Source organism: Rhodococcus parequi (assembly GCF_046042785.1).
Lineage (GTDB): Bacteria > Actinomycetota > Actinomycetes > Mycobacteriales > Mycobacteriaceae > Prescottella > Prescottella parequi.
This window is the reverse complement of sequence record NZ_JBDLNV010000001.1, coordinates 230,687-344,637: the sequence shown is the minus strand read 5'-3', so window position 1 is coordinate 344,637 and position 113,951 is coordinate 230,687. Positions and strand designations below refer to the sequence as shown.

The following is a 113,951-nucleotide window of genomic DNA, read 5'->3' as shown; positions in this document are numbered from 1 at the left end:
CCTCGCGCTGGCGCTCTCCAAAGAAAACGCCGTTGACGGACCTGACGGCACCGAAACCGCTCGCACTTCGAGCCAGCCTGCGACAAGCGAGCCAGTGAAATGATCGCGCCGGAGATGTACCATTCGAAGTCACCGTTCGGCGAGGCAGACATCGAGGTTGCCCACCTCGCCGACGGGGTAACCGAAATTCGTTCGCGCGCAATGCCATCGCAGGCGCCAGCGACAACGTTGCACTGGTTACGACATTGGGCGAGCAAGACCCCGTCTGCACATTTTTTGTCGGAAGTGATCGACGGGCACCGGGTGACATTCGACTACCTGTCTACCTGGTCTGCTGTGGTTCACGGTGCTCAGGCATTGCGTGCACGGGGTGTCGTCCGCGGCGATCGTGTCGTTGTAGTGGCGGCTAACAGCTTCGAATCATTCGTTGCCGGCCACTCAGCGATGCTGGCGGGGGCGATCTGGGTGCCCATCGCCACCCAGTACCTGGGGGCAGGGGCGGACCCGACGAGGATCGCCAACGTACTCGACTTGGTCGACCCTGCACTCGTTTTGGTTCCTGACACCGCACTGCACCCGCAGGTGCCGTCGGACTACGAAGTTGTGGATCGGGTCGCCGCGCCAGCCTGGAAGGGGACGGGCCTGGATGGGGACGGTCTACTTCAAAGCTGCCGTGAAGGCGACGTGGCTAAGTTGATGCTCACATCCGGGTCAACGGGAACACCGAAAGCGGTCGTCTACACCCACCGAATGCTGGTGAGTAACGCCCGTGCGACAGCCGATGTCTGGACATTCGTGACCGACCACCCACCCATTCTGGTCGATTGGCTTCCCTGGAACCATGCATTCGGAGGCAACGCCAACTTGAACATGGTGCTACTCGGTGGAGGCACCCTTCACATCGACGATTCGTACGGCCGACCGACGGAACTCTGGCGCACAATCGCCACCATTACCGCGTTCGAGCCGACATTCTACGCAGCGGTGCCGGCCGGTTTTCATGCGCTGCTTCCAGCCTTGGAAACCGACCGAGAATTCAGTCGTGCACTGTTCGGCCGCTGCGATGCAATGTTTTCCGCTGGTGCCGCCATGCCTGCTGCCACGTTCGAACGCCTACGCGACCTGTCTTCGACAGTCCGTCAGTCGCCTGTGCCTGTGCTGACCGGATGGGGGTCGACCGAGGTCGGGCCAGGAGCGACGATCGTCCACACAACCAACAGCGAGCCGGGCATTATCGGGCCGCCCCTCCCTGGTGTTGCGATACGAATGGTTCCAACGGGCGACAAGCTCGAGTTGCGAGTGAAGAGCCCCGGGGTAACACCCGCCTATTGGCGGGATCCTGAACGGACGACCGCAGCGTTCGACGAGAACGGCTTCTACCGCACGGGCGACGCAGGCACGCTCGTCGACGAGCATCGGCCTGAGCTGGGGCTCCGGTTCGACGGCCGAATCGCCGACGATTTCAAGCTGGCGAATGGATCATGGGTAAACGTCGACCGCTTGAGAAGCCGGCTTCTCGCCCTTGCAGGGACACGTGCGCGCGACGTAGTGATCGCGGGCCCGGATCGTTCGCACCTCGTCGCGCTGTTCTGGCTCGGAGCCGACGAAACACTTGATGTGCAGTCGATACTGCACGCCCACAACTCGACGACCGCCGGACAGACAAACATCATCGTCGCTGGGGCCGTGATCGATACCGATCCGCCGGCCGAGCTGCTGTCGCCGAAGGGGCTAATCAAGCCCGCCGCTTTTCGCGCAGCGGCGCGGAAGACGATCGACGCGCTCTACGACACTGTTACAGTCCAAGGTAAGGAAGAACACAGTTGATTGCAGTTGACTCAGCAAGCGACCTTTCCGACAAGGTTGGAACACTACTCGGCCGGAGCGAGTGGATTGATCTGTCCGCCGACGCCATCGCAGCATTCGGCAAGACCACGGGTGACGAGCACTGGATCCATGTGGATCGCGAGCGGGCATCCAAAGAAGGGCCCTTCGGCGATGTCATCGCCCACGGCTTCTTCTTGCTCAGTCTAGTAACAGGACTCGGTAACCAGTGCTACCAAGTGCGCAACGCACAGCAATGGACGAACTACGGGCTTGATCGCGTCCGCTTCACCGCGCCGGTGACGCCCTCCGACTCGGTACGACTCGCAATCAGCCTTGAGTCGCTGGACAGGACCGCATCAGGATTCCGACTCATCTTCGATTGTGAACTGGAGTTGAAGGGTTCGCCGCGACCAGCGATGGTGGCGCGCTGGATCGTCCTGCTCACGGAAAGAGCTACACCATGAACGAGTTCAGCAATATCGGCCAGGAGGGAACGTTCCTCGGTCACGTCGGTGGAATCGAATGGAAAGAGGACGCGGACGGAGTACGCACCAGATTGACAGTGCGCCCGGAGCACGTCAATCCGAACGGAACTACCCACGGTGGTCTCCTGCTTACACTCCTCGACCTTACTCTTGGCATTGAAGCAGAGCGCTCGCTGGGGGATGGATTGTTGGGGCATCCGATCACAATCCAGTTGTCCAGCAGCATGATTGGCGCAGCATCTCTTGGCGAGACCATCGAGGGCAGCGCACGTGTGACCGCGCAGACCAGAACCATGACCTTCGTGACAGGGGAAATCGTATCCGGCGAGCGGGTACTGACCACTGCGAGCGCGGTCTTTCGGAATCCGCGCAATCAGCCGCGCTGATGCCTCGACCGAACTCGTATGGAAGGTGAGCCTGCCTAGCCCTAGCCTCGATCTTTCTCCCCGGTGAAGTGCTGGCCTAGTTGCACTGCCCAGGGACGTTGGTCAAGCGGCTGAAGGGAACGTTCCTGCCGATGGCGGAGTGTTGCCGGTGGTGATTGTAGGTGTGCAGCCACCCCGGCAACGCTGTCCGTCGGGCGTGTTCTGACTGGTAGTGCCGGGCGAATGCCCATTCGGCGGCCATGGTGCGGTGGAAGCGATCGATCTTGCCGTTCGTCTGCGGCCGATACGGGCGGGTGCATTTCGGTCTGACACCGAGTTCGGTGCAGGTCTGCTTCCAGAGTTTCGAGCGGTAGCAGCCGCCGTTGTCGGACAGGACCCGTTCGACGGTGACCCCGCGGTCGACGATCCAGCCGACCGCCCGCCGCAGCACGGCAGCGGCGGTGTCGGCGGTTTCGTCGTCGTGGATCTCGGCGTAGGCGACGCGGGAATGGTCGTCGATCACGGTGTGCACGAACGCGTGACCGAGTAGTTCGTTGTGGTGTTTGCTGCGTTTGGTGCCGGGTGTGGCCTGTCGGTTCTTGCGGCCCTGTTGGCGGTCGGCGAACCGCCAGCCGCCACCATCCGGGATGTTGCCGAGCTTTTTCACGTCGAGGCGGATCATCGATCCCGGATGGGGGGTGTTCGTAGCGGCGGATCACCTCGCCGGTGCGGATGTCGATGTGCGAGAGCCGGTTCAGCTGGCACCGCACCAACACCGCATGCGCGGTCGAGACCGACATATTCAGCCGGGAGGCGATCGCCTGGGGTGAGAGGCGTTTGCGCCAGCGCAGGTCGACGATCTTGCGTTTGGTTGGCTCGGGGGTGCGGTTCGGGCTGTGGTGCGGGCGGCTGGACCGGTCGTGCATTTCGTCCGGACCCATCTCCAGATAGCGGGTGGCGCAGCGTTTGGCGGTGGGCCAGGAGACGTTGAAATGCTCGGCGGCCCGCACGATGGGCCAGCCGTCGTCGATGATGCGCTGGGCCAGCAGTAGCCGGCCCTTCGGGGTCAGGGGTGCGTTAGCGTGAACCACGAAGGTCTCCTGTCGGTCGGTGGTTGTCTCAGCAACTTCCACTTCACGACAGGAGACCTTCGCTGTTCAACGACCAGCTACCGCGTGTCGTCGCAATCCCTCAACCAACCTGCCTGGGCAGTACAGCTAGCCAGGCGAGTTGCATCGGGACTTCACCGGTCGCGAGTGACAAGCTCTCAGGAACTACTAGGACGTACGGATCGACGACCAGTTCAGGGAATCGAATGGGCCGAGCGTCAAGGGAATGACCATGTATGCCCGGGAGATGCTTGGCCGGTCATCTTCCGCCGGCCAAGCATCTCCGATGTCACTCGGGTGGGCGCTGTGTCAGCTGAGGGTGCCGCCGCCACCGATGAAGGCGGCGAGGCCGGCGGCTGCGCCGAGACCACCGAGGACCCCGGCGACGCCACCGATCACCGTGGCGATGTTGCCGATCAGCTGCAGGTCTGACTGTGTCGAGCCCATTGTGTTTCCTCCTGTTCGACTGCGCGTTCATCACGCAGATTGGGTGTGCTCCCGCCGATCGGCGGGAGCGTGTCTCGCGGCACCGTCCAGTGGTGGAGGTGCGGACGAGCACGATCGGTTCAGTCGGCCAGGGGCGCTGATGGGGCGTCTGCTTGCTGGATCGACCGGGGTATTGCCATTGCGGCCAATGCGCCGATCAGGGCTGCGCCGGCGACCATGGCAAAGCCGATGGAGATACCGGTGTCGGAGTAGAGCGCGCTGCCTTCGGCGACAAAAGCGATGTGCGAGTTCAGCATCGCGAAGACGAGGATCGGTAGAATCGCCGGAAGTATGTTGCCGGCGGTCGACGCGATCGCGCCGGCCGTGGCGAGGAGTTGCCGCGGGACGGCCTCGATGAGCAGGTTCGGCGTGGCCGCGTAGCCCATGCCTCCGCCCAGACCGATGACCGCGGCGAGAAGGATGACCATCGCCTTGGAGTCGTGCGAGACCGCGAGGAGCAGGCTTCCTGCAGCGACAAGTGCGAGTCCAGCGATCATCATTAACTTCGGCCGGACACGCGGGACGAGCGCGCCCACGACGAGTCCGCCCACCAGCGTCATCGCTGCGTCGGGCGCATGGAACCAGGCGTACTCTCCCGCGTCGGCGCCGAATCCGTATCCGAGACCGAGATCGTTCGGAGTCATGACCATCATCGGCAACAACATGACGAACGCGGCGATGGCAGCCCAGCACAGACCGGAGCTGAGGGAGGTCAGTGCAATGGGGCGTTGCGAGAGGATCGAAAGGTCGATGATGGGGTCACGCAGCTTCCTTGCCGATGCGAGCCAGGCGAGCATGAAGACCAGTCCGACGGCCAGCCAGACCAGCGTCGACGGTGTTGTCCATCCCCAATCGGGTCCGAAGCTGATACCGAGTAACAGTCCGGCGAGTCCCATGCCCAGGAGAGTGGCGCCGATGAGGTCGATGCGCCCCGGGAGCCGGATCGGTGACTCCTCTGTGGTGACGCGGATCAGTGCTGCCAGTAGGGACAGCCCGATGACGAAGAACCAGAACACGCCGCGAAATCCGAAGTTGTCGACGATCCAGCCGGTGAAGAACGGAGCCGGGACGGCGATCAGGCCCATCCCTGTGGTCGAGACACTCACCGCCATCGTGACTGTCCGGGGCGGGTACACGTCGCGAATCAACGCATAGACCAGGAACAGGCATGGACTGAGAAGGCCGGTCAGAGCCCAACCCAGGACCAGCATCGGGAACGTCGGAGCTACAGCGGCGATCAGAGCCCCGGCCGCCGACAGTAGTACGCAGGCCAGGAGCACTTTCCGTTTGCCATGCGTGTCGGCAAGCTTGCCCAGCAAGGGTGAAGCGACCGCCCCGACTAGAAGGAACGCCGTGAGTATCCATACGCCTTGCGTGGTCTGGAAGTGGGACGAAATCTGCGGGAGCGCAACAGAAACCATGAGATAGCTACACGCGAGCATCTCCAGTACGAGCACCATGGAGACGAACGAGAGGGCCAAACGTGGTGTCCAGCTTCCGGTACCGGAAGCTGCGGGAGCGCCGGGCGTGACGAGAGTGTCACTGTCGGGGGGTGCGAAATCCATGTGCGTGGCCTTTCAGGTGGAAACCTGTACGAGGGATCGATCCGACTTCGCGCGCACGGGTGCACAAGCGCACGGGCGCACACGCGAGTGGGGCAGAGCAGGGTGCTGCCGATCAGACGTTGGTCGGCGCGTGTATCTGCGATGGCAGAGACATGGATGGGCCCGCTGGATTCGCGCTGCTACACGTACGGGCGGGCAGGGGTGCCGCGCTCTGCGCGTGGATGCGCGCGGGCACAGAAGAAGCGATAGAGGGCCGTCGGGGCCGACGTGCAGGGATTAGCGGGCGTCGACGAGGTAGGCGGTAGCCTTCATCTCCACGCGCGGCATCACTGCTGATCCTCCCCCGAGTTGGGCCACACCGACCGCGGTCCAGGCCGGATAGGGCTCGCGGATGAATTGGTCCTTGACGGTCGTGAACGCGTCCAGGTCGCCCTGCAGGTCGGTGTGGAAGGTGATCAGGTCGACCACGTGGGCCAAAACAGCTCCCGTAGCAGCGAGGACGCGTTCGAGATTCTCGAATGCGAGGGTGAACTGCGTGGCGGGGTCCTCCGGGATTGTGCCGTCGGGGTGCTGCCCGAGGACACCGGAGCAGATGAGGAAATCGCCCACCTTCACGGCGGGAGCGATATGCCAGTGCCGGTAGACGTGGTCCATTCCGGCCGGGACGACGGGGCCGCTCGAGAACAGCATGTGGTGATCCGGTTTCTATTCGAGGGATATCGACGCGGGGGTCAGACGGTTGCGGCCGCCTGCACGGGACGCGCGGGTTCTGGCTGTGCCCAGCGCGCCTGGAACGCCGTGTGCGGAAGGCTGTCGGTCCACACCGCGTCGATCGTGAGGTTTGCTGTGAGCCTGCCGATTTCGTCCGCTGCCATCGCGCCACGCTCGCCCTCGATGGCTACCACAGTGTGCTCGTCCACCTGATCGATGTAGGGCAATGCCGTCGGGGTCTCACACACCATGCAGGGTCGGGTGTGTGCGGGGCCGAACCATTTGCCGGGCAGGAGCTCAGCGAGTAGGTCGAGCGCCTCACCGATGTCCTCGCGGCGCCCTCCCGTGCGCACCCAGCGCGTGATCGCTTCAGCGGAATCGAGCGGGTTGTCGAGAAGGCTTCGGCCGGAGCACTTGAGATACCAGCGGCCATCCGGATACTGCAGCGGCGACATGACGATCCCGCCGTAGGCCACTTCGCCGCCGACAGCTTTCAGATACATCATGGCCGGGATGTCGAACGCTGCCGGATCCGGCACCTCGACAAGGACGACGGTCGCACCGTAGGTGCGCATGTCCAGTGGCTTCGGGAGTAGTCCGCTGACGTTCGTGGCAGCGCCCGTGGCCACGACAACCTTGCCGGCACGCCAGGATTCGCCTGATCGAGAGACAATTCGAACGCCCCGCGCCACATGTTCGAGACTGTCGACCGTGTCGCGGACCACCACGGCACCCCGCGCGACAGCCGCAGCGAGTTCGGCCTTCACGAGCGCCCGAGGGTTCACGATGAAGGCGTCGCGCTGAACGATGCCGACGTGGCCGGGCGCGAACCGAAGGTCCGGGTACTGCTGCTGCAGTTCTGTGGCGCTGAACTGCTCTACGGCGACATTGAGATCTGCAGCATTACCGGCGAGCAGATCCCGATTGAACCAGTCGGTGATCGTGCTCCTCTCGGAGGCGTCGGGCATGACCGTGAGCGACTGACGCGGTGTCGCGAAGTCCACGCCGGTCCGTTCCTGCAGGTCAGCGAAGCGTCGGATCGACCTCATCGTCAGCATCGAAGTCATGAGCGGAACCTCGAGGACGTGCGCCAGTCTCCCCTGGTCGTAGTACCCTGCCCACGTTCCGTCGTGGTTCACGAAGCCCTCGGGCTCGTCCGGGCCGACGACGAGCACTGAAGCGCCCCGCTCGGTCAGGTGCCGGGCGGTGGCGGCGCCGATGGGCCCGGCTCCGACGACGACGACGTCGAAATGCCTTTCGTCCTGCATGGAATTCTCCTCGTTGACGGGCCCGGAATGGAATCAGTGCCGGGCAGATCTCGATCGTGATGCCGGCGCCGCAAGCAGGCTCTGGAAGGCTGGAAGCACGTGTGCGGCGGCGTGTGACGGAAATCATCCATCGCCCGACGGGTTAAGTCAACAGCGTGTGTCGTTAATAGTGTGTTGCGGAGAAGGAGATCGTGTTGAGCGACAAGCCCGAGCGGGTTCGGAGCGGTGGCCGGAGCGAGAAGGTGCGCCGCGCGGTCGGCGAGGCGTGTCTGGGCTTCCTGGCCGAAGGTCGCCTTGACTTCACCACCGTCGAAGTCGCGGCACGCGCCGGTGTCAGCCGCAAGACGATCTACCGGTGGTGGCCCACCCACAACGACCTGCTCGTGGAAGCAGTGTCAATGCATGTCCGCCAGGTCAACCCCCCGGACACCGGATCGTGGGCGTCCGACGTCCGGGCTTTCGCCGAAATGATTGCCGAGTATGCCGACAGCCCTGTCGAAGTCGCATGCGCTGCCCTCATGGCGAGCCGCCGGTACCCCGAATTCAACAAGCTCGTCCTCGAACAGTATCGACCGGTCCTCGACGCCTGGAAGGAGATGGCACAACGCGCGATCGACCGAGGCGAGGCCAACTCGGACCACACACCGGAGGCCATGGTGAACGCGCTGGCGGCGCCATTGTTCATGGCACCGATGACACTCGGCCGCAGATCGTCCGGTGATGAGCTGGAACGAATCGTCAGAGTCGTGCTCGCCGCTACCCGGCCGCACGCCGCACCCTGACTGGCCCGACAAGGCGCTGGCCCCCTCGCAAGTACGCAAGTAGTAGCCAACGCCGACGCTCGAATCTCCAACACTCTCGAAGTGATCCGCGACGACGAACGATGCCACGGAACGACATCTCTACGCCTGAATACATCGCCCAGCTCGACGCCCTCGGTTTCGACTTGGGCATCGAGCAACTGACTTCAGGGCACCGTCCGGCCACCAGCGCCGGCCAGCAGCGTCAATCCCCCCCTGTCGCGGTGGCCACGACGATTCCGGGCCCTGCCCGAACATCGACGCTCGGCCACTCCACGAGCACGCTGCAGGTCGCGCCGGTCGAGAGGTTCCGCCAATGGCCCGCGTGGGCCGCCCCGACGAACCGGGTGACACCCGGCATCGCCGGATCGGTGTTGGCCGTGATGTATGCGATGTCCCCAGAGGGGAGGTTGGTGACCCCGAGCCCGACCCGGCGCAGGCCGACGATGCACGTCAGCCTACGACCGCGGTGGCGCAGGTCACGGCGCTTTCGGAATAGGTCAGCCGGCATGGGCGTTGTGCCTGTTGGATCGGTTGCGTTCCGTGTCCCCCGGGCTCAAACCCTTGCCCTCGCAGAGTTCCGTACGGCTGGAGCTGCGTTGCGCCTATCGCCGAGAGGCGACCGAACGCATCCGGTCCTTTTCGATGTCCGTAGCGCGGTGCCGCGCTGGTGTCGGCTGCCGCGAATATCGTGCGCGTGTACGTGCAGCGACGGGAGACGCCGGCGTGTGTGGACGGTACGCCTCGACGACGACCGACAAGGAACTGCGCTCACTGTTCGATGTGGTCGACTCCGTGGACGCCGAGTTGCCTCCGTCGTACAACGTGGCTCCCACCCATCAGGTACGCGTCGTGTCGAACGTGGGCCCCACGAGGAGCCGACAGCGGGCGAAGCGCCGCTGAATCACCCCGCCGGACGGCTACCAACGCACGACGATCTTCGACATGAGCACACCTACCCCCAGCCAGACGCCAATCGACGTCGCGACAGGTTCCGGTGCATCGTCTGCACCGGGCCCTGACGTCCACTGTGAGTTCACATCGCGGCGCCGCCGTCGGCCTGGGCGATCCCGACGTGCTCGTAACCGCCGCCGATGTGGTCGACGTAGTTGTCCACGAACTGGTCCCGCCCGACCGTGGTAGGGGACGCCAGCATGCCTCTGTCGACCGCCAGGCAAGCTGCTGTGCCGGGTGCAGATCGAGATGAGAGGTCGAGCCGGACTGAGCGAGGAGCGTCAGCGATGGCTATCGCGTGAGCCGACCGCAGGCGCCGGGTCGGGCGGATACGTCACCACCCGGCCAGGGCCCACTGACGGCCTGGCTCCCCACTGCCCCAGCCGATGCGGCCGCGGCGCGGCGTTGTTCACGAGATACACCACCGTCCAGCCGCGGGCGGTCAGCGTGTTCGCGATCAGCAGGCGGTGACATCGCCACGGCATCGGCTCGCCGCACATGATCGCGACGTGCCGATCGGCGGCCAGTGTGGTGAGTCGGTTCAGGCCCGCCTCGAAACGCGCGGTGAGCGTGTAGTCGGCGTAGTTCTTGAAGCTCGTGTTCTGCCAGCCGGCGTTGATCGTCGGGTCGACGTCGTGCTGTGTGGACCGCCGGCCGGCGAGCTCGGTGAGGTGGAGGTACTCGATGTCGGCGGCGCCCAGCCACGCGGTCATCTCGTCGGCGTCGAACTGCGGACTGCGCCGCGATCCCGGCATCTTCCGGACGTCCACGACCATGTCGATGTCGGCCTGCCCGAGCGTGTCGAGCACGACGGACTGCGGGCACGTCCAGTGCCCGATCGTCCACACTTCACCCGGTTCGGCGCTCATGACCCCATGCTCGCAGCAAAGCGCCGATCACACCGGGTAGGCGCTCAGTTCGGGTCGGCGGCTTCGAGGCGCTAGCCCGTCTCGTGTGAGCACGCGGCTTCACGCGCCAGATCGACGGCGGCCGCGATCGCCATCGACACCACCGGGCCGTGTCCGGGGACGATCGTGTCAGCGTCGAGGCCGGCGAGATGATCGAGGGCTGCGAGTGTGTCCCCGTGAGCGTGGTCGAAAACCGGTGGGAGCAGCTGCGGTCCTCGGATCTTCGACAGCGGATGCGCGGTGACCAGAGCATCGCCGGTGACCACCACCCCCTCCTGCGGCAGATGGAACGCCGTGTGCCCGGAGGTGTGGCCGTGGGTGGCCACCGCCACTGGTGCACTCGGGAGATCCAAGGGGCGACCGGCTGTGATGGCCTGAGCGTTCGGACACCGACCTGGTGGCGCCGGCGCGGGCGATGCGCACCAGCCACGGCAGCACGCCGTGCTTGTGCAGCATCGGGATGAAGTCCTTACCCGTGGCCTGCTCGAGGTACTCCCGTCTCGCGTGCGCCACCTCGGTGGAATCGGTGAACACCGGGATTCCGTACCGCTCGTGGAACGCCACGACCGCACCCATGTGATCGACATGCGCGTGCGTGAGCAGCATGCCCTCCACATCCTCCGGCCGCCGGCCCAGTGATCGAATCGCCCCATCGACCGCGGCCACATCCCCTGGATACCCGCCGTCGATCAGAGTGAGCGCGTCGCCGTCTCGCAGGAGCACGAAGTTCACATCCGTTCCGGTGCCACGGAACACATCGGGCGCTACTTCCTCGAGTGTCGTCATGGAGATCCATTGTGGCGCACCCGTCAAAGGTTTCCTGACCTGCGAGTGGAGCGATGTCGATTCCGATCCGGCAAAGCGTGCATACCAAACACCTGGTTTGGGTATGTAGTCGTTCACAGCGCTCGATCGCCGAATGACGGGGCGGAGCGCAGAGGGGAGATCATCATGAATCGGAAAGCAAAGGCCGCGTTGGCCGCCGGTGCCGCAGCAGTACTACTGCTGGGTGGTGCCGGAACGTTCGCGTTCTGGCAGGACCAGACGGAATCAGGTGGGGGAACGATCACCTCCGGCACGCTGGCGCTCAGCGAGTGCACCCCGACGTCGGGATCGGGCTGGCGAGACGTCACCGGCGGCGAGTCCGTCGCCATCGATCTCCCGGACTTCCGGATCGTTCCCGGCGACACACTCGAGTACTCCTGCACCAGCACCGTCACGGCCAGTGGCACCAATCTGTCGGCGACGCTGGCCGCCGACACCTCCGAAATGTTCTCCGAGCTCAGCGATCCGGCACTGCAGGCGCAACTGATCGACACCTCGCTGACCGCCACCACCAGCGGCGGAGACTTGCTACCCGATGCGCAGGTAACCGATCAGAACGACGGGGAGACGCTCACGATCGCAGCCCGGTTGACCTTCGACCCCGAAACATCGGGCACGGTCGCCCAGGGCACCAGCGTCACCCTGAACAACGTGCTGATCACGCTCACCCAGAACTTGAACCCTGCTCAGTGACAACGCGGATCGCAGCGGGGGTGGAGAGTGCGCAGCTTCAAGTGGATCGCCGCCGCCGGTGCGGCGGCGGCGATCGTGGCGTTCGGGGCGGCCCAGCAGACGGGTGCCCTCTGGCGTGGTGAGACGCGGATCGACGGCGGCACCATCCGATCCGGCACGCTCGCGTTACGCGTCGGTGGTGCGAGTCCAGAGACGCAGGTGCAGAACTACCAGTTCACCGGCTTCGGGGGCGCCGACCTGGCACCGGGATCGGTGGTGCAGCGCGCCTTGACCATTCGCAATGCCGGCGACGTCGATCTGCGCTACCGGTTGCAGTCGGCGCGGCAGGGTTCGACGGCCCTGCCGCTCACGCTCGGGGTGTGGACGGTGGCGACCGAGGGCGGGTGCCCTACGTCGTCGCCGCCGGCCGGCGCCGCGCTGTACGAGGGACCGCTCCCGTCCGCGCAGGCACCGCCCGCGCCGCAGTGGGCGCCGGTGCTGCGACCGCAGGAGACGATGGTCTGGTGCCTGCGTGCCACAGTGGGAGCCGACGCCTCACCCAACACGTCCACCGCGGTGACCCTCGAATTCGCAGCGAGTTCGGTATGAGCACGCCTGGGCCGGCCGACAACGACGGTCGTACGTGGTGGCTGCGGACCGTTCTCGGGTGGACGGTCCTGCTGGCAATGTTCGCACTGCTGACGGCCACCGTCCTGGTCCCGGCCGTGGCGGGAGCAGAACGTTTCACGGTCCTCACCGGATCGATGCGCCCGACGTATCCGCCCGGCACGCTCGTGGTCGTGCGCCCCACCGAGGTCGACGGCCTGGCCATCGGAACCCCGATCACCTATCAACTGGAATCGGGACGACCCGACGTGGTGACACACCGCATCATCTCGGTGCGCCACAACGCCAAGGGCGACATCTCTTTCCTCACCCAGGGTGACGCCAACGACAAGCCGGACCCGAAACCGGTACGGACGGAGCAGATCCGCGGGCAAGTCTGGTACAGCATCCCGTATCTCGGCTACGTCAACAACTGGCTCTCCGGGCAGAAGCGCGCGGTCACCGTTGCGGCCGTCATCGTCGTGCTGATCGGCTACGCACTGTTCAACCTCGTCCGAGACATCCAAGTCCGCCGAAAGGGGTGACCGATGCGCCTCGTCCCCGCTCTGCGCAGGCACCGGATCGGCATCCGGGTGCGCGCCGTGCTCTGTCTCGGTGGGCTTCTCGGAATAGGGGCGGTGGGCACCCTGGCTGCCTGGAGCGACAAGGCGACCGCCACTTCCGGCACGTTCGCGACCGGGACGATCATCATCCAACTCGACAACACCAAGACCCTGGCGATGAGCACGCTGGCCGCGCTCAACCTGCTGCCGGGTGAGGGCGTCGCGGCCGTCGTGACGGTGCAGAACAAGGGCACGCTGCCGCTCACCTACACGATGGCGGCGACCACGCCGGCAGGGAGCCCGGAAGTGACCGCGCACCTGGCCGTTGCCGCATACTCCGGCGGTGCCGCCTCCAATGCCGCCACCAACGGCCTGCGCGCCGGCTCCTGCAGCGGCACAAAGATTGCGGAGGCCGCACTCACGGCCGGCGGTTCCGCGCCTGTGGCGACCACGCCGCGCCCCCTCGCCGCCCGCACCGGTACGGAAACGCTGTGCGTGACCGTCCGGCTGTTGCCGTCGGCGCCGGTGAGTGTGCAGAACCAATTGCTCGGCACCGCGCGCCTGGTGTTCACGGCCACCGTCGGGAGGCAGCCATGAGACGGATGGTCCGCGTCGCGCTCTGGGTGGGCGCCGTCGTCGGCAGCCTGTGCATAGTCGCCACGCTGGCGGCGCTGGCCCTCGGGATCAAGCCACTGATCTTCCGATCGGGATCCATGGCACCCGACATCGGTACCGGCGCGCTCGGCTTGTCACGCACGGTGCCGGCCTCCGAACTCCGCCCGGGCGACGTCGCGTGCGTCGAAGACCAGACCGGGCAGCGGATCACGCACCGCGTGGTGGCGGTGGACGCAGTCGCGGGCGACACAGCCACATTGCGGCTGAAAGGAGATGCGAACGTCGACGACGACGCGCAGCAGTACCACGTCGAGACCGCGGGGAAAGTCTTCTTCCATGTCGAGAAACTCGGCTACGCGGTGGTGTGGCTGTCGGGTCCGCAGGCCGTGTTCGCCGGCGGGATCCTGGTGGGCCTGCTGATCGCCGTGGCCGTGAAACCCGACTGGCTCGACCGCCGCCGAGACGCTCCGGAAGAGCGTGGCGGCAGTCCGGCACTGACGGCGGGGGCCGTGCTCGCTGCGGTGACGCTGACGCTCGTCGGTGTCGTGCGGGTGCCCTCCACCGCGGCGGCCTATGCCGACACAGCGACCGGGGTCACCGGTGGATTCGGAACGAAGGCGGCCTTCGTGCCTCGCCTCGCGGCGATGAACGGCAGCACGAGCACCTACGTCACCTGCAGCGACAGGAGCATCTCGGGGCCGGACCCGGTGACCCTGACGTGGTCGCATCTGGGCGCCCCGTACCGGTACCGGATCGTCCTACGGGACCTGGACGGGATGATCTGGCGGACATGGGACGTCACCCCGGCGAGCAGCAAGACCGGCGATCCGGTGTCGTTCACCATCGACGGTGCGGGCATGCCCTCGCACGCCTCGATCTGGCAGTACAACGCCGAGATCCACACGATGCTCCCCGGCCCGCCCACCTCCTCCGGGGCCGTCTCCACCGACTGGCGCGGCATCGGCGTCTCGCAGCACCTCCAGCTGGGCAACGAGGATCTGTTCTGCAGCAACCGCGGCGAGCAGTCCGGCTCGCCGGCGTACGTGCCGCCCCCGGCCTCGGTGGCGTGTGTGTCGCAGCCGGCCGGCGCGCAGCCGGCGCGCGCGGTGCTGTCGTGGCCACACCTGGGATCGCCGTACACGTACAACGTCTCGGTCCGCAACGAGAACAACCGCAACATCGTGCTCCGACGCACGGTGACCGCGGTGCCCGCACAGGCCGGTCAACCCGTGAGCACCACCGTCCTCGGTTCGGACCTGGACTCGGGGACCCTCTCCGGCACCACCGCGATCGCGGAGATCCGGACCCTCAGTGGCTCCGCGGAATCCGCGGGTTTCGTGACCCAGCGGCTCACCGTGAGCAGGACTGCGACCGCCTGCGCGGCGGCCACGGCCCTCACCAGAGCGGCACCCGACGCCACGGCGACCACCACCCCGGTCCCCGAGACGACACCCTCGAGCACCTCACATGCGCAACCGACACCGGGTTCGGACGCCGCGCCGACCACCGGTACGTCACAGACCGAGGCGTCGACGACCACGACACCCACGAATCCCGGCAGGCCGCCGTCCGACACGACTTCGACGACTCCCACCGGACCGACATCCGAAACGGCCGCGCCCCCAACACCGCCCGTCACCGTGCAGATCATGGCCACAGCCACGTCGGACAGTGGACGGCAGGCGCGACTGGTGCACGACGGCCAGTGGTGGGTCCAGGTCGTCGACGGCTCCGGCGCCGAGGTCGCGCGCACCCCGGCGGAGCCGGACACACGGATGCACTGGTTGAGCGGAACCGAACAGCTGTGGCTCGCCTCGGCCCGCGGCACGGTCCACCTGGACGAGAGCACGAGCTGGAACCCGGCGCAGCCACAGAGCCCGGTCCCCGCGGAGATCGACGAAGCGTTCGAGTGATCGGGCGCCGGCCCGGCGCGAGCAGGCGACAATGTTGCGGCCCGGCCGCACCGACGGGCGCCGACTGCCAGAGTTGACCACGATCCGTGCGGCAGCCCCGAAGAGCTTCGGATGTGGCTCAGCCGACCTCGCACCATCGAGGTGCCGCGAAACCCCTACGCGAGCAACCCCCGACGCGCATCCTCGATGCCCGACAGCACGAGCAGCAACATCGTCGCCAGGGGCGCGTCGGTCAGTCCCGTGGCCGGAAAGGTGTAGCGCAACACGACATCCGCGAGGTTGCCGCGGGTGATCACGCCGATCGACCCGAACTGCGCCTGCGCATTGCGCTCGGCAACCCGCTTGTGCAGCGCCGGTTTGAGGGTTCGGTCCCAGGCCAGCACCCCGGTCAGCGACAGCACGTCGAGCCCGTCGGCGAGGGTCACCGCGCGCAGCGAACACAGCGCGCCGCCGTACTCGAACCGCAGCGAACCGTCGTCGTCGGAGTCGACGGCCACGAAACCCGCGAGCGCCGCCCGCGCCCGCTCCTGCAGCGCCTCGGCCGCGTCCATCGCGCTCACTGGTACTTGACCCCACCACTGTGCTGGATCATTTGACTCCGCCAAAGCGGCGATCCCGGGACGCGTACTCGACGCACGCCGCCCACAGGTCCCGGCGGTCGAAGTCGGGGAACAGCTTCTCCTGGAACACCAGTTCCGCGTATGCCGCCTGCCAGATCAGGAAGTTCGACGTCCGCTGCTCGCCGGAGGGACGCAGGAACAGGTCGACGTCGGGCATGTCCGGCTCGTCGAGGTACTTCGCGAACGTGGACTCGTTGATCTTCTCGGGATCGATCTCCCCCGCGGCGGCGCGACGGGCGATCTCCCGGGCCGCATCGGCGATCTCGGCGCGGCCACCGTAGTTGACGCACATCGTCAACGTCATGACGGTGTTGTCCTTGGTGAGTTCCTCGGCGATCTCGAGTTCCTTGATGACGCTGCGCCACAGTCGCGGTCGACGCCCGGCCCACCGCACCCGCACACCCATCTCGTGCATCTCGTCGCGGCGGCGGCGGATGACGTCGCGGTTGAAGCCCATGAGGAACTTGACCTCGTCGGGGCTGCGCTTCCAGTTCTCGGTCGAGAACGCATACGCGGACAACCACTTCACGCCGATCTCGATGCACCCTTCGAGCGTGTCCATGAGGACGGCCTCGCCGCGCTCGTGTCCCGCGGTCCGCGGCAGCCCCCGGTCCTGCGCCCAGCGGCCGTTGCCGTCCATCACGAGTGCCACGTGGTTGGGAATCAACTCGGGCTGGAGGATGGGGGGACGCGCACCCGACGGGTGCGGGGCGGGCGGGCGGATAGCCCGGTCAGGCTGAGCTTGCGGTTCGCGTCGTCGAATCACGCTCTCCATCCTGCCTGACCGCCTCACCCTCACCGACCGCCGCATGGGGTCGGTGACGTTCGATCAGCGGCAGGGTGCGCAACTGCCGTTCGAGGTGCCATTGCAGGTGCGCGGCGATCAGCCCGCTGGCCTGGCCGCGCATGGCCGGTGTCGCGGTCTCGGTGTCCTCCCACTGCCCGTGCGCGAGCGCGTCCATGAGATCGAGCACACCGGGCGACGGCGTCGCCGCGCCGGGGGGTCGGCAGTGCACGCACACTGCGCCACCGGCACCCACATGGAACGCGCGATGCGGACCGGGGGCTGCACACCGCGCACAGTCGGTGAGGGCCGGCGCCCAGCCCGCGTAACCCATCGCCCGCAGGAGATAGGCGTCGAGGATCAGTTCGACGGGCCGCGTCTGCTCCCCCACCGCACGCAGTGCGCCGACGGTGAGTCCGTGTAATCGGGGAACCGGGGCCTTCTCCTCGCCGGCCAGTCGCTCGGCGGTCTCGAGAATGGCGCACGCGGTGGTGTACCGGCCGTAGTCGTCGACGATGTCGGCCCCGAACGCGTCGACGGTGCTCACCTGGGTGACGATGTCGAGGCTGCGGCCGGGATGCAGCTGCACGTCGATGTGCGCGAACGGCTCGAGCCGGGCGCCGAACTTCGACTTGGTGCGGCGCACCCCCTTGGCGACCGCGCGCACCAGACCGTGCTGCCTGGTCAGCAGGGTCACGATGCGGTCGGCCTCCCCCAGCTTGTGCTGGCGCAGCACCACCGCATAGTCCCGGTACAACCTCACCCGACCAGTGTCCCACGTGGCACCGACGCTGCCGCACAGGCGCGTCCACCGAAACCACCCCACCGAAAACTGGAACACGTTACTGTTCGTTCGAACGAACGGTACTGGGCGAGGGGCAGGCAATGAGGACGGAACTGCGGGAACAGGGTGTCGAGCGCTACGCACCCGGACTCGAAGAGCAGGCGGCAGCACTCGCCGCGGGGCGCACCACGTCGGTCGCGGCGGTCACCGCCGCGCTGGACCGGATCGATGCCAGCCAACCCACCCTCAACGCCTTCCGGATCGTGCGCCGCGCCGCGGCACTGGCGGAAGCGGCCGAGGCCGACCGCCGACGCGCCTGCGGGGAACGCCTCCCCCTGCTCGGTGTCCCGATCGCCGTCAAGGACGACGTCGACATCACCGGCGAACCCACCGCCTTCGGCTGCCCCGGCGACTTCCCGGCCAAGACCGCCGACTCCGAGGTGGTACGGCGCCTGCGCGCTGCCGGCGCGGTGCTGGTCGGCAAGACCAACAGCCCCGAACTGGGCCAGTGGCCGTTCACCGGCGGCGGGGCATTCGGCCACACCCGGAATCCGTGGAGCCGCGACCGCACCCCCGGCGGCTCGTCGGGCGGGAGCGCTGCTGCGGTCGCGGCCGGCCTGGTGGCCGCGGCCATCGGGTCCGACGGCGCCGGATCGGTCCGCATCCCGGCGGCCTGGACCCACCTGGTCGGCATCAAGCCGCAGCGCGGGCGCATCTCGACGTGGCCCGAGGCCGAATCGTTCCACGGCATCACCGTCAACGGCCCGCTCGCGCGCACCGTTGCCGACGCCGCGCTGCTGTTCGACGTCGTCGCCGGCAACCACGACGGCGATCTTCACAAGCCTGCGCCGGTGACGGTGCGCGACGCGGTCGGCCGCGATCCGGGACGGCTGCGCATCGCGCTCTCGCTGCGCATCCCGTTCACGGCGACACCGACGGCGCTGCACCCGGAGATCCGTGCCGCGGTCGGACGCACCGCCCACACCCTGCGCCGTCTCGGACACGACGTCGTGGTCGACGATCCCGAGTACGGAATCCTGTTGGGTCTCAACTTCCTTCCCCGCTCCCTGGCCGGTATCGAGGTGTGGCTCGATCGACTGCCCGATCGCACCCTGGTCGACCCACGCACCCGCGCCAACGGGCGCACCGGACGGCTGCTGTCCGGGTGGCCGCTACGCGCCGCGCGGGCCGCCGAACCCCGCATGCGTCGGCGTATCGGCGCGATCTTCGACGACGTCGACGTGGTCCTGGCTCCCACCACCGCCACGCCCCCGCCACGTGTCGACGCGATGGACGGGATCGGCGGTGTCGCGACCGACAAGGTGATCACCGCGGCGTGCCCGTACACGTGGCCGTGGAACGTCCTCGGCTGGCCCAGCGTGAACGTCCCCGCCGGGTTCACGACCGGCGGGCTTCCGATCGGCGTGCAGTTGATGGGCCACGACAACTCCGAGCCACTACTGGTTTCCCTTGCCGCGCAACTCGAAACCGTCGACCGGTGGCACGACCACCGGCCGGATCGGTGGTGGTGAGCGATGGGAGCGACGACGGTTCGCGACCGCATCCTCGCCGCGGCGCTGCACATCGTCGGCACCGAAGGGGTCCCGGCGTTGACGAACCGACGCATCGCCGCCGAGGCGGACGTGGCACTGGGTTCGATCACCTACCACTTCGCAACGCAGTCGGACCTGCTGCATGCCGCTCTCACCGGGTTCGTTTCCGAGGAAACGGCACGGCTGCGCGAGATCGCGGAAGGCTACCGCGACAACGGGCTCAGCCTCGAGGATGCCGCGGCGATCACCGAGCAGGTGGCCCGGGATCTCGGTTTCTCCGCCGAGCGGATCGCGCCGTTCGAGCTCTACATCCAGGCCGGCCGCGATCCGGCCCTGCAGGACGCCGCGACCGCGTGCTTCGCGGCCTACGACGAGTTGACCGAGACGATCCTGATCGCGCTCGGGGTCCCGAACCCGAAGTCGTTGGCCCCCACCCTCGTCGCGGCCATCGCGGGTCTGCAGTTGCGCCGTCTCGCCACCGGCGACGGTGGCCAGGACATCTCGGTCGCGGTGCTCCAACTGATCCGCGGGGCCTTCCTCCCGACGTCGTGACGCGGCACCGATCGGCGTCGGGTTCGCGTCCCGAAGTCCTCCACCCGTCGCGTCGGGGCCCTCATCTCGTCCCGAGGCGGTCGGTACTCCGCCACAACTGCGGGTGACGTGGACGCACGCGCCGTGACAGTACGAGGAACACCAGTGCGATGAGCGGCAGCAGGAAGTCGGTGGGGAGCGCCCACACGTTCATCGGTTCGGTGTTGTCGTGCGCGACCCACTGCATGATGTGCCCGATGCCGTCGCCCCAGAAGGAAACGAGCAGGACGAAGACGGCCGCACTCATCCACCCGCCCCGGTTGGCCTTCCACGCGCACGCGACACCCGCGGCGCCGATCGCGATGTCGGCCCAGCCCACCTCCCACTGGAACATCGACTGCGCGTAGCCGATGCCGTCGGCGATGTCGTCCGACGTCGGTCCGAGGTGACCGATTCCGCCCACCACGGTCCACACGCCACCGCCGACGACCGCCCACAGCGCGATCAGTTCGCACCTCCGCCTCGGCGTGCGCCGCTCCGGCTGCCGGTCGAGCGCGACGTGCACTGCGGCGCCGAGGATCAGCACCCCCCACTGGACGAGGAAGAACCCCATGACATCACCTTCTCGCTCCGAGAGGCCTGTGCAGGTCGACGGGTCGATCGTCCCACGCGCCGGGGTGCCGCCGCGCCGAAAACAGTCGTGCCGCTCCCCCCCGATCGGAGGAGCGGCACGACGAGAACCGGAGCGGCGGAGGCTAGAAGCCCAGGCGACCCAACTGCTTGGGGTCGCGCTGCCAGTCCTTGGCGACCTTGACGTGCAACTCAAGGTAGACCTTGACGCCGAGCAGCTTCTCGATCTGCTTGCGCGCCACGGTTCCGACTTCGCGGAGCCGGGCGCCACCCTTGCCGATCACGATGCCCTTCTGGCTGGGTCGCTCGACGTACAGCAGCGCGTGGACGTCGAGCATCTCGCCCTGCTTCTCGGTGCGACCCTCGCGCTCGCGCACCTCCTCGATGACGACGGCCAGCGAGTGCGGCAGTTCGTCGCCGAGCCCTTCGAGCGCGGCCTCGCGGATCAGCTCGGCCATGAGGGTTTCCTCGGGCTCGTCGGTGAGTTCGCCGTCGGGGTAGAACGCGGGCCCGGGCTCCATCAGACCGGCGAGGACCTTCACCAGCAGTTCCACCTGCTCGCCGGAGACGGCGGACACGGGGATCACCTCGGCCTCGGGGCCGAGCAGCGAGGACACCGCCATGAGCTGCTTGGCGACGCCGTCCTTGGTCAGCTTGTCGATCTTGGTGACGATGCCGACCAGCTTGGTCTTGGGCGCCATGTGACGGACCTGTTCGAGGATCCACCGGTCACCGGGACCGATCTTCTCGTCGGCCGGGATGCACAGGCAGATGACGTCGACCTCGGAGTACGTGTCGCGCACGAGGTCGTTAAGGCGCTGGCCGAGCAGCGTCCGCGGCCGGTGCAGGCCGGGGGTGTCGACCAGGATCAGCTGCGCGAAGTCGCGGTGCACGATGCCACGGATGGTGTGGCGCGTCGTCTGCGGCCGCGACGACGTGATCGCGATCTTCTCGCCGACCAGCGCGTTCGTCAACGTCGACTTGCCCGTGTTGGGCCGGCCGACGAAACAAACGAAGCCGGAACGGAATTCGTTGTCGGTCATATCACTCCTGGTTCACGTTTCCGTCTTCGTCCACCTGGCCGGTGTCACGGTGTTCGGTCGGTACGCGTTCGACGTAGACGGTGCTGATCCGCACCCGCCCCCGCACGTCCGCGCCGCCCTCACCGCGCAGGCGCAGCCCGGCGGTCTCGATCTGCGAGCCGGGCAGGGGCACCCGGCCCAGTTCGTAGCCGAGCAGTCCGCCGACGGTCTCCACCTCGTCGCCGGGGATCTCGACGTCGAACAGTTCGCCGAGGTCCTCGACCGGCAACCGCGCCGACACCCGGTAGGTGCCGTCACCGAGATCCTCGATCGGCGGGGTCTCGTCGGTGTCGTACTCGTCGGCGATCTCCCCGACGATCTCCTCGATCACGTCCTCGATCGTCACCAGACCGGCGATGCCGCCGTACTCGTCGACCAGCACGGCCATGTGATTGCGGTCGCGCTGCATCTCGGCGAGCAGGCTGTCGAGCGGCTTCGAGTCGGGCACGAACACCGCCGGACGCATCACCTGCGCCACCGTCACGCTGCGGCCGCCGTCGGACGAGTAGTAGGTCTGCTGCACCAGGTCCTTGAGGTAGACCACCCCGAGGACGTCGTCGACGTTCTCGCCGATCACCGGGATCCGGGAATGACCGCTGCGAACCGCGAGCGACGTGGCCTGCCCGGCCGTCTTGTCGGCCTCGATCCACACCATCTCGGTGCGCGGCACCATCACCTCGCGGGCGGACGTGTCGCCGAGTTCGAACACCGACTGGATCATCCGGCGTTCCTCGGCCGCCACCACGCCGCGCTCCTGCGCCAGGTCGACCAGCTCGCGCAGTTCGATCTCCGACGCGAACGGCCCGGCCCGGAATCCCCGGCCCGGGGTGAGCGCGTTACCGACCAGGATCAGCAGTCGGCTCACCGGGCTGAGCAGGGCGCCGAGCGCACCCAACGGCACCGCGGCCGCCAGCGCCAGGGGGTAGGCGTGCTGCCGGCCCAGGGTGCGGGGGCCGACGCCGATCGCGACGTAATCGACGAGCACCATCGCCGCGATCGTCACGGCCATGCCCCATCCGGCGCCGATCAGGTCGATCAGCGCGCCCGCGAGCAGCACCGCGGCCGCGATCTCGCACAGGATCCGCAGCAGGACCATGAGATTGACGTACCGCGGACGGTCGGAGACGATCCGGACCAGTCGCATCGCGCCGGGCCGCTCGTCCTTCGCCAACTCCTCCACGCGGGCGGGTGAGAGCGTATTCAGTGCAGCGTCGAGCGCCGCGAAGAGGCCGCCGAGCGGCACCAGGACGACAGCGACGAGTACCAGGACGACTGCGTCGTTCACCTGTCGATCACCGTCCGCCGAGCGTCACTGCTCGGTGCCGTCGAAGAAACCGGCCTTGCCCAGCAGACGCTGATCGCGTGCCGCGAGTTCGGCCTCGCGCTCGGCGCGGCGCAGGTCCTCGTACCAGTCGGCGAGCAACTGGTTCTGCAGACCGAACATCTCCTTCTCCTCCTCCGGCTCGGCATGGTCGTAGCCGAGGAGGTGGAGGACGCCGTGAACGGTGAGCAGCGCCAGCTCGTGGTCGAGCGAATGCCCCGCCTTGTCGGCCTGTTCGAGCGCGAACGACGGGCACAGCACGATGTCGCCGAGCATCGACGGACCGGGCTCCGGGGCGTCCGGGCGTCCGCCGGGCTCGAGCTCGTCCATCGGGAAGGACATGACGTCGGTGGGCCCGGGCAGGTCCATCCACCGCATGTGGAGGTCGGCCATCGTCGCCGAGTCCACGAGCACCATCGACAGTTCCGCCGCGGGGTGCACGTCCATGCGCGCGATCACGAATCGGGCGACGCTGATCAAATCCTCGTCGGAGACTTCCATCCCCGATTCGTTGGAGATCTCGATACTCATCTACGTCGTTCCTTCGTCGGCCGCGGACACGCGGGAGCCGTTCTTCGCGGAGACAACCCTACCGCCGGTGGGACCGCGGCTGGACCGCCCGCCGCTGCGCCCGGTTCCCCAGCGGGACGTCCGCGTTGCGCGTCGACTCGAACCGGTCGTAGGCGTCGACGATGTCGGAGACCAGTCGGTGCCGGACCACGTCGGAACTGTCGAGCACCGCGAAGTGGATTCCGTCGATGTCGTCGAGGATCTCGGTCGCGGCCCGCAGGCCCGACCGTGCCCCGCCCGGCAGGTCGACCTGCGTGATGTCGCCGGTCACGACGATCTTGGACCCGAATCCGAGCCGGGTCAGGAACATCTTCATCTGCTCGGCGGTGGTGTTCTGCGCCTCGTCCAGGATGATGAACGCGTCGTTGAGGGTGCGGCCACGCATGTAGGCGAGCGGCGCGACCTCGATGACCCCCGCCTGCATCAGCTTCGGGATCGCCTCGGGATCCATCATGTCGTGCAGCGCGTCGTGCAGCGGACGCAGATACGGGTCGATCTTCTCGTGCAGCGTGCCTGGCAGGAAGCCGAGACGCTCACCGGCCTCGACCGCGGGACGGGTCAGGATGATCCGCGTCACCTGCTTGCTCTGCAGCGCCTGCACCGCCTTGGCCATCGCCAGGTACGTCTTACCGGTGCCGGCCGGGCCGACGCCGAACACGATGGTGTTCTCGTCGATCGCGTCGACGTACCGCTTCTGGTTGAGCGTCTTGGGCCGGATCGTCTTGCCGCGGCGCGACAGGATGTCCAGGCTCAGCACGTCGGCCGGCGACTCCGAAAGCCCCTGCGTGAGCATGCCGTGGGTACGGCGCACGACGTCGGGGGTGATGGGCTGGCTGCGGCGCACCAGGGCCGCGAGCTGCTCGAGGACTCGTTCGGCGAGCGCGACGTCGGCCGGCGTCCCCGTGAGGGTGACCGCGTTCCCACGGACGTGGACGTCGGCGTCGAGCACCCGCTCGAGAGCGATCAGATTCTCGTCGGAGGACCCGAGCAGGGGCGGTACCACCTCGGGCGGGAGTTCCATGCTCGAGCGCACGGTGCGCTGAGCCGGCTGTGCAGGATCCTGCGGGGTGTCGCGGAAATGCGACCTGCCGTTCTCGACTTGTTCACTCACGTGCGGGCTATGGCCTTCTTCCAGGTCCGATGGGTCCACGACCGGGTCGTCGTGTGTGCCCAAAGTCTAGCGCCAGCTGCCGACGGCGCCCACCGAGTTACTCGCCGGCGGCCGCGCCGGGGTCGCCTGTTTCCGCGAGTCGGCGCGCCGCCTCACCGACGACCTCGACGGCCGACTCGGGTCGCAGCCCCAACAGCACCAGCCCGGCAGTGGCGAACGTCTCACCCCGATCGGAGATGGCGCCACGGTTCGCGTGCTCGAGCAGCGTGAGCGTCATGCCCTCGTACATCGCGACCAACAGCTCGGCGGGCAGGTACGTCGAGAACACGCCCTCACGCTGCCCGCGCTCGACGTTGCCCACCGAGATCGTCCGCAGCGGCTCGAGCAGGTCGTGGATGCGCTCCTCGCCCAGCTCGCGCCGGGCGAAGGACAGCAGTACCCGGAACCGATCCCCGACCGGCCAGGTACGCAGCGCCAGCACCGCCACTGCCAGATCGGCCCGCTCCGGGGCGGGCGGCCCCGACGCCAGGCTCGTGGCGATCGCCCCGGACGCCTCGGCGACCAACCCCTCGATCAGCGCCTCCCGGTTGGGGAAGTGCGAGTACACCGTGCGGCGGACGACACCGGCAGCTCTCGCGACGTCCTCCATGCTCGCGTCCGGATCTCCCGCGAATGCGGAGATCGCGGCATCGAGGATGCGCGCCCGGTTCGCGCGCGCCTGCGCACGCATCGGTGGTCGACCGGACGCGGGAACGGTCGGGGGCTCGGAACTCACCCGCTCATCTTCCCTCACCGGTACCGCCGCACGCCGGACAGCGGTGTCGGTCGACGCCCGTTTCGGCGGCTCCCGGTGCACGGCCCGGACGACCGGGGAAGTGTGAGCTGCCCCACCTCCTTATTGCACAACGATGTGCAACTAACTAACTTGCACATCAATGTGCAAGATCTCCGGCGGTCGCCCGCCGGGGCGCGGGAGGGAATTCGAGGATGACGATCACGCTGTCGCAACTACCGGGCATCGCCGGCACTCCGGTCGAACGGATGGATCGGCCGTACCCACGCCGCTGGGCCGCGCTCGGGGTGTTGTGTCTGAGCCTGCTGATCGTCGTGATGGCGAACACCGCGCTCATCGTCGCCGCGCCGGACATGACCCGGGACCTGCAGCTGACGAGTTCGGATCTGCAATGGGTCATCGACGGCTACACGGTCCCGTACGCCGCACTGATGCTGCTGTTCGGCGTCATCGGCGACAAGTACAGCCGACGCGGGGCCCTGTTCGCGGGCCTGTTCGTCTTCGGCGGCGGCGCGATCCTCGGCAGCCTCGCGGACAGCACGACGTCGGTGATCGCGGCCCGGATGGTCATGGGCATCGGCGCCGCGATCATCATGCCCGCGACACTGTCCCTGCTGGTCGCGACGTTCCCGGCCACCGAACGCGCCCGGGCCATCGCGGCGTGGGCCGCCACGTCCGGTCTCGCGATCGCGCTCGGACCACTGCTGGCGGGATGGCTGCTGGAGAGCCACTCGTGGCACTCCACCTTCCTCATCAACGTCCCGATCGCCGCGTTCGCCGTCGTCGCCGCGCTCGTCCTGGTGCCGCCGTCGAAGGCGCACGGGCTCGGGCGCATCGACTGGCTGGGCGGGCTGCTGTCGGTCGTGACGATCGGCTGCCTCGTCTTCGCGATCATCGACGGCTTCCACTTCGGCTGGGGTGCAACGTCGCTCACCACTGCGGCGATCTCGGCGATCGGCCTGATCCTGTTCGTCGCATGGGAACTGCGTCACCCGCAGCCGCTACTGAACGTCCGCAAACTCGGCGAACGCGCCGTCGGCGGCGCCTCTCTGGCCGTGTTGCTCGTGTTCCTGGCGGCGTTCGGCGCGATGTTCTTCATCGCCCAGCAGTTCCAGTTCGTCCTGGGCTTCGGCCCGCTCGACACCGGTGTCCGGCTGCTGCCGCTCGCGGCCGCGGTGTCGGTCGGCGCCGCGGCGAGCGCCAGGCTGACCCCACGCGTCGGCACCCGGGCGATCGTCGCCGGCGGCATGCTCGTCGCGGCGGCGGGCGTCCTGCTGCTCTTCCGCATCGACGGCGCCTCGACATACCTCGACTTCGTGCCCACTCTCGTTCTGCTGGGCATCGGTGTGGGCCTGGCGGTCTCGCCGGCGACGGACGCCATCATGGGCAGCTTCCCCGACAAGGACCTGGGCGCCGCGGGCGGTCTCAACGACACCGCGATCGAACTCGGTGGATCACTCGGTATCGCGATCCTCGGCTCGGTTCTCGCCTCCGCATACAAGGACGGCATCGCCGGCTTCCTCGCATCGCTCCCGGTCCCGAAACTGACGGGCCCGCAGGCGGATCTGCTGGCGCAGGGGCTGCAGGCGTCGGGCGAGTCGGTCGGCGGCGCGGCCATCGTCGCCGAGGAGTTGGCGAAGAACCCGCTCGGCGCCGCCCAGGCACAGCCGCTGCTGGATGCGGCGACGGTCGCCTTCGCCGACGCCATATCCCGCGCGAGCCTGGTCGGCGGTCTCGCCCTCGCCGTCGGCGCGGTGGTGGTCGCCGCGATCCTGCCGAGTCGAATCGCCGCCGCGGGTCAGGACTGAGCGCCGAGCAACAACTCGCGGGAGAGCTTCCAGCTCTGCGTGTTCGGGTCGAGGAACGCGAAGTGGTCCTCCCCCTCGATCAGATGCAGATCCACGGGATCCCCCGCAGCCCGGGCCGCCTCGTGATACCGGGACGCGATCTTCGCCGGCACCTGGGCGTCCTCGGTGCCGTGGAGCACGGCCACCGGCACGCCGATCGGCACCCGATGATGCGGCGACGCCGACCGGTACAGTCCGGGATCCTCCTCGAACGGCACGCCGAACAGGTCCTCGATGTAGCTGACGCGCCGACCGCGTTCGGCGGCCGACGCCAGGTCCAACGCACCGGCCTGCGACACGAACAGCTCCGGACGGATCGTCGTGTCCCGTTGCCCGGCAAGCCATACCGCGAGCTGTCCGCCTGCGGAATGCCCGACGACGCGGACCCGGTCCACGTCCAGCTGAACCGGTGACGCCGCCGCGACCGGACCGGCGATCGCCTCGAGCGCCGCCACGACGTCCGCCGACATCTCCGGCCAGCGGCCGCCCGCACCGATCCGGCGGTACTCGATGTTCCACACCGCGACGCCGCTGCGGGCCAACTCGACTGCGAAGGTGGTCCCGAGATTGAGCTGGTACTTCCCGCTCCAATAGCCGCCGTGGATCACCATGACGACGGGGACCGGCTCGTTCCCCGCGCCGTCGGGGGCGTAGAAGTGGCCGAACTGCTGCGGCTCGGGGCCGTACTCGATACGTGTCCTGGGCATGCTGTCGTCCCCGGTTCAGTCGATGGGCGCGGAGGACCAGCGATCGGTGAGCACACCGATCGCCCCCAACGCCACCGCGGCGGCCGTCGAGGTCCGCAGCACCGTCGGCCCGAGCAGGACCGCGGTCGCCCCGGCGTCGGAGAGCGCGGCGATCTCGTCGTCGGACAGACCTCCCTCGGGGCCGACCACCAACATCACCTCGGGCGCGTCCCGCAGCGGCAGCGACGCGAACGGCGTCTTCGCCGACTCGTGCAGGACCGCCACGACGCCTCCTCGTCCGACGACGTCGCGTGCCCGCTCCAGTACCCGGGGCGTGTGATGCAGGTCGGCGACCTCGGGGACGAAGGAGCGTCGTGCCTGCTTCGCCGCCGCGACCGCCGCGTTGCGCCACCGTGTGACGCCCTTCTGCGTCTTGGCGCCCTCCCAGCGGGCGACGCACCGCGACGACTGCCACGGCACGACGACGTCGATCCCCGCCTCGGTGGCGAGTTCGACGGCCAGTTCGGAGCGTTCGGCCTTGGGCAGCGCCTGCACCAGCGTCACCAGCGGCGTGGGCGGCTGCTGGTCGAGCCGGGCGGTCACCTCGAGATCGAGACGGTCCTTCCCGGCAGCGGTGACGACGGCGTCGGCGACCCCGCCGCGGCCGTCCGCGAGCAGCAGTCGCTCACCCGGCTTGATCCGCCGCACGGTCGCGGCATGCCGACCCTCCGGCCCGTCGAGCACGGCGGGGCGGCCGACGTCGGGCAGCGGGTCGAGATAGAAGACGGTCGCAGCCATCGGTGGGTCCGGCGCCGATCAGCGGCCGCTGAAGGCGTCGCGCAGCCGCGAGAACAGGCCACCGCTGTTCTGCGATCCGGTCGAGACGACCTCGGCGTGGTCGCGGTCGCGGTGGTTCTTGAACTCCTGCAGCAGCTTGCTCTGCTTGCCGTCGAGCCGCGACGGGATGACCACCTCGAGGTGCGCGTGGACGTCGCCGCGCACGCCGGAGCGCAGCTTCGGCATTCCGTGCCCGCGCAGGACCGAGACCGACCCGGGCTGGGTGCCGGGGTCGACGGTGATCTCGGTCGGACCGTCGATGATGGTGTCGAGAGTGACCGTGGTGCCGAGGGCCGCGTCGACCATCGGGACGCGGATGGTGCAGTGCAGGTCGTCGCCGTCACGGACGAACACCTCGTGCGGCTGCTCGATGACCTCGACGTACAGATCACCGGCGGGGCCACCGCCGGGACCGACCTCGCCCTGGGCGGCCAGGCGGATGCGCATGCCACCCGAGACTCCGGCCGGCACCTTCACGGTGATGTCGCGGCGCGCACGGACACGGCCGTCGCCGCCGCACTTGTGGCAGGGGTCCGGAATGGTCTCGCCGACACCGCGGCACGTCGGGCACGGACGCGACGTCATGACCTGGCCCAGGAACGAACGCTGCACGGACTGGACCTCGCCGGCGCCGCCACACGTCTCGCAGCGGACCGGCTGGGAATCGCCGTGCGTGCCCGAACCGGTGCAGCCGTCGCACAGGATCGCGGTGTCCACCGTGATCGTCTTGGTCACGCCGGTCGCGCACTCGGCGAGGGTCAGCTTGGTACGCAGGAGCGAGTCCGCGCCGGGCTGCACGCGCCCCCGCGGGCCGCGCGCGGCTCCGCCGCCGCCACCGAAGAACGCCTCGAAGACGTCGCCGAGGCCGCCGAAACCGGCACCCCCGAAGCCCGCGGCACCGGCGCCCGCGCCGGACTCCATCGGGTCGCCGCCGAGGTCGACGATGCGCCGCTTCTCGGGGTCCGAGAGCACCTCGTAGGCGGTGGAGACCTCACGGAACCGCGCCTGCGCCGCCTCGTCGGGATTGACGTCCGGATGCAGCTCACGGGCGAGCTTCCGGTATGCCCGCTTGATCTCCTGATCGGTCGCCTTCGGCTCGACGCCGAGTGTGCCGTAGTAATCCCGTGCCACTTTGGGTATCTCGTCCTTCTCTACATCGTTCGCATCACACGGTGAGCGCCTCCGGCACCGGACGTGTCCGGCCCGACCGCGTTACCCGACCGCGCATTATCGCTCGGCGAGTACCTCGCCGATGTACCTGGCAACGGCAGCCACCGAGGCAATTGTTCCCGGATAGTCCATCCGGGTGGGGCCGAGGACCCCCACACCGCCGAACACGGTACCGGCAGCGCCGTAGCCGGTGGAGATCACCGACGTGCCGCGCATCTCCTCGACCTGCGTCTCCTCGCCGATCCGTACGGTCACCCGGCCGGCGTCCTGCGTCGCCGCCAGCAACTTGAGAACCACGACCTGCTCCTCGAGCGCTTCGAGGACCGACCGCAGCGAACCGGGCAGTCCGGCCTGCATCGTGAAGTCGGCGGCATTGCGCGTCAGGTTCGCAGTCCCTCCCAGGACCAGTCGGTCCTCGGGATGTTCGACGAGCGTCTCGACGAGCACGGTGGCCGAGCGGATGACCGCGTCCCGCAGGTTCTCGGGCGCGTCCTCCGCGAGCTCCGACACCGCGATGGACGCGGCGGCGAGCCGCTTGCCCTCGAGGGCCCCACCCAGCAGGGACCGCAGCCGCGACAGGTCCTCGTCGTCGATGACGTCGCCGAGTTCGACGATCCGCTGGTCTACACGACCCGAGTCGGTGATCAGCACCAGCAGCAGGCGCGCGGGTGTGAGAGCAACCACCTCGAGGTGACGCACCGACGACGCCGACAGCGTGGGGTACTGGACGACGGCCACCTGGCGGGTGAGCTGCGCGAGCAGACGGACCCCGCGGCGCAGCACGTCGTCGAGGTCCACGCCGGACTCGAGGAACTCCAGGATCGCGCGGCGCTCGGCTGCCGACAGCGGCTTGACGTCGGAGATGCGGTCGACGAACTGGCGGTAGCCCTTGTCCGTGGGCACCCGTCCCGAACTGGTATGCGGCTGCGTGATGTAACCCTCGGCCTCGAGGACCGCCATGTCGTTGCGGATGGTGGCGCTCGAGACGCCGAGATTGTGGCGCTCGACCAGGGCCTTCGATCCGATCGGCTCCTGGGTGGAGACGTAGTCGGCGACAATGGCCCGGAGCACCTCGAATCGCCGGTCGTCCGTGCTCGACATCGCCACCACCTCCGCTTCGCCACGTGGCCCGGGCACCCCGGAGCCGGGGATCCCGCCCCAGCGCGGTATCCACCTCGGCACCCAGTCTAATGGCCGCGTCCGCCGCGAACTCCGCAGGCCGCGCCGGACATTCGAGGCACACAGAACAATTGCCGCGCAGGCCGTACTGTGGTCACCGGTCGGGCCGCAGGACCCGGCGGACGGTCGAGCAACACGGGCGGTACACATGATCTTCAAAGGCGTCAGGGACGGCAAGCCGTATCCGGATCACGGATTGACGCTGCGTGACTGGTCGCAGATACCGCCGCGGCAGGTGCGTCTCGACGAGATCGTCACGACCACCCGGGTCCTCCAGCTGGACCGTCTCCTGGACGAGGACTCGACGTTCTACGGCGACCTCTTCCCGCACGCCGTCCTGTGGGAGGGCACGATCTACCTCGAGGACGGCGTCCATCACGCGGTGCGCTCGGCACTGCGGAACCGTGTCGTGCTGCACGCCCGGGTCTACGACTACGACGCGGCTCTGTCCGAGTAGATCGGACGGCGGGTCAGTCCAGGATGTCCCGGACGACGGCGTCGGCGAGCAGCCGTCCGCGGTCCGTCAGCACCAGGTGACCCGATTCGACGACCGCGAGACCGTCCGCCACGACACGCTCCGCGGCAGCGCGTTCGCCGTCGTGCAGATCCGTCAGCGGCAGCCCGGTACGCAGGCGGACGGTCAGCATGACCCGCTCGACGTGGACGTCCTCGCCGGACAGCGTCTCGCTGCCCCCGACGGGCAGTTCGCCCGCCGCCAGCCGGTCCGCATACCGCGCGGGATGCTTGACGTTCCACCACCGCACCCCGCCGATGTGGCTGTGCGCGCCCGGGCCGGCGCCCCACCAGTCGCCGCCGTCCCAGTAACCGAGGTTGTGCCGGCACCGCGCGTCGTCGCCGGAAGCCCAGTTCGACACCTCGTACCAGTGCAGCCCCGCGTCCGCGAGGCGTGCGTCGATGCGCTCGTAGCGGGAGGCCAGGACGTCGTCGTCGGGCGCGGGAAGTTCGCCGCGGCGCACCTTCCGGGCCAGCGCGGTGCCGTCCTCGACGATCAGCGCGTACGCAGAGACGTGATCGACGCCGGCGCTGAGCACCGCATCCAGCGACGCGTCGAGGTCGCGATCGGTCTCGCCGGGCGTTCCGTAGATGAGGTCGAGGTTGACGTGGTCGAACCCGGCGGCCCGCGCCTCGCGCGCGGCAGCGACCGCCCGGCCCGGGGTGTGGGTGCGATCGAGCACCCTCAGCACGTGCTCGGCCGCCGACTGCATGCCCAGGGAGATCCGGGTGAACCCCGCCTCCCGCAGCGTCGCGAAGAACTCCGGCGACGTGGACTCCGGGTTGGATTCGGTGGTGACCTCGGCGCCGTCGGCCAGGCCGAAGCTCGTCTGCACCGCCCCGAGCACGGCGGCGAGGCCGTCACCACCGAGCAGCGACGGCGTCCCGCCGCCGACGAACACCGTGTCCACCTTCGGCGCACCGGTGATCTCGGCCGCCGACGCGAGTTCCCGCTTCAGCGCCTCGAGCCAGGACTGCGGCGACGCCGACGTGCCCAGCTCCCCTGCGGTGTAGGTGTTGAAGTCGCAGTAGCCGCACCGCGTGGCGCAGAACGGGACGTGGACGTAGATGCCGAACGGCCGCGTCCCCACCCCTTCGAGGGCCGACACGGGCAGTTCCAGGCGTGTCGATGCGACATCGACCACTGATCCACTCACCTCTCCAGTGTCCCAGCCACCCGATTTGCCGTCACGAACGCCCGCCCAACAGGACATTTCCCGAGAATTTCGGGGAAATATGCTCCCGGTGGTCGGCAGACGCCAAATCCCGTGGCAGAATGGCCCGCATGACAGATACCGGGGTGCGATTGGTGGCGCGGCGCCACGTCGACCTCAAGCGTGTCTGTAGCTGTTGTTGTCTGCCCTGCGGCGTGTAGCGGCCAGCGTTTCCCTGCTCTGAAGCAGCGGCGCTCGCCTGCGTTCGTCTCCCCCCCGTTAGGCCCGAAAATCCGGCCGGCCGAGGACGACCCCGCGAGGAAGCAGCCCTCCTCTCCCTGTCTTCGACCGGTGCACCGTGAGATTCACGAAATTCAGGAGCACCCATGACGTCGACCACCGACGCCGAATCTGCCGTGAGCCCGCCGGCGCGCACCGCGCGTCCGAAGAAGCGTGTCTCCGAGGGCCAGTGGGCCCTCGGCTATCGCGAGCCGCTCAACGCCAACGAGCAGATCAAGAAGGACGACAACCCGCTCAACGTCCGCGCCCGTATCGAGAACGTCTATTCGAAGCAGGGCTTCGCCAGCATCGACAAGGCCGACCTGCGGGGACGTATGCGCTGGTGGGGCCTGTACACGCAGCGTGAAGAGGGCTACGACGGCACCTACACGGGCGACGAGAACATCGACCTGCTCGAGGCCGAGTACTTCATGATGCGGGTGCGCTGCGACGCCGGTGCCCTGACGGCCCAGCAGTTGCGCACGATCGGCGAGCTGTCCACCGAGTTCGGCCGCGACACCGCCGACCTCTCGGACCGCGAGAACGTGCAGTACCACTGGATCGAGATCGAGAACGTCCCCGAGATCTGGCAGCGCCTCGAGGCCGTCGGACTCAAGACCACCGAGGCGTGCGGCGACTGCCCGCGCGTCGTGCTCGGCTCTCCGCTGGCCGGCGAGTCGTTCGACGAGATCCTCGACCCGACGCCGGCGATCGACGAGATCGTCCGCCGCTACATCGGTGACCCCGAGTACTCGAACCTGCCGCGCAAGTTCAAGACCGCGATCTCCGGGCAGCAGGACGTGGTGCACGAGATCAACGACGTCGCGTTCGTCGGTGTGAACCATCCCGAGCACGGCCCGGGCCTGGACCTGTGGGTGGGCGGCGGCCTGTCGACGAATCCGATGCTGGCACAGCGCGTCGGCGTGTGGGTGCCGCTCGACGAGGTCCCGGACGTGTGGGAGGCCGTGGTCTCGATCTTCCGCGACTACGGCTACCGCCGCCTGCGCGCCAAGGCGCGGCTGAAGTTCCTGATCAAGGACTGGGGCGTGGAAAAGTTCCGCGAAGTTCTCGAAACCGAGTACCTGAAGCGCAAGCTGATCGACGGGCCCGCGCCGGTGAAGCCGGAGCGCCCCATCGACCACATCGGTGTCCAGAAGCTGCGCAACGGCCTCAACGCGATCGGGTTCTCCCCCATCGCCGGCCGCGTGTCGGGCACCATCCTGACCCAGGTTGCCGCCGCGGCCGAGGCGGTCGGCTCCGACCGCATCCGCTTCACGCCGTACCAGAAACTGATCGTGCTCGACGTCCCCGACGACAAGGTCGAGGAGCTGATCGCCGAACTGCAGCCACTCGGGCTGCACGCACGGCCGTCGCACTGGCGCCGAAACCTGCTGGCGTGCAGTGGTATCGAGTTCTGCAAGCTGTCGTTCGTGGAGACGCGCAAGCGCTCGCAGGTGCTCGCGCCGGAACTCGAGGAGCGGCTCGCGGACATCAACGCCCAGCTCGACGTCCCGATCACCATCAACATCAACGGCTGCCCCAACTCGTGCGGCCGGTCCCAGATCGCGGACATCGGCTTCAAGGGCCAGCTGGTCGACGACGGCGAAGGCAACCAGGTCGAGGGCTTCCAGGTTCACCTGGGCGGCAGCCTCGGCCTCGACAGCGCCTTCGGCCGGAAGTTGCGCCAGCACAAGGTCACCAGTGACGAGCTCGGTGACTACATCGACCGGGTGGTGCGGAACTTCGTGAAGCACCGCACCGAGGGTGAACGCTTCGCACAGTGGGCAGTTCGAGCAGACGAGGGGGATTTGCGATGACAGTTGATCTGACCGCGGCGACCGAGGCCGACCTCCGCGCGATCGCGGAACGGGGCGCAGCCGATCTCGACGGCGCGTCCGCCCGTGACCTGTTGCAGTGGACCGAGGACACCTTCGGCGCCGAGACGAGCGCGAGCACCGGAGACCGCAACGGTTACATCGTGGCGTCGAACATGCAGGACGGCGTGCTGGTTCACCTTGCGGCACAGGTGCATCCCGGCGTGGACGTCCTGTTCCTGGAGACGGGTTACCACTTCCCGGAGACCATCGGCACCCGCGACGCGGTGGAGCAGGTGTACGGCGTCAACGTCATCAACGCGCAAACCGACGTCTCCGTCGCCGAGCAGGACGCGACCCTGGGCAAGGACCTGTTCGCCCGCGAACCCAACCGCTGCTGCGCGCTGCGCAAGGTCGCGCCGCTGAAGGCGACGCTGAAGAACTACCGGGCGTGGGTCACCGGCATCCGCCGGGTCGAGGCCCCCACCCGGGCGAACGCACCGCTGATCTCGTTCGACGAGGCGTTCGGACTGGTGAAGATCAACCCCATCGCCGCCTGGTCGGACGACGACATGCAGGCGTACATCGACGAGCACTCGATCCTGGTGAATCCGCTCGTCGACGAGGGGTATCCGTCCATCGGGTGCGCCCCCTGCACCGTCAAACCACTCCCCGGCGCCGATCCGCGTAGCGGTCGGTGGGCCGGTTCCGCCAAGACAGAATGCGGGTTGCACGCCTCATGACAATCGACATCTCCCTCCCCGAGCCGCGGCTTCAGCTCGACGGCACCAAGTTCGACACCCTCGACGCGCTCGAGTCCGAGGCCATCCACATCTTCCGTGAGGTGGCCGGCGAGTTCGAGCGGCCCGTGATCCTGTTCTCGGGCGGCAAGGACTCGACGGTGCTGCTGCACCTGGCGATCAAGGCGTTCTGGCCCGCGCCGCTGCCGTTCGCGCTGCTGCACGTCGACACCGGGCACAACCTGCCCGAGGTGCTGGACTTCCGCGACCACGTCGTCGCGAAGTACAACCTGCGCCTGCACGTGGCCAAGGTCGAGGACTACCTCGCCGACGGCCGCCTCACCGAGCGCCCGGACGGCATCCGCAACCCGTTGCAGACCGTGCCGCTGCTCGACGCGATCGCCGAGAACCGCTTCGACGCCGTGTTCGGTGGTGCACGTCGCGACGAGGAGCGCGCCCGCGCCAAGGAACGGATCTTCTCGCTGCGCAACGCGTTCGGACAGTGGGATCCCAAGCGTCAGCGCCCCGAGCTGTGGAATCTCTACAACGGCCGGCACTCCCCCGGCGAGCAGGTCCGGGTGTTCCCGCTCAGCAACTTCACCGAGCTCGACATCTGGCGCTACATCGCACGGGACAACGTCGAACTGGCGAGCATCTACTACGCCCACCAGCGTCCGGTGTACCAGCGCGACGGCATGTGGATGACTCCCGGCGTGTGGGGCGGCCCGGCCGAGGGTGAGGAGTTGCAGACGCTCTCGGTGCGCTACCGCACTGTCGGCGACGGCTCCACCACCGGCGCGGTGCTGTCCGAGGCTGCCGACAACGAGGCAATCCTGGCCGAGGTCGCGGCCTCCCGGCTGACCGAGCGCGGCGCGACCCGTGGCGACGACCGAGTTTCCGAAGCGGCCATGGAAGACCGCAAGCGAGAGGGCTACTTCTGATCATGAGCGACCTGCTACGACTCGCTACCGCGGGCAGCGTCGACGACGGCAAGTCCACCCTCGTTGGTCGGCTGTTGTACGACACCAAATCCGTTCTGGCCGACCAGATCGACGCCGTCACGCGCGCGTCGGTCGACAAGGGCCTGTCCACCCCCGACCTGTCGCTGCTCGTCGACGGCCTGCGCGCCGAGCGCGAGCAGGGCATCACGATCGACGTCGCGTACCGGTACTTCGCGACGCCGCGTCGGTCGTTCGTGCTCGCCGACACCCCGGGCCACGTGCAGTACACCCGCAACACCGTCTCGGGTGCCTCCACCGCGCAGTTGGTGATCCTGCTGGTCGATGCGCGCAAGGGCGTCATCTCGCAGACGCGTAAGCATGCCGCAGTGCTGGCACTGCTCGGCGTTCCACGACTGGTGCTGGCGGTCAACAAGATCGACCTCGTCGAGGACCCGGCACAGGTGTTCGCGGACATCTCCGCCGAGTTCCGCTCGCTGACCGGTTCGCTCGGCTGGGCCGCCGAAGACGTTCTCGAGATCCCGGTCTCGGCGCTGCACGGCGACAATGTCGCGGTGCGGTCGGAGAACACCCCGTACTACGACGGGCCCACGCTGATCGAGCACCTCGAGTCGGTGCCCGTGGACAGCGACAACGAAGGCAAGCATGCCGTGGGCCTGCGGTTCCCGGTGCAGTACGTGATCCGTCCGCGCACCGCCGAGTTCCCCGACTACCGCGGCTACGCCGGTCAGGTGGCGGCCGGTTCGGTGGTGCCCGGCGACGAGGTCGTCATCCTGCCGTCCGGCACCCGGACCACGGTCACCCGCATCGACACCGCCGACGGTGAACTCGACGTCGCGCACGCGGGTCGCAGCGTGACGCTGGTGCTCGCCGACGACGTCGACGTCTCACGCGGCGACACCATCGCGGCACCCTCGGGCGCGCCGGAGCCGATCGACCAGTTCGACGCCACTGTCTGCTGGCTGGCGGAGAAGCCGCTGCGTCCGGGCGCGCGGCTGCTGCTCAAGCACGGCACCCGCACCACGCAGGCCATCGTCGGCGCGCTCGTCGAGCGCCTCGACGAGCAGGAGCTGACGTCGGAGCTGTCCCCGGAGTCGCTCGAGCTCAACGAGATCGGCAAGATCTCGGTGCGTGTCGCGGAGCCGATCGTGGCCGACGACTACACCGTCAACCGGCACACCGGCAGCTTCCTGTTGATCGATCCGGCCGGCGGCAACACGCTGGCGGCCGGTCTGGTCGGTGACGCCATCGCCGCGGTCGAACTCGGTGAGCGGGTCTGACACCGTGATTCCGCTGATCGCCGTCGCACACGGCAGTCGTGATCCCCGATCCGCTCGGGTGGTCACGGCTGCCGTGGCGGCGATCCGCGCGCAGCGGCCGGACGTCGACGTCCGGCTGTGCTTCCTCGATCTGAACGCGCCGTCGGTGGATCAGGTCGTCGACGCCGTCGCCGCGGAGGGGCATTCCGCTGCAGTGGTGGTTCCGCTGCTGCTCGGCAGCGCCTTCCATGCCAGGGTGGATCTTCCCGGAATCCTGGCCGCTGCCCGCGCACGGCACCCGCAGCTGACGCTCGTCCAGGCGGACGTCCTGGGCCACGATCGTCGACTCGTCGACGCGGTCCGGGACCGGATCACGCAGACCGGGACTGTCACGGACCACACCCACACCGGCGTCGTCCTCGCCGCGGTCGGGTCGTCCGATCCACGGGCGAACGATCGCACCCGCGCCCTGGCCGGCGTCCTCGCCGAGGGCAACCCGTGGGCGACGACCACCTGCTTCGCAACGTCCGCCGAACCGACCGTCGGACAGGCGATCTCACTGCTGCGCTCGCGAGGGGTCGAGCGCATCGTGATCGCACCGTGGTTCCTGGCGCCCGGCCGACTCACCGACCGTCTCGGCGCGGCCGCACTCGACGCCGCTCCCGACGTCGTGTTCGCCGAGACGATCGGCGCACATCGGAACGTCGCCGAAGTTGCTCTCGATCGGTACCGGTCCGCGCTCGGCGCAGCGAACTCGTGGCAACTGTCCGCCTGACGTTTACAGTGGGTCGGTGACGAACGACAAGCACGGCGCGGCGAGTGCCGCATCGCTGCGCGGCAGGTGGAGTTCCGAGACCACGGCCCAGCTCGCGCGCCAGTTCGTCGATCAGGCCGGATTCGTGGGACGCACACACGAGATCACGTCCCCGTTCGGAACCGACGACGACGGTCGTGTGGACCTACGGGGCGTGAAGACGGCTCGCGGATACCCGCTCTCGATCAAGTACCTCGCACTCGAGCGGCTCGACCTGAGCTATGCCCGAGGAATGCTCCACTTCGTCGAGACCGAGGTGAGCGACAGCCGCTTCGACGGAATCTCCGCGTCGGTCAGCACGTTCGACCGACTCTTCGCGCGGTGCAGCTTCAGATCGGCGCGCCTGACGAGGGCACGGATCGGGCGGCGATTGACCGACTGCGACTTCACGGGCGCATCGATGCGCAAACTCACGCTCGGAGAAAACACCGTGTTCGAGCGGTGCACGTTCCGCGGAGCAGATCTCACCGACGCGAAGCTGGTGGGCGGCCGCTTCGTCGAGTGCACATTCGCCGACACCACGTTCTCGGCGCTCACGACCTCACCATGCCACTCGACCCCGAGTCACCGCCCGGTCACGTCACGCCCTAGGCGTCTTCGGTTCGAAGGCCGAGACCGCGCTCGCCCAGCGAGTCGGTCAACACCCGGATCGCTTTAGGGCCGACGCCGTGGAGCGCGAGGAGGTCCTTCGCCGAGTGCTGCGCGACGGCCTCCAGGGTGGTGATGCCGGCTTGCGCGAGCGCCCGGGTGGCCGGACGTCCGATCCCGACGGGGAGATCGCCGGTGGTGTCGCGGGGTGGGGTCATGCACGTCATCGTAGGGAGCCGTACTCGTGGCGTCGACCACAATCCCTTTACCTCGAGTCAACTCGAGGTTCTAGCGTCGTCAGTGACACCACCGCCTCGACGAAGGACCTCGCGTTGACGACCGCTGCTCCGAACTCCCTGCTCGGCGAAGACTTCCGGCGCGCGTTCCGGGGTCACCCCGCGGGCGTCGCGATCATCACCGCACACGCCGCCACCGGCCCGGTCGGCATCACGTCGTCTTCGGTCGCATCGATCTCCGCCGACCCCGCGGTGCTCGGTTTCTCGCTGCAGGCACTGCGGGGTTCGGCCGCCGAGGTCGCCACTGCGTCGAGCGTCCTCGTACATCTGCTCACCGCCGACAACGTCGCGCTGGCCCGCCGGTTCGCGGCGGCCGGTAGCACCCGGTTCGGCGTCGACACGGCCTGGTCGACACCGGGATCCGGCGAGCCGCTCCTGCACGGCACCGGCACAGTGCTGCGCTGTACCCCGCTCACCCGTACCGAGGTCGGGCCGGCGCTGGTCGTGACAGCCGCGGTGGACGAGATCCACGACGCCGATTCCCTCGCGGCCCCGCTGGTGTACCAGGACGGCACCTACCACTGCGTGAGCGCCTGGACCGCACTCCCCTGAGCTGACGTTCGTTCGGGCGCGGGTCCGCCACGACCGCTGTGGGAGAAATCTGACGAGAAGCTTTACCGCGGATCTACTCTCGTGATCATGCAACCGACTCTCCGCCGCCCGTACCGACGGGCCGGCGTCGCGGTCTTGGCGACCGCGACATGCGTGGTGCTCGCCGCGACCCTCGCACCCACTGCCTCCGCCGCGATTCCCGTCCCGAACGCCGGATCGTCGACCGGTGACGGGTGGGAGACGCGCACCGTGGCCCGAGCCGCATCGAAGGTCGTCGGACAGAGTGCACCCGGCATGTCGATCGCGATCGTCAAGCGCAACCCGAACAGGCCGGACGAGGCGATCACCACCACGTACCACTTCGGGATGGCGGACAAGGAGCGGCATCGCCCGGTCGGCGTGCAGACGCAGTTCGAGATCGCCTCGGAGACCAAGACGTTCACCGCCGCTCTGCTCGCCAAGCGGATCACCGAGGGTCACTCCGACCTCGACGACCTCGCGCAGGACTACGAACAGAACGTCACGTTCCCGACGATGGGCGGTGCCGCAATCACGCTCGGGGACCTCGTCACCCACCGATCCGGACTCGCCGACGATCCGGGCAACCTGAACGCGGGCTGCCCGGGCGGCGGGACCCACGGCTGCTCGGACGCGAAGGCGCTCTACAACCGCACCCTGCTCTGGGAGGGGCTGGAGGCGCCGGGCGCGCTGGCCGACGCGCCGGGATCCGCCTGGCTCTATTCCGATTTCGGCTTCGGCGCCCTGGGCACCCTGATGGCGGACGCGTACGAGCCGGGCCACGCCGAACCCCGATTCGCCGACGTCGTGCAGCGCGAGCTCACCGGGCCGCTCGGCATGACCGGAACGGTCATCGAGAGCCCCACACCGGATCTGGCGGTGCCGTACTCGAACGGCACCCCGACCGACCTCTGGTACAACACCGGCGCACTCGCCGGCGGCGGCGGATTGATCAGCACGGCGTCGGACATGGCGAAGTGGGTCGCTGCCACCCTCGGCTACGGCGACGACCCGCTCGTCCCGGTCCTGCAGTCGATGCTCGAGCCGATCCCGGGTGTATCACCGACAAACATGCCGCACATGCAGATGGGGATGGCCTGGCAGCTCTTCCCCGCTCAGAACGGGATCAACCGTCCGTACGCGTTCAAGAACGGCGGCGCCTCGGGAACGACCAGCGCCACCTACCTGATGCCGTCCGAGGGGTGGGGCGTGACCGTCATGGCCAACGGCGACGACTCCGCGGCCACCGACGGAGCGGCCTTCGAGCTGATGCGTGAACTCGCCCCCGACTACCCGGCCACACCCGAAGGCGCCGTCGGCTCACTGTCGTTCGGTTCGCTCGGATCCTGACCCACCGCACGGACGAAAGCCCGGCTCCCCACGAGGGAACCGGGCTTTCGTGTTGCTCGGCGGGTCAGCCGGCGATGTCGCTGGGTCGCACGTACACGGTTTCGCCCTCGCGCAGCGCGAGTGCCTCGGCGTCGCTGCGGGTGATCTGCGCCGACAGCTCCTGCGCCCCGGTCTTGGGCTGCAGCTCGACGCGGACCTCGAAACCGAGGTGTACGACGCGCGAGACCGTGGCCGCGAACGACTGCGGCAACTGGTTGCGGTCCAGGCGCAGATCGTGCGGGCGCACCAGCTGCCCGTTGAGCCGGGCGACGGGTCCGAGGAACGACATCACGAAGTCGTTGGCCGGGGTGTCGTACAGCTCCTGCGGGGTGCCGACCTGCTCGATGCGCCCCTTGTTGAGCACCGCGATCCGGTCGGCGACGTCGAGCGCCTCCTCCTGGTCGTGGGTGACGAGAACCGTGGTGACGTGCACCTCGTCGTGCAGGCGCCGCAGCCACGTCCGCAGGTCGTCGCGCACCTTTGCGTCGAGCGCGCCGAACGGCTCGTCGAGCAGGAGCACCTGCGGGTCCACAGCGAGCGCGCGGGCCAGTGCCATGCGCTGACGCTGACCGCCGGACAGCTGCGCCGGATACCGGTGCTGGAAGCCGTCCAGCCCGACGATCCCCAGCAGATCGTCGACCTTCTTGGCGATCTCTGCCTTGGGCCGCTTGCGGATCTTGAGTCCGAACGCGACATTGTCGCGCACCGTCATGTGCTTGAACGCCGCGTAGTGCTGGAACACGAAGCCGATGTCGCGCTTCTGCGGCGGCACGTCGGTGACGTCCTTGCCGGCGATCGTGATGGTGCCGGAGTCCGGATGCTCGAGGCCGGCGATCGACCGCAACAGCGTCGATTTGCCCGAGCCACTGGGCCCCAACAGCGCGGTCAGCGAGCCCGACGGGATGTCGAGAGTGACATCGTCGAGCGCGGCGAAGTCGCCGTAGTTCTTGCGCGCACCGGTCACGGTGATCATGTCGTGCTCCTCTTGCGGTCGAGCAGAGTCATCAGCAGCAGGGTAATCAGGGCGATACCCATCAGCAGCGTCGCTGCCGAGTAGGCCCCGAAGGTGTTGTGGTCGTCGATGTAGCGGGAGTGCACGAGCAGGGTCAGGGTCTGCGACTGGCCGGGGATGCCGGACGAGACCATGATGACCGCACCGAACTCACCGAGTGCCCGGGCGACGGTGAGGACGACGCCGTAGGTCAGGCCCCACCTGATGGCGGGGAGCGTGATCCGGGTGAACGTCTGCCACTTCGACGCGCCCAAGGTCGCCGCGGCCTGTTCCTGTTCTTCGCCGATCTCGTGCAGCACGGGTTCCACCTCCCGCACCACGAACGGCAGCGTCACGAAGATGGTGGCGATCACCATGCCCGGCAGTCCGAAGATCACCTTGAAGCCGGTCGATTCGAGGCCGCCGAACCAGCCGTTCGCGCCCCACAGCAGGATCAACGAGACGCCGACGACGATGGGCGACACCGCGAACGGCAGGTCGACCACCGACTGCAGCAGACCGCGTCCGGGGAAGCGCCCACGCACCAGGGCGAGCGCCGTGACGATGCCGAACACGACGTTGAGCGGGACCACGATCGCCACGATGATCAGCGACATGTTGAGTGCCGAGACCGCGGCCGGGGTGCTGATGGAGTGATAGAACGCGACGAAGCCGTTCTCGAAGGTGCGGTACAGGATCACCGCGATCGGCATGATCAGCAATACGAACAGGTAGGCGAGGACGATGGTCCGCAGACCGATCCGCGCCGTCGGGGACAGCTTCACTGGGCGTTCTCCTCTCGGCGCTGGTTACGGGCCGCGAACAGGCGCAGGACGAACAGCGTCACGAACGCGATCGCCAGCAGCGCCACCGAGACCGCGGCGGCGCTGACCGGGCGGTCGATCTCGATCTGCTGCTGGATGTACTGCGACGCCACCTGTGTCTCGCGGGGAATGTTGCCGCCGATCAGCACGACCGACCCGTACTCGCCGATCGCGCGGGCGAACGCGAGGCCGGCGCCGCTGATGACCGCCGGGGCCAGGGTCGGCAGCACCACCGAACGGAAGATGGTCCAGTTGTTCGCGCCCAACGACGCGGCCGCCTCCTCGACCTCGCGGTCGGCCTCGATCAGCACTGGCTGCACCGAGCGGACGACGAACGGCAGCGTCACGAACGCCAGCGCGACGATCAAACCCGGCTGTGTTGCGTTGAGGTGGACACCGACCGGGCTCTGCGGTCCGTACAGCGACAGCAACACGATGCTCGCCACGATCGTGGGCAGCGCGAACGGAAGATCGATGAGCGCATTGACGATTCGTTTGCCGGGGAACTCGTCGCGGACGAGCACCCAGGCGATCGCGGTGCCCATCACGACGTTGACCAGGGCGACGATCGCCGAGACCACGACGGTGACCCGCAGGGCTGCGAGTGCGCCGGGCGCGGTGACCGCGTCCCAGAAACCGGACCAGCCGTTCTCGAACGAGGTGACGGCCAAGGCCGCCAGTGGGAGCAGCACGATCACGCTGAGCCACAGGCCCGCGATGCCGATGCCCAGCGGGCCGACAGCGCCGGTGACGGCGAACCTACGGCGGAATCGTGTCTTCGGCTTGGCCGACGGTGTCGGCGCCGACTGTCGAGTCGGCTGAGTAGTCACGGTCGTCATCACTTCGTCGCGTTCTCGTAGATGGCGGCGATCCGGCCCGAGCCCGGCTCGAACAGATCCTGGTCGACGGCGTCCCACCCACCGAGGTCGGTGATGGTCCACAGCTTCCGAGCTTCCGGGAAATCGGCCGCGAACTCGGCCAGGACGGCCGGGTCGACGGGCCGGAACCCGGCCTGCGCCCACTGGCGTTGGGCGGCAGGGGTGTAGAGGAATTCGCGGAACGTGACGGCGGTCGACGCGTTCCGGCCCGTGGAGACCACGGCGACCGGGTTCTCCACCTTGAATGTCACATCCGGCGTGACGTGCTCCACCGGGTCGCCCTTGCGTTCGGTGAACAACGCCTCGTTCTCGTAGCTCAGCAGCACGTCACCGGTGCCCTGCAGGAACATCTCGGTGGCCTCTCGTCCCGACTTGGGCTGCACCTTCACGTGCTCCCCCACGAGCTCGCCGAGGTAGTCGAGGCCGGCCTGCGGATCCTTCCCGCCGTCGCTCTTCGCGGCGTACGGCGCCAACAGATTCCACTTCGCCGATCCGGAACTGAACGGGTTCGGGGTGACCACCTCGATACCCGGCCGCAGCAGATCGTCCCAGTCGCGGATGCCCTTCGGATTGCCCTCGCGCACCACGAGGGTGACGACGGAACCGAACGGGACACCGCCGTACTCGTTCTCGTTCCAGGAGGCGTCCACCAGTCCCGCCTCGACGAGGCGGGTGATCTCGGGTTCGACGGAGAAGCTCACCAGGTCGGCCTGCGCGCCGTCCTCGACCTTGCGGGACTGGTCGCCCGAGGCGCCGTACGACGGGTTGAACCGCACGCCCTGGCCGTCCGTGGTGTCCGCGAACGCCGCGGTGACCTTGTCGTACCCGGGCTTGGGGACGCCGTACGCGAACAGATTGATCGTGCCGCCGCTGCCGTCGGCGCCGAGGTCTCCACCGCCCATGACGTCGCTCGAACCGCCGCTACACCCGGCAAGTGCCATCGTGCCGGCTGCGACGAACGCCGCCAGGAGGGAGCGGGACCGGTGGTTCATACGGAGTTACCTTCCTACAGGGCCGACAGATGCAGAAGAGCTCGCAGCCGATCGGACCGACCGGACGGTCGGACAGCGGGAGCTATCGGGGCACGGAGGTGTTCGCGGCACACGTGGGCGGCGAGGTGACGAGCGAAGAGCTACGCGTTCGGACGGAACGCGCGCGTGTCACGACTGGGCGAACACCGGCGGGTGAATCAACAACAGTCGACGTCGGCAACTGCGAGTCGGCCGACAGCGATCAACGCCAGTTCATGGCGGACCTGGTGGGCGACGACTACAGACACGCGGCAGACTTTAGCAGAGCGCCGAGCCGCCATCCGAATCGCATTTCTGGTGAATGGGACGGCGTCAGCGGGTGAAGTACCAGGCGATGACGACCAGGACGATAAGTGCGATCAGAGCCAAGGTCACGCGTGAGCGCGGCATCAGGAACCCTCCACCTTCGAGCGCGCCTCCGCGCAGACATCCGACGCGGCCGGTTCGGCACGACCGATCGCTGCGAACACCGCAGACAACACGCGATCGAGCAGCCAGGCGATACCGAAGCAGGCCGGGATCATCACCGCGAGCACCAGGAGAACCTGGGGAATGAACGGAAGGCCGGCGATCCACAGTTCGGCGCCGTCCCACCAGTTCGCGAGTTGATCCACCCGACCACCCTAGCGGCTGCCGACGCGGTGGCCGAACGCGGCGCAATCGTCGCCACGTCCGGTCACCGCCGCTCACGCCGTGCGCACGACGGCTAGTTGGTCGCCTTCTCGTAGATGACCGCGATGCTGCCGGTCCCCTGCTTGAACAACTCGGCGTCCACGGCCTTCCAGCCGCCCAGGTCGGCGATTGTCCACAGCTTCTGCGGCTGCGGGAAGTCGGCGGCGAACTCTGCCGCGACGGCCGGGTCGACGGGCCGGAAGCCGGCTTCTGCCCACAGTCGCTGCGCGTCGGTGGTGTAGAGGTAGTCGCGGAAGGCAGTCGCCTGGGCGGCGTTCGGGCTGTTCGAGATGACCGCGGCCGGGTTCTCGATCTTGAAAGTGGTGGGCGGGGTGACGTGCTCGACCGGGTCACCGTTGCGTTCGGCGAACAGCGCCTCGTTCTCGTAGCTCAGCAGCACGTCGCCGGTGCCCTGCAGGAACGTCTCGGTGGCCTCACGTCCCGACTTGGGCTGTACCTTCACGTGCTCCCCCACGAGCTTGCCCAGGTAGTCGAGGCCGGCCTGCGGATTCTGGCCGCCGTCGCTCTTGGCAGCGTACGGCGCCAACAGGTTCCACTTCGCCGATCCGGAACTGAACGGGTTCGGGGTGACCACCTCGATACCCGGCCGCAGCAGGTCGTCCCAGTCCTGGATGTTCTTCGGATTACCCTCGCGGACGACGATGGTGACGACCGAACCGAACGGAATCCCGTTGTACGCGTCCTTGTTCCAGTTCTCGTCGACCAACCCGGCATCGACCAGGCGCGTGATATCGGGTTCGACGGAGAAGTTCACGAAGTCGGCTTGCGCGCCGTCCTTGACCTTGCGGGACTGGTCGCCCGAGGCACCGTACGAAGGATTGAACCGCACACCCTTCCCCTCCTCGGTCTCGGCGAACCCGACGGTGACCTTGTCGAATCCTGGCTTCGGCACCGCGTAGGCGAACAGGTTGATCGTGCCGCCGCTGCCGTCGGCGGCGGTCTCGGTGCCACCGACCACGTCACTCGAACCGCCGCCGCACGCAGTCAGCGCGACGGCGCCGAACGCGGCGAGTGCAGTCAAGAACGAACGGGAGCGATACCTCATGGGGATTGCCTTCCTACCAGGCTCGAAAAGCGAAGGTGACGACGTACGGGATCGGCCCGGCACGAACCGGACCGCACACATGGAGATCGGACGGATGTCCTGAATGAGGGGCGTTCGGGACGAACCGCACAGACCGCGCATCGCCGGTGCGCTCCGGGGAACGGTATGGCGAAGGGTGCGGGCTGTGGTCGGATTCGACCGAAAGTGAACGCCGAGAAGGGCGTCAGCGACAAAGAATGTCGGCAACTGCCAGATCGCCGACAGCAATCAACGCCAGTTCATGGCGGACGCGGTGGGCGGTGGCAGCAGACACGCCGCAGAGAGTAACAGACACCCGCCGGCACGGCGAGCGCCGCCACTCTCGGGGGCGCCGCGGTCGAAACGTGGACGGCAGCGCTCACCGGGTCGATGATGAGGAGATGACGTCTCAGGCCGAGCAGTCAGTCACCGAACCGACGGGCGACTCCGATGAGGTGGCGCCGGAACACCGCAGCGTCTATCCACCGATCGACGACTACGCCTTCCTCTCGGACTGCGAGACGAACTGCCTCGTCGCGAGGAACGGGTCCGTCGAGTGGATGTGCATCCCGCGGCCCGACTCCCCCAGCGTGTTCGGGTCGATCCTCGATCGCAGTGCCGGTCATTTCCGGATCGGTCCGTACGGGCAGAACGTGCCGGCGGCCCGCCGGTACCTGCCGGGAGGACTGATCCTGGAGACGACGTGGCAGACGCAGACCGGATGGCTCATCGTCCGCGACGCACTCGTGATGGGCCCGTGGCACGCCAACGAGCAGCGGTCACCGACGCGTCGGCGAACGCCGTCGGACTGGGACGCCGAGCACGTCCTGCTGCGGACCGTGAAGTGCGTGAGCGGCACTGTCGAGGTGGAGATGAGCTGCGAACCCGCCTTCGACTACCACCGCGCCCCGGCCCGGTGGCAGTACACCGGCAAGGTGTACGAGGAGGCCACCGCCACGTGCCGCGCGTCGTCGGGCGAGCATCCGACGCTGCGTCTGACGTCGAATCTCCGACTCGGACTGGAGGGCCGGGAGGCTCGCGCTCGCACTCGAATGGTGGAGGGCGACAACGCTTTCGTCGCGCTCTCGTGGTCCGACCTACCGGCCCCTCGAACCTTCGCGGAGGCCGCCGACCGGATGTGGCAGACCACCGAGTGCTGGCGCCAGTGGGTCACGATCGGACGGTTCCCCGACCACCCCTGGCGCGGTCACCTGCAGCGCAGCGCGCTCACCCTCAAGGGCCTCACCTACGCACCCACCGGCGCGCTGCTCGCCGCACCCACCACGTCGCTGCCCGAAACGCCGGGCGGGGAACGGAACTGGGACTACCGGTACGCCTGGGTGCGGGACTCGACGTTCGCGTTGTGGGGCTTGTACACCCTGGGCCTGGACCGGGAGGCCAACGACTTCTTCTCCTTCATCTTCGACTCGTCCCAATCCGCCGACGGCGACCCCACGTCACTGCAGGTGATGTACGGCGTCGGCGGCGAACACACGCTCGTCGAGGAGGAACTGACCCACCTCAAGGGCTACGACGGGGCCCGCCCGGTCCGGATCGGCAACGGCGCCTACAACCAGAACCAGCACGACATCTGGGGCACCATGCTCGACTCGGTGTATCTGCACGTGCGGTCCCGCGACCAGGTCCCCGAGACCTTGTGGCCGCTACTCAAACGCCAGGTCGAGGAGGTCGTCGAGAACTGGCGCCGCCCCGACCGCGGGATCTGGGAGGTGCGCGGCGAGCCTCAGCACTTCACGTCGTCGAAGATCATGTGCTGGGTGGCGCTCGACCGCGGCGCCAAGCTGGCGGCGTTGCACGGTGAGAAGGCTTACGCGACACAGTGGGCCGACATCGCGGACGAGATCCGAGCCGACGTCCTCGAGCACGGTGTCGACGAACGCGGGGTGCTGACACAGCGGTACGGCAATCCGGCACTCGATGCATCGCTGCTGCTCGCGCCGCTGCTGCGCTTCCTGCCCGCCGACGACGAGCGCATCCGGGCCACAGTCCTGGCAATCGCCGACGAGCTCACCGAGGACGGACTGGTGCTGCGCTACCGCGTCGAGGAGACCGACGACGGATTGTCCGGCAAAGAGGGCACTTTCACCATCTGCTCCTTCTGGCTCGTTTCGGCGTTGGTGGAGATCGGCGAACTCGAGCGCGCCAAGCAGTTGTGCGAACGTCTACTCGGGTTTGCCAGCCCACTCAAGCTGTACGCCGAGGAGATCGACCCCAAGACCGGCCGGCACCTCGGCAACTTCCCGCAGGCGTTCACCCACCTGGCCCTCATCAACGCGGTCGTGCACGTCATCCGCGCCGAGGAGGCCGGCGACACCGGCACGTTCCAGCCCGCGCACGGCCCGTCCTGACAGGTCGGCGGCCACACCGGCGGCATCCAAGGATTCGTCCCGACAGCCGCCAAGCGGCCGGGCGCACGGTGGTGCGCGATGCGAATCCGTCGCACCGCCCGCCGACTCCAGAGGAGCGCCCATGCCTGTCGAGAGAGTTTCCGCGAGCGCGGCCACCCGCCGCGCCACCCTGACCGTGGTCTGTGTGACCACTGCGATGTTGATGCTCGACATCGCGGTGGTCAACACCGCCCTCCCGTCGATCGCGTCGGATCTCGACACCGGCGTGAGCGGTCTCCAGTGGGTGGTCGACGCCTACACCCTGGCGCTGGCGACCGCGGTCCTCAGTGCCGGTTCCTGGGCAGATCGGCGGGGTCGCCGCCACGTGTTCGGGATCGGGATCGTGCTGTTCACCGCCGCCTCGCTGGGCTGCACGCTGGCGCCGAACATCTGGATCCTCGACCTCGCCCGGGCCGCACAGGGATTCGGCGCCGCCGTGTTGTTCGCCTGCTCGCTGGCACTACTCGCGGACGTCTTCGAGAAGGGCCCGGCGCGCGCCCGCGCGCTCGCGGTCTACGGCGCCACCATCGGCGGCGCCTTCGCGATCGGCCCGCTCGTCGGCGGCGTGCTGACCGAGTTCGCGCACTGGCGCGCCATCTTCCTGGTCAACGTCCCCATCGGATTGCTCACGCTGGCCGTCACCGTCCGGTGGGTGCCGGAATCCCGGGATCCGCATCCGCGCCGCACCGACGTGGTCGGCCAGTTCCTGGTGTGTATCGGGCTGGGGGCGCTGGTCTTCGGGCTGTTGCGAGGCAACGAGACGGAGTGGAGCGCACCGGTGCCGGTGACCGCCCTCGCCGTCGGTGTCATCGCGCTGCTCGGGTTCGTCGGATACGAGCTGCGCACCCCGGAACCGATGCTGCCGCCGCAGCTGTTGAAGAATCGGGCGTTCGCGGGTGCGCAGATCGCGGCGTTCGCGATCTCGGCGTCGTTGTTCGCGGTGTTCGTCTACACCACCATCTACCTGCAGTCCGTCCTGCATCTGTCCCCCGTCGAGGCCGGCCTGGTGTACCTGCCCGCGACGATCGCGATGTTCGTCGTCGCGGGCGCCACCGCGAAGCTCGACGGGCGCGTCCCCGCGTCGGTCACGCTGACCTGCTCGTTGATGCTCGTGGCGGCCGGCCTCGCGATGATGACCGTCGTGGACGCGTCCAGTTCCCGGTACGCGATCCTTCCTGGTTTCGTCGTCGCCCTGGTGGGCGCCGGGGTGTTCAATCCGGTGATGAGCGGACTGGTGCTGGGCGAGAGCACCGCCGACCGGGTCGGACTCGCCGCCGGAATCAACGATGCGTTCCGCCAGACCGGGATCGCCGTCGGTGTGGCCGGTCTGGGCGTGTTCCTGCCCGCGCAGTCGATGCTGGCGGGCGGATCGCCCGAGGAGTTCGTGACGGGGCTGCACCAGGCGCTGATGGTTGCCGCTCTCATTGCCGCTCTGGGCGCGCTGGTGTGCGCGGCGATGCTGCCCGCGCGTCGCGGCCGGCGGGCCGACGCCGTCGGACGGGACGCCGGCGTGCCTGCACTTTCGTGATCGTTTGCGTCTCCTCCCCGCCCGCAGATACCTACACTCGACCCGTTCGGACGTGGGCGTCGGCAGGTGCGAGGAGTGCACGCATGATCTATCGGCTGCTCGGACCGCTCGAGGTGGCCGGATCCGACGACGGCCGACCGCTCCTCGACCTGGGTCCGCGGAAACAGCGCGCGGTCCTGGCGGTTCTGCTCCTGGCTCGCGGCCGGGTGGTGTCGACGGCCCGGCTGATCGACGCCCTCTGGGGAGACGACGCCCCCGCCAGCGCCCTGGCGAGCCTCCAGGCCTATGTCTCCAACCTGCGCCGGGTGCTGCGCAGCGGGCCCGGCGCCACGTCACCGATCGTGCGGCAACCGCCGGGATACGTCCTCGACGTCTCGTCCGACGAGGTCGACCTGATCACGTTCCTGGACGACGCCGAAGTCGCGCGGTGCCTCACCGAGAAACACGAGTGGGAGCCTGCCCTGAAGACGGCGGACCGCGCGCTGGCCTCGGTGCGCGGGCCGCTGCTCGAGGACCTCGGTGACCAGCCGTGGATTCGGTTGGAGGCCGCCGGTTTCGACGAGGTCCGGACCGCCTGCCGGGAGACCCGGATCACCGCACTGCTCGCACTGGGGCGGATCTCCCCGGCGCTGGTCGAGGCCGCCCAACTCAGCAGCGAATTCCCGTACCGGGACCGAACCTGCTGGCTCCGGATGCTCGCGTTGCACCGCGCCGGCAGGTCGTCCGAGGCGTTGGAGCAGTTCCAGGCGCACACCGTCCGGCTCGACACCGAACTGGGCCTCGTCCCCGGCGCGGAACTGCAGGATCTGCAGGGCGCGATCCTCCGGCACGACGCCGGTCTCGCCGCATGGCCGCGTACGCCCGGATGGACGGGGGCCGAACAGGTTCCGCTTCCTGCCACCCCGTCCACGGCTTCGCATCCCACCGACATCGACACCGGTCCGCAGGATCCGGCCGCCGCGGGCCGGCCTGCCCGCCTGTTCGTCGGGCGCGGCAACGAGACGGCAGCGATCGAGCGCATGCTCGACGACGTCCTCGCGGGCTCCACGCGATGGCTCGCCCTCACCGGGCCGGCCGGGATCGGCAAGACCCGCGTGGCGGAGGAGTGTGCGGCGCGGACGACCGCGGTGGGCGGAAAGCCGGTGTGGGCGCGGTGCCCGGAGGACGACGGGACACCGGCCTGGTGGCCGATCCGCCGACTGGTGCGCGAACTCGGCGGCGACGCCGACGCGGTGCTGATTCCCCCGACCGACGTCGATCCCGACGAGGCCCGGTTCGCGGTGTACGAGCGGGTCCGGGACGCGATCGAGACGGCGGCCGCGGAGACGCCGGTACTGACGGTCGTCGTCGACGACATCCAGTGGGCCGACCCGACGTCGTTGCGATGTCTGGCGTACCTGGCAGGGGCGCTGCGAGAGCGGCCGGTGTGGTTCGTGCTGACCCTGCGCGACACCGGGTCCGGAACGGTGGTCGGCACGCTCGTCGACGCCGTGCTCCGTGGCGACGGCAATCGCCACGTCGTGGTCCCGCCGCTGGCGTCGGACGAGGTCGCGGACCTGGCTTGCCACGTCTGCGGTGAGCAACTCGAACCGGCCGAGGTCCGACTCCTCTCGGATCGGACCGGCGGCAACCCGCTGTTCGTCTCCGAGTACGCGCGGCTGCCCCGCGACGAACGCCTCGGCGACGGCATCCCTCTGGCAGTGCGGTCGGTCCTGGGCCGTCGGCTCACTGCGGTGGACCAGGATGTGCTGCAGGTGCTCCGCGTCGCGGCCGTCCTCGGTGACGCGATCGAGGTCGACCTCCTGGCGGCGGCGACCGGCCTCGACGTCGACACGCTCGCCGATCGTCTCGATGCCGCAGCCGACGAGCGCATCCTCGTCGCCGCGCCCGACTCCGGCGGTTACGTCTTCGCGCACGGGCTGCTGCGACACGAGGTGCTCCAGGCCATACCGCCGGTGCGCCGTCAGCGCGTGCACGCGCGTGTCGCCGATATCCTCACCGACTCCGCCGACACCGACCGTGCGAGCCGGCGCGCCCACCATCTGTGTGCCGCACTGCCCCTCGTCGACCCTCGGGTCGCGCTCGACGCCTGCATCCTCGCGGCCCGGGAGGCGACGGAGCGGTGGAGCTCGGAGACCGCGGCGCACTGGTGGGAGGTCGCCGTCGAGACGTTCGATCTGCTGCCGGCCTCGGCGCGCTCGTCCGACGACCGGGACGACCTGGTGGTGGCCCGGGTGGAAGCGCTGGCCCGCGCCGGCCGCGGGCAGACCGTTCTCGACGTCGTCGACGCCGGTCTGCTCGACGCCGTCCGCGAGGGACGCACGTCAGGTGCGGGGAGGTTGGCGGCGGCGCTGCTGCGGGCCGCGGGCGCGTGGCCGTGGGTGTCGTACGGCCGGGATCCCGGACCGCTGCTCGAGCGCCTCGAAGCACTCGAGCCGTTCGTGGCGTCCGACCCCGTCGCGCACGCCCGAGTTCTCGCCGCACTCGCCGTCGGGTCGTGCTACCACCCCGACTCCGCGGTACCCGACGACATGAGCCGCCGGGCCGTCGAACTCGCCCGCGCAGAGGGTGATCCGGACGTGATCGCCGACGCGCTGCTGGCCCGTCTCCTGCTGTTCTCCGGAGTGGCGCGCCGCAGCCGGGAGTCGCTCGACCTGGCGGCCGAGCTGTTGCGGCTGCCCCACAAGCAGTCGCGGGTCGACGACGTCATCGTGCACGCCGTCGCCAGCATGACCCAGATGAACCTTGCCGACACCGCGTCCGCCACCGCGCACGTGCGGCGGGGAATCGTCGGCTGCGACCTGCTGCGGTTACCGGTGCTGCGCGTCCAACTCCGCTGGATGGAGGGCACGCTCGCCGAGTGGCGCGGCGACCTCCGACAGGCCGCGCACCACTACGCCACGGCGGCGCAGATCCATCTCCAGACCGAGTTGTACACCGCGGGCAGCGCCGACCTCGCGCAGAACACCGTCAAGTGGGAGCAGGGTGTGCTGGCCGACAGCACACCGGGGTTCGTCGAGCCGCGGGCATGGACCATCGCGATCGCTGCGGCGCGGGGTGAACGACAGGCGGTGATCGACGGCCTCGAGCGCTGGATGGCCGATCCGGGTCCGGACGTATGGACCACTCTCGGACACCACACGCTGCTCGCGCACGTGATCGCCGACCTGGCGCTCGTGGAGTACGCCGCACCCTTCGGTGACCTACTGGCCCCGTTCACGGACCGCATCGCCACCGTGGGGCAGGTCGGGGTCGTCGGTACCGTCGCCGAGGCGTCCGCGCGTCTGCACGCGTTGCTCGGTCGCGCCGACCGGGCGATGGCCCTGCTGGACGAGGCCGAGCGGATCGCGACCCGGACGTCGGGAACACCGACGCTGCTGCGCTGCAGATTGTTCCGCGCGCAGCTCGCCCCCGCCTCCGCCGCACGCGGTAGCGAGCTCGCGGCCGTCGCGGACGAGGCCGAGCGCCGCGGCATGCACGGGCTCGCGGCACAGGCACGGTCCCTGCTCGGCTGATCCGGCCGTCGGCTTGGCGGATTCTTGGATCGGCCGTCGGGCCGGTACAAGAACCGCCCAAGCGGGCTCGACCATCGTTTCGTCCACGCCGCGAAGGCGCCGACGAAAGGAAGTTTCGATGGAGCTCCAGACCCCGACAATCGACGCGGCGATCGAGTCGTTGCGGCCACGTCTCACCGGCTCGGTCGCCGTGCCGGGCGAACCCGGATACGAGTTGGCGACGCCGTGGAACCTCTCGATTCCGGTGACGCCGCGGGCCGTGGTTGCCGTCGCGGACGCGGACGACGTCGCGGTGACCGTGCGGTTCGCCGCCGAGCACGGCCTCCGGGTCGCGGTGCAGCGCACCGGCCACGGCGCCGTCCCCCTGGACGGGGACGTGCTGCTGGTGCACACCGCGCGGCTGAACGAGTGTGTCGTCGACCCGGACTCCCGCACCGCGCGCGTCGAGTCCGGCGCGATCTGGCAGGACGTCCTGGCCGCGGCCGCCCCGCACGGCCTGGCCCCGCTGGCCGGCTCGTCCGCGACGGTCGGAGTGGCCGGCTTCCTCACCGGGGCGGGTATCGGCCCGCTGGTGCGGACCTACGGGCTGTCCTCCGACCACGTGCGATCGTTCGACATCGTCACCGGGGACGGCGAGCGGCTGCACGTCACCCCCCACCAGCACGCCGAGCTGTTCTGGGGTCTGCGCGGCGGCAAGGCGACACTCGGGATCGTGACGGCGGTGGAGATCGAGCTGCTGCCGATCAGCCGGATCCACGGCGGCGCCCTCTACTTCGACGGCGCGGATGCGGCCGCCGTGGCCCACGCGTGGCTCGACTGGTGCCAGGACCTGCCCGAGCACAGCTCGACCTCGATCGCGTTCCTGCAGTTGCCGCCGCTGCCACAGGTCCCGCCGCCGCTGGCGGGCCGGCTGACGATCGCGGTCCGATTCGCCAGTGTCGCAGACACTTCCGAGGCCGAGTCGCTGATCGCGCGCTTGCGCGCCGTGGCGACCCCGCTGATCGATGCCGTCGGCCCGATGCCGTACGCGGCGCTGTCGGCGATCCACGCCGATCCGGTCGACCCGATGCCGACGCACGAACTCAGCGCGCTCACCGGCGCCCTGACGCACGAGGCCATCGACGCGTTGCTCGCGATCGCCGGACCCGGCTCCGGGTCGCCGCAGACGGTGATCGAGCTCCGCTTGCTCGGCGGCGCGCTGGCCCGCGAACCGCGGCACCGCAGCGCCTTCTGCCATCGCGACGCCGCGTTCGGGCTGATGGTCGCAGGAGTGTCCGCCCCGCCCCTCGCCCGGCCGGTCGCCGAGCACGCGCACGCCGTCGTGCGGGCGCTGGCCCCGTGGACCACCGGGGGCGCCCACCCGAACTTCTCCGCCAGCACCGATCCGGCGCGGATCGCCCGGTGCTACGACGAGGACACCCGGCACTGGCTCGGCGCGCTGGCCGACCGGCACGATCCGCGCGGCGTCCTGCGCGTCGGTCAGGTGGTTCGCACCCCGTAGTGACCGCGGGGACGGGACGATCCGATCCGTCCCGTCCGTCGTACCGGCCCCCGAGGCGCACGCGCTGTGCCAGGATCGACGGATGCTGGATCATCTGGGAATTCAATGCGCCCACATCGAGACCGCAGCCGCGTTCTATGATGCCGTGCTCGCTCCGCTCGGCGGAAAACGGCTCGTGGAGCCCGCCCCCGGCGTCATCGGATACGGAGTGCCACCGCACCCGGACTTCTGGATCAGCCCGCTGGTACCCGCCGACGCGGGCTTCCGCGAGAACCACGTCGCATTCGTCGCCGACACGCGCGCCGCGGTCGACGCCTTCTTCGCCGCCGCCGTCGAGATGGGCGCCGAGGTGCTGCACCAACCACGCGAATGGCCGGAGTACCACCCCGGCTACTACGGCGCGTTCGTGCGCGATCCCGACGGCAACAACGTCGAAGCGGTCTGCCACCGCCCCGAGTGAGCGTCAGAAGGTGCGGTGCAAGAGGCGTTCGGCGTCGGCGGCGATGGTACGGACGACCTCGCCGGCCGGACGCTCCGACGTGACGAGACCCGCCACCTCACCCGCGTAGACCACACCCTGGTCGGCATCGGCGGAATCATAGGCGGCGGAGAGCGTTTCGTTGTCGGCACCCTGCCCGTGCCACGTGGCCGTGTAGTCGTTGGCGAGCGCCCGACCGCCCCACCGGGCCGGCCACGGCTGGTCGCGGGCCTGATCGAAGATCGACGTGTAGACGGTGTCGGCGCTGCCGGCCTCGATCAGCTTGCGCCGGGCATAGTCCGGGCCGATCGTCTCGGGGCTCGCGAGCAGTGCGGTCCCGATCATCGCGCCCTCCGCACCGGCGGCGATCACGGCCGCCAGCCCCCGGCCGGTGCCGATACCGCCGGCCGCGAGCACGGGCAGGCTCGTGGCGTCGAGCACTTCCTGCAGCAACGGCAGAGTGCCGATCCGTCCGGTGTGCCCGCCCGCCTCACCACCCTGCGCGATCACGAAGTCGACCCCGGCGCGCTCGACGACCCGCAGGTCCTCGAGCGTGTTCACCTGGGAGACGGCCAGTGCTCCCGCCGCATGGACCCGTTCGACGTACGGGGCCGGGTCGCCGAACGACAGCGACACCACGCGCGGCTTCTCGGCCAGCGCCGCGTCGAGGAGAGTGTCGTCGACGTCCAGGGACCACGTCATCAATCCGATCCCGAGCAGCCCGCCGCCGATCTCGCGCGCGATCTCGGACTCGGCTGCGATCCACTCGGGCGTCGCGTAGCGCGCAGCACCCAACAGACCCAGGCCGCCGGCCCGGGTGACCTCGCCGGCGAGCCGGCCGCCGGCGCGGCCACCCATCGGGGCGCCGAAGATCGGAACCTCCAGCCCGAGCTCACGGGTCAACCAGGTGCCGATCATCGCGTCCCCTCCTACTTGCCCTTGGGCTTGTCGGCGACCGACTCGTTCGACAGCGCCGCCACGAAGGCCTCCTGCGGGACCTCGACGCGACCGATGGTCTTCATCCGCTTCTTGCCCTCCTTCTGCTTCTCGAGCAGCTTGCGCTTACGGCTGATGTCGCCGCCGTAGCACTTGGCGAGCACGTCCTTGCGGATCGCGCGAATGTTCTCGCGCGCAATGATCTTCGAGCCGATCGCGGCCTGGATCGGCACCTCGAACTGCTGACGCGGGATCAGCTCGCGCAGCTTGGTGGTCATCTTGTTGCCGTAGGCGAACGCGGCGTCCTTGTGCACGATCGCGCTGAACGCGTCGACGGTCTCGCCCTGGAGCAGGATGTCCACCTTCACCAGTGCCGACTGCTGCTCACCGGACTCCTCGTAGTCGAGGCTCGCGTAGCCCTTGGTCCGCGATTTGAGGGCGTCGAAGAAGTCGAACATGATCTCGCCCATCGGCAGCGTGTACCGCAGCTCGACGCGGGTCTCCGAGAGATAGTCCATGCCGCCGAGCTCACCGCGTCGGGACTGGCACAGTTCCATGATCGCGCCGGTGTACTCGCTCGGCGCGATGACGGTGCACTTGGCCATCGGCTCGTACACCTCGCGCACCTTGCCCTCGGGCCAGTACGACGGGTTGGTGACCTCGTGCTCGGAGCCGTCCTCCATCGTCACGCGGTACACCACGTTCGGCGCGGTGGAGATGAGGTCCAGGCCGAACTCGCGCTCGAGCCGGTCCCGGGTGATCTCCATGTGCAGCAGGCCGAGGAAGCCGCAGCGGAAGCCGAAGCCGAGGGCCACCGAGGTTTCCGGCTCGTAGGCCAGCGCCGCGTCGTTGAGCCGGAGCTTGTCCAGCGCGTCGCGCAGCACCGGGTAGTCGGAACCGTCCATCGGGTACAGGCCGGAGTAGACCATCGGCTTGGGGTCGCGGTAACCGGTCAACGGCTCGGACGCGCCGTTGCGGAAGGTGGTGACCGTATCGCCGACCCGCGACTGCCGCACGTCCTTGACGCCGGTGATCAGGTAGCCGACCTCGCCGACGCCGAGGCCGGTGGTGGCCTTGGGTTCGGGCGAGATGATGCCGACCTCGAGCAGTTCGTGCGTGGTACCGGTCGACATCATCGTGATCTTCTCGCGGGGACGGATCTTGCCGTCCACCACGCGCACGTAGGTGACGACGCCGCGGTAGGCGTCGTACACCGAGTCGAAGATCATCGCGCGTGCCGGGCCGTCCGCGTCGCCCACCGGGGCGGGCACCTGCTTGACGACCTCGTCGAGCAGTTCCTTCACTCCGACGCCGGTCTTGCCGGACACCCGCAGCACGTCCTCCGGCTCGCAGCCGACGATGTGCGCGATCTCGGCGGCGTACCGCTCGGGATCCGCGGCGGGCAGGTCGATCTTGTTGAGCACCGGGATGATGGTGAGGTCCTTCTCCATCGCCAGGTACAGGTTGGCCAGCGTCTGCGCCTCGATGCCCTGGGCGGCGTCGACGAGCAGCACCGCGCCCTCGCAGGCCTCGAGCGCGCGGGAGACCTCGTAGGTGAAGTCGACGTGGCCGGGCGTGTCGATCAGGTGCAGGACGATCTCTTCGGTCGTGCCGTCCTCGTTCTCGACCGTCCACGGCAGCCGCACGTTCTGTGCCTTGATGGTGATGCCGCGCTCGCGCTCGATGTCCATGCGGTCGAGGTACTGCGCGCGCATGGCGCGTTCCTCGACGACGCCGGTGAGCTGCAGCATCCGGTCCGCGAGCGTCGACTTGCCGTGATCGATGTGCGCGATGATGCAGAAGTTCCGGATCTTCGACGGATCCGTGAACGTCTTCTCCGCAAAGTTGCTGCTCAAGCCCAATTCCCTCGTCTCACTCGCGCACCGACATCGACCCGGTCCGGTCGCCCGTCCCGCACTGGTCCCGCACCAGGATCGCATCGACCGCGCCCCGTGCCCTCCCATCATCCCTTGACCATGGGTGGCCGTACACATCGAGGGTCACGGCGGGCGACTCGGGCGCGGGGTACCGAGCCGTCGCCGGGGCCGGCAGGGCCGCGAGGATCGACGACGATGCGGCGTGTCGGTCGTACCGCCAGTCGGTTTCAGCCGAGGGATCTGGCGCTTCTCGTGTCGGCTCGTCAGGAGCCGAGGGAACCCGCGCCCAGTGATCCGAAGTCGAGCGAACCGCCCGATGATGCGGCATCGACAGAACCCGACGCGCCCGCTCGACTCCACCCTCGGCAGCCGGCGGTCATGAACGCGTCGTCTCCCTGCTCGATCGTGACGGTGACCGGGTCGAACGAGTTTCCACCTTCGATGGTGACGGTGCCGCCACCCGGCAACTGGTCGATGCGGGACCAGATGCAGGGAATCAGGCTTCCGGGCCAGGCACCGGCCGTCGTGTAGGTCCCCGGCTGAACGTCGACGCCGACCTGGTAGAGGCCGTCCGTCAAGATCCTGGCCTGACTCACGCCCACAGATCCGGCCGAACCGGTGTCGGCGGCGGATGCCACCCCCGCGCCGCCGGCAGCCATCGCGACGGAGGCCAGCGCCGCGACCACACCCGCAACCCGCCTCGTCGGTCTGTGCCCGGGCCGGTCCGATCGATCGAGCATGTTGACACCTTCCCCGAGTAGTCTCGCGCGGGCTGCGCGTCCGGGGGAGGGTAGCCCGTAGCCGACCCCGTGGCGGCCGAAACGACGCGGGAAGTTGCCACCAGCGCCGGCCGCCCCGCTACTAAGCTCGGCTGTCATGGCGAGCACGTGGGGCAGCATCGGCAAGAAGCTAGGCGACTTCGCCGTCGCGCGGGGCCCGAAGCTCCTGCGCCAGGTGCAGAACACCCCCGCGGTCAGACGCGCGACGGCAGCGCTGTCGGGCCCGCAGACCGGCACCCCGGGACGGCCGGTGTCGCGCCGGACAGCACCGACCGCACACCGCGCCCGCAGGGTCGAGTACTCCCCCGACCTCGACGGGCGCGCCGACCCGGGCGAGATCGTCTGGACGTGGGTGGCGTACGAGGAGGACCCCGGGCAGGGCAAGGACCGGCCCGTGCTCGTCGTCGGCCGGGATCGCAGCACCCTGCTCGGCCTCATGCTCTCGTCCAACAGCGACCGCGACGACGCGCCGAACTGGCTGGCACTCGGCACGGGCGCCTGGGACTCGGACAACCGACCCAGCTGGATCCGGCTCGACCGGGTACTCGACGTCCCGGAGGCCGGTATCCGCAGGGAGGGCGCTGTCCTCGACCGCGAGCGATTCGAGAAGGTGGCCGCCCGACTGCGCGCCGACTACAGCTGGCACTGATCCCTCTCACGAACACGAAAGAGCCCGGCACACATACGTGCCGGGCTCTTTTCCTGTCGTGTCAGTCGTTCAGTCGGTTGTACCGGCCGAACAGCGCACGGTAGATGACCGCGCCCAACGCACCGCCGATGAGCGGGAAGACGATGAACAGCCACACCTGTCCCATCGCGCCGGGCTGGTACGCCGCGACCGCGAAGCTGCGCGCCGGGTTGACGGACGTGTTGTCGATCGGGATCGAGATGAGGTGGATGACCGCCAGGGTGAAACCGATCGAGACGCCGGCGAGCGGGACGTCGGACAACTGGTCCGTCGACGCGAGTACGACGAACACCAACAGTGCGGTGAGGACGATCTCCACGGTCATCGCCGCCCCGATCCCGTAGCCGGGCTCGACGAGCTTGCCCAGCGGACCCGTCTGAGCCGAGGGGCTGTGGACGCCCCAACCGTTGGCGGCGAGACCGTCCTCCCGCCGGTTGTAGGTGGGCACGCTCTGCGCGATCGCGTACACCGCGAGGCCCGCGACGAGACCGCCGACGACCTGCGAGAGCACGTAGAAGCCGGCCCTCGCCGCAGTCACCCGTCCGAGGATGAAGTGACCCAGCGTCACTGCGGGGTTGACGTGGCAGCCCGAGATGGGGCCGATCGCGTAGACCAGGAACATCAACGTCAGACCGAACGCGAGCGCGATCCCGAGCTGTCCGACGGTTCCGCCGGAGAAGACCGCTGTGCCGATAGCGGCGAACACCAGCACGAAGGTTCCGACACCTTCGGCCAGATACTTCTTCAGATCGGAGATTTCTTCCTTCTCCGCAATTTCCTGTGCTGTCGACATTCACACCCTCACTTCCGGACCAAAGCGCCTGATGTTTTCCGACCGGACTTTACGTACAACCCGGTCTCCTTTCGGCGAATTCGGCCCGCGCCGAGTCCGAATCGGTATGCGCGAGAAAATGTTCCGCAGGACCCCGGAAGCAACCGCGGGCCGCCCGCCGGGCCCGCACCCCAGCGGAGGACTCCGAGAGGACGGACAGGTAAGCTTCGGTGAGCCCTGGACGGCCACCGGTTTGAGAACACCACACGGGTACTGGTAGTGTCGTCGGTCGGCACACTCGTGTGCCCAGAGCTTTTCGACAGAAACCAAAGACGACAGGATTTTACGCGTGGCCAACATCAAGTCCCAGGTGAAGCGGATCCGCACCAACGAGCGCAACCGACTCCGCAACCAGTCGGTCAAGTCCTCGCTGCGCACGGCGATCCGTTCCTTCCGCGAGGCCGCGGCAGCCGGTGACAAGGACAAGGCCAACGAGCTCCTCGTCGCCACCAGCCGCAAGCTCGACAAGGCAGCCGGCAGTGGCGTCATCCACGCCAACCAGGCAGCCAACAAGAAGTCGGCGCTCGCGAAGGTCGCCAACTCCATCTGACAAGTTTCTGACGGTTCCACCGTCGCAAGCTCTGTAGAAATAGCCCCCGATCATCGATCGGGGGCTATTTCTTGTTGTCGGACGGATCGAGGGGCGCGACCGAGCCGGGCGGTCCCGCCCGGCTCGCAACTCGGATCAGCGGCCGCCGTGAAGCGCGACGATACGCTGTACCGCCGCTTCGACCGCGTAGTCGGCGTCGGCCGCCTGCCCCTTGACCTCGGCGTTGAGCCGGGCGACGACCTGCAGCGCCTCACCGATCGACGCCGGATCCCAACCGCGCGCCTGCCCCTGGGCCTTCTTGATCTTCCACGGCGGCATGCCCAGATCGGATGCCATGCGGAACGGGTCGCCGCGACCGGCCGACCCGACCCGCGCGATGGTGTGCACCGCATCGGCCAGGGCGTCCGCGAGCAGGACGTGCGGGACACCACGGTGCATCGCCCAGCGCAACGCCTCCATCGCACCGCGCCGATCCCCCGCGACGGCCTTGTCCGCGACGTCGAACCCGGACACCTCGGCCTTGCCCGAGTAGTAGCGCTGAACGGCGGTCGCGTCGATCTTGCCGCCGGTGTCGGCCACCAACTGCGAGCAGGCCGCCGCGAGTTCACGCAGGTCGGAGCCGACGGACTCGACGACCAGTTCGATCACCTCCGGCGACACCCGCACGCCCGCGGTGCGGAACTCGCCGCGCACGAAGTCCACTCGCTCGTTCGGCTTGAGCTTGGCGCACTGGTGCACCGCGGCGCCGGACTTCTGCAGCACGCCGGCCATCGCCTTCGCACGACCGCCACCGGAGTGCAGGACGACCAGTACGACGCCCTCGGGAAGGTCTGCGGCGGCGTCCTGCACCAGTACGACCGCGTCCTTGCCGGCCTCCGCGGCCGCCTCGAGAACTACCACCCGGTCCTCCGCGAACAGCGAGGGGCTGAGCAACTCCGCGAGTTCGGGGGCGCTCGCGTCACCGGCGCGCAACCGCGAGATCGGGATGTCCTGTCCGGCCGGGCCGGCAGCGGCACGCACCGCCGCGATCACCGACGCGACCGCCCGCTCGACCAGGAACTCTTCGTCACCGAGGACGAGGTGGAGCGAATCGGGCCGCGTTGAGGTGCTCACCGCACGATGGTCCCACGAGAATGACCCACGACGGCAAGCGCCCCGGACCCCGAGCGCGCCACCGCGACGTCGCCGTCGAGATCGGTCCGCACGGTCACGACGCCGAGCGCCGCGAGCCGTTGCAGGATGCCGGGATTCGGGTGCCCGAAGGTGTTGTCGGCGCCCACACTCACCAATGCCACCCGCGGCCGAACCGCTTCGAGGAACTCGGGACTCGTCGTGCGGGACCCGTGGTGCGGGATCTTGAGCACGTCCGCACGCATCGGCACCCCCGATCGCAGCAGCGCGCGCTGACCGGCTTCCTCCACGTCGCCGGTCAGCAACACGCTGCCCACTGCGGTGTGCGCCATCAGCACGAGGGAAGCTTCGTTGGCGCCGTCCTCCGCGGCCTCGGGCGTCCGAGGTTCCGGCAACAGCGGCCCGACGACGGTCAGCCGCACCGAACCGACCGTCAGCTCGCGCCCGGCCGTCAGTCGCACCAGCGGGACACCGGCACGTTCCGCAGCGGACGACACGAAACGGAACCCGCCCTCCGGGAGGCTCGCCGGGCCCGTCGCAACCGCCCCGACCGATCGGCCGCGCAGCACCGCGTCGAGCCCCCCGTAGTGGTCCGCGTGCAGGTGCGTGACGATCACCAGGGCGATCTCGTCCACCCCGAGGCGTCGCAGGCACCGGTCCATCGGACCCGGCTCGGGCCCCGCGTCCACCACCACCGCCCGGCGCCCGCCGAGCGACAGCACCAGCCCGTCGCCCTGCCCGACGTCGCAGGCCACCAGCGCCCACCCCGCCGCCGGCCACCCGGGCTGATGGAATCGCGTCGGCACCCAGACGGCCGCCACACCGACGGCGATCGCCAGCAGCATCCGGCGCGACCACCGATGACGCGCCGCGAGGCACGCGATTCCGATCCCGATCGTGACGAGCACCGCACCGCCGAATCCGTCACGGACCGCGAGAACTCCGCCCGGCACCGCCGCCGCCCGGGCCGCAACCTCGAGCAGCCACCACAGAGGTGGCCCGGCGACGCGCACGACCACCGTGGCCGCGGGCAGCCACGCCACCGCCAGGACCGCGGCCACCGCCCCGATCACGGTGATCGGGGCAACCACGGGCGCCACGAGAACGTTCGCGGCGATCGAGACGACGCTGACCGTGCCCGACATCGCCGCCACCAGCGGAGCGGTGACCACGAACGCGGCGATCGCGACCGCACACATCTCGGCCAGCCAGCGCGGCCAGCCCCGTTCCCGCAGCCCGTCCACCAGCATCGGGGAGACGACCACCAGCCCGGCAGTCGCTGCCACCGACAGCGCGAATCCGAAATCGACTGCGAGCGAGGGCAACAGCGCCAGCAGGACGACAACGGACGCGGCGAGTGCCGGAATCGCCTGCTTGCGTCGACCGGTGACCAGCGCCAGCAGCGCGACGCAGCCCATCGCGGCAGCGCGGAGCACGCTCGGCGACGGCCGGGCGATGACGACGAACGCCACCAACGCGACCCCGGCCAGCAGTGCTCCGGTGCGGGGCCCCAACCCGAGGCCACGCACCACGAGCAGCACGACACCGAGAACGATGGAGACGTTCGCGCCGGAGACCGCCGTGAGATGCGTGAGCCCAGCGGCGGTGAAATCGTCCTTGGTCTCCTGGGCGAGCGCGGAGGTGTCGCCGACGACCAGTCCCGGCAATAGGCCCGCCTGCTCGGCCGGCAGGGCCGCTGCTGCGGCCGCCGCGAGTCGATCGCGGACCGTCCCCGCCCACCGCTGGATCGTCGACGGCCCCTCGACCTCCTCCGGCGGACCGGTCGCCCGTACGACGGCGACCGTGAGATCGTTGCGCTCGGGTTCGGACAGCCGCCCCCGCAGCGTCACCCGCTGCCCGGGCAGCAGACCTTCCCATTCTGTCCCCTCGGCGAACACCAGCACCGACCCACCCGCCCGGACCGCGCCGTCGCCCGTGCGGACCTCGCGCAGCGATGCGCGCACCATCAGCTGCCGTTCGCCACCGAAGCCCTTGCTGCGCAGAACCTTCGGATCGTCGTCGAGCTCGACGGTGAGCGTCGCCGAGGCACCGGTCGCCGTCATCGCGGCCAGCGGATGCGTCTCGACGGCGTGGGCGCGAACGGCGACGGCTGCGGCAAAGCCGGCACCGAGCAACGCCGCCGCGACGACCCCCACCCCGATGCCGATCACGACCGACGTGCCGTCGCGGCGACGTCGCCACACGAGCACGGCGAGCACGACTCCCGCCCCCACCGACACGACGGCCAGCACCGCGGCCCAGCGCCACCCCGCCAGCAGACCGACGAGCGTCGCACCCCAGCAGGCGGCGGCCGACGGGACCAGCCGCAGATCGAGCGGCTGGTCCCGCTCGGTCACAACGTCACCAGCTCGCGCAGCTTCGCCAGCCGCGCGGGCCCGATGCCGTCGACCTCACCCAGCTGCTCGACGTCGGTGAACTTGCCGTTGGTCTGCCGCCACGACACGATCGCGGCCGCGGTGACCGGCCCGACGCCGGGCAGCGCGTCGAGTTCCGCCTCGCCCGCGGCGTTCAGGTTCACCTTGCCGGCGGCCTTGGCGCCCTCCCCTGCCCCGGTCCCCGCCGCGCCGGGGCCGATACGTGCGCTGCCGACGGTGGTGGGTCCGCCGTCGGGAGGGACCGCCCCGACGAGGATCTGATCACCGTCGTCGACCCGTTCGGCCATGTTCAACCCCAGGACGTCCGCGCCGGGGCGTGGCCCACCGGCCGCGGCCAGCGCGTCGGCGACGCGGGAGCCGGGCGGAAGTCGAACCAGCCCGGCCTGATTCACGAGGCCCACCACACTCACGACGAGTTGCGCGTCCCCGCCCGGGTGCGCCGCGGCGGTCGGCGACGGCACGGAGGGCTCGACACCGGGGGCCTCGACACCGGAGGGCTCGACACCCGAGGTGTCCGACTCGCGCACCTCGACGACCGGCAGTGGCGGCACCGCCTGCGCGGTGGGTCGGTCCCGCCACACGGCCACCGCCGCGACACCTGCGGCACACAGACCCACCAGAACGAGGACCGCCGCACCCCGGCGACCGAGCGCCAGGCGCGAGCGTGGCGAGAAGGCCGCGGGCTCGTCCGCGTCCGCCGCCCCGCCGCGCTCGAACAGCCAACCCGGGGCCCGCTCGTCGGCCTCGTCGAACGCGGTCACATCGTCGTCGGGTCCGGCCGCGGTCCGCGGCGACACCGACGCCGCGGATGCCTTGGACGCCGACATCAGCCGGTGACGTACCGTCGCACGTTCCTGATCGATACCCATGCGGCCGACGCTAGAACCCGCGGCGGTCCGGGCCCCCGCGGAATCAGCCGTCCGAAAGAAACCTGTGGATCAGTGATCGGCTGTGGATGACCGCGTCGAATCGCCGCCCGATGCAGGTAGATCCGCCCCTCCCGGGCACACCACCACACCGACCGCACCCGGGCCGACGTGCGCTCCGAGGACCGCCCCGATCTCGGTGACGACGACCTCGCTCAGATCCGGAATCCGGTCCTTGAGCTGGGCCACGACGTCCTCGGCCCGCTCGGCCGCATGCGAATGGTGCACCGCGACCGCGGCGGGACCCGTCCCCGCCTGCTCGACGGCGGCGTCGACGAGTTTCGTGAGTGCCTTGCTCGACGTCCGGGTCTTCTCCCGCAGCACCAGTTTCCCGTCGACGATGTGCAGCACCGGCTTCATCGCGAGCGCGGTGCCGAGCAGGGCGGCCGCCGTTCCGATGCGGCCGCCGCGACGCAGGTGATCGAGGCGATCGACGACGATGAACGTCCGTCCCCGCGCGGCGACTTCCACGGCCCGCTGGTACACGACCTTGAGACCGCCGCCGGCGCGCGCCACCCGGGCCGCCGCCAGCGCCGGGAACCCGAGACCCATCCCCGTCGACTCCGAATCGACGATACGAACCTTCTCGCCGAGCTTCTGGGCGGCCTGACGGCCGGCCTCCCACGTGCCGGACAGCCCACGGGAGATGTGCACGGCCACCACGCCGTCGCCGCCGCTCTGTTCGAGCGCCTCGGCGTACGCGTCGGTGAGCTCACCCGGCGAGGCTCCCGACGTCGTCACGCTGGACAGGTCGTCCGGGACCGGGTCGATGCCGTCCCGTAGATCCCGTCCGCCGCTCAGCAGATGCAGCGGCACCACCCGGATGCCGAAGCGGTCGACCAGTTCGGGCGACAGGCAGGCCGACGAATCGGTCACGACGACGACGGGCACGGCGCTACTCCGCTCCGGATTCGGTGGACGGCACTGGGCGCCGGACGTTCTTGATCGCGTCGATCATCGCCGCCGCCACCTCCTCGTGAGCGTCCCAGCCCCAGTGGATTCCGTCGGGGTTGGCGCGGTCGGAGAAGACGTTGTCGCGCACGGCGGCCGCGAGATCGACCATCGGCACTGCCTTCTGCGACGACCACGCCTCGAGCGCCCGCACCGCGGGTTCCCGCCCGACGTGCACCCGACCGTACGCGTCACAGCGATGCACCGACGGGTACGTACCGATCACCGGCAGGTCCGGCCGGATCGCCGCGAGCGCGTCGCGGCAACTCTCGAGGTACTCGACCGACAGCTTCGGCGGCAGGGCCACCGGACGCCCGAGCTTCGACAGCCGCGGCTGCAGCCACTGATAGCCGGAGCGCACGACGCGCCGCAGCGCCGGCGGGCGGATGTATCGCAACTGCTCGCGCAGGGCCGTCGGCAGCGGCGACGGCAGCGAATCCATGCCGCCGACCGCGAACACCACCGCTCCGGCCTGCGGGACCGCCGCCCACACCCGCGGATCCTGCGTGATCGCCCACCACGCGTCGCGACTGGTCCAACCGATGCGCGCCACCAACTCCACGCGCCAGCCCAGTTCCTTCGCGACCAGGCTGGGCCAGATCCGCGGGTGATCCGCGGGCAGCCCGCCCTTGGGTCCGTAGTACGCGAGCGAGTCCGCGACCACGAGCAGGACCGGCGGCTCCGCCTCCGGCGCCGTCACGACGTCGCCGCCGTCAGGCGTCGAGACGACGGCGCCGCCGTCAGAGCACGTCGCCGGCCACGTTCGCCGACGCGTTCCACACATCCAACCGCCATACCGGTTCCGTACCCTCCCCGTGTCCGCTGAGCTGCACCCAGCTGGTGTTCCCGAGTCCTCCGAGCACCGGCCAACGATCCGCCGGAAGGTCGAGCAGACGCGCTGTCAGCGCGGCGATCAGACCACCGTGTGCAACGAGAACCAGGGGGTCCGTGCCCCAGCTCCCGTGGCGTTCGAGCAGTTCCTGCACCACCGGCAGACTGCGCGCAGCGACGTCGATCCGGCTCTCACCGGCGGGCGGCGCCCACTCGGCGTCGCTCCGCCACCGCGCCCGCGCGCCGGGCGAGATCTCGTCGACGTCGGTGTGGGTGAGCCCCTGCCACTCCCCGAGATGCGTCTCCCGCAGCCGATCGTCGGTCTCGACGGGCACCCCGATGTGGTCACCCAACGCGAGCGCGGTGTCGTGCGCGCGACGCAGATCCGACGAGACGATCGCGAACGGACGCGTGTCGGCAAGGGCCTGCGCCGCGGACTTCGCCTGCGCCCGGCCCAGATCGGACAGATCGGTGTCGAGCTGTCCCTGCATCCGGTTGGAGGCGTTGTACTCGGTCTGCCCGTGCCGCAGCAGGATCAGCCGCCTGACCGCTGGTCCGGCTGCGGCCGCCGTCACTGCTCCGACTCCCCCGCCTCGTCGGCCGGCTCGCCGTCGAGCGACAGGCTGCGGGGCTCGACGCCCTCGACGGGGATCTCCGGGCAGTCCTTCCACAGCCGGTCCAGCGCGTAGAAATTGCGCTCGTCGGTGTGCTGGATGTGCACGACGATGTCGACGAAGTCGATCAGGGCCCAACGGCCCTCGCGCGCGCCCTCGCGACGCACCGGCTTGTGCCCGGCCTCCCGCAGCTTGTCCTCGACGTTGTCGACGATCGCGTTGACCTGACGTTCGTTGGCAGCCGACGCGATCACGAAACAGTCCGTGATCACGAGCTGCTCCGAGACGTCGAGCACCACCACGTCCGAGGCCAACTTCTCGTCGGCCGCCAGTGCCGCGATTCGTGCCATCTCGATGGCGTCGTTCGATGCGCTCACTCAGTGTTCTCCCGGTTCTGCTTGTGCTGAAGATTGTGAAGGTTCGGCGGACGACTGTCGCGCCGGGACCGGCTCCGACATCGTGACCGCGCCGTCCAGCCGCTCCACCCCTTGCGGCCGGTACAGGTTTCGTTTGCTGATGTACTGCACCACTCCGTCCGGCACCAGGTACCAGACCGGCCGGTGCTCGCTCGCCCGCAGCCGGCATTCCGTCGAGGAGATCGCCAGCGCGGGGATCTCGATCAACGTCACCGCGTCCCGCGGCAACCGCTCGAGGTGGGACGAGAGGTGCTCGGTGTGCAGTTCGTAGCCCGGCCGCGAGACGCCCACGAACTTGGCCAGCGCGAACAGTTCCTCCCAGTCCTGCCACGACAGGATGCTCTCGAGCGCGTCCGCACCCGTGATGAAGTAGAGCTCCGAGTCGGGGTGCTGGGCCCGCAGATCCCGCAGCGTGTCCACCGTGTAGGTGATCTTGCCGCGGTCCACGTCGACGCGGCTCACCGAGAATCTCGGGTTCGACGCGGTCGCGATGACCGTCATCAGGTAACGGTCCTCGGCCGGACTGACGTCGCGATCGTCCTTCTGCCACGGCTGTCCCGTGGGCACGAAGATCACCTCGTCGAGAGCAAATCGATCCGCGACCTCACTCGCGGCCACGAGGTGACCGTGGTGGATCGGATCGAAGGTGCCACCCATCACGCCCAGGCGGCGCCGCGGGGTGATCACTGTCGGCTGCTGCACGAGGATCCAGCTTACGGGCTGCCGCGGCGCACCCGGTCACACAGGCAGCAAACCGGCGACCACCGCCGCCAACTGCTGCGCGGACCGGCACTCGTGCATGTCGATCACCTCGTTGTAGACGAGGGCCGCCGAGTCCCCGGTACCCCACTGACCCCGCGGTTCGGGATTGAGCCAGTGCGCATGCTTGGCGACCGACACCAGGCTCTCGAGCGCGGGCAGTCCCGGATCGCGGTAGTTGTTACGGCCGTCACCGAGCACGAGCAGTGAACTCCGCCCGGTGAGGGTGTGCGCGTACCGTTCGGCGAACACCCCGAGCGAATGCCCGTAGTCGGAGTGGCCGTCGTACGTGATCAGCTCGGCCTCCCGGATCATCCGCGACATCGACACTCCGAGATCGGCCCCGGTGTCGAAGAAGCGGGTCACCTCGTCGGTGGTGTCGATGAACGCGAACACTCGAACCCGGGAGAACTGCTCGCGCAGCGCGTGCACCAGCAGCAGCGTGAAGTGCGAGAAGCCGGCCACCGAACCCGAGACATCGCACAGCAACACCAGTTCCGGGCGGGCCGGGCGAGGTTTGCGCTGCACCAGGTCGATCGGCACCCCGCCCGTCGACATCGACTTGCGCAGCGTGCGCCGCAGGTCGATCGAGCCCGAGCGGGCCCGGCTGCGCCGCACGGCGAGGCGGCTCGCCAGGAGCCGTGCGAGCGGGGTGACGCTGCGCCGCAGCGCCACCAGCTCGGAGTCGGACGCCCGCAGGAAGTCCACCTCCTCGGCAAGTTTGGGCACCCCGTAGCTCGCGACGCGTTCCTTGCCGACCTGCTCCGCGGACCGGCGCCGGGTCTCCGACTCGACCATCTTGCGGAAATCCATGATGCGCTGCACCGCGGCCCGCTTGGCGACCTCGGACGCGTAGTTGCCGGCGGCCTTGTCCTCCTGCGGCTGGTTTCCCAGCAGCCCGGACAGGATCTTGTCGAGGAGGGTGTCCGGTGCGACGTTCCGCAGCGCCTGGTACGCCGAGAACGACGGTCCGTTCGTCGACTCGTACCTACCGATGTCCTCGACCATCTTCGCGACGAGCGCCTCGAGCTGCTCGAGTGCCTCCGGCGAGTCGTCGGCCAGCAGTTCGGCGAGCAGTTCCTGCAGCGCGTCGAAGTCGATCTCGCCGTCCGGGGTCCGGGGAATGGTCGGGGCGTCGTCCGCGCCCTGGCCGCGCAGGCCCACTCCGGCCGGGAACCACAGGTCGAACAGCGCGTCGAACGTGGCCCGATGGGTGGGGCGGCGCAGCAGCGAACACGCGAGTCCCTCGCGCAGCGCCTCCCGATCGAGCAGGTCCAGCACGGACATCACCCGACCGGCGTCGACCGTCTCCGACGGGCCGACGGAGATGCCGCGCCGTCGCAGCGCCTCGACGAAGTCGACGAGGTGACCGGGAATGCCGTGCGGGGCGGGTGGACCACCGCGACGGTTCGCGGGCGAGGTGACCATCGGCTCCGCCCTCTCAGTTCAGACGCAACTCGGCGGCGGCGCGCTGCTGATCGGCGCGGTGCTTGAGCACCACGCCCATCGTGGCGCGGACCGCGTCGTCGTCGAGGGTGTCGAGCCCCAGCGCGAGCAGTGTCCGGCCCCAGTCGATGGTCTCCGACACCGACGGCACCTTCTTGAGCTGCATCCCGCGCAGCACGTTCACCGTGCGGACCAGCTGCTCGGCGACGGCCTCGGGCAGCTCCGGCACCCGGCTCGCGAGGATTCGGCGCTCGAGGTCGGCGTCGGGGAAGTCCAGGTGCAGGAACAGACAGCGCCGTTTGAGCGCCTCGGACAGTTCCCGGGTCGCATTCGAGGTGAGGACCGCGAACGGCTTGCGCGTCGCGGTGATCGTGCCGAGCTCGGGAATCGTCACCGCGAAGTCGCTGAGGACCTCGAGCAGTAGGCCCTCGATCTCGACGTCGGCCTTGTCGACCTCGTCGACCAGCAGCACCGTCGGATCCTCGCGGCGGATCGCGGTCAGCAGCGGGCGCGACAGCAGGAACTCCTCCGAGAACACGTCCTCCTTGGTCGCGTCCCAGCTGTGGTCGCTGCCGGCTTGAATCCGCAGGATCTGCTTAGCGTGGTTCCACTCGTAGAGCGCGCGGGACTCGTCGACACCCTCGTAACACTGCAGGCGCACCAGCTCGGCGTCCGACGTCTGCGCCACGGCCCGCGCCAGCTCCGTCTTGCCGACACCGGCCGGGCCCTCGATCAACAGCGGCTTGCCCAGCCGGTCGGCGAGAAAGACCGCGGTCGCGGTCGCCTTGTCCGCCAGGTAGCCGGTCTCGGCGAGACGCGCGGCGACGTCGTCGAGACTCGCGAACAGCGGAGGTGCGGTCGGCAGGGCGCGGTCCACACTCGCTCCTTTCGGGCCGTCAGGCCGGTCGGGTATGACCGTCTCCCCAGACAGTCCACTTGGTCGAGGTGAGCTCGCCCAGACCCATCGGGCCGCGGGCGTGCAGCTTCTGCGTGGAGATCCCGATCTCCGCACCGAACCCGAACTGCTCACCGTCGGTGAAGGCAGTCGAGGCGTTGACCATAACCGCGGCTGCGTCGACACGCGTGGTGAACTCGCGCGCAGCGGACAGATCGGACGTCACGATGGCCTCGGTGTGACCGGTGCCGTAGCGGTCGATGTGCGCGACGGCCTCGTCCAGGCCGTCGACGACCTTCAGGGCGATGTCGAGGGTCAGGTACTCCTCGGACCAGTCGTCCTCGGTCGCGGGGACGAGCCCGGGCAGGTCGCCGTGCACGGTGACGCTGTGCATCTGCAGCGCTTCGAGCAGCTTGGGCACCGCGGTGTCGGCGATCGCGGCGTCGATCAGCAGCGTCTCGGCGGTGTTGCACACGCTGGGGCGACGGGTCTTGGCGTTGAGGACGATGTTCTCGGCCATCTCGAGGTCCGCGGCGGCGTGCACGTAGACGTGGCAGTTGCCGACACCGGTCTCGATGGTGGGCACGGTCGCGTCGCGGACGACCGCGTTGATCAGTCCGGCACCGCCGCGCGGGATGACGACGTCGACGAGGCCGCGGGCCTGGATGAGATGCGTGACGCTGGAGCGGTCGGCGCTGGGCAGCAACTGGACGGCGTCGGCGGGCAGGCCCTGCCCGGTGAGCGACTCCCGCAGCACCTGCACCAGGGCGGCGTTGGAATGCGCGGCCGACGACGATCCACGCAGCAGCGCCGCGTTGCCGGACTTGAGCGCCAGGCCGAAGGCGTCGACCGTGACGTTGGGGCGGGCCTCGTACACCATGCCGACCACGCCGAGGGGGACGCGGACCTGACGGATCTCGAGGCCGTTGGGGAGCGTCGAGCCGCGGACGATCTCACCGACGGGGTCGGACAGGCCGGCCACCTGACGCAGACCCGACGCGATGCCCTCGACACGCGCGGCAGTCAGACGAAGTCGGTCGAGGAGCGAGTCCTCGGTGCCGGCCGCGCGGGCGGTCTCGATGTCCTCGGCGTTCGCGGCGAGGACGGCGTCGGTCGCGGCGACGACCGCATCCGCCGCCGCCTGCAGGGCAGCGTCCTTCTGCGCGGTCGTCAGCAGCGCCAGGGCCCGGGACGCGACGCGCGCGCGCCGGGCCGCGTCGTGGACCTCCTGGCGGGTGTCCCCGGAGTCGCTGGCGGCCGGTGAAGTGTGCGTCGCGGCAGTCATCTCTACAGATTAGCGATCGGTTCGGGCGCATAATCGTTCTGCCCATGCGCCGACTGCGTAAGGAAAAGTCAGTGTCACAACACGAGACGATTCATCAAGCACCGTCAGAGGGATACAGCCGCGGACTCAACGCCCGCACCGTGCAGATGATCGCGCTCGGTGGTGCGATCGGGACCGGCCTGTTCTACGGCGCGGGCGGGGCCATCGAGGAGGCCGGGCCGTCGCTCATCCTCGCCTACCTGGCGGCCGGTCTGGCGATCTTCGTCATCATGCGGGCGCTCGGCGAACTCCTGACGTACCGGCCGATCTCCGGCAGTTTCGCCGAGTACGCCGAGGAATTCCTGGGGCGGTTCTTCGGCTTCGCGACCGGGTGGGCGTACTGGGCAGTGTGGGCGGCCACGTGCATGGCCGAGATCACGGTGGCCGGCAAGTACGTCGAGTACTGGTGGCCGAGTGTCCCGACGTGGCTGACCGCGCTGGTGGTGCTGCTCGTCCTGTTCAGCGCCAACCTCATCTCGGTCAAACTCTTCGGCGAGGCGGAATTCTGGTTCTCCGCCATCAAGATCACCGCGATCCTGGGGATGATCCTGATCGGCATCGGCGTCCTCACGCTCGGCTTCGGCCACGCCACCAACCCGACGGTGACGAACCTGTGGGCCGACGGCGGTGTCTTCCCGAACGGGTTCGGCAGCGCGCTGATGAGCCTGCAGGTGGTGATGTTCGCGTACGTGGGCGTCGAACTCGTCGGCGTCACGGCCGGCGAGGCGAAGGATCCCAAGCAGACCCTCCGCAAGGCGATCAACACGCTCCCGTTCCGCATCGGCCTGTTCTACGTCGGCTCCCTGATCGTGATCCTGTCGGTCGCCAGCTGGCAGGACTTCCACGCCGGCAAGAGTCCCTTCGTCGAGGTGCTCGAGCAGATCGGCATCCCCGCCGCCGCCGGCATCATGAACTTCGTCCTGCTCACCGCCGCGCTGTCCTCGTGCAACTCCGGCATCTACTCGACCGGCCGGATGCTGCGCAGCCTCTCGCTCCGCCACGAAGCTCCGGAGGCACTGGGCAGGCTGAGCAGTCGGCAGGTGCCCTACGTGGGCATCACGATGTCGGCCGCCGCGATGATCATCGGCGTCATCGTCAACATCCTGTCGCCCGACCGCGCGTTCGTCTACATCACGTCGGTGTCGACGATCGGGATCATCTTCGTGTGGGGCGTGATCCTGGCCTGTCATCTGCGCTACCGCCGCTTCGTCAATCGGGGCGCGCTGCCTGCCTCCGACTACCGGCTGCCCGGAGCGCCGTACACGAACTGGATCGCGTTGACGTTCCTGGCGTTCGTCGTCGTGCTGCTGTTCTTCACCGAGGCCGGCCGGATCGCGTTGGCGGTCGGCGCGGTGTTCGGCGTGCTGGTGGGCGGGGGCTACTTCGCACTGCTCGGACGCGCGTCGTCGCGCTACTGACTCCGCCCGTCGTGTGACGCTAGCCTCGGCACATGGCGCAGAACTCGGTGGTCGTCGTCGGCAGCATCAACATGGATCTGGTGGCACGCACCGACCGGATGCCGGCCCCCGGCGAGACGATCCTCGGCACCTCGTTCTCGACGTCGCCGGGCGGCAAGGGATCTAACCAGGCGGTCGCCGCGGCGAAGGCCGGGGCGGACGTCGTGTTCGTGGGCGCGGTGGGCGACGACACGTTCGCACTGGAACTGCGCCAGGCGCTGGTGGACGCCGAGGTCGACGCCGAACGCCTGCGGGAGGTGCCGGGCCCCAGCGGAGTGGCCGCGATCACCGTCGACGCGGACGGCCAGAACGCGATCGTCGTGGTGCCGGGCGCGAACTCCCGCATCGTGGACCTCACCGACGAGGAACTGACAGCGATCGCCGACGCCGACGTCCTGCTGTGTCAGTTGGAGATTCCCCTCGACACCGTGACCGCGGCGGCACGCCACGCCGCCGCGCACGACACCGTGGTCATCCTCAACCCGTCGCCGGCGCAGCCACTTCCGGACGACCTCGTCGACACGGTGGACGTCCTCGTCGTCAACGAGACCGAGGAGCGGCAGCTCGGCGAGAACACCCTCGCGCGGGTGCCGCACGTCGTCACGACCCTCGGCGCCGACGGGGCACGCTACCGAGGCCCCGACGGCGAGCGGATCCGCGTCGACGCCCCCGCCGTCGAGGCGATCGACACGACGGGTGCCGGCGACGCCTTCACCGGTGCGCTCGCCGTCGCCTGGCACCGCGGACCGCAGGACGCGCTGGCCGTGGCCTGCGCCGCGGGCGCGCTGGCCACGACACGGCCCGGGGCGGCCGCGGCTTCGCCGACCCGGACCGAGATCGACGCACTGGTGGCCGGGCGGCGCTGACCCGGCACGGCCGACCGGAAAACGGGTTGGCACCCCGAACCGCCGCGCGCACGGTCCCGGGGATGAGCAACTCGATCGAGCCCGTTCTGCGCCCGTGTCACGGCCCGACCGAATGGCCGTCCTTCGTCCGGATCTGGCGCAGCGCGGTCGAGGCCACGCACACCTTCCTCACCCCCGAGGACGTCGAGTTCTATGCGTCGCGGATGGAGAAGGACTACCTGCCGGCCGTCGAACTGACGGTCGCCGACGTCGACGGCACCCCCGCAGGGTTCTCCGGGATCGCCGGCAACTCCCTCGAGATGCTGTTCGTCGACGACGCACACCGGGGGCACGGCATCGGTTCCGCCCTGCTCGGGCGCGCGCTCACCGAACACCCCGATCTGGTCCTCGACGTCAACGAACAGAATCCGCAGGCCGTCGGGTTCTACGAACGCCACGGGTTCGTCACGGTGGGCCGTTCCGCGACCGACGGCGACGGCCGCCCCTTCCCGATCCTGCACATGGCACGGTCGGCCCACTGAGCGCAGCCACCGCTCCACCGCGCTGTCGGCCCCCTCGGGCACCATGGACCCATGACGACCGCGACCACCACCGAGTCCGCCGCCGATCTCCGTGACGAGGCCGAACGGTTGCTCCGCGATCTCGCCGGTCCGGACGCCCGGCTACGTGAGGATCAGTGGACCGCGATCGAAGCCCTGGTGGTCGGTCGGCGCCGGGCGCTGGTGGTGCAGCGCACCGGTTGGGGCAAGTCCGCGGTCTACTTCATCGCCGCGAAGCTGCTGCGCGCGCACGGGCACGGCCCCACGGTGATCGTCTCGCCGCTCCTCGCGCTGATGCGCAACCAGGTGGCGTCCGCCGAGCGGGCCGGCGTGCGGGCGGCGACCATCAACTCGGGCAACGTCACCGAGTGGGACGACATCCACGAGCGCGTGGCGGCCCGCGAGCTGGATGTGCTGCTGGTCAGTCCCGAACGGCTCAACAACCCCGACTTCCGCGACCAGGTCCTCCCCTCGCTGGCCGCCGATGCCGGGCTCGTCGTGGTCGACGAGGCGCACTGTGTCTCGGACTGGGGCCACGACTTCCGTCCCGACTATCGCCGCATCCGCACCCTCGTCGAGGAACTGGGCGAGGGCATCCCGGTGCTGGCCACCACCGCCACCGCGAACGACCGGGTCGTCGCCGACGTCTCGACGCAGCTGGGGGTCGGCGGCGCCGAGACGTTGGTGCTGCGCGGCACCCTCGAACGCGACTCGCTGAGCATGTCCGTCGTCCGCATCCCGGAGGCCACCCAGCGCGCGGCGTGGCTCGCCGAGCACCTCGACGAGCTGCCCGGGTCCGGCATCATCTACACCCTCACCGTCTCGGCCGCGCGCGACCTGGCGAGCCTGCTGGCCGACCGCGGGCACCAGGTCGCCTCCTACACCGGTCAGACCGACGCCGCCGAGCGGGAGGTACTGGAGAACGATCTGCTGAACAACCGCGTCAAGGCGCTGGTCGCGACGTCGGCGCTGGGCATGGGGTTCGACAAGCCCGACCTGGGGTTCGTCGTGCATCTCGGCGCCCCGTCGTCGCCGATCTCGTACTACCAGCAGGTGGGTCGCGCCGGGCGTTCCACCGACAGCGCCGAGGTGGTGCTGCTTCCCGGCCACGAGGATCAACAGATCTGGAGCTACTTCGCGTCGGTCTCGTTTCCACGTGAACACATCGTGCGCAAGGTCATCGACGTCCTCGATACCGAGCGCCCGCAGTCGACGATGGCCCTCGAGCCGCTCGTGGAACTCAACCGGACGCGACTCGACCTCGTCCTCAAGGTGCTCGACGTGGACGGTGCGGTGCGCCGCGTCCGGGGCGGCTGGGTAGCCACCGGGCAGCCGTGGACCTACGACGCCGAACGCTACAGCCGCCTGGACGCCGCCCGTCAGGCCGAACAGCAGGCGATGCTCGAGTACGAGCGCACCGACGAGTGCCGGATGACCTTCCTGCGCCGCCAACTCGACGATCCGGGCCTCGCCGACGCCGGTAACTGCGGCCGCTGCGACAACTGCGCCGGACCCAAGTACCGCGCCGAGGTGAGCGACACCACACTCGCCGACACCCGGCGGCGTCTGGAGCGGCCCGGCATCGACCTGGCGCCGCGCAAGCAGTGGCCCACCGGCATGGCCAAGCTCGGAATCAATCTGTCCGGCAAGATCTCCGACGGGCCGGAGCCGGGACGCGTGCTCGGTCGGCTGTCCGATCTGGGCTGGGGTCAGCGCCTGCGAGGCCTGCTGGACGGCCCCGACGCCCCGGTACCGGATGCGATCGTCGACGCCTGCATCAAGGTCCTCGCCGCCTGGGACTGGGCCGAGCGCCCGGGTGCGGTCATGGGTCTCGAATCCCCGACGCACCCGACCCTGATGCGCTCGCTCACCGCCCGACTGGCGGAGGTCGGCCGACTCGACGACTTGGGCGTGCTGCATATGCGGCCCGATCTCCCGCCGGTGTCCGCGGCCAATTCCGCGTACCGCGTCGCGGGGCTCGACGGACTGTGGGACGCCCCGGACCTGTCCGGCCTGAACCGCCCGGTGCTGCTTCTCGACACCGTCACCGACACCGGCTGGACACTCACGATGGCGGCTCGCACCCTGCGTCGGGCAGGTGCCTCCTCCGTCCTTCCTTTCGCACTCGCCACCCCCAAGTGATACCGGACGTGACCAGGGTCACATTCACCGTCTCACCTGCACGACTGCAGGGTCTTCTCTGTCCGATTTCGATGGTTCCGTGAAATCGAGGCGCCGGGTTGTTACGTTCGAACGACAAGGACGCCAACCACAATGACGCCATTACAGCTGAGAAATACCCCAACCACCGTGCCGGACGCGGTGGAGTTTCGTAAGCCCCAGATCTCAGACGGAGTCCGGCTCTGGGAGATCGCCAAGGATTCACAGGTGCTCGACCTCAATTCGAGCTACTCGTACCTTTTGTGGTGCAGAGATTTTCAGGACACCTCGATCGTCGCGACCGTCGACGACAGGGCCGTAGGATTCGTCACCGGCTACGTGCGCCCCGAGGTGCCGGCCACACTCTTCGTCTGGCAAGTCGCCGTGGACGAGAATCAGCGCGGCCGCGGACTCGCCGGCCGCATGCTTTCCCATCTTCTCGACCATGTTGCGCTGCAAGGCGTCTGGAAGCTCGAAACCACCATCAGCCCGGACAATGCGGCATCGATTGCACTGTTCACGTCCGTCGCCCACCGGCGCGGATGTGAGATCACCAAGAGTGAACTGTTCTCCCCCAACGATTTTCCCGACGGGCACGAGGCCGAGGATCTTTTCACGATCTCGCCACGGAACGCCTCCTGAGGAAGGAGCACCCATGACCACAGTCGAGACCAGCATCTTCGAATCGCTCGAATCCGAGGTGCGGAGCTACAGCCGCAACTGGCCCTCCGTGTTCGAATCCGCATCCGGTGCGTGGATTCGCGACGAGGGCGGACGCGAGTACCTGGACTTCTTCGCGGGCGCCGGCGCCCTCAACTACGGGCACAACAACCCCGTGATGAAGCAGGCGTTGATCGACTACATCGCCGGCGACGGCATCACACACGGCCTGGACATGTCCACCGTCGCCAAACGGGAGTTCCTGAAGAGCTTCCAGCGCAACATCCTCGAGCCCCGCGGGCTCGACTACAAGGTCCAGTTCCCCGGACCGACCGGCACCAACTCCGTCGAAGCCGCACTGAAGCTCGCCCGCAAGGCCACCGGCCGCGAGTCGATCATCAACTTCACCAACGCTTTTCACGGCATGACGCTGGGCGCACTGTCGGTGACCGGCAACTCGATGAAGCGCGCGGGTGCCGGTGTTCCGTTGGTGCACGCCACCCCCATGCCGTTCGACAACTACTTCGGCGGAGTCACCGAGGACTTTCAATGGTTCGAGCGCGTGCTCGACGACTCCGGCAGCGGGCTCAACCGTCCCGCCGCGGTGATCGTCGAGACCGTCCAGGGCGAGGGCGGCGTCAATGTCGCGCGGCCCGAATGGCTTCGGGCACTCGCCGACCTGTGCCAGCGGCGCGACATCCTGCTCATCGTCGACGACGTCCAGATGGGTTGCGGCCGAACCGGCCCGTTCTTCTCCTTCGAGGTCGCCGGGATCACCCCCGACATCGTGACCCTGTCGAAGTCGATCGGCGGCTACGGCCTGCCGATGGCGCTCACGCTCTTCAAGCCCGAGCTCGACCTGTGGGCGCCGGGCGAGCACAACGGCACCTTCCGCGGCAACAACCCGGCTTTCGTGACTGCGACCGCGGCCCTCGACCACTACTGGGCCGACGACGCGCTCCACAAGTCCACGCTCGCGAAGGGCGAGCGGATCAGCCAGATCTTCTCGAACCTGGCGCAGACCTTCGACGGCGTCAGCACCCGCGGCCGCGGCATGGTACAGGGTCTCGTCTTCGCGGATCCCGGTATGGCCGTCAAGGTGTGCGGAATCGCATTCGACGAGGGGTTGCTCGCCGAGACCTCGGGTCCGTCCGACGAGGTGGTCAAGCTGCTGCCGCCGCTGACCATCACCGAGGCCGAACTCGACCACGGCCTGAGCATTCTCGCCGAGGCCACCGCCAAGGTCTTCGCCTGACGCCTCCGAACCATCCGACAACATAGCGACGAGAGGAGCTTTCATGATCGTTCGCACCACCGACGACATCACCGACACCGACCGCGACATCACCAGCGAGGACGGGAACTGGCGCAGCAAGCGCATCGTACTCGCGGGTGACGGCGTCGGATTCTCCTTCCACGAGACCGTGATTCGGGCCGGCTCGGTCAACGAGTTCCACTACGCCAACCACATCGAGGCGGTGTGGCTGGTCGAGGGCGACGGCATCCTCACCGACCTCGACAGCGGCGAGGTGTACCAGCTGCGCCCGGGCACGATGTACCTGCTGAACGGGCACGAGCGGCACCGTGTGGAGCCGGTCACCGAGATGCGCATGCTGTGCGTGTTCAACCCTCCGGTCACCGGACGCGAGGTGCACGACGAGAACGGCGTGTACCCCCTCGTCACCCTCGACGAGAACGAGCGCGCCGCCTCGTAGATACGTGGCAAACGGATCTCGGACAACGGGATTCGGAACGACAGTCGGGGCCCGGTCGAATACGTCGACCGGGCCCCGACTGTTGCGGCGAGTCAGCCGACGCGCTCCATGACGACGGTCGGATCGTCCGCCGGAGGAACCTCCTGCACGTCCGGTTCCTGCCGGCGGCGCCACCAGACGGTGAACGCGACGGCGACGACGATCAGCGCGACGAGGGCCGCGACAGCCGTCCAGAACCGCGGCCCGTAGTAGCCGACCAGGACCATCCGCAAGGCGTTACGCGCCCACGTCAAGGGCATCAGGGCGTGCAGCCACTGCAGCGGCGCCGGCATCTGCTCGATCGGGTACACGGCACCGAAGGCGAAGATCTGGATCATCAACGCGCCCAACGCCACGAAGGTACCGTTCACTGCCCCGAAGACCACCGTGAAGAGCCGGCCCAGAGCCACCGCGGCGGCACCGACCAGGATCATGACCGCGGTGAGCGCGAGGGCACTCGGCGGATCGGCGTCGGCGACGACGAGTGACACCACCGACGCCACGAGGGCCGCGACGAGGGTGACGGCCGCGGGGACCCGGTACCGGCGCAGCCCCTCCCGGATCACGTTCTCGTGCACGCGCTGCGGGCTTCCCCGACGCGGGCGGACGACGAACCAGATCAGGATTCCGACGAGGAACAACAACACGGACATCACGGCCGGCACCGCGCCTGGCCCGAATCCGGCGGCCGGGTACGCGTACGTCTCCTCGACGGCGACCGGCGCCGACAGCAGCCCGGCGGTGGTGGCCCGCTGCTCGTCGGTGAACTGGGGAACCTGCGCGGCGCCGTCGGTCAGCCCCGTCGCGAGTTCGTTGCTGCCGCTGTCGAGCTGACCCATGCCGGTGGACAGCTGCCCCAGTCCGTCACGGAGCTGGACGCCGCCGGTGTTCAACTGGCCGAGCCCCGACGACAGCTCGCCGGCGCCGGCGCTCAGCTGGTGCGCTCCCGACGACAGCTCGCCCAGCCCGCTGTTCAGCTCCCCGGCACCCGCGGCCGCCGACATCAGCCCGCCGCGGTAGTCGGCTGCCGGATCGGTGAGCTGACGCGCGAGTTCGCGCGCACCGTCCCGCAGCTCCACGAGCTGGGACTGGATGTCACCCTGCTCGCCGAGGATGCTGAGCAGCGGTCCGGTGACCGTGTCCACGAGCTCACTGATCTGCTTCGCACCGGCACCCAGCTCATCGGTGCCACCCACCAGCTGGTTCAGGCCGGAGCTCAGCTCGCCCGAGCCGGCCGCCGCCTGATCGGCACCCGTCGCGAGTTCGCCGGCGCCGGCAGCGAGTTCCTTTCCGCCCTGGTTCGCCTCGCCGAGGCCGGTCGAGAGTTCCTTGCTGCCCGCGTAGAGTTCGTTGGTGCCGGCGAGGGCGTCCTTCGTGCCCGCCGAGAGCTGCTGCGCACCGGCCGCGGCCTCACCGAAACCCTTGCCCAGATCACCGAGGCCGATGAGGACCTGGTCGACCGACTGCTCACCGATCGACTCCGACACCGCCGAGCGCACCTGCGCGACGACGCTCTCCCCCACGGGGGTCGCGACGAGGCTGTTGTAGTCGTTGTAGACGACGTCGAGCCGGGCCTTGCGGCCGTCGCCGCCGGCGGCGCTCGCGACGTCCGCGCTGAACGTCTCCGGGATCACGACGGAGAAGTAGTAGCGGCCGTCGTCGACGCCGTCCTGCGCCTGCTGGGCCGAGACGACCTTCCAGTCGACGTCGCCGCTGTCGACGAGCGCGGCCACCACGTCGTCGCCCGCGACGATCCGGGTCCCGTCGAGGTCGGCGCCCGCGTCCGCGTTGACGATCGCGACCGGCAGCCTGTTCACGGTGTCGCCCGGATTCCACAGCGCCCACATGTAGAAGCCGGCGATCGCGAGCGGCGCGATGACCAGCAGCGCGAGAACTGTACGGACGACGTGGGCCCGGCGCGTGGCAGCGCCGGACCCACCGGGCGGAGATGTGGACACCATGAAGAGCTCTCTCGTTGCGGGGACCGAGGGTGGACGGCGCTCCGGATCCGCGCCGACGTGGACATACGTCCAATTTGGTCACGATAGAGAGTGAAGTCGCCCACGGTGGCGTTTCCCGCGAATTCGACGCCGCCGTGTCGCGGTCAGGACACCGGGTCCGGGAAGAAGAGCGCCCGCGCCCGGCGCGCCACCTCGGCCGGCGGGACGTCCTCGATCCGGGTGCAGACGGCCCAGCGGTGCCCGAACGGATCGAGGAACACCCCGTGCCGATCACCCGAGAACGCGTCGGCCACGGGCGTGACCAGGGTGGCACCGGCCCGCAACGCCGAGTCGACGAACGCGTCGGTGTCCTCGACGTACACCACGAGCGACGAGTGCACCCAGCCCTGCTCGGGCGCCTTCAGCCCGAAGTCGGGCATCTCCTGCGACAACTGGAGCATCGAGTCGCCGATCCGGATCTCGGCGTGCATCACGGTGCCGTCCGGGGCGTCCATCCGGTCGACGATCACCGCGCCGAGGCCGCAGACGTAGAAGTCCAGTGCGGCGTCGCCGTCGGGCACCGCCAAGTACGGCGTCAGGGTTCGGTATCCGTCGGGAATCGGGTTCACTGTGGTCATGGCGATCAGTCTCCGACGCCGACCACCGGCGGGGATTGAACGGATCGGACACGCCTACCCTGGATCGGGTGATCGACCGAATGCTCGAGCTGCTCCACGGCCGCCGCGTGTGCGTGCTGACCGGGGCGGGAATCTCCACCGACTCCGGGATCCCCGACTATCGCGGCCCCGATTCGCCGCCGCGGAACCCGATGACGTACCAGCAGTTCGTGGGCGATCACTCGTTCCGCCGCCACTACTGGGCCCGCAACCATCTCGGCTGGCGGTTCATGGATGCCGCCCGCCCCAACACCGGGCACCGCGCCGTCGCTGCCCTCGAACGGGCCGGCGTCGTGCACGGCGTCATCACCCAGAACGTCGACCTGCTGCATACCAAGGCGGGCACCCGGCAGGTCATCGACCTGCACGGCAGCTACGCGCAGGTGCGCTGCCTGGACTGCGGCGCACGCATGTCGCGGATGGCTCTCGCCGACCGCCTCGACGCCGCCAACCCCGGTTTCGCCGCCACCGTCGCCGCCGCCACCGGTGTCGAGATCGCGCCCGATGCCGACGCCGTGATCGAAACCACCGACCACTTCCGGATGGTGGACTGCGCGGAGTGCGGCGGCATGCTCAAGCCCGACATCGTCTACTTCGGCGAGAGCGTGCCGAAGCCGCGCGTGACCGCGGCGTTCGAGATGGTCGCCGGCGCCGACGCCCTGCTGGTCGCCGGGTCGTCGCTGACCGTGATGTCGGGCCTGCGCTTCGTCCGCCGCGCCGCCCGCGACGGGCTGCCCATCGTCATCGTCAACCGCGGCACCACGCGGGGCGACGAGTTCGCGACGCTCAAGGTCGAGCAGGGCTGTTCGGACGTCCTGCAGTCCCTCGTCGCCGCGCTCCCGGGCTGACGGGCTACAGCGCCACCAGGTCGTCGGCGTGCACGACGGGACGGTGCATGTCGGCGGGCAGATCCGCGGTCGAGCGGCCCAGCATCTCCTCGATCTCCGTCGAGTCGTACGCCACCACGCCACGCGCGACGGGGCGGTCCTCCGGCCCGACCAGCGACACGACGTCGCCTCCGTAGAACCTGCCCCCGACGGCGGTGATGCCGGCCGGCAGCAGCGAGCGCCGACGATCGACGACGGCGCGCACGGCACCCGCGTCGAGGTGCAGCGCGCCCTGCGTGTCCGCGGCGTGCCGGACCCAGAACTTGCGGGCAGACATTCGGTGCGGCCGGGCCGCGAACACGGTCCCGACATCCGCCGTCGTGAGCGCCGTCGCTGCATCGGACGCCGCGGTCAGCAGCACCGGCACCCCCGAATCGGCCGCCAACCGGGCCGCCGACAGTTTGGACGCCATGCCGCCCGTGCCGAGCGCTCCCCCGGACCCGGCCACCACACCGTCGAGATCCTCGGGGCTGTTCACCTCGGGAATCAGTGTGGCGCCGCCCTTTCGGGGATCGCCGTCGTAGAGACCGTCGACATCCGAGAGCAGCACCAGGGCGTCCGCACCGACGAGGTGCGCGACGAGTGCGGCGAGCCGGTCGTTGTCACCGAACCGGAGTTCCGTCGTGGCGACGGTGTCGTTCTCGTTGACGATCGCGACCGCGTGCAGGGCCCGCAGCCGGTCGAGTGTGCGCTGCGCGTTGCGGTGCTGCGTGCGCCGGGCGATGTCGTCGGCGGTGAGCAATACCTGACCGACGGTGCGCCCGTACCGCGCGAACGACGTGCCCCACGCGTGTGCCAACGCCAACTGGCCGACGCTGGCTGCTGCCTGCTTCGTTGCGAGATCCCGTGGGCGGTGCGTCAATCCGAGCGGAGCGAGACCCGCCCCGACGGCGCCCGACGACACCACGACGACGTCCGAGCCGGCCCGCATCCGCGCCTCGAGCGCATCCGCGAGCAGGTTGAGCCGCCCGACGTCGAGGCCACCGATCAGGCTCGTCAAGGCCGACGATCCGATCTTGACGACGATGCTGCGCGCGGACGCGATGGACGCTCTGGTCTCGCTCACCGGTTTTCGGGATCCTCGCTGTCGAGTCCGCGGCGCACACGGCGCGCGTGCTTACGCTCGGCCGCGCCGATGCGCTCGTCCTGGTCGAGGCGGGCATCGGTGCCACGACCGGTGCGGACGATGTCGACACCCGCCGCAGTCTGCGGCTCCCACTCGAATCCGACGTCGCCGATGGTGACGAACGCACCGGGCTCGGCACCCTGCTTGACCAATGCGTCCTCGACACCGAGGCGAGCCAGACGGTCCGCGAGGTAGCCGACGGCCTCGTCGTTGTCGAACGCGGTCTGCCGCACCCAACGCTCGGGCTGGACGCCGCGCACGATGAAGCCACCCGGGTTGTCCGGATCGGCGATGACGTCGAACCCGGTCTCCTTGGCCGCGATCGGACGGATCACCTGACGCTTCGGCTCCGCCGGCGGATGCGCCTCGCGGTACTCGGCGACCATCTTCGCGAGCGCGAACGTCAAGGGCCGCAAACCGTCCCGGCTGACGGCCGAGATCGTGAACACCGGCCAGCCGCGCGCCTCGAAGTCCGGCGTCACCATCTCGGCGAGCTCGGCAGCCTCGGGGACGTCTGCCTTGTTGAGGATCACGATCCGGGGACGGTCGGCGAGGTCGCCGAGGCTCGCATCGCCCTTGAGCGCGGGCTGGTAGGCCGACAGTTCGGCCTCGAGGGCGTCGACGTCGGAGATCGGGTCACGGCCCGGCTCCAGCGTCGCACAGTCGACGACGTGCGCGAGAACCGCACAACGCTCCAGGTGGCGCAGGAAGTCCAGACCCAGTCCGCGTCCCTCGCTGGCGCCCGGGATCAGGCCCGGCACATCGGCGACGGTGAACGTCGTGTCACCACTGGACACGACGCCCAGGTTGGGCTGCAGCGTCGTGAAGGGGTAGTCGCCGATCTTCGGCTTCGCGGCCGAGAGCACCGACACGAGCGACGACTTGCCCGCCGACGGGAACCCGACGAGGCCGACGTCGGCGACGGACTTGAGCTCGAGGATCAGGTCGCCCGCCTCGCCCTCCTCGCCGAGCAGCGCGAAGCCGGGGGCCTTGCGCGCCTTCGACGCCAGCGAGGCGTTGCCGAGGCCGCCGCGGCCACCACGAGCCGCGACGAACTGGGTCCCCACGCCGATCAGGTCGGCGAGGACCTCACCGTCCTTGTCGACGACGACGGTGCCGTCCGGCACCTTGAGGATCAGGTCCGAGCCGTTGGCGCCTTCGCGGTTGCCGCCCATGCCCTGCGTGCCGTTGGTCGCCTTGGCGCGCGGATGGAAGTGGAAGTCGAGAAGGGTGTGGACGTTGCGGTCCACCTCGAGCACGACATCTCCGCCGCGACCACCGTTGCCACCGTCGGGGCCGCCGAGCGGCTTGAACTTCTCGCGGTGGACGGAGGCGCAACCATTGCCGCCTTTTCCGGCGCTGACGTGCAGCACCACGCGGTCAATGAATCGGGACATGACTGCCGGATCCTTCCTCAGTCAATACTTCGGGCGGAGAATGCGCGGCGCGAACGTAGCGAGCGCACCGCTCTGGAACAACAAGCTCTGGAAACAACAATAGAGGCGGGCAGGGTTGTGAGACCCTGGCCCGCCCCTATTGGGAGATCGGATGCGATGTCGGACTCGTCAGCGTCTCGCGACGATAGGAGTCCGGATCACAGTTGGCAGCAGGCTCAGGCCTCTGCCGCGACCGGAACGATGTTCACGGTCTTGCGCCCGCGCTTGGTGCCGAACTCGACGGCGCCCGCAGCGAGAGCGAACAGGGTGTCGTCACCGCCACGACCGACGTTGACGCCGGGGTGGAAGTGGGTGCCGCGCTGACGCACCAGGATCTCGCCGGCGCTGACGGACTGGCCGCCGAAGCGCTTCACGCCGAGTCGCTGTGCGTTTGAATCGCGACCGTTACGGGAGCTGGATGCACCCTTCTTATGTGCCATGTCGAGTCCCTCCCAGGAATCGGTGAAAGCTGAATCGGTGAAAAGGTCGAGCTACTTGATGCCGGTGACCTTGAGGACCGTCAGCTTCTGACGGTGACCCTGGCGCTTGTGGTAGCCGGTCTTGTTCTTGAACTTGTGGATCCGGATCTTCGGGCCCTTGGTGTGCTCGACGACCTCACCGGTCACGGAGATCTTCGCCAGCTTGTCGGCGTCGGTGGTCAGCTCGGACCCATCGACCACGAGGACCGGGGCAAGCGAGACAGCGGTGCCGGGCTCACCCTCGATCTTCTCGACCTTGACGAGGTCACCAACAGCGACCTTGTACTGCTTTCCGCCGGTCTTGACGATCGCGTACGTTGCCATCGGACGGCTACCCCTTGCTACTTCGAACGTGCTCGCGCCGCTGCCGTGAGGCTTTCGTTGCTGCGCGACTGGTCTGGTGTGGCGGCTACCCCTTGCGCGCCCGTGGTAGGCCCGAAGTGGGCGCAGCAGAGCGGTATCGCCGGGTAGCGACCGGTCAAGATTACGGGACAGTGGGCGTCAGGGTCAAACTGACGCAACACCGTTCCCGCTGTGGTACTTCACCGCCCGTACCTGACGGGCGGCGAAACACCACGGGACGAATCAAGCGTCGGCGTCCACCGGAGGACCGGCGGGACGCGCGGCGGCACGGCGCCGACGCGGCTTACGCGGTTCGGCTGCAGGCTCGCTGGGGGCCTCGCCGTCGGGCGCCTGGGTCGCCTCCGCGACCTCGACCGCCGGCGTGGGCGCGGGCGAGGGTTCGGTCGACGGAGCGGGCTCCGTGGCCGACATCACGAACACCGTTCCCGACTCGGGGGTGTCCCCTGCCGGTGCGGCCGTGGCGCGGGAGACCCGCCGGCTCCGTCGCCGACGCGGCGTCGCCCCCTCCGACTCGGGTGCGGGCTCGGGCGCCGACGCCGTGACCTTCTGCAGGTCCGGAGTGGTATCCGGTTCGGCAGGTGCGGGCGCGACCGGCGCCGGCTCCGCCGCCTCTATCGAAGGGGCCTGCGTAGCCTCGTCGGATGCAGCGGTCGCCTCCACGGAGGTCGATTCCTCGGCCGTCTCATGCTCGGGATGGTGCGACGCCATCGCGAGCGCGACCGGGTGAGCCCGCTTGACGGTCGCGTCCACGGCCGCCTCCTCGGGCGACGGGTGCACGTGCTGACCGTCGGACTCGGCCTCCGGTGTCGGGGTGGGGGTCGATGCCGCCGCACGATCGCGGCCGCGCTTCTTGCGACCCCCGCCGCCCGACTCCTTGCCCTGTCCCTGACCGCGTCCACCGTCGTCGGAGGACTTCGCCTCCACCGGCTCGGTGTGGACGATGATGCCGCGGCCGTGGCAGTGCTCACACGTGGTCGAGAACGCCTCGACAAGCCCGGTTCCGAGCTTCTTGCGCGTGACCTGGACCAGGCCCAGCGACGTCACCTCGGACACCTGGTGGCGGGTCCGGTCCCGGCCCAGCGACTCGGTGAGCCTGCGCAGCACCAGATCGCGGTTCGACTCGAGCACCATGTCGATGAAGTCGATCACGATCATGCCGCCGATGTCCCGCAGGCGCATCTGCCGCACGATCTCCTCGGCGGCCTCGAGATTGTTCCGGGTGACGGTTTCCTCGAGGTTGCCGCCGGCACCGGTGAACTTGCCGGTGTTGACGTCGACCACGGTCATCGCCTCGGTGCGGTCGATCACCAGAGTGCCGCCGGACGGCAGCCACACCTTGCGGTCGAGCGCCTTCGCGAGCTGCTCGTCGATGCGATGCGTCTCGAACACGTCCGGGGTGCCGGGCGCAGGATCGTGCCGCTCGACGCGCGAGAGCAGATCGGGCGCCACCGTCTTGATGTAGGTCTCGACGGTGTTCCAGGCCTTCTCGCCCTCGATCACGAGCTTCGAGAAGTCCTCGTTGAACAGGTCGCGGACAACCTTGACGAGGAGATCGGGCTCCTCGTAGAGCGCCTGCGGCGAACCGGACTTGCCGTCCTTCGCCTTGGCTGCGTGCTCCTCGATCGTCGTCCACTGCGTCTGCAGACGGGTGACGTCGCGGGCCAGTTCCTCCTCGCTGACGCCCTCGGATGCCGTCCGGATGATCACACCGGCGTCCGCCGGCACGATCTCGCGGAGGATCTCCTTGAGACGCTTGCGCTCGGTGTCGGGCAGCTTGCGGCTGATGCCGGTCGAGGTTCCGCCGGGCACGTACACGAGGAATCGCCCGGCCAGGCTGATCTGCGTGGTCAGGCGGGCACCCTTGTGTCCCACCGGGTCCTTGCTGACCTGCACCAGCACCTGATCGCCCGGCTTGAGGGCCTGTTCGATCTTGCGCTCGCGACCGCCGAGACCGGCTGCCTCCCAGTTGACCTCGCCCGCGTACAGGACGCCGTTACGTCCGCGACCGATGTCGATGAACGCGGCCTCCATGCTGGGCAGCACGTTCTGGACGCGGCCCAGGTAGACGTTGCCGACCATCGACGTCGACGACGACCCGGTGACGAAGTGCTCCACGAGCACGCCGTCCTCGAGGACGGCGACCTGCGTCGACGCCGCCGGGTTGGCGCCGCCGACCTTCTCGCGGACGACCATGACACGGTCGACCGCCTCGCGGCGGGCCAGGAACTCCGACTCGCTCAGGATCGGCGGACGGCGACGACCGGCGTCGCGTCCGTCGCGGCGGCGCTGACGCTTCGCCTCGAGTCGGGTGGATCCGCTGATCCCCTGAACCTCGTCCTTGGTCCGCGGCTTGCTTCGCGGTTCGCGCTCGTGCACGACGGTGTTCGGCGGGTCGTCCTCGGAGGCGACCTCACCGTCGGCACCGCTGCGACGACGGCGGCGACGACGTCGGCGACGGCTCGAACCGTCACCGTCGTCCTCGGACTCCGACGCTTCGCCCTCAGCGCTCTCGGCGTCGTCCTCGGTCGCCGTCTTGTCCGCTGCATCCTTGTCCGCGGCGTCCTTGCCCGCAGATTCCGAGGCGGCGTCCTCGGTCTTCTGGCTGTCCTCGGTCTCGCCCTCGGACTGCTGCTCACCACGACCGCGGCCGCGGCCACGACGGCCCCGGCGACGGCGGCGCTGCTGGTCGCCACCATCGGTATCGCCCGATTCGTCGTCGACAGCTTCGGTGGTGGCTTCGGCGGCGGTCTCGGCGGTCGCGGTTTCGGCGGGGGCCTCGGCCTTCGGTTCCTGGGGCTTCTCGGTCGCCTCGGCCACCTCGGTCGGCTCGGGTGCGGCGGCGGCCCGGCGGCTGCGACGACGACGCGGCGCGGGCTCCGCGGCGGCCTCGGGCTGCAGGAACAACGGCGCCTGGACGACCGCGGGAGCGGCGGCCTCATCGCTTTCGGCGGTCGGGGCCGCGCTGGTGAACAGCGACTCACCCGCGCCGGGGGTCTCCACGGCCTCGGCCGGGGCGGCAGCCGACTCGGCGGCCTCGGCCGACTCGGCAGGTTCGACGACCTTCGCGGCCTTGGGAGCAGCCTTCTTGCGGGCGCGCTTGCGGGGGGCTGGCTTCTCGGCGGGAGCGGTCTCCGCCGCGACCTGCTCTCCGGCGGTCTCGGTCCCGGCGGTCTCGGTCCCGGCGTCGGGAACTGGTTCGGCGACCTGCTCGGGCGCGGCGGACGCGCCCGTCACGGTGGCATGGATCCGTTCGGCGATCTCACGAGAAAGACTCGACTGCGCGCTGCGCAGTTCGGTGCCGAGCGCGGCGGCCTCCGCGAGGACCTGCTTGCTCGTCACACCGAGAAGCTTGGCCAGCGCGTGCGCGCGGATCTTCTCGGGCAGTGCCGGGGTGGCACTCGCTTCGACCGCCGCTTCCGCGATCGGTTCCTGCACGTTTTCGGGCGGCGCTTGATCGGCCACGTATTCTCCTCGAGCCCCCGGGCGCGTCCATCCGTCTGTCGATCGGATGTGACGCGGCCGCACGGGGGCGATGGTTGTGTACTCGCACCTCGGGTACGAGATTGTCTGGTCTCGCTCCACGTGCTCCGCAGTGTCCGTTATCACTGCAGAATCGCGCGGTGCCTGGCTGGATGGCGAAGATCCACGGCGCGTGCGCCTGATCGTCACGGTACGAGCGCCTGCTCATCCAGCGTGCCGCACGTGGCAGGGATTACCTGCGCTGATACGACAGCGATGACGGGCTTCGTTCCGTGGGTGTCATCCGGCCGAATCCGCGTAGAACCAAATTGCGGTCCGGCCTCCCCCAGTATCCCACACGGCAGCGGTTTGTCTGCCCAGCGGCGCACCGATAGGTGACGAAACGAAGGGACGCTCCGCGGGCACGAAGGCCCGGGAGCGTCCGGAGGTTGGGGATCTCAGGCCCGGTTGAGCTGGGGAAACCAGAGCGCGATCTCGCGCTCGGCGGATTCCACGGAATCGGATCCGTGGACCAGATTCTGTCCGCCGTCCAGCGCCAGGTCGGCGCGAATGGTGCCGGGAACAGCCTTCTCGACCGGGTCGGTGCCGCCGGCGATCTGGCGGAACGCCGCAATGGCCCGCGGGCCCTCGAGGACCGCCGCGACGAGCGGACCCGACGTGATGAACTCGAGCAGTCCCGGATAGAAGGGCTTGCCCTCGTGCTCTGCATAGTGCGTGGCGGCCACGTCGTTCGGCGCGGTCCGCATCTCCATCGCCGCAATGGTCAAGCCCTTGCGTTCGATGCGGGAGAGGATCTCGCCGACGTAGCCGCGGGCCACGCCGTCGGGCTTGATCAGTACCAGGGTGCGCTCAGTCACGGCGAACAGCCTAGACGGTCAGTCTCGTTGTCCGGGCAGCAGACCCCGCGCGATGCGCTCGGAGATGTCCTTCCGCAGGTACACGATGTACAGCCACACCGCGCCGAACAGCACACCGATCACGCCCAGCGAGATGTCGATGAAGAAGCCGAGGATTGTCGCAACCTGGAGCGCCAGGTTGTACTTCATCGCCCACGGTTTCCCCTGCACGCCGGCGCCCAGGATCATCAGCAGCGCCAGAACACAGATGTAGAGGCCCGACGCCCACGTCAGACCCGTCGAGTTGACGACCGCCACGACCGGCAGGGCCAGCAGCACGACGATGGCCTCGAGGATGAGGGTGCCGGCCATCACGCCGCGGAACCCCTTCCACGGATCGTTCACCGGGGCACGGAACTCGGGTTCCGGGTTGTCGCTCACGCAGGGTCCTTTCCGAACAGGGATCGGGCGACGCCGGCGGTCACGACGGACCCCGTGACGACGACTCCCGCTCCCGATACTGCCTCACCCGGTTCGGCGACCTCTTCGGCCAACCCGATCGCGGTCTCCAGGGCGTCCGGCAGGCTGGACGCCACCACCACTCGTTCGTCACCGAACCGCGCGACCGCACGGTTCGCGAGGTCCTCGACGTCCATGGCGCGCGGGGAGCCGTTGTGGGTCACGACGATCTCGTCGAAGACCGGTTCGAGCGCCGACAGGATGCCGTCGACGTCCTTGTCGCCCATGACGCTCACGACACCCACGAGCTTGCGAAAGTCGAACTCCGCGGACAGCGCGGCAGCGAGTGCCTGCGCGCCGTGCGGATTGTGCGCGGCGTCGAGGAACACGGTCGGCGCGTTACGGACCCGCTCGAGCCGTCCGGGATTGACGACCGACGCGAAGCCCGCACGGATCGCGTCGGCGTCGAGCTGACGGTCCGGGCCGGCCCCGAAGAACGCCTCGACTGCCGCGAGCGCGAGCGACGCGTTGCGCGCCTGGTGCTCGCCGTGCAGCGGCAGGAAGATGTCGTCGTATACGCCGCCGAGTCCCTGCAGTTCGAGCTGCTGGCCCCCGATCGCGATCTGTCGGCGCAGCACCCGGAACTCGGATCCCTCACGCGCCACGGCCGCGTCGACGTCGACGGCCTGCCGCAGCAGGACGTCCATGACCTCGGGCGCCTGCTCGGCGATGATCGCGACGGTGTCGACCGGTGCGACGCCCTCGACGCCGCTCTCGCGGCCCTTCTTGATGATTCCGGCCTTCTCCCCCGCGATCGACGCGAGATCGGGGCCGAGGTAGTCGACGTGGTCCAGGCCGATCGGGGTGATCACCGCGACCTGCGCGTCTATGACGTTGGTCGCGTCCCACTTGCCGCCGAGCCCGGTCTCGACGACCGCGACGTCCACGGGCGCCTCGGCGAACGCGGCGTACGCCATCGCCGTGGTGACCTCGAACTTGCTCATCGCGGGGCCGCCGGCAGCCTCGGACTGCTGGTCGATCATCCGGATGTACGGCTCGATCTCGCGGTAGGTGTCGATGTAGGTGCGGACCGAGATCGGCGCTCCGTCGATGCTGATCCGTTCGGTCGCCAGCTGCAGGTGCGGGCTGGTCGTCCGGCCGGTCCGGCGGTGCAAGTGCGTCATCAGCGCGTCGATCATCCGCGTCACCGACGTCTTGCCGTTGGTGCCGGCGACGTGGATGGCCGGATAGCTGTGCTGAGGGGATCCGAGCAGATCCATCAGCGCGGAGATGCGTGTCAGCGACGGCTCGATCTTGGTCTCGGGCCAGCGCTTGTCGAGCTCCGCTTCGACGAGCGCGAGTTCGGCGAGGTCGACCGGGTCGGGTGCGCCCGGACGTTCGGTACTCACGCTCCGCCCAGCTCCTTCAGACGTGCCGACATGCGCGCGATCTCCTCCTGCGCCACCTGCTTGCGAGCGCGGATCTTGTCGACGACCGCGTCGGGGGCCTTCGCGAGGAACGCCTCGTTGGACAGCTTCGCGGTGGTGCCGGCGAGTTCCTTCTCGGCGACCGCGAGGTCCTTCTCGAGACGCTTCTTCTCCGCCCCGAGGTCGACGGCGCCCGACGTGTCCAGTTCGACGGTGACGGTGGCCCGGCTCAGCCGCACCTCGACGGACGCGGTGGCCGCGAACGTGTCGGTCGGCTCGGTGAGCTTGGCGAGCGACGACACCGACGCCAGCTGCGACTCGATGTCGGCCTCCGCGGCACCGGTCAGTCGCGCGGCCACCTTCTGCGACGGCTTGAGACCCTGGTCGCTGCGGAAGCGGCGCACCTCGGTCACCAGGCGCTGCATGTCCTCGACACGCTGCGCCGCAACGGCATCCACCGCGAGGCCGGTCGCGGCGGGCCACTCGGCGACGACGACGGACTCGCCGCCGGTGAGCACCTTCCACAGCGTCTCGGTGACGAACGGGATCACCGGGTGCAGCATCCGCAGCAGGGTGTCGAGCACGTTGCCGAGCACGGCCTTCGTACCGTCGGCGTACACGCTGCCCTCGGCGAGCTGCGGCTTGGCGAGCTCGAGGTACCAGTCGCACACCTCGTCCCACGCGAAGTGGTAGAGCGCCTCGCAGGCCTTGGAGAACTCGAACTTCTCGAACGCCTCGTCGACCTCACCGCGGACCTGCTCGAGGCGATCGAGGATCCAGCGGTCGGCGTCGGTGAGCGCGTCCCGGGCCGGCAGGTCGGCCACGACAGCGCCGTTCATCAGCGCGAACTTGGTGGCGTTGAACAGCTTGTTGGCGAAGTTGCGCGACGACTGCGCGTGGTCCTCGCCCACTGCCAGGTCGCTACCCGGGTTGGCGCCGCGGGCCAGGGTGAAGCGCAGGGCGTCGGCGCCGAAGCGGTCCACCCAGTCGAGTGGATCGATGCCGTTGCCGCGCGACTTCGACATCTTCTTGCCGAACTGATCGCGCACCAGGCCGTGCAGGAACAGGTCCTTGAACGGAACCTTGCCGCCCTGCACCGCGTCGTCGCCGGCCACGTACGTGCCGAACATCATCATGCGGGCCACCCAGAAGAACAGGATGTCGTAGCCGGTGACGAGAACGCTTGTCGGGTAGAACTTCTCGATCTCGGCGGTCTTCTCGGGCCAGCCCATCGTGGAGAACGGCCACAGACCCGAGGAGAACCACGTGTCGAGGACGTCGGGATCCTGCTCCCAGCCCTCGGGAGCAGTCTCGTCCGGACCGAAGCACTGCACCTCGCCGTCGGGGCCGTACCAGATCGGAATGCGGTGGCCCCACCACAGCTGACGCGAGATGCACCAGTCGTGCATGTTGTCGACCCACGCGAACCAGCGCGGCTCCTGGCTGGCCGGGTGAATCACGGTGTCGCCGTTGCGCACCGCGTCGCCCGCGGCCTTCGCGAGCGCGTCGACCTTGACCCACCACTGCATCGACAGCCGCGGCTCGATGGTCTCGCCGGAGCGCTCCGAGTGGCCGACGCTGTGCACGTACGGACGCTTCTCGGCGACGACACGGCCCTGCTCGGCGAGCGCCTCGCGCACCTTGACGCGGGCCTCGAAGCGGTCCATGCCGTCGAACTGCGTTCCGGTGTCGGCGATCTTGCCGGTCTTGTCCATGATGGTGGGCATCGGCAGGTTGTGCCGCAGGCCCATCTCGAAGTCGTTGGGATCGTGCGCGGGCGTGATCTTCACGGCGCCCGTGCCGAACGCGGGGTCGACGTAGTCGTCGGCGATGATCGGGATCCGGCGGCCCGTGAACGGGTGCTCGAGCGTGGTGCCGATCAGGTCCTTGTAGCGGTCGTCCTCGGGGTGGACGGCCACCGCGGTGTCACCGAGCATCGTCTCGACACGCGTGGTGGCGACGATGACGTGCGGCTCGTCGTCGCTGAGCGAGCCGTAGCGCAGCGAGACGAGCTCGCCCTCGACCTCCTCGAACTTCACCTCGATGTCGGAGATCGCGGTCTGCAGCACGGGCGACCAGTTGACCAGGCGCTCGGCGCGGTAGATGAGGCCGTCGTCGTAGAGGCGCTTGAAGATCGTCTGGACGGCGCGGGAGAGCCCCTCGTCCATCGTGAAGCGGTCGCGGCTCCAGTCGACGCCGTCGCCGATGCGCCGCATCTGCCCCTGGATCGTGCCGCCGGACTCGCGCTTCCAGTCCCACACCTTCTCGATGAAGCCCTCGCGTCCGAAGTCTTCCTTCTTCTTGCCCTCCGCGGCGAGCTGCTTCTCGACGATGGTCTGCGTCGCGATGCCGGCGTGGTCCATGCCGGGCAGCCACAGCACCTCGAAGCCCTGCATCCGCTTGCGGCGGCACAGCGCGTCCATCAGCGTGTGGTCCAGCGCGTGGCCCATGTGCAGCGAACCGGTTACGTTCGGCGGCGGCAGCACGATCGAGTAGCCGGGCTTGTCGCTCGTCGGGTCGGCGGTGAAGTAACCGGCGTCCACCCAGCCCTGATACAAGTCGGCCTCTACCGCGCTGGGGTCCCAGCTCTTGGGGAGGGCGTCTGCGGGGTTCTGGGGAGTCTCTGGCGCACTGGTCACCCCCCAATCGTAATCAGTGGACGCGAATCGCCCGGACCCGGCTCGTCACCCCCTCGGCCGCCTCCTCCACCCCTCGCTCCTCCCCCCCGCGTTTTGCGCACTTGCCGCGCGATTTCGAGGATCGGAAGCGCGACAAGTGCGCAAAACGCGGATCAGAATCGCTGGACGAACGCGTACCAGTCCCCCTCGATGTGCCGATACCCGATTTCCCCGCCGCGGCGGGGGTCGCCGAGGTAGGGCCGCTCGCCCGGCAGATAGGCAACTCCGACGGAGTCGACCAGCCCGCCCTCGACAGTGAATCGACACCCGCGATCTCCGACTCGTTGGACCGAGTACACCCGGTACACACCGATCCGCCGGGATCGGAGATCGGCACCGTCGGCCGGATCCGCGCACGCGACCGCGGCCTGCTGCAGGTCGTCCTTCGATACCCACCACCCGAATCGCCCCGGCAGCTCGACGGCCGCCAGCCCGACCGTGACCAGAACGATGACGGGCGCGACGAGCGTAACGCGGCGCCAGCCGTAGCGGATCGAGCCGAACACGACCGCGGCCAACCACACGACGCCGACGATGATCAGCGTCCCCGACGCCAGCACGTACAGGGGGTAGAACACCACGGGCGGCACCAAGCTCCACAGCACGACCAGACACGCCGCCGCCGCGAGGAGCGGAATCACCCCACCGACCGTCAGACGCCACCACAGCGGCACCGGGCGCCGGGCCGGCTTCCCCTCACCGACCTCCGGACGCGTTTCGTCCATCCCGTCAGCCGAGGACGTCGGGCAGCGGGACGTCCTCCTCGAGCACGTGCTCGGCGAGGAACGACTCGACGACCTGGTACCAGACCTTGGCGTGCTGGGGGCTGAGCACCCAGTGGTTCTCGTCCGGGAAGTACAGGAAGCGGTGATCGGTTCGGCCCTCGGCGTCGGCGGGCAGCCCGGACTCGGACAGCAGTTCGTACCAGAGGCGCAACCCCTCGCCGATCGGCACGCGGTAGTCCCGGTCGCCGTGGATCACCAGCATCGGGGTGACGATGTCGGCGACAGCGAGGTGCGGCGAGTTCTCGAACGCCATCTCGGGGGTCATCTCGCGCGCCCAGTACCAGGCTGCGTCGGTGGTGGGGGCGAACTGGTCGAGCGCCCACAGGCTCGCGTGCGTGACGATCGCCTGGAACCGGTCGGTGTGCCCGGCGATCCAGTTGGCCATGTAGCCGCCGAAGGAACCACCCATCGCGGCGGTGCGCTTCGCGTCGATCTCGGGCAGCGCGACGGCCGCGTCGGTGATCGCCATCAGATCGGTGAACGGCGCCTGACCCCACTGCCCCCAACCGCGCTGGACGAAGTCCTGCCCGTAGCCCGTCGACAGCGCCGGGTCGGGCAGGAGCACCGCGTAGCCCTTCGCGACCAGCAGCCACGGGTTCCATCGCCACGACCACGTGTTCCACGAGTTCAGCGGCCCACCGTGCACCCACAGCACGAGGGGTGCCGGCGCATCGGAGGACGCGGTTTCCGGCAACGCCAGCCACGCCCGCAGTGGCGTGCCGTCGTCGGCCTGCCCGACGACCTCGGTGAGCCGGCCCGGCACCCGCGGCGACTCGGACGGCGCGCGCAGCTCCGTGACGCTGCCCGCGTCGTCGCCGGTGAGCGCGATCCGGACCGGATGCGGCGGCCGCGCGTACGACGCCCGCAGCGCGTACGCGGCCGAGCCGTCCGGCGCGACCAGCAGATCGGTGTAGGCGGCGGCGTCGGTGGTCAGCGGCGCCGGGTTGCCGTCGCCGCGGAGCACGAAGACCGGGCCGCGACCCCGCTCGTCGGCGGTGATCAGCAGTCCGGCCCCGTCCGGGAGCCACACGGCCGAGGTGGGCCAGCGATCCCAGTCCGACGCGAGATCCGATACGCGACCGTCGGCGAAATCGAAGCGGCACAGCGTGATCCGCGGCGCCCGGTCCGGATCGCCGTACGACTCACGGAGGTACACGACGCTCACACCGTCCGGGGAGATCACGGGGCGCGAGACGTCCGCGGCGTCGTCGTCGACGAGCGTGACGCGTTCGCCGGTCTCCGCGTCGATCCGCACCAGTACGGTGCGCATCGAACCCAGCACGCCCGGCAGTGACCACGTGCTCACGACGAACGAGCCGTCGGGCGACAGGTCGTAGTCGGCCTCCCGCAGCGCGACACCGGGAGTCGGGGTGAGGTCGGCGAGCGGGATCTCCCCGTCGCCGTCCGTCGCCCCGGCGAGCAGGTGCGGGACGTCGGGACCGAGGTCGTGGTCCCAGTGCCGAACCGGGTAGCCCGTGTGCAGGATCGCCCGGACCTTCTTGTCCTTGCGCTCGCCGCGGATCCGCTCGTCGGCCTCGGCGGAGTCACCCAGCGCGGACGTGGACACCACGACGCGCGGCGCCGAGCGCGCCGCGCGCACCCCGGAGATTCCCCCGCCGCGCGTCGCCACGCGGGACGCCTCGCCGCCCTCGGCGGGCAGCCGCCACAGCGCGTTCGGGGCGTCGTCGGACTCGTCGACCGCGGGACGCGACGCCGTGAACAGCAGGTCACCGGCGCTGGTGAACGCCGCCCCGGACTCCCCCTTCGCTCCCCACGTGATCCTGCGGGCGCCCCGCTCACCGGACGGGTCGATCTCCCACAGCGCCGAGAGATACCTGGTCTTGTCGGCGTCGAGGACGGCCTGCGAGACCACCAGGCGCGAGCCGTCCGGCGACAGCGCGAGACCGGACATGCGGGGCAGTGCCAGGTACTCGTCGAGGTCGTCGAACGGTGTGCCGAGAGGGAGCTGCGGAGTGGAGGTCACCCCTGATTGGTACCACTGATCGGTACGCCGCCGAAGTCAGCGTGGATCGCGCCACATCTTCCACAGTGTCGGACCGCCGTTCGGGATCACGATCTCGCCGGTGACCTCGAATCCGAATCGTTCGTAGTACGGGATGTTGGCGTGCTTGCTGGATTCGAGGTAGGCGGGTGCCCCCTCGGCGTCGCAGCGCGACAGGCGCGAGTTCAGCAGCGCCTTCCCGTACCCGCCGCCGCGCCCGGCCGACGACGTCCCGATCGTCGACAGGTACCAGTGCGGCTCGGTGGGGTGCGCGGATTCGAGGGCGTGGGAGACCTCGGCCCCGACGCGAAGTCGGCCACCCAAGGCGCGCATGACGGCGGGCAGGCTCCGCAGCGAGTCGTAGCTGGACTGCTTCCACCGATCCGGCGGATCCCACAGTGCGCCACCGACGATCGTGCCGTCCGGTGTCTCGGCCAGTTCCGCGCCCCCGCCCGCCAGGTGGTGGTAGCGGGTCTCGGCGGCGAACAGCCGTGCCATGCCGGTGGGCCGCTTCGCGTCGTGCGGGAACATCCAGCACATGACGGGGTCGTCGTCGAACGCCTCCGCGAGAGCGCGCGAGAGCGCCGGGATGTCCGATCGGGTCACTGGCCTCACGCCCATGACCGCGAGCGTACCGGCTGGGTCAGGCGAGCAGGGGCGCGATGCGTTGCGGGATCTGGTCCAGCGCGTACGGCAGGCTCACCACCGTCGACCACGCCATCGCCTCGGCGGCCTCGTCCTCGAGGACGATCGTGCGGCCGTCCTTGACGACGTCGAGCGTCTGATACACCGGGGTCTTGGCCAGTTCGGCCCGCAGGTCGTCGCCGAATCCGCCGCCCGCGTACCAGACGAGCAGGTCGACGTCGGCGAGCGAGAGCTGCTCGGTGCTGATCTCCGCGAAGTTCGTCTTGCGCACCTGTTCCGCGACAGGCGGATTGACGAAGCCGAGTTCGGTGAAGAAGCGGACCTTGGGATCCTCGGGCCCGTACACACCGAACTGGCCGGGCCCCTTGAGGGCGCCGACGAGAACCGTCTTGCCCGCGAACGCCGGGTTGGCCGCGGCCACGTCGGTGAAGCGCTGCTGCACGCCCGTCACGAGTTCGGCGGCCCGGTCCTGCTTGCCGAGCACCTCGCCGAGGATCGTGGTCTGGTCCTGCCAGCGCACGCCGTAGTCCGCGACGCCTGCCGGCTGCGCCACGGTGGGCGCGAGCGCCGACAGCTTGTCGTACTGCCCCTGCGTCAGCCCGGAGTAGGTGCCCACCACGAGGTCGGGTGCGACGCCCGCGACCTTCTCGATGTCGATGCCGGTACTCGCGCTGCCGATGATCGCCGGCTGGGCGTCGCCGAGCAGCGGCTGCGACCACGGCCACACCGCGTACGGGTAGTTGCCGTACCAGTCGAAGACGCCCACCGGTACCGCGCCGAGCGCGAGCAACGCGTCCTGGTCGTTGTAGCCGACGCTGACGATCCGCTGCGGGTTCTCCGGCACCGTCGTCTGGCCGTACTTGTGGGTGATCGTCGCGCCGGACGCCCCGTCCGAGCCGCCGTCGCCCGACCCGCTGCTGCACGCGGCCGCGAACGCGACGAGCGCACCGGTGCTGCCGATCAGGAATCCGCGGCGCGAGATCGCGCCGGCTCGCGACTGGAGATCACCCATCGAAGGCCCCTTGGTGTCGTGGTGGTGCGTTCAGGAGAAGGTAAGGCTAGCCGACACTACCTGGTGGTTCGGTGCGTCGGATCGTGCGGACCGAACCGAATCGGGCCAGTATGGGGTCATGACGCGCACGGGGCCCCGGGAGGACATCGACGAGAACGCTCTCGTCGTCGACCACGCGAAGGACTACGCGGCCGGAGTCACCGCAGTACTGGTGTCGCTCGAGCGGGCCGTCGAGCAGATGGGTGTCTCCCGCACCGCGCGCACCCTCACCCGGCTCAACCAGCGCCACGGGTTCGACTGCCCGGGTTGCGCGTGGCCCGAGACGCCCGGCCACCGCAAGCCCGCCGAGTTCTGCGAGAACGGCGCCAAGGCCGTCGCCGAGGAGGCGACGCTGCGGACCGCGACGCCCGAGTTCTTCGCGGCGCACCCGATCTCCGCGCTCGCCGACCGCACCGACTACTGGCTCGGTCAGCAGGGCCGGCTGACGCATCCCATGGTGGTCCGCCCCGGCAGCGACCGCTACGAACCGATCGAGTGGGACGACGCGTACCGGCTCATCGCGGACCACCTGCGCAAGCTCGACAGCCCCGACGAAGCGGTGTTCTACACGTCCGGGCGGACCAGCAACGAGGCAGCGTTCCTGTACCAGTTGCTGATCCGCAGTTTCGGCACCAACAACATGCCGGACTGCTCCAACATGTGCCACGAATCTTCGGGCAGCGCACTGACCGAGACCATCGGCATCGGAAAGGGATCGGTGTCGGTGCCCGATCTCGAACAGGCCGATCTCATCCTGCTCGCCGGCCAGAATCCCGGCACCAACCACCCGCGCATGCTCTCGACCCTGGAGAAGGCGAAGGCGAACGGCGCCCGCATCATCGCGATCAACCCACTGCCCGAAGCGGGACTGCGCCGCTTCAAGGACCCCCAGAAGGTGGGCGGCGTCCTCGGCCGTGGCGTCGACATCGCCGACGAGTTCCTGCAGATCCGTCTCGGCGGCGACATGGCGCTGTTCCAGGGCCTGGGCCGACTACTGCTCGAGGCCGAGGACCGGTCCCCCGGCACGGTCGTCGACCGCGCGTTCGTCGAGGCGCACTGCGCCGGCTTCGACGATTACGCCGCCCACATGCGGGACGTCGATCTCGACACCGTCGCGCTGGCGACCGGTCTGACGCGGGGCCAACTCGACGAGACCGCACGCGCGCTCGCGCAGTCACAGCGGACCGTGGTTTGCTGGGCGATGGGGCTGACGCAGCACACGCACGCGGTCGCCACCATCCAGGAGGCCGTGAACCTGCTGCTGATGCGCGGCATGATCGGCAAGCCCGGCGCCGGGGTGTGTCCGGTCCGCGGGCACTCGAACGTGCAGGGCGACCGGACGATGGGCATCTGGGAGAAGATGCCCGAGGAGTTCCTCGCCGCGCTCGACGCCGAGTTCTCCATCGAGAGCCCTCGCACGCACGGTTGGGACACCGTCGCCGCGATCCGCGCGATGCGCGACGGCCGCGGGCTCGTGTTCATGGCGATGGGCGGCAACTTCGTCGCGGCGACACCCGACACCGCCGCCACCGAACAGGCACTGCGCAATTGCGAACTGACGGTGCAGGTCTCGACCAAGCTCAACCGCAGCCACGTCGTGCACGGGCGCACCGCGCTGATCCTGCCGACCCTCGGCCGCACCGACCTCGACGTCCAGGCCACGGGTAAGCAGCTGGTATCGGTCGAGGACTCGATGTCGATGGTGCACCTGTCGCGCGGACGTCTGAAGCCCGTCAGCGAGCACCTGCGCAGTGAGGTGGCGATCGTCTGCGGGCTCGCGCGCGAGTTGCTCGGCGCCGACCATCCCGTCCCGTGGTCGACGTTCGAGGGGGACTACGACCGGATCCGGGATTCGATCTCCCGGGTCGTCCCGGGCTGCACGGACTACAACACCCGGGTCCGTCGGCCCGACGGCTTCCAACTCCCCCATCCCCCACGGGATTCGCGCGAGTTCCGCACCCACACCGGCCGCGCCAACTTCACGGTCAGCCCGCTCGAGTGGACGCCCACACCGCCCGGGCGGTTGATTTTGCAGACCCTGCGCAGCCACGACCAGTACAACACCACGATCTACGGTCTCGACGACCGTTACCGCGGCGTCAAGAACGGTCGCAGGGTGGTGTTCGTCAGCCCCCACGACATCGCCGAGATGGGTCTGCGTGACGGTCAGCCGGTGGACCTGGTGTCGGAGTGGACAACCGCCGACGGCACTGTCGAGGAACGCCGGGTCCACGACTTCCGGGTGGTGGAGTACAGCACCCCGCGCGGCAACGCCGCCGCCTACTATCCCGAGACCAACCCGCTCGTCCCACTCGATCACGTTGCCGCCAAGTCGAACACGCCGGCGTCGAAAGCGATCGTCGTGCGACTCGAACCGACCGGGGACCGTTAGATGGGCCGGATCACCGCCCGCCGACCGGTCCTGCGCATCACGCCGGAGGGCACCCGGCGCCGGCCCGACGCGTTGGCCGTCGAGGAGCCCCTGGAGATCCGCCTGGGCGGGCGGTCCCTCACCGTCACGATGCGCACCCCCGGAAACGATGTCGACCTGGTCCACGGGTTCCTGCTGACGGAGGGGATCGTCGAGGCCGCCGACGACGTCGAGGTGGTGCGCTACTGCGACGGTGTCAACGCGGACGGCGCCAACACGTACAACGTCCTCGACGTCTCCCTCGCCCCCGGGGTGCCGGATCCGGGGAACCGCGGACGGCGGGAGTTCCTCACGACGTCGGCGTGCGGCGTGTGCGGCAAGGCGTCCCTCGACGAGGTCGCGGTGCGGAGCCGATATCCCCTGTCCGACAACGCTCTCGAGGTGACCACGACGGCCCTGTGGTCGATGCCCCCAACCCTGCGCAGCGGCCAGCGCGTGTTCGATGCGACGGGTGGTCTGCACGCGGCCGGCCTGTTCACCGCCGACGGCGCGCTGCTCGCGCTCCGTGAGGACGTCGGGCGGCACAACGCGGTCGACAAGGTGCTCGGCTGGGCGCTCACCGCGGGTCGCGTTCCGCTGTCCGACGCCGTCCTCATCGTCAGCGGCCGGGCGTCGTTCGAACTCGCACAGAAGGCTGCGGTGGCGGGGATCCCCGTCCTCGGCGCGGTGTCGGCGCCGTCGTCGCTGGCCGCCGACCTGGCCCGAGACCGCGGTATGACACTCGTCGGATTCCTGCGCGGCGACAGCATGAACGTGTATGCGGGCGAGGAGCGGATCAAGATCTGATTTCCGGTCGCCGACGCCCTCCCGGCGCCGCATGCCACAGTGGAGACCACGCAGGTCGGGCGAACGGGAGGGGCGTCACGTCATGACCCAAATTCGTCGGCGGCACACCGTGACGGTCGCCGGGGGCGCACCGGCCGTGGCCGGGATGTTCGGCGCCGCACCGGCGGCGGCGAGGGTGACCAGCCAGGGCGACGTGCGCACCTTCGGAGACTCGATCCTCGTGACACTGCAGAACATCGGCTCGACCACCGACACACCGGCCCGGTGTGCCACCGTCGTCTTCGACACGGCTGCTCGGACCCTTCTAGCAGAGGCCGGCCGGCGTCTCCCCTGCCTGCAGCGCGCCGAAGAACTGTTCGGCGTCGTCGAACGACTGCGGCACGGCGGACCGGTGATCGGCACCCTCGTAGGTCTTGTAGGCGACCTCGGAACCGTTGCTGCACAACGTCTGCACCACTGCCCGACTGCCCGGCTCCGCGATGAGGGTGTCGGCGGTGCCCTGCAGCACCAGCGTCGGAACCGTGAGCGTCAGCTGTCCGAGCGACTGCTTCTTCAGGTACGTCACGAGCTTGTCGATGTCGGCGCCCGGCGCGAACGCCTTGTCGACCGGCACCGACCCGATCACGTCGCGGATCTGACCGACGCAACCGGTACGAGCGGCGGTGAGCAGCACCTGCGACTCCGGCGTGACGTACGAATCGGCGACGATCGACGGATCCGCGGCCTCGGCACCCAGCAGGATCAGCGGCAGGAAGGCCAGGGCAGGGGCGACCGCGGGGTCACCCGACGCCAGGTACTGCGGCGTCGCGCTCGTCTCGTTGCCCGGGGCGATGGCGACCGCCCCGCCCAGGTCGAGTTCGGGTGCGCGCTCGGCGCCTTGCGCGGCGGTGAACAGCGTGGCGTGGCCGCCCTGGCTGTGCCCCATCGCGTACCACTGGTTGCCGATGGAGTCGTCGAGCTCGCGGCTCGCGCGGACGATGTCGACGACCGCGTTCGCCTCCGTGCCGCCGTCCATGTACGGGTGGCCACCGGGTGTGCCCATGCCCACGTAGTCGGTCTGCACCACGACATAGCCGTCGGCGACGTACCTGTCGAGTACGGCGTCGACGCCGCCCAGGTAGTCGTGCGCCGGACCGTCGCTGGTGTCGTTCGACGGCGCACAGATGTCGGACACACCGGTGGTGCCGTGCGCCCAGCTGAGCACCGGCCAGCCGCCGTCCGGGGCGGGCGTACCAGGAATCGACACCGATCCGGACACCACCACGGGGTCACCCTGCGCGTTCTGCGACACGTAGGTGATGAGTTCACTCCGGCCGGCACTGGGGAGCACAGGCGCACCGCGCAACTCCTGGACCGAAAGCAGTTGCCCGGGTTCGAGAGCCGCCGGGGCCTCGTCGGACTTACCACTGCTGCATCCGGCCGCGACGAGCGCGACCGTCGTGGCAGCAACCGTGAAGAGGCCGGCACGACGGGCGCGGACGCCCCCGTTCCTCGACAACGGATTCACGAACACCTCCAAAGATTAAGAAATATGTCTCAGGTCGAACAACATAACCTATTCAGTACTGTTACCGCCATGAACTCGAACGGCCGCGACACGATCCTCCTTGTCGCCGAGCGCCTCATCGCCGAACGTGGACTGCACGGGGTCTCCGCCCGCGAGATCGTGAGAACGGCAGGACAGCGGAACAACTCGGCCATCACCTACCACTTCGGATCGTGGGACGGACTGCTCGAGTCGGTGTGGCTCGAACACATCGGCAGCATCAACGCGGTGCGCGGCGAGATGCTCGACGCCATCGACGACGACGCCCCCGACCGACTCGACCGGCTGGTCGCCGCCTACGTACACCCGTTCGTCACCGAGATCGCCGCACACAAGCCGTCGTATTGGGCGCGATTCAACGAGCAGTGGCTGACCGGAGTGCGCATGGACTTCGTCGACCGGCCCGCGACGCTCGTCCCCGACGACGCCCGGTACCCGCGCATCGAGGGCATGGAGCTGCTCAAGGACCTCTTTGCGGGGATAGGCGCCGAACTGGGGCACCTCGATCCCGACGCCCGGACCCGACGGGTTGCGATGACGGCCCGGTTCGTCGTGTCCGGCCTCGCCACATGGGAGCGCGAGGCGACGACCGGCAACGCGCCCGACCTCGACATCTTCGAAGGCGAACTCACCGCGCTCGCCGTCGCGTTGCTGCGGGCCCCCTGACACGACAGAGGGGCTCGGGTGCCGTCGGCACCCGAGCCCCTCCACGAGGCTTCTCTGCTCCTACGCGCTCTTGTCCCGGCGCTCGCGCTCCGGCTTGCGCGGCACGATCGTCGGAAGCACGTTGTCGTTCACCGTTTCCGCGGTCACGACCACCTTCGCGACGTCGTCGCGGCTGGGGATGTCGTACATCACCGGCAGGAGCACTTCCTCCATGATCGCGCGCAGACCACGTGCACCGGTGCCGCGATGGATCGCCTGGTCCGCGATCGCCTCGAGCGCGTCTGCCGTGAACTCGAGCTCCACCCCGTCCATGTCGAACAGTCGCGTGTACTGCTTCACGAGAGCGTTCTTCGGCTCGGAGAGGATCGTGACGAGCGAATCCTTGTCGAGGTTGGTCACCGACGCGACCACGGGAAGGCGGCCGATGAACTCGGGAATCAGACCGAACTTGATCAGATCCTCGGGCATGACCTCCGCGAAGTGATCCTGCGTGTCGATCTCGGCCTTCGACCGGACCTCGGCACCGAAACCGATGCCGCGCTTGCCCACCCGATCGGACACGATTTTCTCGAGGCCCGCGAAGGCGCCCGCGACGATGAACAGGACGTTCGTCGTATCGATCTGGATGAATTCCTGATGCGGATGCTTGCGTCCACCCTGCGGGGGAACACTCGCCTGCGTGCCCTCGAGGATCTTCAGCAGCGCCTGCTGCACACCCTCGCCGGAGACATCGCGGGTGATCGACGGGTTCTCGCTCTTGCGGGCGATCTTGTCGACCTCGTCGATGTAGATGATGCCGGTCTCGGCGCGCTTGACGTCGTAGTCGGCGGCCTGGATGAGCTTGAGGAGGATGTTCTCGACGTCCTCGCCGACGTAGCCCGCCTCGGTGAGCGCGGTGGCGTCCGCGATCGCGAACGGCACGTTGAGCATCTTGGCGAGGGTCTGCGCCAGGTACGTCTTGCCACACCCTGTCGGGCCGAGCATGAGGATGTTCGACTTCGCCAGCTCGACGGTCTCGCCGCGAGCGTCCCGGCCACGGTCCCCGGCCTGGATGCGCTTGTAGTGGTTGTACACCGCCACCGCCAGCGTCCGCTTGGCCGAATCCTGGCCGATCACATAGTTCTCGAGGAACTCACGGATCTCCGCGGGCTTGGGCAGTTCGTCGAGCTTGACCTCGCTCGACTCCGCCAGCTCCTCCTCGATGATCTCGTTACAGAGATCGATGCATTCGTCGCAGATGTAGACCCCAGGTCCCGCAATGAGCTTCTTGACCTGCTTCTGGCTCTTACCGCAGAAAGAGCACTTGAGCAGATCGCCGCCGTCACCGATGCGTGCCATCTCGTAAGGTCCCTACTTCCTTGTCTACGTGCGAGCATCCTCACCCGGTTCCCCACCGCCACGGATGCAGCGGATGCGAACCCCGAATCCGGATCGAAGGCCCCTGGTGTGACCGTACCCGCAGATCGGGAACGAGGTCGACCAATAGCCGTTGATTCGCGCGCGGCGCACGTTGCGGGCGACGGAATCAGGCCGACGTCGTGCGCGGACTGTCCTTCTTGACGGAAACGCATCCCGGCCCGCCGCAAGCCGCCCCTCGGGCGTGTCGGCGAACCGGGATGCCCCGCATCACTTCTGCGCCGACAGCTTCCGGTACTGGAGCACGTCGTCGATGATGCCGTACTCCTTCGCCTCCTCGGCGGTGAGGATCTTGTCGCGATCAGTGTCCTTGCGGATCACGTCGGGATCCTTGCCGGTGTGCTTGCCGAGCGTGGTCTCCATGAGACGGCGCATCCGCTCGATCTCCGCGGCCTGGATCTCGAGGTCCGACACCTGGCCCTGGATGCCGCCGGTGGCCGGCTGGTGGATCAGCACGCGCGCGTTCGGGAGCGCGAGACGCTTGCCCGGGGTGCCCGCGGCGAGCAGAACCGCCGCGGCGGACGCGGCCTGGCCGAGGCACACCGTGGTGATGTCGGCACGGACGTACTGCATCGTGTCGTAGATCGCCATCAGCGAGGTGAACGAGCCACCGGGCGAGTTGATGTACATCGTGATGTCACGGTCGGGGTCGAGCGACTCGAGCACCAGCAGCTGCGCCATGACGTCGTTGGCCGACGCGTCGTCCACCTGCACGCCGAGGAAGATGATGCGCTCCTCGAACAGCTTGTTGTACGGGTTCGACTCCTTGACGCCGTAGCTGGAGTGCTCGATGAACGACGGAAGGATGTAGCGCGACTGTGCACCGGCCGGAGCCTGGCCACCGAGCGCGTGGGCGGCACGGGGATCGAACATGTTGGTCATCAGTTCTCCAAGGATGAGTGGGAGCGGGAGGAGGAGCGGGGCGCGGCCTAGTTGCCCGCGCCGCCCGCCTGCCGTGCCCGGGTGACGACGTGGTCGACGAAGCCGTACTCGAGAGCTTCCTTCGCGGTGAACCAACGGTCACGATCCGAGTCGGCGGTGATCTGCTCGACGGTCTGACCGGTGTGCTCCGCGATGAGCTCGGCCATCTCACGCTTGGTGTGCGCGAACTGCTCCGCCATGATCGCGATGTCGGACGCGGTGCCACCGATGCCGGCGGACGGCTGGTGCATCATGATCCGCGCGTGAGGCAGGGCGTACCGCTTGCCCTTGGTGCCGGCCGACAGCAGGAACTGTCCCATCGAGGCGGCCAGGCCCATGCCGAACGTCGCGACATCGCACTCGGCGAACTGCATGGTGTCGAAGATGGCCATGCCGGCCGTGACCGAACCACCCGGCGAGTTGATGTACAGATTGATGTCCCGCGTGGGATCCTCCGCGGACAGCAACAGGATCTGGGCGCACAGCTTGTTCGCGATGTCGTCGTCCACCTGCGTACCGAGGAAGATGATGCGCTCGCGAAGCAGGCGTTCGAACACCGAGTCGCTGAGATTCAGGCCGGAGGTGGCCGAAGTCATGGCGGGGTTCTGGTAAGTCACGGTACCTGCCTTCTGATAAGTCGTTGGTTCCTGACACAGACACTAACGAAGTAGGGCGGCACCGGAGTCCCGGTGCCGCCCTACTTCGCTGAAAGCGGAAAACTGGCTCGCCGTTCGGCGAGCAGAAGAATTACTTCTGCTCGTCGCCCTCCGCAGCCTCGTCGGCCTCTGCAGCTTCCTCGGCGGTGCCGAACATCTCGGCCGTGTCGATGGTCTCGCCGGCGGTGTCGGTGACCGTGGCGGCGTCGACGACACCCGCGAGGGCCTTGCCGCGACGCACGTCCGCGAAGACGGCGCCGAGCTGGTTGGCCTGCTGGATCTGCTGGATGAACTGCTCCGGGGCCATGCCGTAGCGCTGCGCCTGGAACAGGATGCGCTCGGTGAGCTCGTCCTGGCCGACCGTGGTGCCGGCGGCGTCGGCGATCGCGTCGAGCAGCAGCTGGGTCTTGACCGAGCGCTCGGCAGCCTCCTTGGCATCCGCGTCGAACTGCTCACGCGTGGTGCCCTGCGACTCGAGGAGCTCGTTCAGCTTCTCCTCGCTGTGATCGAGCCCGTGGATCGCGTCGTGGAGTGCAGCGTCGACCTCGGCCTTGACGACGGCCTCGGGCAGCGGAACCTCGACGGTCTCCAGCAGCGACTCGAGCACCTTGTCGCGGATCTGACCGGCCTGCTCGACCTTGCGGACGCGGGCAACGCGCTCACGCAGGTCGGCCTCGAGCTCGTCGAGGGTGTCGAACTCGCTTGCCATCTGGGCGAACTCGTCGTCGGCCTCGGGAAGCTCGCGCTCCTTGACCGAGTTGACGACGACGGTGATGACCGCGTCCTGGCCCGCGAAGTCGCCGGCGACCAGCTTGGAGGTGAAGTCCTTCGACTCGCCGGCCTTGACGCCGACGACGGCCTCGTCCAGGCCCTCGATCAGCTGGCCCGAGCCGACCTCGTGGGACAGACCCGACGCGGTGGCCTCCGGAACAGGCTCGCCGTCGACGGTGGCCGACAGGTCGATCGACACGAAGTCGCCGTCCTGGACCTCACGCTCGACACCCTTGAGGGTGCCGAAACGCTGGCGCAGCGACAGCAGCTGCTCGGCGACGGCCTCGTCGGTGACCTCGATCGGGTCGACGGTGACGGCGACCGTGGAGAAATCGGGGAGGGTGATCTCGGGGCGGACGTCGACCTCCGCGGTGAAGACGAGCTCCTGGCCGTCCTCGAGCTTGGTGATGTCGATCTCCGGCTGGCCGATGACCTTCACGTCCGAGGCCGAGACGGCCTCCGAGTAGCGGGCCGGCAGCGCGTCGTTGACGACCTGCTCCAGCACGGCACCGCGACCGACGCGGGCCTCGAGCAGCTTGGCCGGGGCCTTGCCCGGGCGGAAGCCGGGGAGACGGATCTGCTGCGCGAGCGCCTTGTACGCCTTGTCGAAATCAGGCTTGAGCTCCTCGAAGGGCACCTCAACGTTGATACGGACTCGCGTCGGGCTGAGCTGCTCGACGGTGCTCTTCACGGATCTGGCTCCTTCGTAGTGGTGATGCTCTTCGTTGCTCTATGTCGCACGTCGGTGTCGCGATCGCGACACCGACGCACACGTGGTCGGGATGACAGGATTTGAACCTGCGACCCTCCGCTCCCAAAGCGGATGCGCTACCAAGCTGCGCCACATCCCGTCCGAAAACAGAACCTCACCAACCTCGCGAGGACCCGAGGCAGAATCCTACGGCCCCCCGATTAGGAAATCCAAAGCGAGGTGGGTACAGTTCCATCTCGCACACGGCATCGCTGGCGATCCCACTAATGTCGTATGCACGGGGATGTAGCTCAATGGTAGAGCCTCAGTCTTCCAAACTGATTACGCGGGTTCGATTCCCGTCATCCCCTCCGCGAGGAGGAAACCCCCGCCCGGCATTTACGCCCGGGACGGGGGTTTTGTCGTTTCCGGACACAGCTCCGCCGCGCTCGCGAGTGACGCTTGTCACAGTCCCGTCGTCGCGCCTGATTCGAGCGATTCGCCACCCACCGCGACCAGGCCACCCTAAGTTGGAACCTGTTACAGAAACAGGCCAGCGAAGGAGTGCCGGATGCACACCCCCCTCTGCGACGAACTCGGCATCGAGTTCCCGATCTTCGCGTTCACCCACTGCCGCGATGTCGTGGTCGCCGTCAGCAAGGCCGGCGGATTCGGCGTCCTCGGCGCCGTGGGCTTCACCCCCGAAGAGCTCGAGATCGAGCTGAACTGGATCGACGAGCACATCGGCGACCGCCCGTACGGCGTCGACATCGTGATCCCCAACAAATACGAGGGCATGGACTCGAACCTGTCCGCCGACGAGCTCACGAAGATGCTGCAGTCGATGGTGCCGCAGGCCACCCTCGACTTCGGACGCAAGATCCTCACCGACCACGGTGTGCCCCTCCCCGACGACGGCAGCGACAACGCGTTGCAGTTGCTCGGCTGGACCGAGGCGACCGCCACCCCACAGGTCGAGGTGGCACTGCAGCACCCCAAGGTCACGCTGATCGCCAACGCGCTCGGAACCCCGCCGGCGGACATGATCGACCACATCCACGCGGCGGGGCGGAAGGTCGCCGCTCTGTGCGGTTCGCCGTACCAGGCGCGCAAGCACGCCGACGCCGGTGTCGACATCATCATCGCCCAGGGCGGCGAGGGCGGCGGGCACTGCGGCGAGGTCGGCTCGATCGTGCTGTGGCCGCAGGTCGTCAAGGAGGTCGCCCCGGTTCCGGTGCTGGCCGCCGGCGGCATCGGCAGCGGTCAGCAGATCGCCGCGGCGCTGGCCCTGGGCGCCCAGGGCGCGTGGTCGGGTTCGCAGTGGCTGATGGTCGAGGAGGCCGAGAACACCCCGGTCCAGCAGGCCGCCTACGCGAACGCGAGCAGCCGCGACACCGTCCGCAGCCGCTCGTTCACCGGTAAGCCGTGCCGAATGCTGCGCAACGACTGGACCGAAGCCTGGGAGAAGGAGGGCAACCCCGAACCCCTCGGCATGCCGCTGCAGTACATGGTGTCGGGCATGGCCGTCGCGGCCACCCACAAGTACCCGGACGAGACCGTCGACGTCGCGTTCAACCCTGTGGGCCAGGTCGTCGGACAGTTCACCAAGGTGGAGAAGACGTCGGCCGTCATCGAGCGCTGGGTGCAGGAGTACCTCGAGGCGACCGGCACGCTCGAGCAGCTGAACGCCGCCGCCGAGGCCTGATCCGGCAACTATTCGTCCGGCAGGATCGGCACGCTCACACCGCGGTCGCGCCCGAGCAGCGCGGCGCGGGTGACCGCGACCGACCCGAACTTTGCGCGCACGGCGTCGAGCGCCGTATCGAGCCGGACACCGTCGACCTCCGCGACCGGAGGCCCGGTGTCCGGCTCGAACGGCAGGGCCAACTGCTCGGCGCCCTCCCGATCGAGGTTGGTCAACGCGACGCCCACCAGCGTCAGGCCGCGCTCGGCGATGAGCGGCTGCGACTGCACGAGCAGCGATCGCACCGCCGCGAGCACCACCTCCGTGCGCGCCGACGCCTCGCCGAGCGTGATCGAACGGGTGGCCCGTTCGAAGTCCGCGAACCGCATCCGGAGCACCACCGTCCGGCACACCCACCCGGCCGCTCGCAGCCTGCGCACGACGCGATCCACCAGCGCCGCGGCCATGGACTCCACTTCCGCGAAGCTCCGTTGCCGCCGACCGAGGGCGTGCTGCGCGCCGATGGACCGGCGCCGCCGACCGGTCTGCACGCGCCGCGGGTCGCGGGCCCACGCCAGCGCGTGCAGGTGCCGCGCCGAACCCGGCCCGACCACCGTCGACAGCTCCCGTTCGGACAGCGCCGCCAGTTGTGCGACGGTCCCGATCCCGTAGTCGTGCAGCTTGCGGGAGGTGACCTTTCCCACGCCCCAGAGCCGCTCGACGGGAAGTGGGTGCAGAAAGTCGATCTCCCGGTCCGGCGGGACGACCAGCAGACCGTCGGGTTTTCCGACCGCACTGGCCACCTTCGCCAGGAACTTGGTACGGGCCACGCCCACGGTGATCGGCAGTCCCACCTGCTCGCGCACGTCG

General features: G+C 68.9%; 110 protein-coding genes, 2 tRNA genes and 2 pseudogenes (2 of these 114 running past the window's edge). 44 read left to right on the top strand and 70 right to left on the bottom strand.

Annotation, left to right across the window (positions count from 1 at the left end; translation table 11 throughout):
- The 4 genes in view from ABEU20_RS01620 to ABEU20_RS01605 are tightly spaced (each overlapping or abutting the next) and all read left to right on the top strand, a layout consistent with a single transcriptional unit that may run on beyond the window.
- A protein-coding gene (locus tag ABEU20_RS01620) for an MFS transporter (RefSeq protein WP_420162647.1) crosses the window boundary here: on the top strand, positions 1-103 show its end. It extends 1,274 nt beyond the left edge of the window; only the last 103 of its 1,377 coding nucleotides appear in the window; its start codon lies off the left edge, out of view; it ends in the stop codon at positions 101-103.
- Positions 100-1,827: an AMP-binding protein gene (locus tag ABEU20_RS01615; RefSeq protein WP_420162646.1), complete on the top strand. Its 1,728-nt coding sequence runs from the start codon at positions 100-102 to the stop codon at positions 1,825-1,827. Before ABEU20_RS01620 ends, ABEU20_RS01615 begins: the two co-directional genes overlap by 4 nt.
- Positions 1,824-2,291, top strand: a complete 468-nt coding sequence (locus tag ABEU20_RS01610) for a MaoC family dehydratase (protein WP_420162645.1) — start codon at positions 1,824-1,826, stop codon at positions 2,289-2,291. The genes ABEU20_RS01615 and ABEU20_RS01610 overlap by 4 nt, the downstream gene beginning before the upstream one ends.
- A complete protein-coding gene (locus ABEU20_RS01605; RefSeq protein WP_420162644.1) occupies positions 2,288-2,698 on the top strand; it encodes a PaaI family thioesterase in 411 nt (136 codons plus the stop codon). Before ABEU20_RS01610 ends, ABEU20_RS01605 begins: the two co-directional genes overlap by 4 nt.
- 76 nt (positions 2,699-2,774) lie before the next feature.
- Here the strand turns inward: ABEU20_RS01605 and ABEU20_RS01600 are convergent.
- The 5 genes and pseudogenes from ABEU20_RS01600 to ABEU20_RS01580 all read right to left on the bottom strand — a co-directional run bounded on the left by ABEU20_RS01600 (position 2,775) and on the right by ABEU20_RS01580 (position 7,816).
- Positions 2,775-3,768 (bottom strand): annotated as a pseudogene (locus ABEU20_RS01600) (IS481 family transposase).
- Positions 3,769-4,095: 327 nt separating this feature from the next.
- Positions 4,096-4,233, bottom strand: a complete 138-nt coding sequence (locus ABEU20_RS01595; RefSeq protein WP_420162643.1) for a hypothetical protein — start codon at positions 4,231-4,233, stop codon at positions 4,096-4,098.
- Positions 4,234-4,352: 119 nt separating this feature from the next.
- Entirely contained in the window at positions 4,353-5,732 is a 1,380-nt protein-coding gene (locus ABEU20_RS01590; protein ID WP_456300327.1) for an MFS transporter, read from the bottom strand.
- Between the two features lie 381 nt (positions 5,733-6,113).
- Positions 6,114-6,527: a RidA family protein gene (locus ABEU20_RS01585; protein ID WP_420162641.1), complete on the bottom strand. Its 414-nt coding sequence runs from the start codon at positions 6,525-6,527 to the stop codon at positions 6,114-6,116.
- Between the two features lie 41 nt (positions 6,528-6,568).
- Complete coding sequence (locus ABEU20_RS01580) at positions 6,569-7,816, bottom strand: NAD(P)/FAD-dependent oxidoreductase (RefSeq protein ID WP_420162640.1); 1,248 nt, start codon at positions 7,814-7,816, stop codon at positions 6,569-6,571.
- A gap of 194 nt (positions 7,817-8,010) precedes the next feature.
- On the opposite strand from ABEU20_RS01580, the gene ABEU20_RS01575 reads away from it, so the two are divergent.
- Both ABEU20_RS01575 and ABEU20_RS01570 read left to right on the top strand, forming a co-directional pair.
- The gene (locus ABEU20_RS01575; RefSeq protein WP_420162639.1) at positions 8,011-8,598 is read left to right on the top strand and encodes a TetR/AcrR family transcriptional regulator; all 588 of its coding nucleotides are present in this window, start codon (positions 8,011-8,013) and stop codon (positions 8,596-8,598) included.
- Positions 8,599-9,342: 744 nt separating this feature from the next.
- Positions 9,343-9,519, top strand: coding sequence for an SOS response-associated peptidase family protein (locus ABEU20_RS01570; RefSeq protein ID WP_420162638.1), 177 nt, complete (start codon positions 9,343-9,345; stop codon positions 9,517-9,519).
- Positions 9,520-9,851: 332 nt separating this feature from the next.
- Here the strand turns inward: ABEU20_RS01570 and ABEU20_RS01565 are convergent, their stop codons facing one another.
- The 3 genes and pseudogenes from ABEU20_RS01565 to ABEU20_RS01555 form a co-directional block, all read right to left on the bottom strand.
- Positions 9,852-10,439 (bottom strand): DUF488 domain-containing protein, encoded by a 588-nt coding sequence (locus tag ABEU20_RS01565; RefSeq protein ID WP_420162637.1) that lies wholly within the window; start codon positions 10,437-10,439, stop codon positions 9,852-9,854.
- A 71-nt stretch (positions 10,440-10,510) separates the two neighbouring features.
- Positions 10,511-10,810, bottom strand: coding sequence for an MBL fold metallo-hydrolase (locus tag ABEU20_RS01560; protein WP_420162636.1), 300 nt, complete (start codon positions 10,808-10,810; stop codon positions 10,511-10,513).
- Between the two features lie 172 nt (positions 10,811-10,982).
- Positions 10,983-11,264 (bottom strand): annotated as a pseudogene (locus ABEU20_RS01555) (MBL fold metallo-hydrolase); the annotation flags it as partial.
- 165 nt (positions 11,265-11,429) lie between these two features.
- Here ABEU20_RS01555 and ABEU20_RS01550 point away from each other — a divergent pair.
- From ABEU20_RS01550 to ABEU20_RS01530, 5 genes are read left to right on the top strand one after another with little or no spacing between them, the layout of a single operon-like run.
- A complete protein-coding gene (locus ABEU20_RS01550; protein WP_420162635.1) occupies positions 11,430-11,996 on the top strand; it encodes an alternate-type signal peptide domain-containing protein in 567 nt (188 codons plus the stop codon).
- Between the two features lie 27 nt (positions 11,997-12,023).
- Positions 12,024-12,584 carry a hypothetical protein gene (locus tag ABEU20_RS01545; protein WP_420162634.1) on the top strand — a complete coding sequence of 187 codons (561 nt, stop codon included), beginning with the start codon at positions 12,024-12,026 and terminating at the stop codon, positions 12,582-12,584.
- Positions 12,581-13,126 carry a signal peptidase I gene (locus tag ABEU20_RS01540; RefSeq protein WP_420162633.1) on the top strand — a complete coding sequence of 182 codons (546 nt, stop codon included), beginning with the start codon at positions 12,581-12,583 and terminating at the stop codon, positions 13,124-13,126. The genes ABEU20_RS01545 and ABEU20_RS01540 overlap by 4 nt, the downstream gene beginning before the upstream one ends.
- 3 nt (positions 13,127-13,129) lie before the next feature.
- Positions 13,130-13,741 (top strand): TasA family protein, encoded by a 612-nt coding sequence (locus ABEU20_RS01535; protein WP_420162632.1) that lies wholly within the window; start codon positions 13,130-13,132, stop codon positions 13,739-13,741.
- The gene (locus tag ABEU20_RS01530) at positions 13,738-15,672 is read left to right on the top strand and encodes a S24/S26 family peptidase (protein ID WP_420162631.1); all 1,935 of its coding nucleotides are present in this window, start codon (positions 13,738-13,740) and stop codon (positions 15,670-15,672) included. Before ABEU20_RS01535 ends, ABEU20_RS01530 begins: the two co-directional genes overlap by 4 nt.
- A gap of 155 nt (positions 15,673-15,827) precedes the next feature.
- Here the strand turns inward: ABEU20_RS01530 and ABEU20_RS01525 are convergent, their stop codons facing one another.
- The 3 genes from ABEU20_RS01525 to recO are packed head-to-tail and all read right to left on the bottom strand — an operon-like array spanning position 15,828 to position 17,839.
- Positions 15,828-16,223, bottom strand: a complete 396-nt coding sequence (locus tag ABEU20_RS01525; protein WP_420163121.1) for a YbjN domain-containing protein — start codon at positions 16,221-16,223, stop codon at positions 15,828-15,830.
- A 37-nt stretch (positions 16,224-16,260) separates the two neighbouring features.
- Positions 16,261-17,067 (bottom strand): isoprenyl transferase, encoded by an 807-nt coding sequence (locus tag ABEU20_RS01520; RefSeq protein ID WP_420162630.1) that lies wholly within the window; start codon positions 17,065-17,067, stop codon positions 16,261-16,263.
- Positions 17,024-17,839 (bottom strand): DNA repair protein RecO, encoded by an 816-nt coding sequence (recO, locus tag ABEU20_RS01515; RefSeq protein ID WP_420162629.1) that lies wholly within the window; start codon positions 17,837-17,839, stop codon positions 17,024-17,026. The genes ABEU20_RS01520 and recO overlap by 44 nt, the downstream gene beginning before the upstream one ends.
- Positions 17,840-17,961: 122 nt before the next feature.
- Between recO and ABEU20_RS01510 the strand changes: the two genes are divergently transcribed.
- On the top strand, positions 17,962-19,392 hold the full coding sequence (locus tag ABEU20_RS01510; RefSeq protein WP_420162628.1) for an amidase: 1,431 nt from the start codon (positions 17,962-17,964) through the stop codon (positions 19,390-19,392).
- 3 nt (positions 19,393-19,395) lie between these two features.
- A complete protein-coding gene (locus tag ABEU20_RS01505; RefSeq protein ID WP_420162627.1) occupies positions 19,396-19,965 on the top strand; it encodes a TetR/AcrR family transcriptional regulator in 570 nt (189 codons plus the stop codon).
- 61 nt (positions 19,966-20,026) lie between these two features.
- Here ABEU20_RS01505 and ABEU20_RS01500 read toward each other — a convergent pair whose 3' ends face one another.
- The 6 genes from ABEU20_RS01500 to ABEU20_RS01475 form a co-directional block, all read right to left on the bottom strand.
- A complete protein-coding gene (locus ABEU20_RS01500; protein ID WP_420162626.1) occupies positions 20,027-20,557 on the bottom strand; it encodes a DUF6790 family protein in 531 nt (176 codons plus the stop codon).
- A 142-nt stretch (positions 20,558-20,699) separates the two neighbouring features.
- Entirely contained in the window at positions 20,700-21,617 is a 918-nt protein-coding gene (gene era / locus ABEU20_RS01495; RefSeq protein WP_420162625.1) for a GTPase Era, read from the bottom strand.
- 1 nt (position 21,618) lies between these two features.
- Positions 21,619-22,941: a hemolysin family protein gene (locus ABEU20_RS01490; protein WP_420162624.1), complete on the bottom strand. Its 1,323-nt coding sequence runs from the start codon at positions 22,939-22,941 to the stop codon at positions 21,619-21,621.
- Positions 22,942-22,965: 24 nt separating this feature from the next.
- A complete protein-coding gene (gene ybeY / locus ABEU20_RS01485) occupies positions 22,966-23,508 on the bottom strand; it encodes an rRNA maturation RNase YbeY (protein ID WP_420162623.1) in 543 nt (180 codons plus the stop codon).
- 58 nt (positions 23,509-23,566) lie between these two features.
- Positions 23,567-24,658, bottom strand: coding sequence for a PhoH family protein (locus tag ABEU20_RS01480; RefSeq protein ID WP_420162622.1), 1,092 nt, complete (start codon positions 24,656-24,658; stop codon positions 23,567-23,569).
- A gap of 97 nt (positions 24,659-24,755) precedes the next feature.
- Positions 24,756-25,388: a TetR/AcrR family transcriptional regulator gene (locus ABEU20_RS01475; RefSeq protein WP_420163120.1), complete on the bottom strand. Its 633-nt coding sequence runs from the start codon at positions 25,386-25,388 to the stop codon at positions 24,756-24,758.
- A 257-nt stretch (positions 25,389-25,645) separates the two neighbouring features.
- Here ABEU20_RS01475 and ABEU20_RS01470 point away from each other — a divergent pair, with 257 nt between their 5' ends.
- Positions 25,646-27,259, top strand: a complete 1,614-nt coding sequence (locus tag ABEU20_RS01470; protein ID WP_420162621.1) for an MFS transporter — start codon at positions 25,646-25,648, stop codon at positions 27,257-27,259.
- On the opposite strand, the gene ABEU20_RS01465 is transcribed toward ABEU20_RS01470, so the two are convergent.
- The 4 genes from ABEU20_RS01465 to hrcA form a co-directional block, all read right to left on the bottom strand.
- The gene (locus ABEU20_RS01465; RefSeq protein ID WP_420162620.1) at positions 27,250-28,005 is read right to left on the bottom strand and encodes an alpha/beta hydrolase family protein; all 756 of its coding nucleotides are present in this window, start codon (positions 28,003-28,005) and stop codon (positions 27,250-27,252) included. The genes ABEU20_RS01470 and ABEU20_RS01465 overlap by 10 nt on opposite strands.
- Before the next feature lie 15 nt (positions 28,006-28,020).
- Positions 28,021-28,782 carry a 16S rRNA (uracil(1498)-N(3))-methyltransferase gene (locus tag ABEU20_RS01460; RefSeq protein WP_420162619.1) on the bottom strand — a complete coding sequence of 254 codons (762 nt, stop codon included), beginning with the start codon at positions 28,780-28,782 and terminating at the stop codon, positions 28,021-28,023.
- An 18-nt stretch (positions 28,783-28,800) separates the two neighbouring features.
- On the bottom strand, positions 28,801-29,952 hold the full coding sequence (gene dnaJ / locus ABEU20_RS01455; RefSeq protein WP_420162618.1) for a molecular chaperone DnaJ: 1,152 nt from the start codon (positions 29,950-29,952) through the stop codon (positions 28,801-28,803).
- A gap of 96 nt (positions 29,953-30,048) precedes the next feature.
- Complete coding sequence (hrcA, locus tag ABEU20_RS01450; RefSeq protein WP_420162617.1) at positions 30,049-31,092, bottom strand: heat-inducible transcriptional repressor HrcA; 1,044 nt, start codon at positions 31,090-31,092, stop codon at positions 30,049-30,051.
- Between the two features lie 226 nt (positions 31,093-31,318).
- Here hrcA and ABEU20_RS01445 point away from each other — a divergent pair, with 226 nt between their 5' ends.
- On the top strand, positions 31,319-31,627 hold the full coding sequence (locus ABEU20_RS01445) for a type II toxin-antitoxin system VapB family antitoxin (protein WP_420162616.1): 309 nt from the start codon (positions 31,319-31,321) through the stop codon (positions 31,625-31,627).
- 13 nt (positions 31,628-31,640) lie between these two features.
- Here the strand turns inward: ABEU20_RS01445 and hemW are convergent, their stop codons facing one another.
- Entirely contained in the window at positions 31,641-32,897 is a 1,257-nt protein-coding gene (gene hemW / locus ABEU20_RS01440) for a radical SAM family heme chaperone HemW (protein WP_420162615.1), read from the bottom strand.
- Here hemW and ABEU20_RS01435 point away from each other — a divergent pair.
- The 6 genes from ABEU20_RS01435 (at position 32,813) to ABEU20_RS01410 (ending at position 38,663) form a co-directional block, all read left to right on the top strand.
- The gene (locus tag ABEU20_RS01435; protein ID WP_420162614.1) at positions 32,813-33,058 is read left to right on the top strand and encodes an Ms4527A family Cys-rich leader peptide; all 246 of its coding nucleotides are present in this window, start codon (positions 32,813-32,815) and stop codon (positions 33,056-33,058) included. The genes hemW and ABEU20_RS01435 overlap by 85 nt on opposite strands.
- Positions 33,059-33,223: 165 nt before the next feature.
- Positions 33,224-34,933 (top strand): nitrite/sulfite reductase, encoded by a 1,710-nt coding sequence (locus tag ABEU20_RS01430; protein ID WP_420162613.1) that lies wholly within the window; start codon positions 33,224-33,226, stop codon positions 34,931-34,933.
- On the top strand, positions 34,930-35,673 hold the full coding sequence (locus tag ABEU20_RS01425) for a phosphoadenylyl-sulfate reductase (protein WP_420162612.1): 744 nt from the start codon (positions 34,930-34,932) through the stop codon (positions 35,671-35,673). The genes ABEU20_RS01430 and ABEU20_RS01425 overlap by 4 nt, the downstream gene beginning before the upstream one ends.
- A complete protein-coding gene (gene cysD, locus ABEU20_RS01420; protein ID WP_420162611.1) occupies positions 35,670-36,611 on the top strand; it encodes a sulfate adenylyltransferase subunit CysD in 942 nt (313 codons plus the stop codon). Before ABEU20_RS01425 ends, cysD begins: the two co-directional genes overlap by 4 nt.
- Positions 36,612-36,613: 2 nt before the next feature.
- Positions 36,614-37,909 carry a sulfate adenylyltransferase subunit 1 gene (locus ABEU20_RS01415; protein WP_420162610.1) on the top strand — a complete coding sequence of 432 codons (1,296 nt, stop codon included), beginning with the start codon at positions 36,614-36,616 and terminating at the stop codon, positions 37,907-37,909.
- A 4-nt stretch (positions 37,910-37,913) separates the two neighbouring features.
- Positions 37,914-38,663: a sirohydrochlorin chelatase gene (locus ABEU20_RS01410; protein ID WP_420163119.1), complete on the top strand. Its 750-nt coding sequence runs from the start codon at positions 37,914-37,916 to the stop codon at positions 38,661-38,663.
- A 258-nt stretch (positions 38,664-38,921) separates the two neighbouring features.
- Here the strand turns inward: ABEU20_RS01410 and ABEU20_RS01405 are convergent, their stop codons facing one another.
- Positions 38,922-39,116, bottom strand: coding sequence for a hypothetical protein (locus ABEU20_RS01405; protein WP_420163152.1), 195 nt, complete (start codon positions 39,114-39,116; stop codon positions 38,922-38,924).
- Here ABEU20_RS01405 and ABEU20_RS01400 point away from each other — a divergent pair.
- The gene (locus ABEU20_RS01400; RefSeq protein WP_456300326.1) at positions 39,103-39,360 is read left to right on the top strand and encodes a pentapeptide repeat-containing protein; all 258 of its coding nucleotides are present in this window, start codon (positions 39,103-39,105) and stop codon (positions 39,358-39,360) included. The genes ABEU20_RS01405 and ABEU20_RS01400 overlap by 14 nt on opposite strands.
- Here ABEU20_RS01400 and ABEU20_RS01395 read toward each other — a convergent pair.
- Entirely contained in the window at positions 39,290-39,508 is a 219-nt protein-coding gene (locus tag ABEU20_RS01395; RefSeq protein ID WP_420162609.1) for a helix-hairpin-helix domain-containing protein, read from the bottom strand. The genes ABEU20_RS01400 and ABEU20_RS01395 overlap by 71 nt on opposite strands.
- Positions 39,509-39,622: 114 nt before the next feature.
- Here ABEU20_RS01395 and ABEU20_RS01390 point away from each other — a divergent pair, with 114 nt between their 5' ends.
- Positions 39,623-40,138 carry a flavin reductase family protein gene (locus ABEU20_RS01390; RefSeq protein ID WP_420162608.1) on the top strand — a complete coding sequence of 172 codons (516 nt, stop codon included), beginning with the start codon at positions 39,623-39,625 and terminating at the stop codon, positions 40,136-40,138.
- An 87-nt stretch (positions 40,139-40,225) separates the two neighbouring features.
- Positions 40,226-41,506 (top strand): serine hydrolase domain-containing protein, encoded by a 1,281-nt coding sequence (locus ABEU20_RS01385; RefSeq protein ID WP_420162607.1) that lies wholly within the window; start codon positions 40,226-40,228, stop codon positions 41,504-41,506.
- A gap of 64 nt (positions 41,507-41,570) precedes the next feature.
- Here ABEU20_RS01385 and ABEU20_RS01380 read toward each other — a convergent pair whose 3' ends face one another.
- The 8 genes from ABEU20_RS01380 to ABEU20_RS01345 form a co-directional block, all read right to left on the bottom strand.
- On the bottom strand, positions 41,571-42,518 hold the full coding sequence (locus tag ABEU20_RS01380) for a sulfate/molybdate ABC transporter ATP-binding protein (RefSeq protein ID WP_420162606.1): 948 nt from the start codon (positions 42,516-42,518) through the stop codon (positions 41,571-41,573).
- Positions 42,515-43,321, bottom strand: coding sequence for a sulfate ABC transporter permease subunit CysW (cysW, locus tag ABEU20_RS01375; RefSeq protein WP_420162605.1), 807 nt, complete (start codon positions 43,319-43,321; stop codon positions 42,515-42,517). Before cysW ends, ABEU20_RS01380 begins: the two co-directional genes overlap by 4 nt.
- The gene (gene cysT, locus ABEU20_RS01370; RefSeq protein WP_420162604.1) at positions 43,318-44,199 is read right to left on the bottom strand and encodes a sulfate ABC transporter permease subunit CysT; all 882 of its coding nucleotides are present in this window, start codon (positions 44,197-44,199) and stop codon (positions 43,318-43,320) included. The genes cysW and cysT overlap by 4 nt, the downstream gene beginning before the upstream one ends.
- A complete protein-coding gene (locus tag ABEU20_RS01365) occupies positions 44,199-45,230 on the bottom strand; it encodes an extracellular solute-binding protein (RefSeq protein ID WP_420162603.1) in 1,032 nt (343 codons plus the stop codon). Before ABEU20_RS01365 ends, cysT begins: the two co-directional genes overlap by 1 nt.
- A gap of 197 nt (positions 45,231-45,427) precedes the next feature.
- Positions 45,428-45,550: an Ms4533A family Cys-rich leader peptide gene (locus ABEU20_RS01360; protein WP_420162602.1), complete on the bottom strand. Its 123-nt coding sequence runs from the start codon at positions 45,548-45,550 to the stop codon at positions 45,428-45,430.
- Positions 45,551-45,658: 108 nt separating this feature from the next.
- Positions 45,659-45,883, bottom strand: a complete 225-nt coding sequence (locus tag ABEU20_RS01355; RefSeq protein ID WP_225020133.1) for a hypothetical protein — start codon at positions 45,881-45,883, stop codon at positions 45,659-45,661.
- A gap of 92 nt (positions 45,884-45,975) precedes the next feature.
- Positions 45,976-47,007 carry a sulfate ABC transporter substrate-binding protein gene (locus ABEU20_RS01350; protein WP_420162601.1) on the bottom strand — a complete coding sequence of 344 codons (1,032 nt, stop codon included), beginning with the start codon at positions 47,005-47,007 and terminating at the stop codon, positions 45,976-45,978.
- A 223-nt stretch (positions 47,008-47,230) separates the two neighbouring features.
- Complete coding sequence (locus ABEU20_RS01345) at positions 47,231-47,320, bottom strand: Ms4533A family Cys-rich leader peptide (RefSeq protein WP_420162600.1); 90 nt, start codon at positions 47,318-47,320, stop codon at positions 47,231-47,233.
- A 106-nt stretch (positions 47,321-47,426) separates the two neighbouring features.
- Here ABEU20_RS01345 and ABEU20_RS01340 point away from each other — a divergent pair, with 106 nt between their 5' ends.
- The 5 genes from ABEU20_RS01340 to ABEU20_RS01320 all read left to right on the top strand — a co-directional run bounded on the left by ABEU20_RS01340 (position 47,427) and on the right by ABEU20_RS01320 (position 56,437).
- The gene (locus ABEU20_RS01340; RefSeq protein WP_420162599.1) at positions 47,427-49,394 is read left to right on the top strand and encodes a glycoside hydrolase family 15 protein; all 1,968 of its coding nucleotides are present in this window, start codon (positions 47,427-47,429) and stop codon (positions 49,392-49,394) included.
- Between the two features lie 121 nt (positions 49,395-49,515).
- Positions 49,516-50,961 carry an MFS transporter gene (locus tag ABEU20_RS01335; protein ID WP_420162598.1) on the top strand — a complete coding sequence of 482 codons (1,446 nt, stop codon included), beginning with the start codon at positions 49,516-49,518 and terminating at the stop codon, positions 50,959-50,961.
- A gap of 83 nt (positions 50,962-51,044) precedes the next feature.
- A complete protein-coding gene (locus tag ABEU20_RS01330; RefSeq protein ID WP_420162597.1) occupies positions 51,045-54,476 on the top strand; it encodes a BTAD domain-containing putative transcriptional regulator in 3,432 nt (1,143 codons plus the stop codon).
- Positions 54,477-54,594: 118 nt separating this feature from the next.
- Positions 54,595-55,977 carry an FAD-binding oxidoreductase gene (locus tag ABEU20_RS01325; protein WP_420162596.1) on the top strand — a complete coding sequence of 461 codons (1,383 nt, stop codon included), beginning with the start codon at positions 54,595-54,597 and terminating at the stop codon, positions 55,975-55,977.
- Positions 55,978-56,059: 82 nt separating this feature from the next.
- Positions 56,060-56,437 carry a VOC family protein gene (locus ABEU20_RS01320; RefSeq protein WP_420162595.1) on the top strand — a complete coding sequence of 126 codons (378 nt, stop codon included), beginning with the start codon at positions 56,060-56,062 and terminating at the stop codon, positions 56,435-56,437.
- Between the two features lie 3 nt (positions 56,438-56,440).
- Here ABEU20_RS01320 and ABEU20_RS01315 read toward each other — a convergent pair whose 3' ends face one another.
- The 3 genes from ABEU20_RS01315 to ABEU20_RS01305 all read right to left on the bottom strand — a co-directional run bounded on the left by ABEU20_RS01315 (position 56,441) and on the right by ABEU20_RS01305 (position 60,008).
- The gene (locus tag ABEU20_RS01315; RefSeq protein WP_420162594.1) at positions 56,441-57,373 is read right to left on the bottom strand and encodes an NAD(P)H-dependent flavin oxidoreductase; all 933 of its coding nucleotides are present in this window, start codon (positions 57,371-57,373) and stop codon (positions 56,441-56,443) included.
- Positions 57,374-57,384: 11 nt separating this feature from the next.
- The gene (gene lepA, locus ABEU20_RS01310) at positions 57,385-59,331 is read right to left on the bottom strand and encodes a translation elongation factor 4 (protein ID WP_420162593.1); all 1,947 of its coding nucleotides are present in this window, start codon (positions 59,329-59,331) and stop codon (positions 57,385-57,387) included.
- A 200-nt stretch (positions 59,332-59,531) separates the two neighbouring features.
- Positions 59,532-60,008: a hypothetical protein gene (locus ABEU20_RS01305; RefSeq protein ID WP_420162592.1), complete on the bottom strand. Its 477-nt coding sequence runs from the start codon at positions 60,006-60,008 to the stop codon at positions 59,532-59,534.
- 136 nt (positions 60,009-60,144) lie between these two features.
- On the opposite strand from ABEU20_RS01305, the gene ABEU20_RS01300 reads away from it, so the two are divergent.
- On the top strand, positions 60,145-60,696 hold the full coding sequence (locus ABEU20_RS01300; protein ID WP_420162591.1) for a type II toxin-antitoxin system PemK/MazF family toxin: 552 nt from the start codon (positions 60,145-60,147) through the stop codon (positions 60,694-60,696).
- A 61-nt stretch (positions 60,697-60,757) separates the two neighbouring features.
- Here ABEU20_RS01300 and ABEU20_RS01295 read toward each other — a convergent pair whose 3' ends face one another.
- Entirely contained in the window at positions 60,758-61,528 is a 771-nt protein-coding gene (locus tag ABEU20_RS01295; RefSeq protein ID WP_420162590.1) for an aquaporin, read from the bottom strand.
- 328 nt (positions 61,529-61,856) lie between these two features.
- Between ABEU20_RS01295 and rpsT the strand changes: the two genes are divergently transcribed.
- A complete protein-coding gene (rpsT, locus tag ABEU20_RS01290; RefSeq protein WP_225020114.1) occupies positions 61,857-62,117 on the top strand; it encodes a 30S ribosomal protein S20 in 261 nt (86 codons plus the stop codon).
- 135 nt (positions 62,118-62,252) lie between these two features.
- Here rpsT and holA read toward each other — a convergent pair whose 3' ends face one another.
- From holA to ABEU20_RS01235, 11 genes are all read right to left on the bottom strand, one after another.
- The gene (holA, locus tag ABEU20_RS01285; protein ID WP_420162589.1) at positions 62,253-63,230 is read right to left on the bottom strand and encodes a DNA polymerase III subunit delta; all 978 of its coding nucleotides are present in this window, start codon (positions 63,228-63,230) and stop codon (positions 62,253-62,255) included.
- Positions 63,227-65,605: a ComEC/Rec2 family competence protein gene (locus ABEU20_RS01280; protein WP_420162588.1), complete on the bottom strand. Its 2,379-nt coding sequence runs from the start codon at positions 65,603-65,605 to the stop codon at positions 63,227-63,229. The genes holA and ABEU20_RS01280 overlap by 4 nt, the downstream gene beginning before the upstream one ends.
- Complete coding sequence (locus tag ABEU20_RS01275; protein WP_420162587.1) at positions 65,602-66,513, bottom strand: helix-hairpin-helix domain-containing protein; 912 nt, start codon at positions 66,511-66,513, stop codon at positions 65,602-65,604. Before ABEU20_RS01275 ends, ABEU20_RS01280 begins: the two co-directional genes overlap by 4 nt.
- A 69-nt stretch (positions 66,514-66,582) precedes the next feature.
- Positions 66,583-67,461: a DegV family protein gene (locus tag ABEU20_RS01270; protein ID WP_420162586.1), complete on the bottom strand. Its 879-nt coding sequence runs from the start codon at positions 67,459-67,461 to the stop codon at positions 66,583-66,585.
- A gap of 4 nt (positions 67,462-67,465) precedes the next feature.
- Positions 67,466-68,221 (bottom strand): diglucosylglycerate octanoyltransferase, encoded by a 756-nt coding sequence (gene octT / locus ABEU20_RS01265; RefSeq protein WP_420163117.1) that lies wholly within the window; start codon positions 68,219-68,221, stop codon positions 67,466-67,468.
- A gap of 40 nt (positions 68,222-68,261) precedes the next feature.
- A complete protein-coding gene (locus ABEU20_RS01260) occupies positions 68,262-68,927 on the bottom strand; it encodes a histidine phosphatase family protein (protein ID WP_420162585.1) in 666 nt (221 codons plus the stop codon).
- The gene (rsfS, locus tag ABEU20_RS01255) at positions 68,924-69,343 is read right to left on the bottom strand and encodes a ribosome silencing factor (protein WP_420162584.1); all 420 of its coding nucleotides are present in this window, start codon (positions 69,341-69,343) and stop codon (positions 68,924-68,926) included. The genes ABEU20_RS01260 and rsfS overlap by 4 nt, the downstream gene beginning before the upstream one ends.
- On the bottom strand, positions 69,344-70,084 hold the full coding sequence (gene nadD, locus ABEU20_RS01250) for a nicotinate-nucleotide adenylyltransferase (protein WP_420162583.1): 741 nt from the start codon (positions 70,082-70,084) through the stop codon (positions 69,344-69,346). It abuts the gene before it with no gap.
- Between the two features lie 36 nt (positions 70,085-70,120).
- Positions 70,121-71,569: a vWA domain-containing protein gene (locus ABEU20_RS01245; RefSeq protein ID WP_420162582.1), complete on the bottom strand. Its 1,449-nt coding sequence runs from the start codon at positions 71,567-71,569 to the stop codon at positions 70,121-70,123.
- 13 nt (positions 71,570-71,582) lie between these two features.
- Entirely contained in the window at positions 71,583-72,464 is an 882-nt protein-coding gene (locus ABEU20_RS01240; protein WP_420162581.1) for an AAA family ATPase, read from the bottom strand.
- A gap of 19 nt (positions 72,465-72,483) precedes the next feature.
- The gene (locus ABEU20_RS01235; protein ID WP_420162580.1) at positions 72,484-73,767 is read right to left on the bottom strand and encodes a glutamate-5-semialdehyde dehydrogenase; all 1,284 of its coding nucleotides are present in this window, start codon (positions 73,765-73,767) and stop codon (positions 72,484-72,486) included.
- Positions 73,768-73,811: 44 nt separating this feature from the next.
- Between ABEU20_RS01235 and ABEU20_RS01230 the strand changes: the two genes are divergently transcribed.
- The 7 genes from ABEU20_RS01230 to ABEU20_RS01200 all read left to right on the top strand — a co-directional run bounded on the left by ABEU20_RS01230 (position 73,812) and on the right by ABEU20_RS01200 (position 81,203).
- On the top strand, positions 73,812-75,224 hold the full coding sequence (locus ABEU20_RS01230) for an amino acid permease (protein ID WP_420162579.1): 1,413 nt from the start codon (positions 73,812-73,814) through the stop codon (positions 75,222-75,224).
- 32 nt (positions 75,225-75,256) lie between these two features.
- Entirely contained in the window at positions 75,257-76,129 is an 873-nt protein-coding gene (locus ABEU20_RS01225) for a ribokinase (RefSeq protein WP_420162578.1), read from the top strand.
- A gap of 62 nt (positions 76,130-76,191) precedes the next feature.
- Positions 76,192-76,650, top strand: a complete 459-nt coding sequence (locus tag ABEU20_RS01220; RefSeq protein WP_420162577.1) for an acetyltransferase — start codon at positions 76,192-76,194, stop codon at positions 76,648-76,650.
- Between the two features lie 51 nt (positions 76,651-76,701).
- The gene (locus ABEU20_RS01215) at positions 76,702-78,810 is read left to right on the top strand and encodes a RecQ family ATP-dependent DNA helicase (protein WP_420162576.1); all 2,109 of its coding nucleotides are present in this window, start codon (positions 76,702-76,704) and stop codon (positions 78,808-78,810) included.
- A 132-nt stretch (positions 78,811-78,942) separates the two neighbouring features.
- Entirely contained in the window at positions 78,943-79,470 is a 528-nt protein-coding gene (ectA, locus tag ABEU20_RS01210; RefSeq protein ID WP_420162575.1) for a diaminobutyrate acetyltransferase, read from the top strand.
- Positions 79,471-79,483: 13 nt separating this feature from the next.
- Positions 79,484-80,743 carry a diaminobutyrate--2-oxoglutarate transaminase gene (gene ectB / locus ABEU20_RS01205; protein WP_420162574.1) on the top strand — a complete coding sequence of 420 codons (1,260 nt, stop codon included), beginning with the start codon at positions 79,484-79,486 and terminating at the stop codon, positions 80,741-80,743.
- 43 nt (positions 80,744-80,786) lie between these two features.
- Positions 80,787-81,203 carry an ectoine synthase gene (locus ABEU20_RS01200; protein WP_420162573.1) on the top strand — a complete coding sequence of 139 codons (417 nt, stop codon included), beginning with the start codon at positions 80,787-80,789 and terminating at the stop codon, positions 81,201-81,203.
- A gap of 92 nt (positions 81,204-81,295) precedes the next feature.
- On the opposite strand, the gene ABEU20_RS01195 is transcribed toward ABEU20_RS01200, so the two are convergent.
- Complete coding sequence (locus ABEU20_RS01195; protein ID WP_420162572.1) at positions 81,296-83,203, bottom strand: YhgE/Pip family protein; 1,908 nt, start codon at positions 83,201-83,203, stop codon at positions 81,296-81,298.
- Between the two features lie 143 nt (positions 83,204-83,346).
- Positions 83,347-83,820 carry a VOC family protein gene (locus ABEU20_RS01190; protein WP_420162571.1) on the bottom strand — a complete coding sequence of 158 codons (474 nt, stop codon included), beginning with the start codon at positions 83,818-83,820 and terminating at the stop codon, positions 83,347-83,349.
- A 68-nt stretch (positions 83,821-83,888) separates the two neighbouring features.
- On the opposite strand from ABEU20_RS01190, the gene ABEU20_RS01185 reads away from it, so the two are divergent.
- Positions 83,889-84,707 (top strand): NAD-dependent protein deacetylase, encoded by an 819-nt coding sequence (locus ABEU20_RS01185; protein ID WP_420162570.1) that lies wholly within the window; start codon positions 83,889-83,891, stop codon positions 84,705-84,707.
- 4 nt (positions 84,708-84,711) lie between these two features.
- Here ABEU20_RS01185 and proB read toward each other — a convergent pair whose 3' ends face one another.
- From proB to ABEU20_RS01120, 13 genes are all read right to left on the bottom strand, one after another.
- Positions 84,712-85,812, bottom strand: coding sequence for a glutamate 5-kinase (proB, locus tag ABEU20_RS01180; RefSeq protein WP_420162569.1), 1,101 nt, complete (start codon positions 85,810-85,812; stop codon positions 84,712-84,714).
- Complete coding sequence (gene obgE, locus ABEU20_RS01175; RefSeq protein WP_420162568.1) at positions 85,809-87,269, bottom strand: GTPase ObgE; 1,461 nt, start codon at positions 87,267-87,269, stop codon at positions 85,809-85,811. Before obgE ends, proB begins: the two co-directional genes overlap by 4 nt.
- A 215-nt stretch (positions 87,270-87,484) precedes the next feature.
- On the bottom strand, positions 87,485-87,748 hold the full coding sequence (gene rpmA, locus ABEU20_RS01170) for a 50S ribosomal protein L27 (RefSeq protein ID WP_013416501.1): 264 nt from the start codon (positions 87,746-87,748) through the stop codon (positions 87,485-87,487).
- Between the two features lie 51 nt (positions 87,749-87,799).
- Positions 87,800-88,111, bottom strand: a complete 312-nt coding sequence (rplU, locus tag ABEU20_RS01165; protein ID WP_005512259.1) for a 50S ribosomal protein L21 — start codon at positions 88,109-88,111, stop codon at positions 87,800-87,802.
- Positions 88,112-88,372: 261 nt separating this feature from the next.
- Positions 88,373-91,612, bottom strand: coding sequence for a translation initiation factor IF-2 N-terminal domain-containing protein (locus ABEU20_RS01160; protein ID WP_420162567.1), 3,240 nt, complete (start codon positions 91,610-91,612; stop codon positions 88,373-88,375).
- Between the two features lie 455 nt (positions 91,613-92,067).
- On the bottom strand, positions 92,068-92,487 hold the full coding sequence (gene ndk / locus ABEU20_RS01155) for a nucleoside-diphosphate kinase (RefSeq protein WP_420162566.1): 420 nt from the start codon (positions 92,485-92,487) through the stop codon (positions 92,068-92,070).
- A gap of 18 nt (positions 92,488-92,505) precedes the next feature.
- Positions 92,506-92,907: a DUF4233 domain-containing protein gene (locus tag ABEU20_RS01150; RefSeq protein WP_420162565.1), complete on the bottom strand. Its 402-nt coding sequence runs from the start codon at positions 92,905-92,907 to the stop codon at positions 92,506-92,508.
- Complete coding sequence (gene folC / locus ABEU20_RS01145) at positions 92,904-94,334, bottom strand: bifunctional tetrahydrofolate synthase/dihydrofolate synthase (protein WP_420162564.1); 1,431 nt, start codon at positions 94,332-94,334, stop codon at positions 92,904-92,906. The genes ABEU20_RS01150 and folC overlap by 4 nt, the downstream gene beginning before the upstream one ends.
- Complete coding sequence (locus tag ABEU20_RS01140) at positions 94,331-96,991, bottom strand: valine--tRNA ligase (RefSeq protein ID WP_420162563.1); 2,661 nt, start codon at positions 96,989-96,991, stop codon at positions 94,331-94,333. Before ABEU20_RS01140 ends, folC begins: the two co-directional genes overlap by 4 nt.
- Positions 96,992-97,143: 152 nt before the next feature.
- Positions 97,144-97,755, bottom strand: a complete 612-nt coding sequence (locus tag ABEU20_RS01135; RefSeq protein ID WP_420162562.1) for a hypothetical protein — start codon at positions 97,753-97,755, stop codon at positions 97,144-97,146.
- 4 nt (positions 97,756-97,759) lie between these two features.
- The gene (locus ABEU20_RS01130) at positions 97,760-99,799 is read right to left on the bottom strand and encodes an alpha/beta fold hydrolase (RefSeq protein WP_420162561.1); all 2,040 of its coding nucleotides are present in this window, start codon (positions 99,797-99,799) and stop codon (positions 97,760-97,762) included.
- A 36-nt stretch (positions 99,800-99,835) separates the two neighbouring features.
- A complete protein-coding gene (locus tag ABEU20_RS01125) occupies positions 99,836-100,438 on the bottom strand; it encodes a GNAT family N-acetyltransferase (protein WP_420162560.1) in 603 nt (200 codons plus the stop codon).
- A gap of 22 nt (positions 100,439-100,460) precedes the next feature.
- Complete coding sequence (locus ABEU20_RS01120) at positions 100,461-101,474, bottom strand: iron-siderophore ABC transporter substrate-binding protein (protein ID WP_420162559.1); 1,014 nt, start codon at positions 101,472-101,474, stop codon at positions 100,461-100,463.
- Positions 101,475-101,592: 118 nt separating this feature from the next.
- Between ABEU20_RS01120 and ABEU20_RS01115 the strand changes: the two genes are divergently transcribed.
- Positions 101,593-103,905, top strand: a complete 2,313-nt coding sequence (locus tag ABEU20_RS01115; protein WP_420162558.1) for an FdhF/YdeP family oxidoreductase — start codon at positions 101,593-101,595, stop codon at positions 103,903-103,905.
- Positions 103,906-104,730 (top strand): formate dehydrogenase accessory sulfurtransferase FdhD, encoded by an 825-nt coding sequence (gene fdhD, locus ABEU20_RS01110; protein ID WP_420162557.1) that lies wholly within the window; start codon positions 103,906-103,908, stop codon positions 104,728-104,730.
- Positions 104,731-104,805: 75 nt separating this feature from the next.
- On the opposite strand, the gene ABEU20_RS01105 is transcribed toward fdhD, so the two are convergent.
- Together ABEU20_RS01105 and ABEU20_RS01100 are read right to left on the bottom strand one after the other, a co-directional pair.
- The gene (locus ABEU20_RS01105) at positions 104,806-105,018 is read right to left on the bottom strand and encodes a hypothetical protein (protein WP_420162556.1); all 213 of its coding nucleotides are present in this window, start codon (positions 105,016-105,018) and stop codon (positions 104,806-104,808) included.
- 16 nt (positions 105,019-105,034) lie between these two features.
- On the bottom strand, positions 105,035-106,237 hold the full coding sequence (locus ABEU20_RS01100) for a lipase family protein (protein ID WP_456300323.1): 1,203 nt from the start codon (positions 106,235-106,237) through the stop codon (positions 105,035-105,037).
- A gap of 69 nt (positions 106,238-106,306) precedes the next feature.
- Here ABEU20_RS01100 and ABEU20_RS01095 point away from each other — a divergent pair, with 69 nt between their 5' ends.
- Positions 106,307-106,942, top strand: coding sequence for a TetR/AcrR family transcriptional regulator (locus tag ABEU20_RS01095; protein ID WP_420162555.1), 636 nt, complete (start codon positions 106,307-106,309; stop codon positions 106,940-106,942).
- Between the two features lie 60 nt (positions 106,943-107,002).
- Here ABEU20_RS01095 and clpX read toward each other — a convergent pair whose 3' ends face one another.
- The 5 genes from clpX to ABEU20_RS01070 form a co-directional block, all read right to left on the bottom strand.
- Positions 107,003-108,280, bottom strand: coding sequence for an ATP-dependent Clp protease ATP-binding subunit ClpX (gene clpX / locus ABEU20_RS01090; RefSeq protein WP_420162554.1), 1,278 nt, complete (start codon positions 108,278-108,280; stop codon positions 107,003-107,005).
- A gap of 288 nt (positions 108,281-108,568) precedes the next feature.
- Entirely contained in the window at positions 108,569-109,231 is a 663-nt protein-coding gene (locus tag ABEU20_RS01085; protein ID WP_181319450.1) for an ATP-dependent Clp protease proteolytic subunit, read from the bottom strand.
- Positions 109,232-109,287: 56 nt separating this feature from the next.
- On the bottom strand, positions 109,288-109,896 hold the full coding sequence (locus tag ABEU20_RS01080; RefSeq protein ID WP_107983253.1) for an ATP-dependent Clp protease proteolytic subunit: 609 nt from the start codon (positions 109,894-109,896) through the stop codon (positions 109,288-109,290).
- Between the two features lie 130 nt (positions 109,897-110,026).
- Complete coding sequence (tig, locus tag ABEU20_RS01075; RefSeq protein WP_420162553.1) at positions 110,027-111,397, bottom strand: trigger factor; 1,371 nt, start codon at positions 111,395-111,397, stop codon at positions 110,027-110,029.
- An 83-nt stretch (positions 111,398-111,480) separates the two neighbouring features.
- Positions 111,481-111,557, bottom strand: a tRNA-Pro gene (locus ABEU20_RS01070).
- Between the two features lie 140 nt (positions 111,558-111,697).
- On the opposite strand from ABEU20_RS01070, the gene ABEU20_RS01065 reads away from it, so the two are divergent.
- Both ABEU20_RS01065 and ABEU20_RS01060 read left to right on the top strand, forming a co-directional pair.
- Positions 111,698-111,768: transfer RNA gene (locus ABEU20_RS01065), tRNA-Gly, on the top strand.
- A gap of 200 nt (positions 111,769-111,968) precedes the next feature.
- Complete coding sequence (locus tag ABEU20_RS01060; RefSeq protein WP_420162552.1) at positions 111,969-113,102, top strand: nitronate monooxygenase; 1,134 nt, start codon at positions 111,969-111,971, stop codon at positions 113,100-113,102.
- A gap of 8 nt (positions 113,103-113,110) precedes the next feature.
- Here ABEU20_RS01060 and dinB read toward each other — a convergent pair whose 3' ends face one another.
- A protein-coding gene (gene dinB / locus ABEU20_RS01055) for a DNA polymerase IV (RefSeq protein WP_420162551.1) crosses the window boundary here: on the bottom strand, positions 113,111-113,951 show its 3' portion. 422 nt of this gene lie beyond the right edge of the window; the window shows 841 of its 1,263 coding nt (coding positions 423-1,263); its start codon lies off the right edge, out of view — the gene reads right to left on this strand; the stop codon is at positions 113,111-113,113.

What these genes read in the sequence shown, in the direction of transcription:
- ABEU20_RS01540 (WP_420162633.1), top strand. Translation starts at nt 12,581, where the DNA reads ATGAGCACGCCTGGGCCGGCCGACAACGACGGTCGTACGTGGTGGCTG.
- ABEU20_RS01365 (WP_420162603.1), bottom strand. Translation starts at nt 45,230, where the DNA reads ATGAACCACCGGTCCCGCTCCCTCCTGGCGGCGTTCGTCGCAGCCGGC.
- ABEU20_RS01135 (WP_420162562.1), bottom strand. Translation starts at nt 97,755, where the DNA reads ATGGACGAAACGCGTCCGGAGGTCGGTGAGGGGAAGCCGGCCCGGCGC.
- ABEU20_RS01500 (WP_420162626.1), bottom strand. Translation starts at nt 20,557, where the DNA reads ATGGGGTTCTTCCTCGTCCAGTGGGGGGTGCTGATCCTCGGCGCCGCA.
- hrcA (WP_420162617.1), bottom strand. Translation starts at nt 31,092, where the DNA reads ATGTCGAGCACGGACGACCGGCGATTCGAGGTGCTCCGGGCCATTGTC.
- ABEU20_RS01300 (WP_420162591.1), top strand. Translation starts at nt 60,145, where the DNA reads ATGGCGAGCACGTGGGGCAGCATCGGCAAGAAGCTAGGCGACTTCGCC.
- ectB (WP_420162574.1), top strand. Translation starts at nt 79,484, where the DNA reads ATGACCACAGTCGAGACCAGCATCTTCGAATCGCTCGAATCCGAGGTG.
- ABEU20_RS01385 (WP_420162607.1), top strand. Translation starts at nt 40,226, where the DNA reads ATGCAACCGACTCTCCGCCGCCCGTACCGACGGGCCGGCGTCGCGGTC.
- ABEU20_RS01595 (WP_420162643.1), bottom strand. Translation starts at nt 4,233, where the DNA reads ATGGGCTCGACACAGTCAGACCTGCAGCTGATCGGCAACATCGCCACG.
- ABEU20_RS01200 (WP_420162573.1), top strand. Translation starts at nt 80,787, where the DNA reads ATGATCGTTCGCACCACCGACGACATCACCGACACCGACCGCGACATC.
- lepA (WP_420162593.1), bottom strand. Translation starts at nt 59,331, where the DNA reads ATGCGATCCTGGTGCGGGACCAGTGCGGGACGGGCGACCGGACCGGGT.
- ABEU20_RS01095 (WP_420162555.1), top strand. Translation starts at nt 106,307, where the DNA reads ATGAACTCGAACGGCCGCGACACGATCCTCCTTGTCGCCGAGCGCCTC.
- ABEU20_RS01445 (WP_420162616.1), top strand. Translation starts at nt 31,319, where the DNA reads ATGATCTTCAAAGGCGTCAGGGACGGCAAGCCGTATCCGGATCACGGA.
- ABEU20_RS01470 (WP_420162621.1), top strand. Translation starts at nt 25,646, where the DNA reads ATGACGATCACGCTGTCGCAACTACCGGGCATCGCCGGCACTCCGGTC.
- ABEU20_RS01340 (WP_420162599.1), top strand. Translation starts at nt 47,427, where the DNA reads ATGACGTCTCAGGCCGAGCAGTCAGTCACCGAACCGACGGGCGACTCC.
- ybeY (WP_420162623.1), bottom strand. Translation starts at nt 23,508, where the DNA reads ATGAGTATCGAGATCTCCAACGAATCGGGGATGGAAGTCTCCGACGAG.
- ABEU20_RS01590 (WP_456300327.1), bottom strand. Translation starts at nt 5,732, where the DNA reads ATGGTGCTCGTACTGGAGATGCTCGCGTGTAGCTATCTCATGGTTTCT.
- ABEU20_RS01465 (WP_420162620.1), bottom strand. Translation starts at nt 28,005, where the DNA reads ATGCCCAGGACACGTATCGAGTACGGCCCCGAGCCGCAGCAGTTCGGC.
- rpmA (WP_013416501.1), bottom strand. Translation starts at nt 87,748, where the DNA reads ATGGCACATAAGAAGGGTGCATCCAGCTCCCGTAACGGTCGCGATTCA.
- ABEU20_RS01510 (WP_420162628.1), top strand. Translation starts at nt 17,962, where the DNA reads ATGAGGACGGAACTGCGGGAACAGGGTGTCGAGCGCTACGCACCCGGA.
- ABEU20_RS01120 (WP_420162559.1), bottom strand. Translation starts at nt 101,474, where the DNA reads ATGGGTGATCTCCAGTCGCGAGCCGGCGCGATCTCGCGCCGCGGATTC.
- clpX (WP_420162554.1), bottom strand. Translation starts at nt 108,280, where the DNA reads ATGGCACGCATCGGTGACGGCGGCGATCTGCTCAAGTGCTCTTTCTGC.
- ABEU20_RS01400 (WP_456300326.1), top strand. Translation starts at nt 39,103, where the DNA reads ATGCGCAAACTCACGCTCGGAGAAAACACCGTGTTCGAGCGGTGCACG.
- rplU (WP_005512259.1), bottom strand. Translation starts at nt 88,111, where the DNA reads ATGGCAACGTACGCGATCGTCAAGACCGGCGGAAAGCAGTACAAGGTC.
- ABEU20_RS01305 (WP_420162592.1), bottom strand. Translation starts at nt 60,008, where the DNA reads ATGCTCGATCGATCGGACCGGCCCGGGCACAGACCGACGAGGCGGGTT.
- ABEU20_RS01535 (WP_420162632.1), top strand. Translation starts at nt 13,130, where the DNA reads ATGCGCCTCGTCCCCGCTCTGCGCAGGCACCGGATCGGCATCCGGGTG.
- era (WP_420162625.1), bottom strand. Translation starts at nt 21,617, where the DNA reads ATGACCGACAACGAATTCCGTTCCGGCTTCGTTTGTTTCGTCGGCCGG.
- ABEU20_RS01220 (WP_420162577.1), top strand. Translation starts at nt 76,192, where the DNA reads ATGAGCAACTCGATCGAGCCCGTTCTGCGCCCGTGTCACGGCCCGACC.
- ABEU20_RS01320 (WP_420162595.1), top strand. Translation starts at nt 56,060, where the DNA reads ATGCTGGATCATCTGGGAATTCAATGCGCCCACATCGAGACCGCAGCC.
- ABEU20_RS01195 (WP_420162572.1), bottom strand. Translation starts at nt 83,203, where the DNA reads ATGGTGTCCACATCTCCGCCCGGTGGGTCCGGCGCTGCCACGCGCCGG.
- ABEU20_RS01360 (WP_420162602.1), bottom strand. Translation starts at nt 45,550, where the DNA reads ATGGCGGCTCGGCGCTCTGCTAAAGTCTGCCGCGTGTCTGTAGTCGTC.
- ABEU20_RS01615 (WP_420162646.1), top strand. Translation starts at nt 100, where the DNA reads ATGATCGCGCCGGAGATGTACCATTCGAAGTCACCGTTCGGCGAGGCA.
- ABEU20_RS01580 (WP_420162640.1), bottom strand. Translation starts at nt 7,816, where the DNA reads ATGCAGGACGAAAGGCATTTCGACGTCGTCGTCGTCGGAGCCGGGCCC.
- ABEU20_RS01275 (WP_420162587.1), bottom strand. Translation starts at nt 66,513, where the DNA reads ATGGGTATCGATCAGGAACGTGCGACGGTACGTCACCGGCTGATGTCG.
- ABEU20_RS01550 (WP_420162635.1), top strand. Translation starts at nt 11,430, where the DNA reads ATGAATCGGAAAGCAAAGGCCGCGTTGGCCGCCGGTGCCGCAGCAGTA.
- ABEU20_RS01315 (WP_420162594.1), bottom strand. Translation starts at nt 57,373, where the DNA reads ATGATCGGCACCTGGTTGACCCGTGAGCTCGGGCTGGAGGTTCCGATC.
- ABEU20_RS01060 (WP_420162552.1), top strand. Translation starts at nt 111,969, where the DNA reads ATGCACACCCCCCTCTGCGACGAACTCGGCATCGAGTTCCCGATCTTC.
- ABEU20_RS01525 (WP_420163121.1), bottom strand. Translation starts at nt 16,223, where the DNA reads ATGGACGCGGCCGAGGCGCTGCAGGAGCGGGCGCGGGCGGCGCTCGCG.
- ABEU20_RS01215 (WP_420162576.1), top strand. Translation starts at nt 76,702, where the DNA reads ATGACGACCGCGACCACCACCGAGTCCGCCGCCGATCTCCGTGACGAG.
- ABEU20_RS01505 (WP_420162627.1), top strand. Translation starts at nt 19,396, where the DNA reads ATGGGAGCGACGACGGTTCGCGACCGCATCCTCGCCGCGGCGCTGCAC.
- ABEU20_RS01430 (WP_420162613.1), top strand. Translation starts at nt 33,224, where the DNA reads ATGACGTCGACCACCGACGCCGAATCTGCCGTGAGCCCGCCGGCGCGC.
- ABEU20_RS01225 (WP_420162578.1), top strand. Translation starts at nt 75,257, where the DNA reads ATGGCGCAGAACTCGGTGGTCGTCGTCGGCAGCATCAACATGGATCTG.
- ABEU20_RS01085 (WP_181319450.1), bottom strand. Translation starts at nt 109,231, where the DNA reads ATGTTCGATCCCCGTGCCGCCCACGCGCTCGGTGGCCAGGCTCCGGCC.
- ABEU20_RS01330 (WP_420162597.1), top strand. Translation starts at nt 51,045, where the DNA reads ATGATCTATCGGCTGCTCGGACCGCTCGAGGTGGCCGGATCCGACGAC.
- ABEU20_RS01435 (WP_420162614.1), top strand. Translation starts at nt 32,813, where the DNA reads ATGCGACATCGACCACTGATCCACTCACCTCTCCAGTGTCCCAGCCAC.
- fdhD (WP_420162557.1), top strand. Translation starts at nt 103,906, where the DNA reads ATGGGCCGGATCACCGCCCGCCGACCGGTCCTGCGCATCACGCCGGAG.
- ABEU20_RS01415 (WP_420162610.1), top strand. Translation starts at nt 36,614, where the DNA reads ATGAGCGACCTGCTACGACTCGCTACCGCGGGCAGCGTCGACGACGGC.
- ABEU20_RS01585 (WP_420162641.1), bottom strand. Translation starts at nt 6,527, where the DNA reads ATGCTGTTCTCGAGCGGCCCCGTCGTCCCGGCCGGAATGGACCACGTC.
- ABEU20_RS01115 (WP_420162558.1), top strand. Translation starts at nt 101,593, where the DNA reads ATGACGCGCACGGGGCCCCGGGAGGACATCGACGAGAACGCTCTCGTC.
- ABEU20_RS01350 (WP_420162601.1), bottom strand. Translation starts at nt 47,007, where the DNA reads ATGAGGTATCGCTCCCGTTCGTTCTTGACTGCACTCGCCGCGTTCGGC.
- ectA (WP_420162575.1), top strand. Translation starts at nt 78,943, where the DNA reads ATGACGCCATTACAGCTGAGAAATACCCCAACCACCGTGCCGGACGCG.
- ABEU20_RS01295 (WP_420162590.1), bottom strand. Translation starts at nt 61,528, where the DNA reads ATGTCGACAGCACAGGAAATTGCGGAGAAGGAAGAAATCTCCGATCTG.
- ABEU20_RS01245 (WP_420162582.1), bottom strand. Translation starts at nt 71,569, where the DNA reads ATGGTCACCTCGCCCGCGAACCGTCGCGGTGGTCCACCCGCCCCGCAC.
- ABEU20_RS01190 (WP_420162571.1), bottom strand. Translation starts at nt 83,820, where the DNA reads ATGACCACAGTGAACCCGATTCCCGACGGATACCGAACCCTGACGCCG.
- ABEU20_RS01475 (WP_420163120.1), bottom strand. Translation starts at nt 25,388, where the DNA reads ATGCGTGCGCAGGCGCGCGCGAACCGGGCGCGCATCCTCGATGCCGCG.
- ABEU20_RS01325 (WP_420162596.1), top strand. Translation starts at nt 54,595, where the DNA reads ATGGAGCTCCAGACCCCGACAATCGACGCGGCGATCGAGTCGTTGCGG.
- ABEU20_RS01230 (WP_420162579.1), top strand. Translation starts at nt 73,812, where the DNA reads ATGCGCCGACTGCGTAAGGAAAAGTCAGTGTCACAACACGAGACGATT.
- obgE (WP_420162568.1), bottom strand. Translation starts at nt 87,269, where the DNA reads ATGTCCCGATTCATTGACCGCGTGGTGCTGCACGTCAGCGCCGGAAAA.
- ABEU20_RS01425 (WP_420162612.1), top strand. Translation starts at nt 34,930, where the DNA reads ATGACAGTTGATCTGACCGCGGCGACCGAGGCCGACCTCCGCGCGATC.
- ABEU20_RS01380 (WP_420162606.1), bottom strand. Translation starts at nt 42,518, where the DNA reads ATGATCACCGTGACCGGTGCGCGCAAGAACTACGGCGACTTCGCCGCG.
- hemW (WP_420162615.1), bottom strand. Translation starts at nt 32,897, where the DNA reads ATGTCCTGTTGGGCGGGCGTTCGTGACGGCAAATCGGGTGGCTGGGAC.
- ABEU20_RS01395 (WP_420162609.1), bottom strand. Translation starts at nt 39,508, where the DNA reads ATGACCCCACCCCGCGACACCACCGGCGATCTCCCCGTCGGGATCGGA.
- ABEU20_RS01530 (WP_420162631.1), top strand. Translation starts at nt 13,738, where the DNA reads ATGAGACGGATGGTCCGCGTCGCGCTCTGGGTGGGCGCCGTCGTCGGC.
- ABEU20_RS01125 (WP_420162560.1), bottom strand. Translation starts at nt 100,438, where the DNA reads ATGGGCGTGAGGCCAGTGACCCGATCGGACATCCCGGCGCTCTCGCGC.
- cysD (WP_420162611.1), top strand. Translation starts at nt 35,670, where the DNA reads ATGACAATCGACATCTCCCTCCCCGAGCCGCGGCTTCAGCTCGACGGC.
- ABEU20_RS01335 (WP_420162598.1), top strand. Translation starts at nt 49,516, where the DNA reads ATGCCTGTCGAGAGAGTTTCCGCGAGCGCGGCCACCCGCCGCGCCACC.
- ABEU20_RS01520 (WP_420162630.1), bottom strand. Translation starts at nt 17,067, where the DNA reads ATGGAGAGCGTGATTCGACGACGCGAACCGCAAGCTCAGCCTGACCGG.
- ABEU20_RS01460 (WP_420162619.1), bottom strand. Translation starts at nt 28,782, where the DNA reads ATGGCTGCGACCGTCTTCTATCTCGACCCGCTGCCCGACGTCGGCCGC.
- ABEU20_RS01565 (WP_420162637.1), bottom strand. Translation starts at nt 10,439, where the DNA reads ATGAGCGCCGAACCGGGTGAAGTGTGGACGATCGGGCACTGGACGTGC.
- ABEU20_RS01605 (WP_420162644.1), top strand. Translation starts at nt 2,288, where the DNA reads ATGAACGAGTTCAGCAATATCGGCCAGGAGGGAACGTTCCTCGGTCAC.
- ABEU20_RS01235 (WP_420162580.1), bottom strand. Translation starts at nt 73,767, where the DNA reads ATGACTGCCGCGACGCACACTTCACCGGCCGCCAGCGACTCCGGGGAC.
- cysT (WP_420162604.1), bottom strand. Translation starts at nt 44,199, where the DNA reads ATGACGACCGTGACTACTCAGCCGACTCGACAGTCGGCGCCGACACCG.